Here is a 115,343-nt window from a genome sequence, read left to right on the forward strand (position 1 = left end):
AGAGGGACGATAACGACACCAGCCCCATTTCGGCGGCGTAAATACCACCAATCGGCCAACCGAGTTTAAATATTGCCCGCGCTGAAGCGAGCACATCACCAACCGGAATCGACAACATCTGAGTAGAAAGCAGTTGATGGCGACGGCAATACAGCGCTAACCCCAGCAAAATCATCCACCAGTTAAGGCTCAGCGCATAACCCGCCCCAGCAATCCCAATCCCGTAGTCACTCAGCACCCATAGCCAACTGATTGGAGCGTACACCAATGTGGCGACAAAAAATGTCCACATCACCACTTTGGCGCGCTCTACTGCGGCTAAATAATAGCGCAGCACCGCGCTGCACAAGATAGCTGGAATGCCCCACGCATACGCTTGGCAAAATGCGCCTGCCAGCTTCACCACTTTGCTATCGACTTGAGCAAAACTGAGCAACGCTTCGATGTTACAAAGCGCAACGATCAGCACAATAGAAACCGCAGCCGCCATCACCAGCGCGGCGGCGACAATTTGATTTTGGGTGGCTTCAACCGCGCGATTTTGGCCGCGCGCCTGAGCAATCAAGGGTTGTAAACTGGCCAAAATACCTTGGGCAATCAAAGCGATAAACGCCGTTAAGCTGGTGCTTAGACCGCCCGCCGCCAGCGCCACGCTGTCCAAGCGCCCTAAAATAAGGCTGGCAGTGATGGTCATTAACATTTGCGCCAATTGCGCCACCGCCAGCGGCATAGCGATAGCAAGTAGCCGCTTACTCTCTAACACTCGAGCAGACGCGGCAAGGGAGTGCGCCATCGATTAATCCTTGTTTGAGTGTAATGCCATCGCCGCCAGCATCGCATCACTATGACAAATCGCGCCATGCTGCAGATATTCCATCGCCACTAAAGATGCCTGATGCGCCTCTGGGCTTGAACCTGCAGTGCAATCTTCTACGACGCGGCAATGGTAATCGTGTTGATGGCCATCGACGAAACTGTAGTGCACGCAAACATCGGTAAAGCCGCCAACCATGATCAGAGTGTCGGCTTTAAACGCTTTAAGCATGATTTCCAGCCCAGTGCCAAAGAATGCCGAATAACGCTGCTTTTGAATGATGAAGTCATCGTCACGAATGCCCATCTCCTCATAAGCCAGCGGTGTTCCCGCCGCACCATCAAGGCAGTGGATGTTCTCGTTACCATCGAGTTCGCGGCCATAATCGAGTTTGCTCTTATGGTGAATTTCCTGAATAAATACGATCGGAATGTCGTTATCACGGGCGCAATCGACAATTTTACGCGCTCTGGCGTAACGTTCGGTCGAATCGGGCATAAAAGGCATGGTAGCGCTTGGCTTGTACGGCAGAAAACACCCTTTTTGAATATCTATCACCAGCAATACAGGGTTGCCAGTTAACATCGGATTTGGCTTTTTATTCACAATACTATTTCCATTGATGACACATTACATGTCCGTTTAAATTAAAAGGGTTACGCGCTTTAAATTGAAATGTCGGCGCTTTGAAATCAGTTTTTCGCGCCCATCAGTTTGGGTAGATTGCCTACCCGCGCAATCAGGCTAAAAGCCACCAAGTCGAGGACTAAAAACAGCACCGCGCTGACGCACATGGTGGGTTGAAAGCCCATGCGCATGTTGTTGAAAATCTTGATGGGTAGTGTTTGTACCTGAAAGCCCGCGACTAAATAGGCAATGATGTATTCATTGAGGCTTGAGACGAACACGAACACAAAACCTGAGCAGACATAAGGCAAAATCAGCGGTAAGACGATGGTGCGCATCACATCGCTACTGGTGGCGCCCATGGTGGTCGCCGCTTCGATCAACATGCGGTCAATGCTGTTAAAACCGATGACAATAAAAGCCAGCGGCATAGCGGTAAACACCACCGCATGGCTCGCCACGGTACTGGTCGCAAGGCCAGACATACCAAGCTTGCTCCAGTAAACCAAAAACACAATCGCCATCACCACTTGCGGCAACATGATCGGCATAGAGCCAAACACATTGAGCAACTTGGTCAGCAGCGAAGATTTACGCCAACTTGCCCACGCAATTGGCAGCGCGATGGTGATGGCCAATGATGCCGCGCCAAGCGCGACTTTAAGAGATGTCCACAGCGAGTCGGTCCAGCCGGCATCATTAAAAAACGCCACATACCAGCGCCAACTTGGATCGGTGGGAGGAAAAACCATCAAAGGTTGGCGATTAAAACTCACCCCAGTAACCAGCAGCAGCGGCATCACCAGATAGGTGGCAACAATCAGTAGGAATAGCCCAATCGCAATACGCTTAATGTTCAGCATCAGCACTTCCCTCTTCGCGATAACCAAAACAGCAATGACGCCACCAGCAAAGTCACCGCCAAAAGCAGCAACGACATGCTCGACGCCAACGGAAAGTTTTGCGCCGACAACGCCACTTGACCAATGATCACCGCCAGCGGCCAATCTTCAGGGCGGCCAAGTACCAGCGGCGCGGTGTAGGCTCCCATCGTTGAAATAAACGACAGCGCCAAAGAGACAAACAGATTCTTTTTACTCAGCGGAATCGCCAAGCCAAAAAAGCTGCGCAGCGGCGTTGCGCCCATGGTATGCGCCGCCTCAATTAGGCTGCGATCGAGCCTTGAGAGCGCGGGAAAAAGCAGCAACACGCTAAATGGCACCGTGATGTACAAAAGGCTGCAAAACACAGTGCCAACACTTGGGATCAGCGAAGCGGTTTTGGCCATCAGTCCAAGATGAATCAATAACTGGCTGACCCACTGTTTATGTGACAGCATCACTTGCCAAGAGAACGAAATCAGCACATCAGAAAGCGACAAGGTGCTGAGCAAAAAAATCAGCCACAAGGTCTGTAATTTGCGGCTCATGCCGGTGATAAGCCAAGTGAGCGGAAACGCCACTGCGATACCAAGAATCGACACGCCTAACGAGTAAAACAGTGACCAACCAAGCGCGCGCATTACGCCATAATCGCCAAATTGACCAAATGACTTAAACGTCACGCCATCGCCCCACAGTGTTGCGATATCCATTGGCGCGACACTCACGCGGATAAGCAAAAGTGATGGCACAAATACGCACACCAGCAGCAAAATGCCGGGCCAAGAAATAGACAGCCAGCGCGATATGCGATCCGACGGCTCGATTTGCAGCGATAACTCACCCGCCATACGCCGCCTCCTCGCTTTCAAGCACCACTGAATGCTGTGCATCAAAACCAAAGCCAACCAAATCACCAAGTTGCAGCGCCTTATCTACCGAACTGGTGGTGGCGATGATTTCCATACCACTTTGATGGCGCAGTCTCAGCTCAAGCGAGCTGCCCATATCGCGAATAAATTCCACCGTCGCAGGCCAGCCTTGACCGGGTTCACATAGCTCAATGTGCTCTGGGCGAACCAGTAAAGTGCAGGCCTCGCCAACCACCAATGACTCTGGGATCTCGCGATGAGTGACGCCGCGACCAAACAATTCGAGCTCATTGCGACCAAGCACTGATGCACTAAACAGATTACTTTGACCAATAAAGCTGGCCACAAAACGATTGGCTGGACGGCGATAGACCTCCTGCGGCGACCCGACTTGCTGAATCACACCATCGCCCATCACCACGATGGTATCGGCGATGCTCATCGCTTCACGCTGATCGTGAGTCACAAAGATAGTGGTGATCTTTAGCTTTTGCTGCAGTTGGCGCAGCTCAACTTGCATATGGTCGCGCAACTGGGCATCAAGCGCCGAGAGCGGTTCGTCCATCAAAAAGATCAATGGCTCTTGAGCCAGCGCTCGCGCAATCGCAACGCGCTGACGTTGGCCGCCAGAGAGCTCATCAACACTGCGCTCACCGATGTTTGGCAGCTGAATGAGTTCAAGTAGTTGCTCCGCTTTTTGCTTGCGCTCACTTGGCAACACACCGCGCAGCTTCAAGCTATAGCTGATGTTGTTGGCAACATTCATGTGCGGATACAGCGCCAGAGACTGAAACACCATGGCAAAATTGCGTTGGTGCACCGGCGTTTTAGTGATCTCTTTGCTGTTGTAAGAGATCGACCCGGAGGTCGTCTCTTCTAAACCCGCAATCATGCGCAGCAAGGTGGTTTTTCCGCATCCCGATGGCCCCAAAAAGCACACAAATTCGCCTTGCGGCACTTTGAGCGAAACGTTTTTAACCACCTCAGTTCCTGAGTAGGACTTACGTAAGCTATTCAGCTCTAAACCATAAAACATCGCTAACCTTACCCTCTCAACATGCGTGTAAATTGTTGCTCTAGGTATTCAGCGTGGTTCATGCGCGCTTCGGTAGCGATCATGATGGGTTTGGTTTCTGATGACACCATAGCGAACTCTTTCTCGCTCAGTGACAGTTTGGATTTGGGCAGCAGTGGCGCGCACATCAGTTTGCGAGCGATAATGTCTTGCGCCTCTGGGCTGCTGCTCCATTCAAGGAACAAGCGGGCTTGATCAATTTTCTTCGAACCACTTGGCTGACACCAGTAGTTGACCCCTTGTAAACCGCCCTCTTTGGGGAAGATTGAATGTACTGAAGTGCCGTTATTTTCAAGATACACAGCGGTGTCGTGAACAAAGGTTCCGCCGACCACTTCTTCGTTTTGCAACGCGGTTTGCATGGTGCCTTCACTTTGCCACCACAGCTTAACGTTCGGTTTGATCTCCGCGATTTTGGCAATCACTTTATCAATACCTTCGCGAGTATTAAGAATATCGTTACCACCGAAATACAGATTGGCGGCAATTTCCCACATTGGCGATTGCGCGCCGCTCTGTACGCCCCAGTAATTCGGGTGGTTCTCCCACAACACCGACCAAGAATCGGGCTGGGTGTCGAGCATGTCTGGGTTGACCACCATGGTCATGAAATACGCAAGCGCGCCGACCGCATCGACACCTTGGTCAGTTTCACGTCGATATGGCGTATCCAAGGCCTGAACATTATTCAAGCCTTTGGCATCAAAGCTGCGCCAAAGGTTACGCTTGCGTCCACGAAGCACCTGAGCATCCACCATCATGCACAGATCCATTGGCACCTTACCGGCTTTGTTGGCTTGCGCCAGTTGCAACATAAATTGCGAGCCAGAAGCTTGGTCAACACGCTGCACCGGAACACCGGTCGCTTTACTAAATTCCGGAAAAAATTCGCTGGCAAACATCTGGCCAAACGAACCGCCAAAAGTCGAAATTTTCAGCGGTTCATCAGCCCAAGCTTTACGAATAAACGGTACTGGAAACAGTGAGGTCGCCGCCAATGCACCCGCTACTTTGAGGAAGTGACGCTTACTAGCGCCGTTTGCGTTTAAGGTATCCGCTGGTGTTAGAGTCAGCTCTTGTTTGGCGTCACTGCCAAGCTCAGGTTTGTCCATTTTCTTCATCGCTTTGTCCCATATATTAAACACATGATTCATATATTGTTCAAAGCATCAAGCATGCCAAACATCAGTAAACCAAATAATGAGCATGGAGATATGTCTACAAATGACTGTTTTATCAATTAAATGTTTTTTATAAATCATCATTCGATATAACAATTAAACGTTTAACGTCATACTTTGGTGCACTAAAAATGAGCAACATTGGTGTGAAATGCACAATGTTGAAAACAGACAGCGCACGAAATCGCGCGCTTTATGAGGATTGCATTGCTCACTGGTAATCACCTAGGAGCCAATGACGGTGAGCAATGGAATGGGAATCAGTCTAACGATTTTTTAAACCGCAGCGAGGCAAGCACAATACCGATCAGCGTAAAGCCGAGCAGCCAGAGTGTATCTTTCCACATCTCACTAAGCTCGGCGCTTCGCAGCACCACACCACGGATCAGGCGCATAAAATGCGTTGCGGGCAACACTTCAGCAATCCACTGCGCTACCACGGGCATACCTTCGTAAGGGAACATAAACCCCGACAGTAAAATCGAGGGCAGCAGCACAAACACCGTCATTTGCATTGCCTGCAGCTGTGTTTTCGCCACGGTTGAAATCATCAGCCCTAAGGTTAGGCTGGCGCAGATAAACAGCAGCGCCGCGAGAAATACCTGCACTAAATCGCCATTAATCGGCACCGCAAAAATGAAATGCCCAAGCCCAAGTACCAAAGCAACTTGCACCATACCGACAAAAATATAGGGAATGATTTTCGCCACCATCAACTCAAGTGATGTCACTGGCGTGGTGATCAGCAGCTCTAAGTTGCCTTGCTCGCGCTCACGCACAATCGCAATACTAGTAAACAGCACCATGGTCATGGTAAGAATCACCCCCAGCAATCCAGGGACAATGTTGACCGCTGAGCGCCGGCTAGGATTATAAAACAGCGCAATTTCAAAGGTTTTGGTTTTAGCGTTCGGGTCGACTTGCTGATTGGCAAGCTTGTTATTGGTAGTGAATGGCATATTTTGCAAACCTTGAATGGTCGCGCCAATCACGCTGTCAGAGCCGTCGACCATCCATTGCGCCAGCACTCTATCTTGGGCAATGCGCTGATTAAGATCGGGGGGAATCACTAAAGCTGCGCGAATCTCTCCAGCTTGAATCGCCTTTTTAGCTTGATCCGCTGATACATACACGGTTTTAAACTCCACTACCTGGGACGCGCGCACGGTTTCACTAAGCAGCCGCGAGGCTTGGCTGTGGCTTTGATCCACCAGCCCAACCGGAATATGGCGCACATCGGTATTGATCGCATAACCGAACAAAATCAGCTGCACCAGCGGAATCATAACAATCATGCCAAAGGTCAGCCGATCGCGTGATAACTGACGTAGCTCCTTAAATACTATCGCTTTGATGCGAACCAAGCCGTTCATTACGAATGCTCTCCGGTGACGCTGACAAACACATCTTCAAGGGTTGGTCGTGCGATGCTGAGCTCAGCTTGAGAGAGAGTTGGAAATTCACCGCGCAGCCAGGCAATGGGGTCGAGGACTTGCTGATAAATCAGCACGCGCAGCCTCACCCCAAGCTGCGCGGCAGAGCGCACTTGGGGACGTGTTAGTAGCTCAGCCTTAAGCTGGCGCAGATTCGGCGCTTTGACTTCAACAATATTCACTCCCATGTTGGCCATCAAACGCTCTGGCTCATCATCGGCGCGCAGTTGCCCCGCTTCCATGATGGCCAAACGATGGCAGCGCTCGGCTTCATCCATATAGTGAGTGGTCACCAAAATCGTAGTGCCCGCCTCTGAGAGATCAAACAGCTTTTCCCAAAAATCGCGGCGGTTTTCCGGGTCAACCGCCGAAGTCGGTTCATCAAGAAACAGCAGCTTAGGGCGATGAATGGTCGCGGCGGCCAACGACAAGCGCTGCTTTTGCCCGCCGCTCATTCCGCTGACTAATTGCCTGCGCAGCTCACTTAAGCCATAAGTGGCGATCTGTTGCTCACAGCGCTGCTTGAGTTCGCGGCCGCGCAAACCAAAAATGGTACCGATAAAGCGCAGGTTCTCTTCTGCATTGAGGTCTTGATAGAGAGAGAATTTTTGCGTCATATAACCGATATGGCGGCGCAGTTGGTCGGCTTGTTTTGGCATCGAATAGCCGAGCACTTCGACCTCACCCCCGCTTGGGGTAAGTAACCCGGTCAAGACACGAATGGTGGTCGACTTGCCGCAGCCATTCGGGCCGAGAAAGCCGTAAATTTTGCCCTTCGGCACCGACAGCGAAATATTGTCTATCGCGGTGAAATCAGCAAACGTCTTACTGATGTTACGCGCCTTAATCGCAAGCTCACTCATGGCCTTTCCGTCATTACTCCAAATCCACTTGCACTGGAATGCCGGCAGGTAAGCTTGGGCTCGCTTTAGGCAGATCAATTTCAGTGAGATACACCAAACGCTCACGGTCTTGTTCGCTCATGCTGCTGTATGGCGTGAAAGCCGCTTCCACCGACAACCAGCGCACCGTGCCAGTAAGCGCTTCGCTCAAGCCATCAACATGCACTGTCACCTGCTTGCCCACCGTAAGCTTGGCGCGATAAGGCTCGGGAACATACACCCGCGCATAAGGCGCACTGCTGGCTTGCAATATTGCGACCGCACTGCTGGCGGGGACACGCTCACCCAGATGATGCGGCAGTGAGTCCAAAATGCCGTCGCGAGTGGCAACCACAGTGAGATCACTGAGTTTTTGGCTTTGGTAAGCGACTTCTTGCTCGGCGGCGGTGAGTTCGGCTCGAGCTTGGTCAATTTGTTCTTGGCGATAACCCGCCGAGAGTTTTTTCCAATTTTGTTCCGCAGCTTCAAAGCTGGCTTTGGCGGTGTCACGCTCAGCCAGCGCATTATCAAGGTCTGATTGAGACGCCAAGCGGCGCGCGACGAGTTCCGCCACCCGCTGATACTGTTTATCGCTGTCGGTAAATTTGGCTTTGGCACTGACCCAATTGGCTTTCGCTTGCAGCACATCTTCGGCGCGCTCACCATTAAGTAACTGGCTCAGCGCGGCTTGCGCTTTGGTTTGCAGCGCCTTTGCTTTATCAAGTAGTGCTTGCTGGCTAACGCGGTTAAACTCAACCAGCACATCGCCTTTGACAACCGGCGCGCCCTCTTTGATTGGCAGCGCTTCAATCACTTCACTTACCGGTGCAATCAGCGCAACTCGCTCGCGCTCAAGCATCCCCAGCGCCTGTTTGGGCACCGGCGGCGAGCAGCCAAATAACGAGCTCAGCGCCACCAAAAGGCAAAGCCCAGCGAGAGTTTGTTTCACATCAGCCATGTCATCACGCCTATTCGGTTATCAATCCCAAGCACCGATTTCCGGCTCTTTTGCAATGGCAGATTCGGTCGCTCGTTACGCTTAGTTTAAATTGAATTTAATTTTAAACTAGACTAGAGTTGGTCAAATATCAAGCGTCAAAAGCAAGGATGATAATGACAATTCGAAAAACCTCGACTCGCGCAGACGGAGAGCAAACTCGGCAACGTATTTTGGCCGCCGCAGGCGAGTTGTTTGCCCAAACGGGCTTTGCCGAAACCACCAATAAAGCCATCGCTGCAAAAGCCAAAGTGGACCTTGCCTCGATCAATTATCACTTTGGTAATCGCAGCGGTTTGTATCAAAGAGCGCTGGCCACCGCTCATCGCCAGATTATCAATATCGACGATTTACACGCGCTGCAAAATCAAGCTCTGGCGCCCGAGCAAAAGCTCACTCAATTTATCCAATTGGTTTGCCAGCGAACCCTAAGCGAACCGAGTTGGTATGCGCAGATTCTGGCGCGCGAGGTGCTGTCGCCAAGCTCCAATCTCGCTGTGCTGATCGACGAAGAAATTCAACCCAAAATGGCGATTCTCAAGCGCCTGCTCAGCGATGTGTCTGGCATACCTGAAACTGCGCCGGAGCTGATGCCATGTTTGATTAATTTGGTGGCGCCGTGTTTGATGCTACTAGTGACGCGTAACCTCAGCCCTAACCCACTGAAAATGGTTCATGCGATGCCGCCCAGCGAAGTTATCGACCATCTGAGCTGCTATGCACTGGCTGGACTTAAAGCGGTTGGAGAGCGTTATCAACAGCAGCAAAGCCGATAAAATAGAGCCACACAAACAGTGCGAGCAAATGGCATCAGTTACTGATAATGGAATGACTAACGTCATTGGCAGATGTATGACAACTGCGAGGTTTTGTCCGACAAACTTGGCAAACAAAAATATAAAAACCCTTTAAAACAATAACTTAAAATATGGAACAAAGTTTGCTCGCAGAAAAGTTCCCTTTGCTAAATATGGTGAGTTGTTTTATGTCTGAACCCGACCGTTATATCTCTTTTTGCAATATCGATTGCGACAAAAACGCCATTTTGCTGGTCTCTATGTTGGAAACCCATTTACAAGCCAATCATGGCGCGCAGCAGTGGCACAGTTACTTTGCGAATAAACGCCAAGAGCAAGCCAACATGAAACGCGATGATCTCAACTTTGTCGGTAATCAGCTCAATATGCTGTATGAATACTTTCGTGAATGTGAAGACCAAGAAGCCCTCGCTCTGCTGTATCAAATTGAACAAGAATGCTGCTAACGCAGAGACCAATGCCAATATCTCATCGAATGGTTGATTGTTGTTACGCAGTGGCTTCGCCATAATTCATTGCACCACACCAAGTTGGTGCAATGAGATCATAAATAGTGCATAACCCCTTCTTTACAGCCAACAAACCGTACCAAAACGACATCTCTTTAAAATTAATTCGTACCAAATGCCCACTTCATGCCATATTTCTTATTGGCACAAAGCTTGTTTACGCCTTGGTGATGACCTCTTTCACCCTCACACGCAGGAAACCACATCATGCAGGGAAATAACGATTACCCATTGAGCGCCGTGCCCGCCGAACATCGCAAAGGCATAGTGTCAATGGTGGCACTTTTGGTCGGCTTTACTTTCTTTACCTCGACCATGTGGGCTGGCGGCCAGCTTGGCACCGCTTTTTCGCTCCACCAACTATTAACCATCATCTTTGTCGGCAACCTTATTTTAGGTGTTTACGCCGCCGCGCTGGCCTACATCGCCTATAAAACTGGGCTGAATACTGTGTTGCTGGGGCGCTACTGTTTTGGGGAGTACGGCAGTAAGCTGGCGGATTTTGTGCTCGGTTTTACCCAAATCGGTTGGTACGCTTGGGGCGTGGCAACGATGGCGATTGTATTAACTAAGCTGTGCAACTTAGATGAAAGCTGGCAAATTCCTTTGATGATCCTGTTTGGTTTCGGCTTTTGTGTCACCGCTTCGATTGGCTATCGCGCGATGGAAATTCTTTCTAAAGTGTCGGTACCCGCGATGCTGCTGTTCATTGGTATCTGCTTCTACAAGGGGCTGATTGATGTCGGTGGGATTGGCGAACTGTTTGCAATTGAGCCGCAAGACAGCATGAGCTTTGGCGCCGCCATTACTGTGGTGATTGGCACCTTTATCAGCGGCGGCGCACAAGCCACCAACTGGAGCCGTTTTTCCAAAACCGGCAAAGTCGCGGTGATCGCCACTCTATTTGCGTTTTTCCTTGGCAACGGCCTGATGGTGTTTGTCGGTGCGTTTGGCGCGATGATTTACCATCAATCGGATATCGTCGATGTGCTAGTGGCACAAGGCTTTATGATCACGGCTGTACTGATGCTGTTTGCTAATATCTGGACGACTCAAGATAACACCATCTATAACTTCGCGGCGGCGGGCTGTAACCTATTTCGCACCGACAAACGCGGCCTTATCACTGTGATTGGCGCGGCGGTGGGCACTGTGCTAGCTATCTTTGGCATGTATAACTATCTGATTCCGTTTTTAGTGCTGCTTGGCACCTTTATTCCACCGATTGGCGCCATCATCATGACCAACTTCTGGTTTGTGCACCGCGCCAATCCGCCAAAACTTGGCGATATCGACTTACCTAATTTTGATGCCAAAGGCTTGATTGCCTACGTGCTTGGTTCTGGCGCGGCTTACTTTTCACCATGGATGCCACCTTTGGTCGGCATTGTGGTTTCAAGTATCGTTTATATGTTACTTGCCAGCGTCTTAGCGCCGCAGCGTAACCAAGTAAAGGCAGGCTAACCTTGATTACCGTTGGCGATATTCCAAGCATTAGCGGACTTGAAGCAATTACCCTGCGCACCCACTCGCGATTGGCCGATAAAGTCATTCGTTGGCCTTACATCGCCGAGGAGCACGACTTAGCGCCTTGGCTAGTCGGCGGTGAAGTGATTTTTATCACCGGCATTAACCGCCGTTGGAGCGATGAAGGCTTTGTGCGTTTACTCAAAGTCGCAGCGGATAAGAACGCCGCTGCGGTGGTGGTGCTAACCGGTTCAAATCACATCAAAGAACTGAAAAACAGCTGGGTTCGCTATGCTCAACAAGCTCAGATGGCACTGCTTGAGCAGCCCTACTCGCTGCCGATGGTGACCGTCACTGAACGCTTGTCCAACGCCATCATTCAAAGCACATTTGCGGCGCGGTCCAAGCAGTGGTTTTTAATGCAGATGATTGAAAACCCGGAGTCACCAGAGCCAATTACCTTAGCGCAAGCTGGTGATATTGGTCTGCCAACACAAAATCGACTGGCGCTGGCAATGGTGCTGCCGTGTGATAAATCGCGCCACAATCTAGAATCGTGGCAATTTGCCCTGCGCGAGTTTCTTAATCGCTGTCAAAGCCCGTTTCCTTTGATTGAATACCGCGCAGGTTGGCTGTTATGTGTGCCGGAAAACGATCAATTGCCAGACGTCCGCGACCTCAGCCTGTGGCAGCAACTGCATCAGCAGCTACAACAAGCAGGGATGAATTCAAGTATTGGCCTCAGTGATGCGCCATCACTGGCGAAACTCAACAAGCTGGTGTTTCAAGCCCGCCAGTGCAGCGAATTCATTCATCGCCATTTTCTCGGTCAACTGTTCCATCACACCACTTTTGGACTGCAGCGGTTGTTCGCCGCTATCGACGATCCTCTGGCGCTGAGCGAATTTTGCCAACAAACCCTTGGCCCTTTACATCATAGCCAGCAAAGCGATCATCAACAGATTAAACTGACTTTAGAACACTACTTTAATAACCTTGGTTCACTGCGCGGCACCGCTTTGCAGATGGGTATTCACCGCAATACCGTCAGTGGACGAATTCAGAAATTCGAACAACTCACCCAACTGAGTTTGGACGATGCCAACCATCGGCTGGCGATTCAAAACGCACTTATGATTGAGCGTTTTATTCAGCCAGCGCAGAAGCCATAACGAGGACTTTTATGAAAATCATCAACGCCCGGCTGCGCCACCAATCCGAACTCTTCACCATCGAGTGTCAAAATGGTCTGTTCTCAAATATCCAAAAGCAAACTGGCGTACTGAGCGAGCCTTGCGATATTGACGCTAAACAGCAACTGGTGTGCGCGCCGTTTGTTGAGCCGCACATTCACCTTGATGCGGTGCTAACCGCCGGAGAGCCGCGCTGGAACGCCAGCGGCACCCTATTTGAGGGCATCGAATGTTGGGCTGAGCGCAAAGAAATGCTGAGCATTGACGATGTGCAAAGCCGAGTACTCAAAGCCGCTGAACTCTTAATTCACAACGGTGTGCAGCATATTCGTACCCATGTTGATGTGACCGACCCATCCCTCACTGCGCTAAAAGCGATTGTGCCGCTGAAAGAAAAGCTTGCGCCCTATCTTGATTTGCAAATCGTCGCCTTTCCGCAAGAAGGTATTTTGTCGTTCCCCAACGGCAAAGCACTGATGGAACAAGCGCTGGAGATTGGCGCTGATGTCGTCGGTGGCATTCCGCATTTTGAATACACTCGTGAATACGGCGTCGATTCAATGCGCTGGGTGGTCGATTTGGCGCACAAGCACGACAAATTGGTTGATGTCCACTGTGATGAAATTGACGATGGCAACTCACGCTTTTTAGAAGTGTTGGCCACCGCTGCATTAGAAACGGGCATGGGCGATAAAGTCACCGCCAGTCATACTGTTGCGATGCATTCATACAACAATGCCTACTGCTCAAAGCTGTTCCGCTTGCTAAAAAAATCGGCTATCAACTTTGTCTCTTGTCCAACCGAGAACACGCATCTGCAAGGCCGCTTTGATACCTTTCCAAAGCGTCGTGGCATCACTCGAGTGAAAGAGCTGCGCAACGCTGGTATTACCGTGGCGTTGGCGCAAGATTCGATTCAAGACCCTTGGTACAGTTTGGGCAATGGCAAACTGCTGCGCCAAGTGGATTTCGCCCTGCACGCTTGTCATATGATGGGTTATAACGATTTTAAAACCGCGCTCGACTTTATCACCGACAACGGCGCCAAAGTGATGCACATTCAAGACCGCTACGGCATCGAAGTGGGTAAACCAGCAAACTTTATTGTGCTGCAAGGTGAAGATGATGTGGCGGTGATTCGCGAACAAGCTGACGTGTTGTGGTCCGTGCGCGGCGAACACGTATTGATGCAGCGCGAACCCGCAACGCTCAAACAAACCGTGTCGCTGGCGTAATCACCGAGAGCGTAACAATCGAAGCCGTAATAAACCGCGCAAGCGCTCGATTGCTAAGCATACAAACAACCAGCAAAAAGCCGCGCTATATTGGCGCGGCTTTTATTTTCTAAACTCAAATTATGGCTGCGTTTTTACCTTTAGCGGCTCAGATTTCGGCTCACGGCTACTCGCGTAAATAAAATACAGCGCAATCCCTAAGCACACCACCGCGCCAAGTCGAGTGGTGGAAAAGGCAATCGGCTGATTTCCTAACCACCCGAAATTATCGATCACCATGCTCATAAACAGTTGACCGAAAATGACGGCAACGGTTGCCACGGCTGTGCCGATGCGCTGCACCGCAAACACCATAATCACAATGTACGGCACGCCGCACAGTGCGCCCAACAACTGCCATTTGGGCACATCCAATAAGGTTACCGCGTGTTTAGGCTCAAAGAAGAACACCAGCAGCGCGGTCACTAAAGCGCCCACCGAAAAAGTCAGAAATGCGCTTCGCAGCACCCCGACTTTGCTGCCCAGTTGACCATTAATCGCCGCTTGAATACTCAAAGCCGCGCCGCCAATGACCGCCAATAAAATCATTATCAATGTCATGTTACCCTCCTACCCTTGCGCCACTAAACCAAGCGCCGCGATGATAAAAATCAGCGCTGCCACACGTTGCCGATTCACAGGCCGATGCGGCGTACCAAACAAACCGTAATGGTCGATGATTAGGCTCTTAAACACTTGGCCAGCCAACACACCAATCATGGTCAGCGCGATACCAATGCTCGGTGTGGCTAAGGTTAAAATCACCACATACACTGGGCCTAAAATGCCGCCAACGAGTGTCCAGCCTGGCTGAGCAAAAAATGAAGGGCTATTGCGCGGGCTGAAAAACAGCATCAACAAAAATGTTAGCCCCGCGCCAACACCAAAAATACTTAGCGTTGCCCAAAGCTCTCCCACCTGATGGCCAAGCGGGCCTAATAAGCCGGCTTCAACTGACAACCCCATGCCGCCAATCACCACCAGCAGAATCAAGATTAACTGCATAGATACACTCCTATTATTGGTCGGCAAAGCTTACATTGAAGTGCTTTATTGAAAAATGACATAATCTAGGAATGACCTGTGCAATATTTGCAATAGTAGCTAACCCAATCGCCACGATTCTTGGAGTCCTATGACTGATCTCAATTCGATCAATATTCGCGCGCTGCAATTTTTTATTGCCGTATTTGAAAGCCAAAGCTTTTCTGTGGTTGCAAGGCGCCAAGGCGTTTCGGCTTCAATGGTGTCGCGTGTCATTCACCAACTTGAAGATGCATTAGGACAGCAGCTTTTTTACCGCAATACGCGCGCCGTGATTGCCACCGAAGCCGGGCGGCTGTTTGTCGATTACGCTCGAGCAATGACCGAGCAGCTCGGCGCACTGCAAACCGAATTGCAAGACCGCGCTCAAGAGCCGACCGGCCTAGTTCGAATCAACGCGCCGGTATTTTTTGGCCAGCGCCATATCGCGCCTTGGCTAGCCGGCCTTGCGACACGCCACCCTAAACTGCAGATCGATTTAACGCAGACCGATGACTTTATTGATCCACACCGCGACGCTGCTGATGTCATTTTTCGCATCGGCCCGCTGACTGACTCTTCTTTTCACGCGCGCATTATTGGCAAGCAGCACTATCACCTCGCGGCCGCGCCAAGCTATATCGAAAAACATGGTGCACTGAGCACGCCAGAGCAACTCAATCAGCATCAAGCCTTGGTCTATCGCGGCTCATCAGGCCCTAACCGCTGGCTGTTGCGCAAGGCAAGCAAGACAGCAAGTCCTTGGACACAGGTGCAACTTAACCCGCGCCTGATTTCAAACAATGCGGAAACCTTGCTTATCGCGGCGTTAAACGGCATGGGCTTAGTGCTGTTTCCAGATTGGCTCATTGGCGATTATTTGCAGAAAGGTCAATTGGTGCAGGTACTGCCAAGCTATGAAGCGGTCATCAATACTGAGCCACATCATATCGCGGCTATTTATCCGAATGTGCGCCACCCACCGCTCAATGTGCGTGCGGTGATTGATTACTTTATCGAGGTTTATGGCGCGCCCTTGTATTGGCAAATGCCCGCCAATTCGCAGTAAGAAATTGGCGGGCCGCAATACGGTTCGCTAGCCATCGCCAAACAGAAATCAAAGAGTGACGAACAAAGAAAAAGCCGCGCTATATTGGCGCGGCTTCATGACTTAATCACGATTCGAATTGAGCGTTCTAATTGAGCATTGGTGACATGCCAAAGCCGCCTTGATTAAACAGCACAACAGCCACCAGAATCAAAAACAGCCCAGCAAAAACGCGTAAAAACGGCCAAATATTGATGCTTTGATATGCAGAATCTTTGAGGTAATAACGCACAAATTTTCTTCCCGACACTGTCATCAGAGCAATGCTTGAGGTGGTAATCGCTGTGCCCACTGCCATCACAAAACTGCTTAATATTCCCAGCCAATAGACATCCGCCAGATTGGCAAAAAACAGCACTAAAATAGCACCAGTACATGGGCGCAAACCAATGCTTGTCACCATGGCCGCGTATTCTTTAAAACTGGATGCCTGATTGAGTTCATCGGCTGACGCAATATGTTTATGCCCGCAGCCACAATCGGCGCCGTGATGGTGATGATGGGCGTGATCATGGTTGTGTTCATGCGCATCATGGTGTGAGTGGGCATGAGGCTTACGCCATTGTTTGAAGCCTTGCCATACAATGTACATACCGAGTAAGAACACCCCAACATAGCTGGCATGGAAAAACTGATTCACGACTCCATTGAGTTGGCGCATCGACGCTTCAATCACAAACAATACTGCGCTCACCAACACAATCGCCGTTAACGCCTGCACCAATGCCGAGATAATGGTGATGTAAATACCGATTTTAATTTTGGTATTGTGAGTGGCGAGATACGTACTCACCACTACTTTGCCGTGACCCGGACCAAGGGAGTGAAAAATGCCGTATAAAAAGCTGATTTGCGCCAAGCTCCACATTGAGGCCGCGTTTTGATGGGTTAAATACAACAGGTCGCTCATTTGATTAACGATCTGTTTTTGCCAGCGAATCGAAGTCATCAAAACCGTGGGCCATTGCAACCAAAGCACATAACCAATCGCAGCGATCACACCAAGCGTCAGCACCACAGTGACCGTGCTTTTCAGCCAATTGGGTTTGCGAGGCTCTACTATCTTTACTGTCGACACTCGATTTTCCGATTCGATGGGACGAAAGTTATACATTGAAGGCATAAACGGTTCCTTTAGCGAAGGCGATTATTTTACTGGGCTAGTGACTGGCTGATGCTTGACAGGTAATGGCCGCGGCTTGAGTAAATAACTGCCCGAGCGCGTTGTCTGGGTCGGCATCGACCGGCAGTGACATCGCGTAACTGACCTGCTCTGGCGTTGGATGCGGTTCAATCAAAGTTAACTCGCAGTGCTTTTTCAGCGCCTCATCAAAAATCAAATGGCTACGATCATCCCACGACATATCAACGTAATAGGTTGGATCAAAGACTTTCAAAGTTAATGTTTTGCCGTTAAACACATAGGGCTTTGCGAGTGGCAAATCAAATTGCAGCGTAGCTTTGCCTTTGGCTGTGGTAAGACGCGCTTTGGTGACTTTTTCATAACGAATCGGCGTGGTGCCATCGGCATCAAAAAAGTAAGTAAAGTAATGGCTGGGCAGCATGTTATCGATAACTGACTGGGCAAGCTTGGCAAGCGTCGCTTCACGATGCGCTTTTGACATATCTTCACCATCAAACAGATACGCGGTCGTCATCGCATCAAACGTCCACGTCATATCAAAACCGGTGAGCTGTTGGTCATCACCTTTAATTTGGGTGGTCATATTGATCCAAGAATGGGGATGAGCAGAAACGGAGGAGGAAGCAACAACCGCAATAGAGAGCCCTATTGAGTAGCCAATTTGCTTGAGCAATGTTGTATTTATCATAAAAAACCACAAAACGCCTAAAAACGATTCATCGCTATAAAAGTAAAAACAATTAAACGACGTTATAACATTTCAAATTATGACAACATAAATGGCATTTTGTTAGAACAAAAGTTTGCTTTCAAAAATTGGGCTCAAAATCGAGTTACTTTTCGGCATAAAAATGGGCAGGCTAAACCTGCCCACTCTGGTGTTATTTCATGCTCGCCAGCATGGTTTCAACATTATGGTTAAACGCGTTAACATAAGTGTCCGCTTCGCCGCCTTTTGCGGTAAGCGCTTCTGGGTACAGCTCACCGCCATTCTTGGCACCCGATGCTTTCGCGATTTGTTCTACTAAGCGTGGATCAGTTTGGTTTTCAATAAAGTAAGCTGAGATCTTTTCATCTTTAAGCTGTTGGATAAGAGCACCAACATCATTTGCGCTCGCCTCTGATTCTGTTGAAACGCCAACGGGTGCAAGGAATTTCACGCCATATTCTTGGCCAAAGTAACCGAACGCGTCATGACTGGTCATTACTTTGCGCTTCTCAACAGGCACTTTGGCAAACGCTTGTTTTGCCCACTCGTCGAGTTTTGCTAACTGAGCAATATACGCTTCCCCACTCTTTTTGAAATAATCCGCATCTTCAGGGTCTGCTTTAATCAGCGCTTCCATTACGTTACGCGCATAGATTTCACCATTTTTTGCGCTGTTCCATGCGTGCGGGTCGGTAATGACTTCGCCGTCTTCTTCCATCTTACGCGTGCTCACGCCTGTTGACGCTGTGACGATGTCACCTTGATAACCGGATGCTTTGACCAAACGATCCAGCCAACCTTCAAGACCAAGACCGCTCACAAAAACCACATCGGCTTTTTTAATCGCTACACTGTCTTTTGGTGCTGGCTCAAAGGTGTGCGGGTCGCCATCAGGGCCAACGAGAGTGTTAACGTTGACATGCTCGCCACCCACTTGTTTGACGATATCACCCAGTACAGAAAAGCTTGCGACTGTCTCAACGGTTTTTGCCATCGCCATTGGGCTTAAGCTTGCAGCAATCGCAAGTGACACTAGGGACTTTTGCCAAAATTTCATTATCTATTCCTTACTTGTTTAACAATTAACCGGCATGTTTTCGCAGCGGAAAGATGCCTTTATGAGATCCGAAGAGAACGGAAGCTAAAAATAATAGAGTGGCTACTAGCACAATCGCAGGGCCTGCGGGAATCGATTGGTACCAAGACCAAGTCAAACCAATAATAGAGCTAACAAAGCCAACCACCATCGCCAGCGCCAACATGGCAGGCAGACGATTTGACCAGCAGCGTGCTGAAATCGCCGGTAACATCATCAGACCAACCGTCATTAGCGTGCCGAGGATTTGAAAACCCGCGACCAAGTTCATCACCACTATCGCCATGAACATTGCCTGGATCAGTGATGGCAAACGCTTAGATCTAAGAGAAAGAAACAGGGCGTTGAAGGATTCAAACACCAGTGCGCGATAAAAAATCGCAATCAAAATCACTGTGATGGTGCTAATTACGCCGATAAAGGTTAGCGATTCATTACTCACCGCCAGCAAAGAGCCAAACAGTAAATGCAACAGGTCGACACCACTGCTCCGTAGCGACACCAACGTCACCCCAAGCGCTAGCGAACCAAGATACAGACCAGCAAATGCCGAATCCTCGTGCAGCTTGGTGGCACTGCTTATCCAACTGGAAAGCAGCGCGACAATTAGCCCAGCCGCAAAGCCGCCAATGCCCATCGCCAAAAGTGACATACCAGAAAGCAAATACCCTATCGCGACGCCAGGAAGGACAGCGTGCGATAGCGCATCGCCAATCAGGCTCATACGCCTTAACAGTAGGAAAACACCCAGCGGCGTTAAGCTCACCGACAGAGCCAAACACGCAATAAGCGAGCGGCGCATAAAGCCAAACTGAATAAACGCATCAAGAACATGCAGATTCAAAGCGAGCCTCTCCCTTGGTATGTTCAGCGCTAGGCCCGGTTGTCCAATGTTGGTGAAAGTAATGCGGCAACACGGTTTGAGTGTCACCCCACAGCACTTGATTGTTTTTCATCAGCAGTAGCTTGGGGAAAAACGCTTCAACCACTTCGATATGGTGCAAAACTGTGATGATGGTTTTTCCAGCTTGGTTTAAACCAGTGATCAGCTCCATTAATGCCGCTCGAGTTTGGCTATCAATACCGACAAACGGTTCGTCCATCATCATCACGGGAGTGTCTTGAACCAGTAAACGCGCAAACAGCATGCGCTGAAATTGGCCGCCAGAAAGCGTATCGATCGTTTTATGTGCCAGTGAAGCGATACCAGTTTGATATAACGCCTCATCAACGCGTTTGAACTGTTCGTCGCTTAACGCACCTAACAATCCAGTATTTGGCCAACACCCCATCGCCGCGACATCAAATACACGAATGGGGAAACTGCGGTCAATATCGGCATGTTGAGGCAGCCAAGAAAGTAACTCGTGACAGGGTTTGGCATAGTTAAGCTCACCTGAAATGGGCGCATGGATTTGCGCAAGCGTTTTGAGAAGTGTCGATTTACCTACCCCATTTTCGCCGAGAATAGCGGTTAAACTCCCCGCCTCAAAACGGCCTGAAATCGGTGGTGTGAGAGCCTTACCTTGATAGCCGACCACTAAATTATTCAGTTGTATCATGGTAATAGCACCGCCCAATAAATCGCGAGCCACAACAAAACAACCATCGGGGTCACGATAAGAATTCGCCCGATAGCGGAATAAGAAAGCGGCTTAAAGCCCTGCTGGGAGCGAGCAGCTGCTGAAAATTGATTCATTACTTTTCCTTATACCTCTCCGGAAATGATATATAATGTTATAACATAACAAAACATTTTGAAACAATATTTAATTTGCAAAGATAAACAAGCTAGGGAGAGAGGCAGGAAAGAGGATAGTCGTTAGATGGGTGAACGCCCTCAAGCCAGTGCCAGTAACGAGTAGTAAGTGCTAAGTGGTAAGCACCGAATCGAGAGCGTTAGAAAACAGGTGTTAGTTAAAACGTTTGGCGAGCATCGGGTTGAGGGCGGTGAGCCATGTAGCGTAAGCTTTCGAGTTCAAATGCAGATCATCGGCGCTGCAATCAAGCGGCAGTTCACCTTGCGGACACAGCAAGACATTCAAATCGATAAAAGCCACATCATGACGCTGGCAAAGTTCAAGTAAGCGTTGATTGAGCGTTGCTACCAGCGGGTTAAGTGATTCCAGACGCGCGCCAACATGCAGCGTCGACTGAACCCAAACTTCAATGCCATGTTGGCGCCAGAAGCTCAGCATCTCGGCGTAGTTGTGAATGATTTCATCCACGCGGTAACCTTGAGCTAAGTCATTGATCCCTGCCATCACGCACACCAATTTCGGTTGGCACACGATGGTGGATTCAAGGCGCATAATCATGCCTTGAGTGGTATCACCGCCTAGGCCGCGATTGGCGACGCTCACGCCAATTATGCCATCATGCCACGGCCCCCATTCGGTGATCGAATCGCCAAACATCACCACATCAACCGGTTTAGAAAATGCCATATGATTGTCCTTGGTATGAATAAAACGCGCCGCTTTCTGCGCGCGCTGATTTAAGTCTAGCGTTTTAGTGAGAGACAAAAAGTGCTCAGCCGTCAGCGTTTTTGCATCCAAATCTTGAGTGAGCTTTTCAATCTCAGTGATAAAACGCGAAATGCGCGTATTCAAGCCGTGCTCAGCCTTGATTTGATACAAGGCTTCCACCAGAGAGTAAAAATGCGTACCTGGGTAGCGCTCATAAAGCGCCGCCAAATCTAAATAGTCGTGTTGCTCCAATTCACGAAGCAGCTGTTGGGGTATATCTTGGGTCATGGAAATCTCGCCGCTAACAAAAATGTTGAACAAAGGCATTCGCGAAGATTAATACATCGTAAAACGGACAAATGGTGATTGGAATAGCTAATACTCAAGCATTTTTAGACGTTACCAATCAGGGATTAATAAACGGCTTTTGACGCCTCGAATCTGCAGCCCCATTGCTTCGAATACTTCCTCAAAGTCTTCTCTGAAACTTATGGTAAAAGTGGCTGTACTAGCTTGCCAATTTTCATAGTTTGTCCACTTATTCTCAAACTGACGATATCAATAAGTATATGCACAGGCTACTCAGCAAAGAGCAGCCTGTGTAGAGAAAATTGAAACCTATATAACTCCTACGATGTCAGGAACTTCCTTAATAAAGACACCTCTGAACTCGGACATAAAATTGACGAATCAGAGTAATCGTTGCTACGAAAATGGGGAGGTTGTACTTTTTAATAACAAATGATTTAATATTAGGATAAATAGTTTAAGTAAAAGTAGAACGCTGATATGTTAGACTCCTCAGCACAATATGTAAGTGAAATTAAAATAAGAAACACAACGGAACTTACTAACTATCCATTTGATATACCTACAATAAAATCTCTAGATAACTTGAAATTTAATAAAAATGTGACCTTTTTCATTGGTGAAAATGGAACTGGGAAATCAACACTACTCGAAGCCATAGCAATATCACTTGGCTTTAATCCTGAAGGTGGCACCAAAGGATCATTATTTTCCTCTAAAAACACCCATTCTGAACTACATAATTATCTTAATATAATTAAAACACATAATATTGCGAAAGATGGATACTACCTTAGAGCGGAGAGCTTTTATAACCTTGCTAGTTATATGGATGAAGTTGACTATCTCAAAGGTTATGGGGGGAAATCATTACACAAGCAGTCCCATGGTGAGTCATTCATAGCTACACTTGTGAATAAATTGCAAGGGAGAGGGATCTACTTACTTGATGAGCCAGAGGCTGCATTATCACCATCTAAGCAAATGGCAGCTTTAAGTGCAATACATAACTTGGTTGAAAACGACTCACAATTCATTATAGCTACACACTCTCCAATATTATTAGCCTACCCAGAAGCAACAATAATCAGTTTTGATGGTAACAAGATCCACGAGATAGATTACGAAGAGTCAGATAATTATGTAATCACTAAAAATTTCATTAATAATTATAAAAAAATGCTAAAATTACTAATCGATAATTAAATTAAGAGGGGGGGGACCCTCTTAATTTACACTTACTTCTTTTTGTTAATATTATCTAATTCAGGATATTCAACAATTATCGGCTTAATTATCTCATGGTAAATACCTGACAAAACTACAGCAACTTTTTTGCTTATCTTTTTTAACTCCTCTTCGTCACCATCATTCCTTACAACTTCGATTGCTTCACATAAATTATCACTAGCCATCTTTACTTTTTTTAAAACCAGATTAGATGTATCTTTATTCATATTCATACCTCTTACTTAATTGCATTGAGCATACACTATATCATTAATGCATCTCCAATACGCGTCTGAACCATAACCATAGTGTAACAGCCACCAACATTCCTCGATCGCCTCGTCTGTTGCATAAGATGAAATCCCCGCAGCCCCCTTAAGAAGAAACTGTCTCATATTATTCTCAATGCTTGGTTTTCTACTGCAATTATTAAAATCAGCTCCCTGATTCTCATCTAAATATGCACTGTCTTCAACATCAAGGATACCGTCTTCTTCTATATCCTTTACATCCGAAATCTCATCTAAACTATCTCCCAGATTTGATTCTGCAGTATGAAGATAATCAGCAGAATATCTACTAACTAAATTTCCAGTCTTAGGATCGCCATCCCATTCAGACTTATATACTAACTGAGAATTACTTATCCCGAAGACATAAGTTTTAATTACATATCCATCCCTTCCATATACGTATTTATTTTCTTTACTAAATCCTCCTGGGCGAATTTCCGTCTCGCTAACAAGGTCAAGAGATGGATTGAACTTCCTGATTGTAGATATCACACATGAATCACATTTTAGATGCCTATTTGAAACTATCACACTTCTTACATATGCAAAGCCATACGTTAAAGATTTTCTAATATCTTTATATGTTTTTTTACTAACTTGAAATAACTTTCCTCTTTTACTGACATAATACTCTTGTCCAAGTTTATCTATAACTAATGTAACGTCATTGGACCAGTTTTCTATGATGCCATTGACTATATCATCTTTACTTGTCGCAGATTTTTGAGCATTGGAGGCACTTTCAGACACTAAGAAATTGTTATCCTCATATCCGCTGGGGTATATGATTGACTCAAGATTTCCAATAGAGTCATAATAAAAGCTGGTATCTAAGCCATTACTCATTATACTGGAAATTAAACCTTCATCATTATATCGTATTTTGACTTCATCCTTTCCAGAGATATCATTTACTCTACCTAATGAATCATATGTATAAAATTGGCTTATTTCACCTCTAATCACACTTTTAAGCTTACCATCATTGTCAAATATATACGTCTTTCTGCTTGGTAAAGATAGTTTCCAGCGTTGCCCATCTTCTGTATTAAAGTTGCTTAATTTATAATTATAGTATTCACCTTCACCTTTCCAGCTATTTTCATTTTCCAATAATTTTATTTGATTACCATAGGCATCAGAAATAACCATCTGTCCTGTCGTATACCTATTATCCACAAGCTTTATATTATCTACAAAAATCACTTGTAATGATGAACTCTTGCTATTGCCTGAGTTGGTTCTCCCCAAAACGAAAAAGTTCTTCGCGTAGCCTGTAGATTCCTCATAAAACTGTTTTGAAAATATTTCCGCATTGATGGAATCCTGAGCGAAACTGCTGACAGTGAAAAATAAAGATACTAATGTAATATAAAATATCGATTTAAACATTATTCACCTCACACAATCTCTTTGAGTAATAGGTCTAATTTCATAACATCACCACTGAAGGAAGGCTTTACATCAATCACATTATTGGAATGTCTTGCTAAGATCTTATCTGAAAGTGTTGATAATTTATTATTGGCATACAAATTTGGATAATATTTACTATATTTATTAATGACATTTTTATTAATAACAAGTCTATACATTGAATATAATTCGTTTTTTATTACAAACAAATCAAAGTGATTGCTGCTCTCTTTATTTGCTATATATCCCTTTGGTAGATGCATTAAAAAAGATTGTCCTACACTTTTAGTTAACGTACCAATTTGAACGTTAGAATTGAGATTACTCTTGGTATCTTTGTTACAAACATATGACTCTGATGAGCAAATAATAATTTCAACATCATCGAGCCCACTCCTTCCTAACTCAATATTTAAGCTTATAGGTATTACTAATTCATCAGTGTCATGGACAGTAGATTGTCTATGACTAATAAATCGACGTAATCTTGAAATTAATCCATTCTCATCTCTAATAAATTTGAGATCGACTATCTGTTTTTCATCTTCATAACTTGTATGATTATAAATTGGTATTGCTAGAATTTTTGACGACGAAAGCATACAACCACTAACACCAATAAGTAAAAAGTTTCTTCTTTTCATATTATTCCTCAAATATATAAATGTATTACGAACATTACTTATTAACAATCTCATTCACATAACATACTAATCCGTAGAAATTACAGTAGAAGATAGAAATACCACATAACATCAAACTGATAATAGAAGTAAGCCGAAGGATTTACTGTTGCCTATTTACCATTAATATCGCAGCCAATTGAAGTAAAAATTGTGGCATAGGTAATAAGAAGGCAACTTTATTAATCTAATTTCGTCTTTCATATGTGTTACCTGCCTTACTTCAATTGACCGCATGAATAACGTGGTCGAATTATTCATCCATAATCTCTACATCACCAAGAAAACCTTGATCATTTTGATCAAAGGAGAAACCCAAAATTTTGTTTACGTGGGCTCAGTTAGCACTAGTTCAACAGGACAATTCCTTGTGCCTCCCCGCCCCCATAATGAACGAGAACTAATCTCAGCATAAAAGGCACTCAATATGTGTTTTAACCAATATATCAATCGGAAAAAATACTACCCCCTTACTTTTTAGTTTGATACCAGCATGAAATTGACACGAAATGATAATATGTATGATAACCATTATCAATAAGATCGTGAAGTTTAATTCATATATGACATATAGGGCACTAGGCAAGTCTTGTTGAGTACAAATGCATAACTAAGAACAAATCCATAAATGTCGCTGAGTACATACGACTTACCGAGGTATAAAACACACAACATATCAATATTACAGATACCCCCAACAAAAGCCATTGATTATAATTATCATTTGTATTATTGTTAATAATTACAATTTGAAACATTTGGAGATAGTTCATTATGCCTGTTGTGAAATTGATAACACCTAGTGGTGATAGAACAATATGTGTCGAGAGCGACGTATATATTTTGGATGCTGCTGAAGAATGGGGAGTTGACTTGCCATACTCTTGTCGAGCAGGTTCATGTAGTACTTGCGTCGCTAAGCTTATGTCCGGCGACGTTGATCAAAGTGACCAATCTTATTTGGATGATGACCAACTTGAAGAAGACTACGTTTTGTTGTGTTGTACATACGCAAATTCTGACGCAATATTCCAAACCAACAAAGAGGATGAGCTATTATCTTAAATCGAGGCTTTGTAACGTAAGTGTTATATAGGAAGCCACAATTATCACGTTAACCATTGTGACGAATTGATACAACAGAGCCTAGATAAATAGTACCTCACTCACGTTTTAGATCAATTTGTTGTGTAAGGGAATTTGGCCAGCCGCATGTAGTATGGTTGCGCTACTAGAAGTAACCCGAAAAGTCAAAATGCTCGATGGGTCGAAACTCACTTTTGTTCGAAAGTAAGTTTCAAACTTTATTGTCAGTCATCGTCACGAGTGAAATGGACTGAACGTCACAAAAAATTGACATACTTAGTCGTTGAACCGGACCCTAGCCTTCACTAGGAAAAATTACTTCGGTTAACTAGCAAGCAGTTTCGTCAAACATGAAAATACTCGTCTAAAGCCCACTAAGAGCTTTAGACGAGTATTCATAAGATTGAACAACACGGCAACAGAGTAATGCCGAACTTATTAGTCTTCTTTATTTTCGACTGTACATTTGTCCTTGCAACCATTCTACAATTTCAGCTTCAACCCAACCAATGCTTCGGCCGCCTAAGGGGACAGATTTCGGAAAGGCTTTTCCGTCGGCGTAACGATAAATTGAGCTTTTTGATAGCCCAGTCATGCACATGACCTCTTTTAAGCGGATGATACGAACTGACATCTCCATAATTAAGCTCCTAATAATTTTGCCTTATTTTGTAGCTCTAATATGGCGAATAAAAAAGGCGCTGTTCTCAAATAAAGGCGCTATTTTTTCAAGTTCGCATGTCACGCTTACTTTTTACTCTCTATAAAACTGAGCTGATCCAAGCTAGCTTCAAAGTTCGATATCCCGTGATAGACATTGAGCCATAGCTTGCTTTTTCAATTCTACGACTCCACCACTCCATCATCGGACGACGCTGCTCTATATAAGTAGTTCGCTTATAAGCTTTTCGAACTAAGTTCTTTTCCGCATGCGACAATGCAGCGTCAACCCAATCACCTTTAAAACCTTGCTCATTTAGTGTTGTTGATGCCAATGAGCGTAATCCATGAGCAGATGTCCGTCCTTTAAAACCAATCCGACTAAGCGCTTTATTAATCGACTCTGCATCAGTGTGTTTTTTCGGATCACGGATAGAAGGGAAAATATATTCTCTCGCTCCGCTCACCAATCTCACAGTATCTAGGATTGCTAAACTCTGCTCCGTTAGAGGGATTGCATGTTCTCTTCGGGCTTTCATTCGAGAAGGCGGTATTATCCAGAGTTTGTTTTCAAAATCGATTTCGTCCCATCTCGCACCTGCGGCTTCATAAGGCCTTGTCATGGTATGTAGTTGCCACTCGATGAGACATTTGGTCGTTATCGCCATATTGGCTAGAGCGATAGCTTGCACTAGCTCCGATAGCTCTGCCGGACTTTAGGCGTTCATATTCTCGACTTTTGGCTTTTTGAACACTTCCCGTATTCCGCTAAGGGGATTGTGATGAATGAGACCTGAGTTAACCGCGTAAGTCATCACTTCATTCATCAATTGCGCGGTGCGTTTCACGGTTTCAAGATGCCCGGCTTCCTCGACAGGCTTTAGGGCGGCAATCGCCATAGGTGCTGTGATCTTAGTGACAGCAAGAGAGCCGATTAGAGGAAATGCGTAAAGCTCCAGTTTACGCCAGTTACCCTCGGTGGTTTTTGGCGTCAGGCGATTTCTTTTCATCTCCATCCATAAGTTAGCCACCACTTCAAAGGTGTTACTTTGCTCGCTGGCTAACTTGGCTTTTTGCTCAATCTTTAGCAATTGTGGATCAATACCATCAGCCACAAGCTTACGAAATTCGGTCGCCTTTTGCCTGGCATCGGCAATCGATACATCCGGATAAGAACCGATACCCATGAATGTGGGCTTTCCGGTCGATACTCTGACATAGCGAAATTCCCATGCCTTAGCGCCACTTTGCCTAATATAAAGATAGAGATTTCCTCCATCTCCGAGGCGATAAGCCTTATCTCTAGGCTTCGCGTTTTGCACTTCTTTTGCGTTTAGTTTTGCCATACCCCCTCCTTCGGAATCGATATTTAGCCAAACTGTATGATAAAAAAGGCTTGTCCTGCTCCTGCATTTTTATGGTATGCATATCGGCCGTATTGTTATTTTTCAATGAGATAAAATCGGGATATTCAACTTGGCAATCCTGCTCCCTCTTGAAATGTATGCCGATTTTAAGACCAAAATGTATGCCGATTTTGTAGTAAGTGTAGAAGCATACACTTTGGCATACAAAGAAAACTGGGATTGTAAGGGACGGGAGAAACCTCGTGAGACGAAGGTTTAAATGATTTTCAAAGGGTTATAAAACGGAAAAAGCCTCTAGAAACTTCTAGAGGCTTGAATTTGGCGGTGAGTGAGAGATTCGAACTCTCGATACGTTGCCGTATACACACTTTCCAGGCGTGCTCCTTCAGCCACTCGGACAACTCACCGTATTTTGATTGGGTTGGCTTGTGAACCAACGAGGCGCTAATTTAATGATTCTACGCACTTAGGTCAAGTGGAAAACCGAAAAAAGCCCTGCCTTTCACGCCGTTTGGCTAATATTTAGCAAAAACGCTTCGATAGTAAACGTTTAGACCTGAGAGTAGTAGCCTGGCACTCGAAACCAGCGGCGGCAGGTATCGAGAAAATAACCGTACAATACGCCCATACCGCAAGAGATGATCGCGTTACTGGTGACAGCGGTGACTATCTGATCAGTCGAGGCGCCAACGCTATACAAAATTCCTGCATAAACTGGCGATTGAAACAGCACATATGCGGCCAAATCGGCGACGTTTTTCATCAAGCTACCAGTTGAAAAACGGCGTGCTTGCTTAAGCATAAAGTCGCGAAACAGTCCGTATGGCCAAGCAATGGCAATATTGACCGGGATCGACAGCGTTCGTGAAGCCAGAGATTGCTGGAAGCTCATTCCAGAGATAAAAATTTCAATTAACATGCCTGATAGAAAACAAAACACAACCATGGCAAAGGTGTCGGCAGCAGCATGCCGAATGCAGAAAGGTCCGCGTGGCTTCATTTATCTCGTTCCAAAAAACAAATAACCAGTACATTCTTTATATAAAGTGAATGTCTCTAGAATATCTTTGATAGTGCAGAATATGGCGCCATTTGAACACGAAATAAGTAGAATTACTCACCATTTTAAAAACAAAGATAGAAATAGATAACTAGATTTGAAGAGGAAAGTAGTTTGAATCACCAGAAAAAATGCTTTAGCTCATTTTTTATCCAAGGCGGTAAATATACCCAAGTTCTTGGAGTTGCAGGTAGGCGGCAAGTAACTTAGCCCCCATGAGCATAGATAACTCTGTGATTTGGGTGAACGAACATAGCCAACACCGCTGCAGCTTCAAGTAAGACGGGTGTAAACTGAATTAATCGCAATAAGGTTTAAGGCTTAGAGTCAGAGATTCAAGTTGCTGCGCGGTTGGGTATTGGCCATTTTGAAGGGTTTCAAGCATAGATTCGACTTGCTGATGAAACAGTTCATCTTGCTGATCAACAAGCGGTTTTAGCTCATCGAGCAGATGATTCATGCTCTCTGTATCTTGCTCTTCATACGCGATGTATAAACGTACCAGATATTGCTCTAAATTGTGCTCAAGAGGCTTAGCCATGAGTTCTGGCTTAAACTGATACAGCTTGGCTTGCTGCTGAAATAAAGCCTCACCTAACTGGTTGTCCGAGAGCGGTTTAGGAACCAGTTCATCAATTCCCGCATCAAACATTTTTTGCTTGGCATGTTCAAACATGTCTGCCGTACACCCAAGGATCAGAACGTCTTTGTAAGCGTTATCAAACTGACGTATTGCTTTGGTGGCTTCAATGCCATCCATCACCGGCATATGATTATCCATAACAACTAAGTCGATGCCTTTCGCGCCTTGCTTGGCATGTTTAAGCCGCTCAACGGCAATTTTGCCATTTTTCACCCACTGGCAATGAAATCCGCGACTTTCCAAAAAATTTTGCATGATAATAGCGTTGGTACGGTTATCTTCGACGATCAAGGCATTTAAACCGTGACCATCGATACTTCTCACCTGCTGAGTTTGTTGTTTATTTGGCGATGCGAGGTCGATTTGCAAAGTGACTGTGAATGTGGTGCCGCGTTTTAATTCGCTGCGCACCGTCACGTGGCCGTTCATCAGTTCGCTCAACTGTTTGACGATCGATAACCCAAGTCCAGTACCGCCAAATCGGCGAGTGGTGGATGACTCCGCCTGTTCAAACGGGTTGAAAATGCGCCTGAGCGCACTTTGCGCAATACCAATCCCGGTGTCATACACCGCTATCGTCAATTGGCTGTAGTTGCCACGGTTATGCTCTTCAAACAAGACGCCAATTTTGCCTGAGAAGGTAAACTTAACCGCGTTGTTGAGCAGGTTGAACAGGACTTGGCGAATTCGAGCTTTATCACCGGCATACCATCGTTGCTCAGGAATAGTTGAGTGAACATCGAACTCAAGCCCTTTGTCGTGACAAAGCGGGCGATAAACATTATTGATGCTATCGAGCAGTGCTTTAAACGGAAATGGCGCGTATTCAATCGTCATCTTACCCTGCTCAATCTTGGAGAAATCCAAAATCTCATTCAGCAACGTCATCATGTGATCGCCCGATTCATACAAGGTTTTAAGGTGTTGTTGTTGGTCTGGCCTCAGCCCTGATTTAAACAGGATTTGCGCTGTGCCCAATATACCATTCATTGGCGTGCGTATTTCATGAGATAAACGAGCCAAGAACTCGCTTTTGACGTTGGTTGACGCCTGAGCTTTGATTTTCTCGACTTCCAAGTATTTAGTCTTTTTATTAAAGCTATCAATCAGTTGCTGGATTTCATCATTACCGTGATAACCAATATCGATAATGCCGCCTTCTACCGATTCCTCTGCTTGACGCGCGATTTGAGTGATCGGGGTAATCAAGCGGCGGCTTATCCAGTAATACCCACCGATAATGCACAGCAACATTGCCGGAATCACACTCACTTCAACTTTGGAGACCAAGTTCAACATCTGCATTTCAAGCGGATCAGAGGCACTTACCACATAAATCGTCCAGCCGTTACTGGGGAATTGATAACTGCTGACGTAGGCATCTTTATTCAAATAAAAATTATGTTCGGTAATGACATCGCCATAACCGTCTTTCAATAGCACGCCTAGATGATACTCGATTGCGGTTTGTTGGATGTACTCAACTAAGTCATTTAGAGAAATATCGACGGTCGCAACGCCGGAAAATTGCTTGTTGTGGTAATACGGCATCGACAGCGTAATCATTTGTACGCTGGTAAACGAATCAATATAAACCGAAGACCAAGAAGTCGTATTTGGCGCCGCCCCAGTCACAGAGCGATACCAAGATTCTTTCTCATAACCACCTGAGGCGGGGTTATCCCAAGAATAAATGCGGTCAACCAGGTTATCGTCACGGCGATTGAAAAACAGGCTTTTGTACGCCACGTGTTGATCGACAGAATAAGGTTCTGGCCACAATCCCCCGCTCACGGCGACGCCGCGAGTAGAGGCAAATAGAAGCGATAACGCCCTAATTTGATGAGTTCGGTCTTGGGTCGCTTGACCAATACTGGTAATGCTACCGAGAAGCACATGCGCTTGATTCATCGGTGATTCAATTTGATTCGCAAGGAGATCGGTTCGAAGGTCAAGGTGACTTTCTATTTCTTCACGAATTAAAGGCTCGATGACGCGATAGCTCACCGTCCCTACAATCGTAATAAGGATAATCAAGTAAATGGCCAGTGCGTAAACACTTTTGTGCTTTAACGATGTTGGTCGGCCCATGCCACCTCTCACTCCATTCAACCAAATAAGTATAGACGCTTAGGTCAAAGTAATTAGATATCACAAGTGCGCGTTTTTACCTTGGTTAGCTTTGTGTTCGAGGTCATGACTGATAAGATTGCAGGATTGAAAAATTGAATGGCATTAATTTTGACTTTACAAGAAATCCTAGCCCAACCTGAACTTGAGGATAAATTGCTCAATCAGGCAAAAACGCAAGGCTTCATTGCTGCAATGGCGGCCGCGCCTTTCCCACTCACACCGCACGAATGGTTACCGTTTTTATGGGGCGGTGAAGAAGTTGCGCCTTTTACTGACGGTGAACAGCTAGAAAGCTATATCGAAGCGGTTATTCAGATGTGGAATGCTTACCGCCCTGCGCTGCTCGACAATACTTGGCAATGGCCGGTTGAGTGCCAATTGGACGATGCAGATATCGTCACCGATGCGACTCGCGACTTTTGTGAAGGAGTATTGCAAGGTTGGCAATTAGCGCGCGATGACTGGGAAACCGTGATGCCAGAAGACAGCCAAGATAACGCCCTACTTGGCGGCGTGCTGTTGTCTGTGAGCATGCTTTACGACCCGGAAACCTCGATTGCAACGCTCGCAGAACAAGGCATGCAAGGTTTAGAACAGTTTGAAGAGATCTTCAACGCGATTCCAACCATGCTTTGCGGCCTCACCATGCGTGGTCATCAGCTCGCTGAGCAAGAATAAACATTTGCGATAGACGAAAAAACCAGCGCATTGGCTGGTTTTTTATTTTCTGAACAGAAAGCGCTAAGCGGCGCGAATCACGATTTAACGGTTTGTTACGAGTCTATTCTTGGCACCACACGCTTCGTACACCAACAGAACGAAAACCTACCGATTGGCAATTGCTGCTACTCGTGCTGTTTGGCATAACATCGGTTAAAGCCACTTTGACGCCTAAAGAGATGGCGTCTTCAATTCGAGCTCTCAGCAAAGCCGTTTGACACCCCTTTGAGCGATAGCCTTCTTGTGTATACGCATTAGCCAATATCGCATATTCACCCTGAATAAAACTCGTTGCCCAAGCGCACGGCTTACCCTCTAGTTTTGCAACATAGCAACGAAAAGTATCCGTACAATACAGTGAGCGCTTATTCTCCCAGATTTCGTCGCTACATTCTAATCCCGAGGTTTTAAGTAACGCTAAAAATGCATCGGCATGTTCATGTGTCCATCGTTCAACGGATACTTGGCTGGAGATATCTTCACACGCTACGTAGTTTGATACCTGCAGTTCGAGAAACTCATGCTCATAATCAGGTACGAACTCATGGCTCGATAACCATGTTGTCAGGTCCTTGGTCTTTGCCTGTGGCTCGACAGAAATCTCCGGCGAACACCCATCTTCAAACAACTTCAGCTGCTTATCTAAGCTCGCTGCACTACAAACACCGTGGATGATGATCTGATTGTCATACTTGCGGGTTTTGTCGACAAAAACAGAGCATCCTTCAGCTTCAACCGAACAAAGTTCACTGGCTAAATCGGTTGAAAGCGTTCGCTGATTATTAAAATGAAAGTAAGAGTTATAGACGTCTTTTACTCTTTTATCTTGCATCGTTCCCTCGATATCGAATCAAATCTTATTTATGCTTCTCACTTATGGCGCGAGCGATTAACCAATTAAGCGTTACCCTTCACTTGCAGGTTTAACTGCTCAGCAAAATCAAGCATGCGGTTTAGCGGTACGAGAGATTTAACACGAATCTCTTCATCAACGAAGATTTCATGCTGCTCACCACCATCACGCAGCGCCTGCTCAATCGCTTGTAAGCCGTTCATTGCCATCCACGGACAATGCGCACAGCTGCGGCAAGTTGCGCCGTTACCGGCGGTTGGCGCCTCAATTAGCTCTTTTTCCGGCACCAATTGCTGCATCTTGAAGAAAATGCCTTTATCGGTTGCGACGATCATCTGCTGATGCGGTAAGCTTTTTGCCGCTTTGATAAGCTGGCTTGTCGAACCCACAGCATCGGCGAGTTCAACCACACTTGCGGGTGATTCTGGATGAACAAGAATGGCCGCATTCGGATACACCGCTTTCATCTTACGCAGCGCGTCCGCTGAGAATTCGTCATGTACCACACACTCCCCTTGCCAAAGCAGCATATCTGCGCCGGTTTTATTGGCAATGTAAGAGCCAAGGTGACGATCCGGTCCCCAGATAATTTTCTTATCTTCCGAATCAAGATGTTCGACAATTTCCAGTGCGATACTCGATGTAACGACCCAATCCGCGCGCGCTTTTACTGCCGCCGAAGTATTGGCATAAACAACAACGGTATGATCCGGGTGGGCATCGCAAAACTCAGTAAAAGTATCGGCTGGGCAGCCTAAATCAAGTGAACATTCCGCATCCAAGGTTGGCATCAGAATGCGCTTTTCTGGGGTAAGAATTTTGGCCGATTCGCCCATAAAACGCACACCTGCGATAATCAGCGTATTGGCAGAATGGCGATTGCCAAACTTAGCCATTTCCAGTGAATCACCCACGAAGCCGCCAGTTTCTTCGGCCAGCGCCTGAATTTCTGGGTCTGTGTAGTAGTGAGCGATTAACACAGCGTTGTGCTGCTTTAGCAACGCTTTGATATTGCTAATATGCGTTTGCTTTTGCTCATCAGTCAGTGGTTTTGGTTTAGGAGGGAAAGGATATACGGTATCGATTTTATCTAAAATGTGGTTCATTGCTCTTGCTCTACGCAATTTCCAGTAATCCGCGCATTGTACACCTGATTCTAAAGTAGAAGCAAAGTCTCACCTCATAGAAACAACAAGAGGCGCTTTTGCGCCTCTTGATATCGATTATTTTAACTGCTCTTTCGCCAAGTTCGCTGACGATGAATTCGGGTATTCATCGATAACTTGTTGATAGTACTTCTTGGCTTGCGCGGCGTTGTTATTACGCTGAGCGATGTCTCCAAGCTTAACCAACGCATCCGGGCGTTTATTGGAATTTGCGTAAGTCAGTACCGCGGCAAAACTCTTAACTGCTTCTTTATCTTGTTTTTTCGCGTAATAAAGCTGGCCTAGCCAATAGTGTGAGTTTGGCGTAAAGCTGGAATCTGGGTAATCTTTTTGAAATTGCTGAAACGCGGCAATGGCACCATTGTAGTCACGCTTTTTCAAAATCAGATCAACGGCGTTTTGATACGCTTCTTGCTCGGTGGCATTAGTACTGTATGTACCCGCATCGGATGCATCAGAGTTGCCGGAATCTGCTGCCACTTGAGCTGGCTGGCTATTGACTTGCTCGCGCAGCTTGTCGACTTCAACAAACAGTTCACGTTGACGCGTGACCATTTGCTGCATGTCATAATTATTCTTTTCAATCTGGCCGCGTAAATCGCTGATTTCCTGAGACATAGAGTCTATCTGTTGCTGCATACGCGCTTGGACAAGATTGCTATTTTGGATCAAACGTTCGAGACGCTCGACGGTACTTCCCCCACTCACTGATGAAGAGAGAGAACTATTACTGCTATTTAAATCTGATACTGGAGCTGGTGCAGCGAGCACTGGGCTCGCTGCACTTGCTAGTAACATAAGCGTAGAAATTCGCTTGAGGTTACTGAACATGAGGCTTTACCTCGACTTAGTAAACAAGTACTGCGCGACGGTTTTTCGCGTAAACTTCTTCTGATTGACCAAGTAGAAGAGGTTTTTCTTCACCGTAGCTTACGATTGAAATTTGGCTCTTCTGAACACCTAGCGCTTGTAGGTATTTAGCAACGGCTTCCGCACGACGCTCGCCTAACGCGATGTTGTATTCAGGTGTACCACGCTCGTCCGCGTGACCTTCAACAGTCACGTGTAGATCTGGGTTTTTGCTTAGGTAAGCAGCGTGTGCTGCAAGCATTTCTTCGTAATCGCCAGCAATCGTTGCGTTGTCGAAAGCGAAGTAAATGGTTTGCGACTCACGTAGAGACTGTTCTTTTAGCTCTTGCTCAGACAGTTGACCGTTGTCATCCATTGGAGAAACGACGGTAGTGTCAACGCTGCCTTCAGAACCAGAAGTTGAAGTAGACTGATTGGTTTCTGTGCCAGACGCGTTAGCGGCATCATCGCTTGAACTACATGCTGTCACTGCGAGAACAGGTAGTGCAATTAGTAGTCCTTTAAGAACTTTGTTAAGTTGCATTGTATTTTCCTTACTTTTTGATACTTACTTGCTACAAAAATGGTGACCATGCAGGCGCACGAACTCGTCCATTGGTTGCCGGTAATCGAGCTTTAAATCGCCCATCAATCGACACCATAGACAGGACATTTGTCTTATTGTAGATGGAGCTATAAATGACCATCCCACCATTTGGCGCAATACTTGGAGATTCATCCAACAAGGTTTTTGTCAGGATCTGAACCGCCCCGGTTTCTAAGTCTTGTTTGGCGAGGTTAAAGCCTGAGTTGCTGCGATGAACCATGACAAGAAAACGACCATCTGGTGTAATTTGTCCGCCTTGGTTCTGGCTGCCTTGCCAAGTAATGCGCTTAGTAGAGCCGTCTGCCAAATTTACTTGATAAATCTGTGGTTTACCACCCCGATCCGAGGTAAAAATCAATGATTTGCCATCAGGATGCCAGAATGGCTCAGTATTATTTGATCTTCCCCTCGTAATCTGTGTCAATTTACGAGTTTTTAGGTCGAGCGTGTATACTTGAAGGCTTCCTGTCCTTGATAAAACTAATGCTAACGTTTTACCATCCGGCGAGAAAATTGGCGCGCCGTTATGTCGAGGGTATGACGTCAACTTCTCAGTTTTCCCGGTGTAGATGTTCATCAGGAAAATTTCAGCTTGACCGTTTTGGAAACTCACATACGCCAACTCTTTACCATCTGGCGACCAAGATGGCGACATCAATGGTTGCTTCGAGCGCAACACGAGACGTTCGTTATAACCGTCATAGTCTGCAACGCGAAGCTGATATGGATACGAGTCTTTATCGTTCACCACCACATAAGCGATGCGAGTCAGAAACGCGCCGCGCTCGCCAGTCAACTCTTCATACACCAAATCTGAAATGCGATGTGCATATTCACGTAGACGCTTGCCTGGCACCGTCGCGCGTTTGTTAAACAGTACGTGATCGTTCGATGCAACCAACTGCCCGTCGTCACTCAATGCGCGACTTTTACCACTGGTCAACTGACCGCGTACGATATCGACCAATTTGTAGTTAATCACGTAATTACCATCTGCCGCTTGGCTAATGGTGCCAGTGAGCAATGAATCCACACCCAGAGATGTCCAAGCATCGAAATCAATGTCTTTGTCATCGTAAGGGGTTTGCGGCATTTTGCTCGCGGCCACAGGGCTGAATTTACCACTGCGTTGTAAATCGGATGCAATCACACTCGACACATCATGTGGCAGTGGTTGTGAGCCTTGCCATTTAAAAGGGACAATCGCTATCGGTCTAGCGGAGTCAATGCCGTCGGTAATCACAAGCTCCAACGCGGCATTTGCTATCTGAAAAGTACTCGCCAAAACGAGCACACAACCTAAAACAATTCGCTTTAACACAAGCTATTCCTTTTTACTTAGGTTCAACGGTTAAATTGATATTCTTTAATTTCGCAACGACATCAGGGTCTTTCGGCAATGGGAAGGTATTCACCTGAGCAACCGCGCGTTTCGCCGCAGCACATAACCTGCTGTCCCCATCAAGAATACTTAAATTGCCAACCACAGCCCCTGCGCCTGTCGGAATCAAACGCAAATTCACTTTACACAATTTACCGCGGAAGCTGTCTTCAATTAACAGATTATCGCGAATTAATTGCGTATAAATAGCACCGTAGCGGTCCGCTTCACTGGCAATAAACTTGCCACGTGCGGTGTCATTTTGCTGCGTTTCGGTTTCAAGGCCCGAGAAAATGTCATTTAACGCGGCTTCTTGCTCTTTACGTTCTTTCGCAAGTCGCTCTTTCTCTTGGCGCGCTTTTTCAGCCGCTTCTTTGGCTTGGCGCTCTTTCTCGATACGTTCTTTTTCCGCCTTTTCAGCGGCGATGCGTTCGCGTTCCGCTTTTTCAGCCGCGGCTTTAGCCGCTTTCTCGTTCGCGATACGCTGCTGCTCAGCTTTTTCAGCGGCAGCTTGTTTCGCTTTACGTTGTTCTTCCGCTTTACGCACCGCCTCTTCTTTGGCTTTACGTTCTGCTTCTAACTTGGCTGCACGCTCTTGCTCTTGTTTGGCTCGCGCCTCTTCTGCTTTGCGTTGCTGCTCTTTTTCCTGACGTGCTTTTTCCGCTTCACGGGTCGCTTTCGCTTCTTTAGCTTGCTGCTCTTTAAGCTTGCGAATGCGTTCCTCTTCCGCTTTACGGTTTTTCTCTAACTGCTCGCTTTCGCGGCGCAGTTTATCCAAACGATCTTGCTCTTTTTTGGCCGCGGCTTCACGCTGGTTACGAATCTGCTGCGCTTGTTGGCGCACCGCGTTAGGGTCGATAACCACAGCTTCAACCATCTTGCCCGACGGCTCAGGTTTGGACATCGAGAAATCGGCACCCCACAGCAAGGCGGCAACAAGTGCGCCATGCAGCAATAACGAAACTGCAATCGGCTTACTGTAGTGATTATTTTTTGGCTTGCGTTCTTTCATGAAACCCTAGGACTTATTCCTTAATATCCGTTAGCAGCCCCACTTTGGGGATCCCTGCTCGACTCAATTCATCGAGAACTAACACGACTTCTGCATATGGGGTTTTGGCATCGCCGCCCACAGCCACTGGTGAATTAGGGTTGATCGACAATTCCGCTTTGACGCGCACAATCACATCTTCAAGCGACAAACCACGCTGCATGTCTTCGTTATTCACGCTAACGCCAACATGGCCTTCTTTGTCTACTTCCACGATGATGAAACTCGCATCACTATCACCGGCCAGTTCCGTCGCTGGTTTGGCGGTCGACGTCTTTGGTAGCTCCACATCGACACCTTGAGTGATAAAAGGCGATGTCACCATAAAGATGATCAGCAGTACCAACATCACGTCGATATAAGGCACGACGTTGATCTCTGCCGTCATTTTGCGCTTTTTCGGTTGGTACCCAGCCATGGTTACTCCCTACCCGCCATTGCTTGACGATGCAGGATGCTATGGAATTCCTCAGAAAAAGTGGCGTAGTTATGTTCCAACTTGCCAACTTTATTGCTCAAACGGTTGTAAGCCATAACCGCTGGAATAGCCGCAAATAGGCCCATTGCTGTTGCGATTAGCGCTTCGGCAATACCAGGTGCGACCATCGCAAGAGTGGCTTGCTTCACTTCACCCAACGCGATAAAGGCGTGCATGATCCCCCACACGGTACCAAACAAACCGATATAAGGACTGATTGAACCCACTGTCGCCAAAAACGGCAAGCTGGTTTCTAAATCGTCGACTTCACGTGATACGGCTACTCGCATCGCACGGCCAGTACCTTCCATGATGTAATCTGGAGAAGACGCGTTTGATTTACGCAAGCGAGCAAACTCAGTGAAGCCCGAGTAGAAAATCTCTTCTGTACCAGAGAGTTCGTCTTTTCGTTTATTCACTTCTTGGTAAAGCGCAGACAAGTCTTTACCGGACCAAAATTTGTCTTCAAACGATTCGGTATCTTTTGCGGCTTTAGAAAGCACTTTACTTCTTTGGATAATCATCGCCCATGAGGCCACTGACATACCAAGTAGAATTAACATCACCAGCTTAACTAAAAAACTGGCTTGCAAAAACAGATCTAGAATTGAAATATCAGCGGTCACTACGATTTAACTCCATAAAAATTGATTGAGGGATCGCTATGGGCCTCATTTTCTCAGTATCAATACATGCTACCTTAACCATCGTTTTACACAACGTCTTCCCTTTAGGATTAACGATCTCCTGACAGAAAGTGATAGAAGCCTTTTTTAAATCAGATATTGATGTTGTCACGGTTAGTTGTTCGTCAAGGCGAGCACCTTGCAGGAAATCAATATCCATGTGTCGGACTACAAAACCGATGTTTTGTTCCAATAAGGTTTGTTGGGATACACCCAGCGAGCGAAGGAATTCCGTTCGAGCGCGCTCGAAGAACTTTAAATAGTTTGAGTGGTATACGATGCCGCCAGCATCCGTGTCTTCATAGTACACAGTAACCGGCCAACAAAATGGAGAATGTTCTGGGTGCACAACTACGCCAATGACTCTTATAAATTAGACAATTACTATAACGCAACCTATCCGTATCAACGCAAGTCCTATTTGGGAAATTGAGGCTTGATGCGACAAAAAAATAGCACTAAGCCTTTCGACTAGTGCTATTTATAACCAATGTTGATGTTATAACCAATAACATACGGTGAGATAAAGCAGTATCGCCAAACTAAAGTACGGGCTAAATACTAACTGCCAGTACCAGCGAATCGGCTTAAATCCAACACCAAAAACCATGCTTGAACACACTGCCCAAATCAGCAGCGGTGAAATAATAGAATTAAAACCGCCAATCGCTTGAGCATAATGTTCTGGGTCCCACATGACGAGAAACACATGTCCAAACCCTAAAATTAAAGATAAGGCCCTAAGCAGGGCCTTATCGATAGCAGCATGTAAACTTGCCACTTGCGCTGCGAAATTACTCGCCATCGCGGTCTTTATCCATCATCTCTGAGTGCTCTAGCCAAAGAGCATTGATGATACCAAATGCGCATGCGAGTAAAATGCCGAGAATCCATGCGAAATACCACATATTCGTTGCTCCTTAGTAAAGTGAGTTTTTGTTGTCTTCGATGTATTTAGTATCCAAGCGACCAAACATTTTGTAGTAACAAAATGCGGTGTAGCACAGGATGATAGGTACGAATACAAAGGCAACGCCAGTCATGATGTTAAGAGTTAGTTCACTTGACGTTGAATCCCACATGGTCAGACTATCACTTGGAACCAAGTCTGAAGGCATGATGAATGGGAACATCGCAAAACCTGCGGTTAAAATAACGCCAGCAATTGCAAGACTTGAAGCCAAGAATGCCCAACCACCTTTTTGTGCGCGAGACGCAACGATAGTCAATAGCGGCATCACCACACCAAGAGCAGGTGCTAACCACAAGATTGGGTAATTGTGGAAGTTCTGCATCCACGCACCCGCTTCACGTACCACTTCTTTAGCCACTGGATTCGATGCTGCGTTGGTGTCAATCACGCTAGTGATCACATAGCCATCGATATTTTGCACCCAGATACCCGCAAGCACGAACGTAACTGTCGTTAGCAATGCACACAACTGTGCTGCGCTGCGTGAACGTTGTGAAAGCTCAGCCGTGGTTTTCATTTGTAGCCAAGTTGCACCCTGAGTCAACACCATAAATACACTCACTAGGCCAGCTAGAATCGCAAACGGATTAAGAAGAGCGAAGAAAGAACCATGGTAAGTTGGCATCAAAAATTCATTCAGTTCAAATGGTACGCCTTGCAACAAGTTACCAAATGCGACACCGAAGATTAGTGGTGGCACAAAACCTGAAATCGTAATACCCCAGTCACAAACGTTGCGCCATTTGTCCGTTTCACCTTTAGCACGGTATTCCAAGCTCAGCGGACGCATCCATAATGCACCCAGAGTCAGAATCATGGCAAAGAAGAAGCCAGAGAAAGAGGTCGCGTAAACAAGTGGCCACGCAGCGAACAATGCACCACCGGCAGTGATAAGCCATACTTGGTTACCATCCCAGTGCGGAGCAATAGAGTTAATCATTACGCGACGTTCGGTTTCAGATTTACCCAAAATACGAATTAACGCGCCGACACCCATGTCGAAACCATCGGTGATAATGAAACCGATCATCAGGACACCGATGAGTACCCACCAGATGAATCGCAAGACTTCGTAATCAAACATTATTTCTCTCCTTACGCTTCTACTTGGCGGCTAACTTTATCTTCTAGAGAGTTAGCGTCTTGTTCAAAGTGATAACGGCCGGTTTTTAGGCTACTTGGACCTTTACGAGCGTATTTCAACATCAGGTACACTTCCGCAATCAAGAAGATGGTGTACAGGCCAAGAATAACGAATAGACCCGCCCAGATTTGACTCGCTTCCAAAGCCGAAGCTGCTGTGTGAGTAGGCAGAATTTCACCAACGGCCCATGGCTGACGACCATACTCGGCGACAAACCACCCCGCTTCAACAGCAATCCATGGTAGTGGAATACTAAATAGCGCAGCTTTCATTAGCAGACGGCTGTTTTCGATTTTTTGACGGCAAGTTTGAATAAACGCCGCAGCGAATACCACTAGCATGATAACGCCACACGCAACCATCAGACGGAAAGACCAGAATAGAGGCCAAACTGTTGGAATGGAATCATCCGCAGCCGCTTGGATGTCTGCTTCAGTCGCGTCAACCACGTTTTCTGTGTGACGTTTCAGAAGTAGACCATAACCTAGGTCACCTTTCACTTCATTGAATGCTTGTTTGGTTTCTGGTGATTGATCACCTGAACGTAATTTTTCAAGCAATGAATAAGCGTACATACCGTTACGGATACGTGCCACGTGTTCTTCGCGCAAATCACGAAGACCCGTAACTTGCTCATCGATAGAACGCGTTGCAATGATACCCATTAGGTAAGGAATTTTGATTGCGTATTCGGTTTCCATTTTGTCTTGGCTAGGAAGACCAAATAGCGTGAATGACGCAGGAGCTGGCTCTGTGTGCCATTCTGCTTCAATCGCCGCCAATTTCACTTTCTGTACTTCACCCAGTTCATAACCAGATTCATCACCCAAGATGATAACCGATAGAACCGCAGCCATACCGAATGACGCTGCAATCGCGAATGAACGACGAGCAAACGCCACATCACGACCTTTAAGTAGATAGTAAGAACTGATGCCTAAAATGAACATTGCGCCAGTAGTGTAGCCAGAAGCCACAGTGTGAACAAATTTCACTTGCGCTACTGGGTTTAGTACCACTTCAGCAAAGCTCACCATTTCCATACGCATGGTTTCAAAGTTGAATTCAGCACCAACTGGGTTTTGCATCCAGCCGTTTGCAATCAGAATCCAAAGTGCCGAGAAGTTCGAGCCAATCGCAACCAGCCAAGTAACGACTAAGTGTTGACGTTTTGACAATCGATCCCAACCGAAGAAGAAAAGACCAACGAAAGTTGACTCAAGGAAGAAAGCAACCAGTGCTTCAATCGCGAGTGGTGCACCAAAAATATCACCCACGTAATGTGAGTAGTAAGACCAGTTAGTTCCGAATTGGAACTCCATGGTTAGACCCGTTGCTACACCAAGTGCAAAGTTGATACCGAAAAGTTTACCCCAGAACTTGGTCATGTCCTTGTAGATTTGCTTATCAGTCATTACGTACACTGACTCCATGATGGCAAGCAAGAATGCCATACCTAGAGTCAAAGGTACGAAGAGGAAGTGATACATCGCTGTGAATGCGAATTGCAATCGCGATAGATCAACAACGTCAATCATGAGAACTCCTATGTGTCGGCTGAAGACACTTTCCGAATAAATACAGACGAAAGTTTAGACTGTTATTCAAACATTAAACATGTTGTAAACATTAAAAACTTTGTTGCAATTATGTACCGTTATGGTTAGTTAATTGTTAAGCATCAGCTAATATAGCTGGGGCTAATACTACTGCTAAAAAACCTAGGTTTCAAAAGGTTTGTAGGAGGATTCCGCTTTGATTTAAATCAAGTTTTCAATCTGGTTCTTGTTCAAAAAACCATCATCTTGATCTAGATCAATAAGAACACCATCAGTTTGTTAACGCTTAGTGATTTAGTACGGATTTCAGAAAGGAAAGGAGCACAATGAATTAACAACCTTGACCATATTAGGCATTAATGGTCACATTCATGAATTTCAAAAAACAGGATCAAGATCACAAATTTAACCAGTGTCAGTTTATTCCGACACCAGTTAGTTTTAACGATCGATACCAAAATGTAAATAAGCGCGGTCGGTGGCGATACGACCTCGAGGAGTACGTTGTAAATAACCTTGCTGGATAAGATAAGGTTCTAGCACGTCTTCGATGGTCTCTTTTTCCTCACCTATCGCAGCAGCCATATTGTCCAATCCAACCGGACCACCACCAAACTTCTCCATAATTGCCAGCAACAGTTTACGGTCCATATAGTCAAAGCCTTTGGCATCAACATCGAGCATATCGAGAGCCTTATCAGCAATCGCAGCATCAATGTGACCATTACCTTTAACTTCCGCGTAATCTCGAACGCGACGTAGTAAACGGTTAGCAATACGGGGAGTACCACGTGCACGACGCGCGACTTCCATCGCACCATCCATATCCATCGATAAATTAAGACAATCAGCACTGCGTTTAACAATATTCTGCAAATCAGCGACTTTGTAATATTCGAGGCGCTGAGTAATACCGAAACGGTCGCGCAGCGGTGATGTTAACGAGCCAGCGCGTGTCGTCGCGCCAATCAATGTAAAAGGTGGCAAATCGATTTTAATCGAACGCGCCGCAGGACCTTCACCAATCATGATATCCAGTTGGTAATCTTCCATAGCTGGATACAGGACTTCTTCAACCATCGGACTCAAACGGTGGATTTCGTCGATAAATAACACATCGTTTTCTTCAAGATTCGTCAGAAGCGCTGCCAAATCACCGGCTTTCTCGAGCACCGGGCCTGAAGTGGTACGAATATTGACTTCCATTTCATTGGCGACAATATTCGCAAGCGTGGTTTTGCCAAGACCTGGCGGTCCAAAAATCAGCAGGTGGTCTAATGCTTCACTGCGTAATTTCGCCGCTTTAATGAAAATTTCCATCTGATCACGAACATGATCCTGACCTTTATAATCAGCCAGTGACTTAGGACGAATAGCACGATCAATAACGTCTTCTTCTTTAAAGACTGGATTTTCCGGAGCAATAAGGCGATCTGCTTCGATCATAAAGATAAACCTTAAATAGAAGTAATTGAGATAAAAAAGACGTCAAGTCGGCGCTTAAAACCTTAACTCAGTTCATCAGACAACTAGTTTATTAGACAACTATGTTTATTGGAAAACTAAGTTTATCAGACCATCGACTTCAAAGATTCACGAATCACATCTTCACTGCTCATATCGGCTTTGTAGATCTGTGACACCACTTTTGACGCTTGAGTCGGCTTATAACCAAGGGCTATCAGAGCACTCACCGCTTCTTCTTCGACATTTGAGCTCGATTGAGAACCCGAATCTGCTGGAGCGGCGTCGGTAAACGGTGTAAACAGGTCACCCGCCCCCCAGCCTTTCAAACGGTCTTTCATTTCAACAACTAAACGTTCAGCGGTTTTCTTACCCACGCCCGGCAATTTGACCAAGGTTGAAATATCTTCGCGTTCAACGCAGTTTACGAATTGAGTTGCGGTCATACCAGAAAGAATGCCTAAGCCGAGTTTTGGCCCTACCCCGTTAGCTTTAATCACTTCACGAAATAGCGCTCGTTCTTTCACCGTGTTGAACCCATACAGCAGTTGTGCATCTTCGCGCACCACAAAATGGGTATAGACGATGGCTTCTTCTCCAATATTTGGCAACTCATAAAAACAGCTCATTGGCATTTGTACTTCGTAGCCGATGCCATTCACTTCAATAAGAATTTCAGGTGGTTGCTTTTCAAGAATATTGCCGCGTAAACGTCCAATCACAATGTGGCCCTATGTTTGTTTGATATTGAGGAATCATAATAAATTACTGGATAGATAGCCAGTAAAAGCAACGCCGCAGTTATCGATAGCGGCCTTTTCGTGCAGTTGTTGCTCGCCCAGCTAACGCAACCAAGGTTTTATTGGTATTGGCGTGGCAGATGGCAACGCCAAGCGCATCAGCGGCATCGGCCTGAGGTTTGGCGGGAAGTTTTAACATCTGTTTGACCATATGCTGAACCTGAACTTTGTCGGCACCACCCGTCCCCACTACCGCTTGTTTAATCAATCGCGCGGCATATTCATGAACGGGAAGATCGGCGTTGACTGCAGCAACAATCGCACTTCCTCGCGCCTGACCGAGTTTGAGCGCAGAGTCGGCATTTTTCGCCATAAACACCTGTTCAATGGCAAACACATCCGGTTGAAATTGAGTAATGATTTCAGACACGCCCGCATAAATTTGCTTTAGGCGCCCAGGGAGCTCTTTTTCAGAGGTACGGATACAACCACTCCCTAAGTAATACAAATGCCGTCCTTGCTGACGAATCACACCGTATCCAGTAATTCTCGAGCCGGGATCAATACCTAAGATGATTGTCATGCCTACACTCTGTGTTGAAGTTGTTTCGAGGTCGTATCTTATAGTAGCGACCGATAATGGTCGAGTTTACAGACTGGGGTTTTGACTCGCGAGCTCAAAACGGCCAACGTATCGTATAACGTATTGTTTTTATTTAAGTCGCTTAACACGCTAAAATATCCGTTGCGAAACAGGTGTTATTTTTTAACCACTTTGTAGCTCAAAGCCGACAAAAACCAGCAAAAACAACCTAAATCACCATCTTTAGCTGCGATTACGTCTTACCGATAAGAATCATTAAATAAAAATTCACTGGTAAAACAAGAAACTACATCAATATCTCAAAAAAGAGAAAATTTATAAACAATCTACACATAAACAAATTATTATCCACAGATTCTGTGGATAACAACTGGGATGGATTTATTCACCAGAGAAATTTTATATTCATCTAATTGCAAACTAGACTCCATATTGTGGATGAGTCAAAGTTTTTATTGATGGATTGAGAGTGATGATAGCTACGGACAGTGAGAATAGAGTGACGTTACGTCAGTGGGATGACCATGATTTCAATGATTGGCTGATTGAAAAGCCACAAGAACTTGAAGACAAGAAACCAGTAGCCGATACCAATCATCTGTACCGACTACTCAATTAAACTGGAGTGAATACTAGCGACGCAGATAAATGATCCAGTACCACATCGCGACAAACACACCACCACCGATGATGTTGCCAATAGTGACTGGAATCAGGTTATTAAGCACGAAATCGATCAGGTTGAGATCTGCATAATCGGCGATGTTCGCACCAGTCATCTGCCAAAACGCTTCTGGAGCAAAGTACTTGATGCCGATAGCCATTGGAACTTGGAACATATTGGCAATACAGTGCTCAAAACCAGACGCAACGAACATAGCAACAGGTAGAATCATAACCACGATTTTGTCGGTCAACGAACGGCCGCTAAAGGTCATCCATACGGCAATACAAACCAGTACGTTACACATGATCCCAAGCGCAACGGCTTGGAAGAAAGCGTGGTGCATTTTGTGCTGAGAGATCGACATCGCGTTTAGACCAACCTGGCCGCCATCAAACATATACTGACGAGCCACCAGCATACATCCAACCAGCAACAGCGCACCGCACAGGTTACCCGCATAAACGACAAACCAGTTTTTAATTAAGGTCTTCCACGTAATTTTGCCGCTTGCACGTGCAACAAGCGTCAGCACAGAACTTGTGAATAGTTCACCACCAGTCACCACAACCAAAATAAGACCTAAACTAAATGCCAGACCACCGATTAAATGGGTCAATCCCCATGGTAAGTCACCAGCACCTGTTGTCACTGTGGTATAAAAAATAAAAGCAATACCAATATGTATACCAGCAGAAACGGCTAACAAAAATGATTTGCTTGCTGGCTTAGTCGCTTTACCTACGCCGATTTCAGCAGCGCGTTCGGCCGCTTGTGGCGGCAAGAGAGAATCGAATTGATTAAAGTCCATACGTTGTTACATCTTGATACACTTAATTAGAGCGCGGATAATCTCTCCAAACACGGTTAAATTCAAGACATAAATGCCATAAGCAAACAAATTTATTATAGAAATAATTATATCGAACAACGGCTTTCAAGCGTGCCTAGCTAACACAATCGACACAGATTTCTTGCCCCCCAAGGAGGATGGGATTACTTTCACTGCAAGACATAAACAAAAGGAACGCCCTATGAAATTCACAGCCGAGCATTTAGCGGAACTTAACCTTCTGCTGCAATTTGATCTTCGCAGCGCTTCGACCGGAATTAAAGTACATAGTGACGCAGATTCAGAGCACAAAACTGCCGTAAGCAATCTATTTGAACGAGGTCTGTGTACCGCACCAGATGGTGGCTATTTAACTGACGAAGGCATCGAAATCGCCGAACATGCCGATAAAATCCTCCAAATTCTAACCAACTCATAACTCTTCTCAAACGGAGCCTAATGCTAGGCTTCGTTAAACATATCCCCCACCTCCATACGCTTCTTGCTTTTGTCTTAGCCAAGATTGATACTCAGTTACACATGTTAATAATGTATTGATTCCAATACGTTTGTAGTTATCACATAAGGAACTCAGTATGCAGAATTTGACAGTCATTGGCGCAGGTTGGCTTGGGCTTCCTTTAGCTCAATACCTCATGACTATCGGTCACTCGGTCACGGCTACCCGCACCAATGAATCTGGTGTTCAGCACATCAAGTCGCTAGGTGTTGACGCCTTAAGCGCAGATTTGAATACCACCGTTAGCGAACTCGAACTTCACTTAAAACGTCACCCACAACAAATCGTCATCGGCTGTTTCCCTCCAGGGTTTCGCCGCCAACACTCAGGTAACTATGTTCACCAATGGCGCAATTTGGTTGATGTGGCCAAACGAGCAGGAGTAAAAAAACTGATCATGGTCAGTAGTACTTCGGTGTATCCATCTGGCAGTGAAGAGATGCACGAGCAGCACGCATCTTATCCATTGGCGCTCAACAATCCGCTGTTCTCGGATAAAGCCCGCGTATTACTTGAAGCTGAGCAAGAGGTTATTAACAGCGGTTTAGAATATGCCATCGTACGCTGTAGCGGCCTTATTGGGCCAAACCGCCATCCATCACGCTTCGTCAGCAAAATGGCTAAAATAAGCCGCTCAGCTCCGGCCAACATTTTGCACCAGCAAGATGCTATCGGATGCATCAGTTTCGCCGCTCTCAACATCACCAACCAGGTCGTCAATGCTTCAACCCCCAATACCGTCAGTAAAGCTGAGTTTTATCAACATGCCTTAGACAGCGTTCAAGACGCGACTCCCCTGCCCACTATCGTCGATGAACCAGATAAGCGCATTGTCTCAGATAAAATTATCCAACTCGGATATAAATTCCACTACCAACATACTTTGGAATCGCTTTAGCGGAGCTTACATGGCCACTCATCTTTTTCAGCACATAGAAACACTTTGGGATTATATGCAGTTACACCAAACACCAAAAAAGGCAGACTGTATCTTTGTTCTTGGCAGTAACGATTCAAGAGTCGCAGAATATGCCGCTGAGCTTTATCATCAAAAAATGGCGCCATATATCGTGTTTTCTGGAGGTCGTGGGCGGTTTACTCAAGATTTAACCACCAGTGAAGCTGACATATTTGCCAATGTCGCCTTCGATATGGGCGTACCCCGTCATGCGATGATTTTGGAAACGCAATCCACCAACTCGGGTGAAAACATGACGTTTACCGCCAAACTTCTCGCCGAGCAGGGCCTAACGTTTGATTCTTTTATTCTGCTACAAAAACCCTATATGGAAAGGCGCGCACTCGCTACATTCATCAAACAGTGGCCCCATCAATACCGTCACGTCACAGTGAGTTCGCTTGGGCAAAACCTTTATGATTTTTGTAATGAAGAGTTGTTGCTACCTGATGTTATCGAAGCGCTTGTCGGTGATTTCGAACGCATTAAAAGTTACCCAGAGAAAGGTTTTCAAATCGCTCAGGACATTCCATTAGCAGTAGAACACGCCTATCAAGCAATCATAGCGCGCTACCCGTTCGAAAATCGGCACTGAGTGAAAACCGCTATTGGTCGACACTGATTAAACAACAAAAAAGCCGAAGTTAAACTTCGGCTTTTGCTATTACATTTGGTGAGTTAAACGATTAATGAACCGCCGCTTCTTCTTCATTAAGAAAGTTGAATTTCAGCTCATCATCTTTCAGCGTAACTTTAACCGTACCGCCATTCACCAAAGAGCCGAACAGTAGCTCGTTGGCCAAAGGCTTTTTGAGTTGCTCTTGAATAACGCGTCCCATCGGTCTTGCCCCCATCGCACGGTCGTAACCTTTGGTCGCCAACCAGCGGCGCGCGTCTTCGGAAACTTCCATTGATACACCGCGAGAATCCAACTGAGCTTGCAATTCAACGATGAATTTATCCACCACTTGGTGAATCACTTCTTCATCTAAGCTGTTGAACCATATGATGTTATCAAGACGGTTTCTAAACTCAGGAGTAAAGACTTTCTTGATTTCCGCCATCGCATCAAAGCTGTGATCTTGCTGAATCAAACCAATGGATTTCTTGACTGTCTCAGAAACACCAGCGTTGGTTGTCATTACCAGAATCACATTACGGAAGTCCGCTTTACGGCCATTGTTATCGGTTAATGTACCGTTATCCATAACTTGCAATAGCAAGTTAAAGATATCTGGATGCGCTTTTTCAATCTCGTCGAGCAATACCACAGAGTGAGGATGCTTAATAACAGCGTCCGTGAGCAAACCGCCTTGGTCAAAACCAACATAACCAGGAGGCGCACCAATTAGACGGCTAACGGAGTGGCGTTCACCATATTCAGACATATCAAAACGCAGTAACTCGATACCAAGTAGTTTCGATAGCTGAAGTGTAACCTCGGTTTTACCCACACCGGTTGGACCGGCGAACAAGAATGAACCAACTGGTTTGTTCTCTGCGCCAAGACCAGCACGAGACAACTTGATCGCTTCGCAAAGTACGCTAATGGCAGGGTCTTGTCCAAATACCAACATCTTCATCTTCTCATCAAGAGACTGAAGGACGTCTTTGTCGGTCGATGACACGGATTTCTCAGGAATACGCGCCATTTTAGCGACCATAGACTCGATATCCGCAACGCCAACTGTTTTACGACGTTTGCTTGCTGGTGCTAAACGACTGCGCGCGCCCGCTTCATCAATAACATCAATTGCTTTGTCTGGCAGATGACGCTCATTGATGTACTTAGCAGACAACTCAACCGCTGCTCTCAGTGCTTTATTGGTATAACGCACTTCATGGTGAGCTTCGTATTTCGTTTTAAGGCCCATCAGAATTTTAGTGGTGTCATCTAACGACGGCTCAACAACATCGATTTTTTGGAAGCGGCGAGATAAAGCGCGCTCTTTCTCAAAAATGTTGTTGTATTCCTGATAAGTCGTCGACCCGATACAGCGTAACTTGCCGCTGCTAAGCAGTGGCTTAATCAAATTTGCCGCATCGACTTGCCCGCCCGAGGCCGCACCAGCACCGATAATGGTGTGGATTTCATCAATGAACAAAATCGCGTCTTGTTCTTTCTCAAGCTGTTTCAAGATGGTTTTGAAACGTTTTTCAAAATCGCCGCGATATTTAGTGCCAGCAAGTAGCGAACCGATATCCAGTGAATAAATAACGCTGTCTTTTATCACTTCAGGGACTTGGCCTTCGACGATTCGCCACGCCAAACCTTCGGCAATCGCGGTTTTACCGACACCCGCTTCACCCACCAACAATGGGTTGTTTTTACGACGGCGACACAACACTTGAATAGTACGTTCAAGTTCTTGATCGCGACCGATAAGCGGGTCGATATGACCTTGTTTGGCGACTTGATTTAGGTTGGTTGCGAAGCTTTCTAGACGCTCTTCTGAGCTGCCTTCTTCAACGCTGTCACTACTGAACGAATCCGGTCCGGTGGCATCATCACCAGTGCTTGAGGCTTTGGTGATCCCGTGAGAGATGAAATTGACGATATCCAAACGGCTGATATCGTTTTTCTTCAATAGATAAGCCGCGTGAGACTCTTGCTCACTGAAAATGGCGACCAGCACATTGGCGCCGGTAACTTCACTGCGACCAGAAGACTGTACATGGAAAACGGCGCGTTGGAGAACGCGTTGAAAACTTAATGTTGGCTGAGTTTCCCGACTTTCATCGTTGTCTGGGATCAGCGGAGTGGTTTGGTCAATGAAAACATCTAGCTCGTTGCGCAAAGCATCTATATCTGCTTGGCAAGCTAACAACGCTTCTCTTGCTGCATCGTTTTCCAACAATGCTAACAGGAGGTGCTCGACGGTCATAAATTCATGTCGTTTGTCTCTAGCGCGGGCGAATGCACCGTTCAAACTCGACTCTAATTCTTTGTTAAGCATAAGGACCTCCTTTAAGGAATCACTTTGTCATTGTCATTCCAACAGCATCAAGCCTGTTCCATGGTACAAAGTAATGGGTGCTCATTTTCCCTTGAATACATCGTAACTTGAGCCACTTTGGTTTCTGCGACCTCTGCGGTAAATGTTCCGCAAATCGCCTTTCCTTCATAATGTACTTTGAGCATAACTTGAGTTGCTTTATCTATATCCATTGAGAAAAAACGCTCAAGAATTTCGATGACAAAATCCATAGGAGTGTAATCATCGTTGCTCAAAACCACGTTATACATAGCGGGTGGCTGAACTTTTGTTTTTTCTTTCTCCAGTAGATTTGAGTCTGGAGTTACCCATTCGAATTGCTTACTCATAACAGTTAATAACAAAGAGTGCTTCTATGTTCAATTGTATCGCTTCCGCGTTGAAATTAAGTGGGATGAATCTCTTAAGTCAGCGCAAAAAGACCAAGTTGAAAAACGCCCTTACTTAGAGACTAATGCAGCAATTGTATCGCTGCAAATAAAAGATTTCTATTAACGTTACGCTTTAGACTAATTGCTTAAAAAGCGAACAACAAGCTATTTCGTCTCTGAATGAATGGATTCTAAATTATCACCATTCATGAGTTGGCAAAATGTAAACAACCAAAGCAATTTGTTTGCAAATATGTCGATCTTAATGCGTTTTTGCTATTGACTGTCTCCGACCATTAGCTAAATTGGTCAAATAGTGACTAAAAATTTGGCAGCGGCTAAATGATTAATCACTCGAGATAGTGCCATATAAATAATATGGCGACAGCTTTTAACAACTTCAGTAACAGAATGCATGAGGGATGTATAGCATGGCTACAGGTACAGTTAAATGGTTTAATAACGCCAAAGGATTTGGTTTCATCTGCCCAGAAGGAGAAGACAGTGACGTGTTTGCTCACTATTCAACGATCCAAATGGAAGGATATCGTACTCTGAAGGCTGGCCAGCAAGTCACTTTCGAAGTCGAGGAAGGACCAAAAGGCTACCACGCTAGCGAAGTAGTGCCAATTGAAGGTCAACCAGCAAAATAATCGCTGCCAAATTAAGTTGTAAAAATAAACCCGCCTAATCAGCGGGTTTTTTCTTTTTGCTACGTTTTTCGAGCAATGGTGTTTAGCCGATGATGCTATTCAGTGTCGCACTTGGACGCATCAAAGCGGATGCCTTGTCAAATTCAGGCAGGTAGTAACCGCCTAAATCGCCCGCGACACCTTGGGCGCCATTAAGCTCTGCGACAATTTTCGCTTCGTTGTCACTCATGACTTTAGCAATCGGAGCGAACTCTTCTGCCAATGCGGAATCTTGTGTCTGCTCAGCCAAAGCCTCTGCCCAGTAAAGCGCTAGATAGAAATGGCTACCACGGTTATCAAGCTCGCCGACTTTACGCGATGGTGACTTGTTGTTATCAAGGAACAGACCGGTCGCTTTATCCAGTGTCTCTGCCAGTACTTTTGCTTTCGCATTGCCAGTGACATCTGATAGATGCTCAAGCGACGCCGCAAGTGCCAAGAATTCACCTAGAGAATCCCAACGCAGGTGATTTTCTTTTTGGACTTGTTGAACGTGTTTCGGCGCAGAACCCCCTGCCCCAGTTTCAAACAAGCCGCCGCCATTCATCAGCGGTACGATTGACAGCATTTTCGCTGACGTGCCTAGCTCTAGAATTGGGAACAAGTCAGTCAGGTAATCACGCAGTACGTTACCCGTTACCGAGATGGTATCTTCGCCTTGCTTCATGCGAGTCAGGGAGTATTTACATGCATCTAGTGGCGATAGAATCTTAATCTCTAGGCCGGCAGTATCATACTCTGGCAAGTATTGGTTTACTTTCTTGATAAGCTCAGCGTCATGGGCACGGTTTTCATCTAACCAGAACACAGCCGGTGCACCTGTTGCGCGCGCGCGGTTTACCGCAAGCTTAACCCAATCTTGAATTGGCGCATCTTTAACCTGACACATACGGAAAATATCGCCTTGCTCAACACTCTGCTCAAGCAACACGTCACCTGACTCTGTTACTACACGCACGGTGCCAGCCGCATCAAGGATAAAGGTTTTATCGTGTGAACCATATTCTTCTGCTTTTTGCGCCATCAGGCCAACGTTTGGCACGCTGCCCATCGTAGTTGGATCAAAGGCACCATTTTGCTTACAGAAATCAATGACCGCTTGGTAAATACTTGCATAGCAACGATCTGGGATCATCGCGAGAGTATCTTTTTGTTTGCCATCTGGGCCCCACATTTGGCCAGACGAACGCAACATTGCAGGCATTGATGCATCAACAATCACGTCACTTGGGACGTGTAAGTTGGTGATACCGCGATCAGAGTCAACCATCGCCAGTGGTGGTTGAGTTGCGTATACCGCGTCAATCGCTGCAGTGATTTCAGCTTGTTGCTCTGCTGGCAATGCTTCGATTTTCGCGTAAACATCACCGATGCCGTTGTTAACATCAACACCAAGTTCAGCAAACAGGTCGCCATATTTAGCAAATACGTCTTTGTAGTAAACCTTAACCGCATGACCAAAAATTACTGGGTCAGAAACTTTCATCATGGTTGCTTTAAGATGCAATGACAGCAACACATCTTGCTGTTTCGCCGCTTCAATTTGCTGTTCAAAATACGCCACAAGCGCATTTTTGTTGAGAACCGAAGTATCGATGATCTCTTTCGCAAGTAGAGGGAATGACGGCTTAAGCTCTTTTACACTGCCATCTTGACCAACAAATTCGATTTTGACTGCCGTCGCGTTTTCAACAGTGACCGATTTTTCGCTCCCGAAGAAGTCTTTCTCTGTCATGCTCGCAACAGAAGATTTCGAATCTGCGCTCCAAGCGCCCATTGAGTGTGGGTTTTTCTTAGCGTAATTCTTAACCGACAATGGCGCGCGGCGATCTGAGTTACCTTCGCGAAGCACTGGGTTTACCGCGCTGCCTTTAATTTTGTCGTAAGTTGCTTTGATCGCTTCTTCTTCGTAGCTTGCAGGTTCTGCAGGGTAATCTGGCAACGCGTAGCCTTTGTCTTGCAATTCTTTAATTACGGCTTTGAGCTGAGGAACAGACGCGGAGATGTTTGGCAGTTTGATGATGTTGGCTTGCGGTTGCTGCGCAAGTTCGCCAAGTTCAGCTAGCGCATCACCAATGCGTTGGCCTTCTTTCAAATGTTCAGGAAAATTAGCAATGACACGTCCTGCCAATGAGATGTCTCGGGTTTCAACGTTAATACCAGAAGAAGCAGTAAAAGACTGGATAATCGGCAGCAGTGAGTAAGTCGCCAGTGCTGGAGCTTCGTCTGTAATGGTATAGATGATTGTAGGTTTTTCTGTAGGCATGAAATTTCCCTATTGTTCTAACGGCAACATTGAAAATGCTGGCGTGTGAATGGCCGCGGGCAAGCAAGTTTGTCGTCTCAACGCTTGCTGCGATTGATGTTTCTTTTTCTGTCTCGATTGCTAAAACAGCAATTTCCTTGAGAACTCGTTATAATTAAACAAAAGCAAGAGAATAGTCTATTATCTTGTTCGTCAATCCTGTATTTGGGCGCGCAAATGATAGCGTAAAACCGTCGCTCAGAAAACTTTACCAAACAGTTCATTTACATTTTTGCAAGGTAGTTAACATGTCACCTCGCTCTTCCCGAGAGTCAACATCGAAAAATACGCCACCATCAAAACGCCGCTTAAAACATACCAAAAGTCCTCAGAGCTCAGCAAAACATCGTCATAAACCTCGTGTATCAAAGCCGAGAATTTCTCTTCAAGAGCGCAAAGTTATCGCATTTAACAAGCCTTATGACACGCTAAGCCAATTTACCGACGGTGATGGTCGAAAAACCTTGGCCGATTATATCCCCATCAAAGATATCTATGCCGCTGGTCGACTAGACCGTGATAGCGAAGGATTGATGATTTTAACCAATGATGGCGTATTGCAAGCTCAGCTGACTCAACCAAGCTCTAAAGCGCCCAAAACCTACTGGGTACAAGTTGATGGCGCGCCAAGTGAAGCGGATTTAGACCAACTACGCCATGGCGTAGAACTTAAAGATGGCCCCACTCTGCCAGCGAAAGTCGAACGAATTGAACAACCAGCGGTTTGGCCACGTAACCCGCCAGTACGCTTTCGAGCTAACATTCCAACGACCTGGCTCGCTATCACGATCATTGAAGGTCGTAATCGCCAAGTACGTCGCATGACAGCGCACATTGGCTTTCCAACCTTACGCTTGATTCGCTACTCAATGGGTGACGTTAATTTGGCCGGACTACAGCCAGGCGAATGGCAAGAGATTCATTTATAGCCCGACATTTGGCTGGGTTCATAAAATGTTTCAGGCGCAGCCAATGCCAAGCAAATAAAATGTCACGTGCATAAAAAAAGCCGCTGAAGACTCAGCGGCTTTTTACTAGGTCACGAAGACATAGAGATTATTCTTGCTCTTTTTCCTGAGCAACCGTCACAGCGATAGCAAGCTCTTCAAGCGCTGCAGGGTTTGCAAGACTTGGCGCATCGGTCAACAGACACGCAGCTGCTGTGGTTTTAGGGAATGCAATCACATCACGGATATTTTCCGTACCACATAACAGCATAACCAAACGGTCAAGACCAAACGCAAGACCTGCGTGTGGCGGCGTACCGAACTTAAGCGCGTCTAATAGGAAACCAAACTTAAGTCGTTGTTCGTCTGCTTCAATACCGAGCAAGTCAAATACTGCGGCTTGCATTTCTGCATTATGAATACGAACAGAACCGCCGCCCACTTCGTAGCCGTTAAGCACCATGTCGTATGCGTTTGACAACGCCGATGATGGGTTCGCTTTAAGCTCTTCTGGCGTCATATTCAGTGGCGAAGTGAATGGGTGGTGCATTGCCGCCACATTGCCTTCGTCATCTGCTTCAAACATTGGGAAGTCGATAACCCAAAGTGGTGCCCACGCTGACGTGTCGGTCAGTTCGAGGTCTTTACCGACTTTCAGACGTAGTGCACCGATCGCTTCTGCAACCACGTTGGCTTTATCAGCACCAAACATGATGATATCGCCAGTTTGCGCGCCAGTACGCTCAACAATAGCAGTGATGATCTCTTCGTTTAGGAACTTAGCCACTGGAGACTGAATGCCTTCGACGCCTGCCGCAAGGTCGTTGACTTTCATCCAAGCCAAACCTTTCGCGCCGTAAATCGCCACAAATGAGGTGTATTCATCAATTTGTTTGCGGCTTAGCGAAGCACCGCCAGGTACGCGAAGTGCAGCAACGCGGCCGTTTTCGTCATTCGCTGGGCCAGAGAACACTTTAAAGTCGACGTCTTTTAGCAAATCAGCCACGTCAACGAGTTCTAGCGGGTTACGCAAGTCAGGCTTATCGCTACCAAAACGACGCATCGCTTCAGAGTAAGGCATGATTGGGAACTCGCCCAAGTCGATACCTTTCAGCTCAAGCCACATTTCGCGAATCATTTTCTCTGTCACAGCACGAACTTGCTCTGCGCTCATGAATGACGTTTCGATATCGATTTGAGTGAATTCTGGTTGACGGTCAGCACGCAAGTCTTCATCGCGGAAGCACTTAACGATTTGGTAGTAACGGTCAAAACCCGACATCATCAGCAATTGTTTAAATAGCTGAGGTGATTGAGGAAGCGCGTAGAAGCTGCCTTTGTGAACGCGGCTTGGTACTAAGTAATCGCGTGCGCCTTCTGGCGTGGCTTTGGTCAATACTGGGGTTTCGATATCGAGGAAGTCGTTGCTGTCTAAGAAACGGCGCACAAAGCTTGACGCTTTCGCACGCAGTTTGATGCGATCGCTCATTTCTGGGCGACGCAAATCCAAGTAGCGGTATTTCAAACGCTGCTCTTCAGAGTTCTTTTGGTTGAAATCCAGTGGCAGAACATCGCTGCGGTTAATGATTTCAAGACCTTTGGCCAAGACTTCCACTTCACCTGTCGCCATATCTTTATTGGCTTGGCTGTCTGGACGAGCGCGAACTTCGCCAGTCAGCTTGATGCAGAATTCGTTACGAAGTTGGTTTGCCACTGCGTATGCATCCGCCATATCCGGATCCACAACTACCTGAACGATACCTTCGCGATCTCGCATGTCGATAAAAATCAGACCGCCTAAATCACGGCGACGGTTAACCCAGCCGCACAATTCTACAGTTTGTCCCGCAAGGGACTTGTTCAGGTGACCACAGTAATGGGTACGCATAGTGAAATTCCCAATCTCTCGTTTAATTATCAATTCCAAGCTGCTGCAGGTCAGAACCGCAGCAACATAAGCTGTCATTTATACGCTGAAAGTCGAACAAAATCGATATTCCAACGGATAATTTGTTGTGTTTTCTAGCGATTGAACACCGATTCGGCTACAAACTAACCAAATCACGACTCAAGCTAAAAATGTTGCGCGATTATAGCGCCAAATGACACAATCGTTCAAAACTCTCGTAAAGTAATCCACTCCCACCACGACACGTAGCAAAGATGACAAATTTACCGCTCAGACTTGGATTAACCATGTGGTCTCATCCACAATGGCAAAGTGAATTTTACGGCAGTGGCACCAAACCAGCCCAGCGTCTTGAACGCTACGCGCGAGTTTTCCACACCGTTGAAGGTAACACCACGTTTTACGCGACGCCGTCACCAAGCACCGTCAGTAATTGGCTTGCGGCGACCCATGAGGATTTTAAATTCACCTTTAAATTGCCCAAAGCCATTACCCATCAACAAATGCTCAAACATTCACAGCCGCTGTTAAGAGATTTTCTGACGGTAATGGAACCTCTGTTTGAGCGGGTTGGACAATGGACCATTCAATTACCTGCCGCGTTTGGGCCAGAGCATTTAGCTCAGCTGCAGCAGTTTTGTCACCATTTCCCACAAGGTTTTGCGCTCGGTTTAGAAGTGCGACACCCTGCCTTCTTTGCCAAGGGCGATGCGGAGCAAGCGCTCAACCAATGGCTCATCGAGTCGAACATCGATCGCGTCATTATGGATAGTCGACCGGTATTTGCGGCCAAGCCAACCACCGCTGCGGTTATCGACGCTCATCAGAAAAAGCCCAAAGTCCCGGTTCACGCCATTGCCACCGCCAAGCATCCCATGGTGCGTTTTATCGGCCATCCCGACCAAGACGCCAATCTAGAATTTTTTGCCCCTTGGCTGAGTAAGTTGCCGCAATGGATTGAACAAGGCAAGCAGCCCTATTTAATGATCCATACGCCAGACAATGTTGAAGCGCCGCAACTGGCACTCAAGCTATATCAACAGCTTAATGAAATGCTCACGCTACCAAGATTAAACCCATTTCCAGCGCAAAAGAGTCAACCACAACTCCCCATGTTCTGATGATGAGGTGGCGACATAAAGGGCAAACGACGCGGTTAATGACAGCGCAAAGAATTTCCCCTAAAATACGCGCCTTTTTTAAGTTCCGTCATTCAACATGACCGCCAGCGTGAGATAAGCCATGAGCAATAAAGACAACATCTTTTCCGCTCCGATTGATAAAATTGGTGACTTCACCTTCGACGAACGCGTCGCCGAAGTCTTTCCTGATATGATTCAACGCTCGGTACCGGGCTACAGCAACATCATCTCAGCCATCGGCATGTTGGCGGAACGCTTTGCCAAACCCAATACCAATATTTACGATCTTGGTTGTTCATTGGGCGCCGCCACTCTCTCTATGCGCCGTCATATCGAGCAAGAGGGGTGTAAGATTTTTGCGATTGATAACTCTTCTGCGATGGTCGAGCGCTGCAAGCTGCATATCAACGCCTACCGCTCCGACACGCCAGTGGAAGTGATTGAAGCGGACATTCGTGATATCGAGATTCAAGACGCCTCGGTGGTGGTATTAAATTTCACTCTGCAGTTTTTGTCACCTGACGATCGCTTTGCGCTGCTATCAAAAATTTACGCCGGATTGCGCCCTGGCGGGATTTTGATCTTGTCGGAAAAATATGTGTTCGAAAACAGCACCGCACACGAGCTGCTTATCGATTTACATCACGACTTTAAACGCGCCAATGGCTACAGCGAGCTTGAAATCAGCCAAAAACGCAACGCAATTGAAAACGTGATGCGCCCAGATAGCATTGCGGATCATAAACAGCGCTTTGCCCAAATCGGCTTCTCAAGTTATGAAGTGTGGTTCCAATGCTTTAACTTCGGTTCGATGTTTGCGATCAAATAAACCGCATTGATGCTTCGATTTTTTATATTTAGTTCAGGTAGTTATTGAATGTTCAACTTTGGCAATTTTTATCAGCTTATCGCTCAAGAAACCCGTCTGCAGTCGTGGCTTAATATCCTGCCTCAGCAGCTCACCGACTGGCAAAATACTCCGCACGGAGATTTTGAGCGTTGGCTACGCGCTTTAAAAAAGATACCTGAAGGACAAGCTGAGAATATTGATATCAAAGACTCAGTCACACTGAGCAATCAACAGCCCCTGGCGATAGGCGAACAAAAGAAGCTTGAAAGCTTGCTGCGTACTTTTCACCCTTGGCGCAAAGGCCCTTATCACGTTCACGACATTCATATCGACACCGAATGGCGCAGTGACTGGAAATGGGAGCGCTTGCTGCCGCACATTAGCCCACTAAAAAACCGCACAGTGCTCGATGTCGGCTGCGGCAATGGCTATCACATGTGGCGCATGTTGGGTGAACAGGCGCGCCTGTGTGTCGGCATTGATCCATCTCACCTATTTTTGGTGCAGTTCGAAGCGATTCGTAAATTAATGGGCGATGATCAACGCGTACATTTGTTACCGCTGGGCATTGAACAACTGCCAAAACTGGAAGCGTTTGATACGGTATTTAGCATGGGTGTGCTTTACCATCGTCGCTCGCCGCTCGATCACTTAATTCAATTAAAAGACCAGCTGGTTTCTGGCGGTGAATTGGTGCTGGAAACGCTCGTGATTGAGGGCGATGAAACCGCGGTATTGGTGCCCAAAGATCGCTACGCACAAATGCGCAATGTGTTCTTTTTCCCATCCGCTTTGGCGCTCAAAGTATGGCTGGAGCAGTGCGGTTTTGAAGATGTTCGCATCGTCGATGAAAACGTCACTTCAGTTGGCGAGCAGCGCACCACATCGTGGATGACTCACAACTCATTGCCCGATTACCTTGACCCTAATGACTCAAGTAAAACCGTCGAAGGTTACCCTGCCCCTCGCCGTGCAACCCTGATAGCACGCAAACCATAATTGACAGAATCTTAACGTACTTTTTTACTATTAAGGTACGCTTAGCTAATACCAAATGGGGATGTATTCATGCATCCTCTTTTTTGGACGCTAAACTTTGATTCACGTTCCAAATGAATCGGTTGTGGCGGTTTTGCGATAAAAGTAAACTCCTAATTCTGAAACCATCTACTTTCATCACTAAGGTTTTCGATGTTTAAACAATTGACGCCAGTTCTCGTTGTCGCACTCGTATCGGGTTGCGTATCAACGGAAACTGAGCAGTATCACAAAGAGTCATTAGCAGCTATCAAGTCAGTTGAAACCAACCTTTCTCGTCAGGTTGATAGGCTGGAGCTAAAAATCAGTAATCAGTCTGAATATATCGAGAGTCTTGAATACGAAATTGACCAGCTCAATGAACAAGTTGAGCACTTTGAACGCAAAGCGCTCTATCAGTTGAAAAAAGACGACCAATCTAAGGCCAGCGACAACGCCGCTGCAACGCCTGAACCTATCGCAACGATTCCTTCCAATGAAGTAGTACTCGGTGCCATTGAGCGTGTCACTATCGACGCTATTCAAAAAACGTTTGATGCTCGTGTTGATACTGGCGCCGCCACCTCATCCCTAGACGCCTCCGATGTCGAAGAATTCGAACGTAACGGCAAAACTTGGGTTCGCTTCCATCTAGCCGAAGTTGACAGCAAAGCTGAAGACCAGAACTGGATTGAAGCCCCTGTGGTACGTTTTGTTCGTATTCGCCAAGCGACCAGTTCTGAAGTGCAGCGCCGCGCTGTCGTCGAGCTATGGGTTAAAGTTGGGAATATTCATGAGAAGGCACAGTTTACTTTGGCGGACCGTTCTCAAATGAGTCATCCTGTACTCTTGGGACGTGAATTCATTCGCGATATCGCCGTTGTCGATGTCAGCCGCAAGTACATTCACACCGAACAGCCAAAAAAACAATAAAGGTCTAGTATGACGTCAAAGGTTCCATTCTATATTTCGGTACTCCTATTGGTGGTCGCCGGTATTGCGCTAAGCATGTTTAGACACCAAAATTATGGCGTACCGTGGACACCGGGTGAAACTCGCCAAGTTTGGGATATTGAAGCGCGAGTCGAATTTACCGCGCAAGATAAACCCGTTAAAGCTTCACTGGCGGCGCCGCAAACTCAACGTGGCTTCACTCTTATCAACGAAACCTCTTCCTCTTCTGGCTACGGCATCGCTTATGTTAATAGCGATGTAGGTCGCCGCGCTGAATGGACGATTCGCAAAGCCAAAGGCCCACAAATCATCTATTACAAAGCGCAATTCCTGGTTGACCCACAAGCCAAAGCCCAAATTAAGCCACCCGCCAAAGAAATCATCAAGCCGACTTTTGATGGCCCTGTGGAAGCGGCGGTTCTGGCTTTGATTGACCAAGCCAGCCAACGCTCATCTGATGACCCAACCTTTGCGCGCGAGCTGATTAAAGCGCTGAACGATGAAGACAGCCAAAACTCTGCCCTACTGCTGAACAACATGACCAAAGTTGAAGCGGTCGACAAAGTGCTGGCCTATGCGCAAATCCCGAGCAAAGTGGTTGGAGTTATCGAACTTGAAGACGGCCGCCGCCGCCAAGTTTTGCAGCTGATGAACCAAGTGTGGGATGGCGAACGTTGGCAACTGTTTAACCCAGAATCTTTGCAGCAACAGATTAATCCTAATATTTTGGTGTGGGACCAATCAAACGTCTCGCTGCTTGATCTGATTGGCGGCCAAAATAGCCAAGTTCACTTCTCGATGATTTCTCAAGAAGTGACGCCGCGCCAAGCCACCAGCGACAAAATCGAAGCCGACGGTCTGCTGAACTTCTCAATTCATAGCTTGCCACTTGAAGAGCAAGCGATGTTTAAAACCATCATGCTGATCCCAATCGGCGCACTGATCGTTGTGTTCCTGCGCGTGATTATCGGTCTCAAGACTTCGGGTACCTTTATGCCGGTGCTGATTGCGGTAGCGTTTGTGCAAACTCAACTAGCGACCGGTATTATCGGCTTCCTATTGATTGTCGGCACCGGCCTCATAATTCGAAGTTATCTGTCACGGCTTAACTTATTGCTGGTCGCGCGAATATCGGCGGTCATCATTACCGTTATTCTGATCATCTCGGTGTTTACTGTGGTGGCGTATAAGATTGGTTTGACTGAAGGTCTGTCAATCACCTTCTTCCCAATGATCATCCTGTCATGGACTATCGAACGTATGTCGATTCTATGGGAAGAGGAAGGCGCGAAAGAAGTCGTACTGCAAGGCGGTGGCTCACTGCTCACGGCGGTACTGGTTTATCTCGCGATGACCAACGGCTACATTCAGCACCTGACCTTTAACTTTATTGGTCTACAACTGATTGTTCTTGCTGGCATTTTGATGCTAGGTACCTACACAGGTTACCGTCTAACTGAGCTACGCCGCTTTAAACCGCTGGCAGAGGAGGACTAAACATGTTCTCGCTGTCAGAATACACATCGCCTCGTAAACTGCACCGTAAAGGCATTATGGGGATGAACAAGCGTAATCACAGCTATATTGGCCGTTATAACGATCGTTCAAAATACCCATTGGTGGATGACAAGCTCAAAACCAAAATCATCGCCCAACAAGCCGGTTGTACGGTACCAAAACTGATTGGCGTTATTGCCAATCAGGCTGAAGTAAAAAAAATCCATCAGATGGTCAAAGGCTGGCCGGGGTTTGTGATTAAACCCGCGCGCGGCAGTGGTGGTAAAGGTATTTTGGTTATCACCTCGCACAAAGACGGCACTTATACCAAGCCGTCTGGTGCAACGATCAACGAACAAGATGTCGAACGCCACATCAGTAATGCGCTGGCTGGCTTGTTCTCACTCGGCGGCAAAAACGATGTTGCTGTGGTTGAAAACCTGATTAAGTTCGATGACTGCTTTGATGGATTCAGCTACGAAGGTGTGCCGGATGTGCGCATTATCGTATTCAAAGGTTATCCAGTGATGGCGATGATGCGCTGCTCAACCGCCGCCTCTGATGGCAAAGCCAACTTGCACCAAGGTGCGGTGGGTGTCGGTTTAGACATCGCCACAGGTAAAGCAGTACGCGCCGTACAATTTGACCACCCAGTCACCCATCACCCTGACACCGGTAAAGCGCTGTCGACATTGCAAGTGCCGCACTGGGAGCGTTTGTTAGTGTTGGCATCTAGCGCCTGGGAAATGACCGGGCTTGGCTATATGGGTACCGACATGGTGCTCGACAAAGAAGAAGGCCCGATGGTGCTGGAATTGAATGCTCGCCCTGGGCTCGCGATTCAGATTGCCAACGGCGCTGGCTTACTGCCACGTTTGCATCATATCGAAAGCATGGGCACCCCGGTTGACTACCCTAAACCGGAAGAGCGTGTTGCCTACGCCGCGAAGCAGTTTGGTGCTAAGGCGCAGTTCTAAACGGTTCTGAACCCACACTGCTACCAACGCTAAAAGCCGCAACTGTTTGCGGCTTTTTTATGCCCCCTACCCTGCAACAAACAGCTTCGACGGTTCGGTTTCAAATGATCTTATTCGCGAATGGATACGGATAAATTGCCGTCATAAAAAAACGCCCTCGATTGAGGGCGTTTTCTTAGTTACCACGCAGGTATATGGTTACTAAGCAGGTATATTGTTACTAAGCAGATAATATTGGTACCAAGCTGGTAATTACGCCTGCTCTTCCATTACTGATTCCAGCGTTTGTGGCTTGGGCTTCTTACCAAAGCCTTTTAAGCCAACCACATGCACGTGCTCGTGGTCTTTAAACACTTTACGCACCAGTTTGTACGTGGTGCCTTTCTCTGGGCTGATGTTCTCTGGCGCCGCAATCAACAGCTGCATGTCTAGGCGGTCACACAACTCAAACAGAGTTGAAATTGATTTCGCATCCAAACGCGCCGCTTCATCAAGGAACAACAAACGACACGGCACAATATCTTTGCTGCGCAGACGACGGGATTCTTCTTCCCAGCTCTGTACCACCATCAGCAAAATAGACTGGCCTGTACCGATTGCTTCACCGGTAGATAGTGCGCCGGATTCTGCCTGTAACCAACCGTCCGAGCCACGGTTCACTTCAACACTCAGCTCAAGGTAGTTACGGTAATCAAGCAACTCTTCACCGAGAACCTGCGGCGAACGCTGCCCCATATCGATATGTGGATTGACACGTTGGTACAGTTTCGCCATCGCTTCCGAGAAGGTGTAACGAGTGCTTTCAAACAAGTCTTTGTGCTGATCTTGTTGCTCTGCCAAACCATTGAGCAGCGTTTCATGACTCTCACGGACTTTGACGTTAAGGCGCACACCATTCACTTGACCAAAGGCGATATTCGACAAGCCTTGGTTAAGCATACGAATACGGTTTTGTTCACGTTGAATGGTTTTCTTGATGATGCTCGCAACGGAGTCTGAACTGATCGCCAAGCGGTTTTCACGTTGCGTCAACTCTTCGGTCAAACGCGCCAGTTCCACTTCCATTTGCTCGATCGCTTCGACAGGATCGTCAGTGCGGATGATATCTTGACGAATTCGCTCACGCAGATGCTGATACACCGCAACATAGAACAATACTTTACGCTCAGGATGCGTATTGTCTTCTGAAAGGCGCAGCGCATCACGCAAGTCGTCGTTATCCGCCACTGCCAAACGCAGCGCGCCCAGTGATTTATCTGACATGGAACGCAGCTCAGCGGCAGACATATACGCCAATTCGCGTTTATGCAGGCGACGCTCAACATCGTTTTCACGCGCTAAACGTAGTACTGAACACCAGCCGGCTTTGGCGGCGACAACAAAGGTGCGCAACTCGACATAGTCTTTTTGCACTTTCTTAACCCGCTTAGCCAGCGACTTCATTTCCAGCTCAGTCGAGGTAATGGTGCGCTCATATTCGCTCTTACGTGAACGTGAAGTATGCAAACGCTCGTGCAATTCATCACGGCGGCGCATTGCGCGCTCTTGCGCCCCTTCATCGGCATTGACGCCAAACTCTTGCAGCTCTTGCTTGAACTCTTGCACCGTTTCCAGTTTGGCTTGATGCGAACTTTTCAGAGATGCCAGTACCTGATTGTACTGATTCAGCTGTGCTTGATGCTGTTTCATCTGCTCGCGCGCGGTGCTGCGAGCCCCCTCAGCTTCAACCAATTTGAGTTTAAGCTGCTCGCTCAATTCGCTGCTTTGATTAAGCAAATCAACCGAATCTGAGTAGCTAAAGTAATGGCGCCGCTCAACCAAATCCGACAACGCAAAAATTTGTGTTTTCAGCGTTTGCAGCTGCTGATCAGCGGCAAGGTATTCGGCTTCAAGGGCATCGAACTGCTCTGGGTCTGCATCCAGCGCACTGGCCACCAACTCAAGTTGCTCAAGCGCTTTACTGTGTTGAGTTAAGAACCCTTTAACCTCGGATAGCTGGTTGAGTTTCTCTTCCAGTTCGGCAAAACGCTCACCAAGCGTGTCGTCTTCGATAAGCGTCATGTGCGGCGCAAGTTTGTCAAGCGACGCAAGGGCTTGTTTGCTGACGGCCAGTTGGCTGCGCATTTGCTGTTCTTGATTGTCAACATCAGCGAGGATGCGCGCAGCTTGATTGCGTTTATCACGCACCACTTGCAGAGCTTGCTCTGGGTCGTCGTCAAACGCGACTTGAATGTGCTTGGCGACAAACTGGTTAAACGCTTGATACAAACGCTGCAGTTTTTGCGAATCAAACGCCGCTTTGGCGTGATCTTCGACGACTTGCTCTAACTCGTCACGCAACAAATCCAAGCGCTGCTCACGAGCGGCGCGGCCAAACAGTGGAATTTCTGGAAAACGCGAATAACGCAGTTGGCGTTCATTGAGGCGCACACATACCGCACCTTCAAGTTCCTCTGCTTGCACTGAGCTGTCATCAAAGGCATCGACATCACCTTCAATGATGTACAAATCTTCTGGACAATCGTCAAGGTCGACCAATTTCTCTTCGATATCAGACAGATCAGAGACCACAATTGCATGACGCGCAGGACCGTACATGGCGCTAAAATATGGCGCATCTTCAAGGGTGATATCGTCGTAAATTTCAGACAACAAAACGCCGCCAAGGCTATCGGCCAACCCTTTCAAACGCGGATCGTTTGAGCCGCCAGGCGAGGCAAGACGTTCAATTTCCTGCTCGAGTTGCTGGCGACGACTGGCAAGCTGGTCTTTTTGCTGCGCAAGCTGGCGCTCGTTTTCCAGCACCACTTGCATGTGCGCCATCACCGATTGGCTATTTTCAAACGCTTGCTGACTTTGCTGGTTGAGCGTCTCTAGCGCGTCGTTTGCCGCAATCCATGCCGGAGCAATCGATTCTAAACGCTTAATTTCATTTGTGTAATCTTGCTCCAAACGGCGCTGCTCACTGCGCTGTTCGCGCAGCGTTTCAACCTGCTGCTCAATCGATTCAAGCTGCATAGAATGGCGTTCGCGTTCTTGCTCAACCGCCAATTCATCATCCAGCGCGATTTGGTGCTTAGATTGATATTCGCTAAGCAGAGCTTTGACTTGCGTTTGCTGCTGGACTTGACGTTCAAGTTCACGATGCTGAGCGCGCCACTGTGATTCATTTTGTGCTAACTGCTTGCCATCACGCGCACGTTTTAAAGTTTGCTGCGCCACATTTGCGGCATTGGAACGTTCGACGTCACCAGCAATATCACGCACTAAAGCTAACGCAGTTTCAAACTGCTGCGCCGCTGCAGACGACATATCCAGCTTGTGTTTCAGGGCCAACAGCGCTGACGTACTGGTCGGCTCTTGTTGCTTCAGTTCACTCACCAACGCCATCGCACTCTCTGCAGTAAGAGTGGTATCGCCAAGCAATTGCTGCGCTTTCTCTAGCGCTTGCACCGCTTGTTGATATTGCAAAGCGCGCGTTTGCTGGACATCCAACGCTTGTTGATAATCAGCAAGCTGGCTCTTTAAGCTATCAACTTCATCTTCCGCGACTGTGGTTTGCTCTTCTGCGACCATGGCGCGCTCTTGCGCTTCCTCAACCACCATCGCTTGCTCTTCCAAGCGCTCGCTAAGCTCTTCTAAATCTTCTTGATAGCGTTCAATTTTTTCTTGCTGACGCAGGGCGTTTTGCACTAATTGCAAATGGTCCGAAGCCGCTTGATAGTCTTGCTCTAAGCCCGATTCTTGCTCAATCAGCATTTCAAGCTGCTCTTGAGCGCGATTCAGCAGTTGATTGTTTGCGATCAGTTGCTCGCGCGACTGGAACAATTCCGTGCGCAGAGAAAGCGTTTGTTCAAGCTTATTACGGCGATCGTTGGCGTGACGCATGTAGTCCGCCGCCACATAGTTGGTCGACTCGGCAATCAAATGTTTAAACAGATCGCGGTCCGCTTGCGTGGTTTTGATCGCTTCCAAAGTCATGCGGTTTTCGCGCAGCGCCGATTCCATATCTTGGAAGGCTTTTTTCACTCCGCCATTTTGTGGCAACAAGTAATCGCGCAGTGAACGGGTAATCGCACTGGAAATGCCGCCGTACAGCGACGCTTCAATCAGACGGTAGAATTTCGAGCGATCGCTACTGTTGCGCAATTTACGCGGAATCACACCAAACTCAAACATGTGTGAATGGTAATCCACCACAGAGTTGAAGGACTTAAAGCTCACACCTTGATAGCTAAGCGCGGCGTCTTTGACTTCATTGAGTTGGCGTACGCGCGCCTGAGTGTCCGATACCGTTTCGATCAACACTTGAGTCGGTTTGATACGACTTGGTAGACCTTGAATCACAAACGGCTTGATATCGACTTTTTTATCACGCCCCGCCACTTGCTGGAGCTTAACGCCAAACAGCAAACGTTGATGGCGTGAGTTCACCACATCTAGCGCGGCATAGCAGACACCCGGTTGCAATTTACCGTACAAACCTTTATCGCGTGATGCTTGGCTACTGCCTGCTTCCGTGGTGTTACGAAAGTGCAGTAAGCTTTGATCCGGAATCAAAGTGGTAATGAACGACGCCATGGTGGTCGATTTACCGGCACCGTTACCGCCAGACAAAGTGGTCACAAGATCATCGATATCAAACGTGCGTGCGAAGAAGCCGTTCCAGTTGACCATGGTCAACGAGTGATATTTACCTCTATCGATCATGCGTCATCTTCCTCTTGGTATTGCTCGTCTTGATCATCTTGTTCTTCGTTCTCGTCTTCTTGCTCTCGCTCGGCAAGTAAGTTGCCTTGGCTTGGTTCTACATCGTGTACCACCGCCTCACCATCGCGAATCAAACGCAGCTGCGCTTCACGCAGGTCGTCGCCAAGACGCACATCGGCGCCAAAACGGAACACGGACTCGCTAATGCAGAATTTACCGGTTTCACCAATGTTGATCACCATGCCTAAACGGCGCAGACGACGCAGCGACGTGCGCACTTTCTCAAACAGTTTTTCTTTGTCTAAGTCTGAACCTGCCGCACGGTTAGTCACCAAACGCATCAGTTTTTGCTCATCGGCAAGCGCAAGCAGCTCTTCATACAACTCTTGGTTGGTAAAAATACCTTCATGAGCCAAACGTTCTGGGCTCAAATATAAAAAGCACAGCACTTTGCCAACCAGCATATCGAGCTCAGAGAGCACGCTGCGGTTAATCAAAGAAGTTGAACGCGGTCTTAAATAGAAAAAGCCTTCCGCAGCCTTCACCAATTCGGTGTTATAACGTTGATAAAACGCCGCTAATTCTGGCTCAAAGTCAGAAAGCAGTGCGTGGTTATCCAAATCCTCACTGGAAATATGACGCCCTGCACGCAACTGGCTATCCAGCGCCGGAAACAGTGGGTTAGAAATCGCTTTTGCCAGTTTTTCTGGCATATATTCATTAATATCTGTCGATGACATTTGCTTGTACCTTTGCACCGAAATCGTTAATCGCTTGCCAATCTGGCTGAATCGCTTGGTAATCAGATTCTGAGTAACCTAGACGCACGGCTTGGTCGACAACAATTCGGGCGAGATCAAAGTGATGAGTGTATGGGTGCTCAGCGAGGTAATCGCGTAGTACGATACCAAGGTCAATCGGCGTATTTTGGGTTTTATGCACCGCAAGCATCTCGCCGATTCGCTCAGCCAACTCATCATTGACTTGTTGAAATTCTTCATATTCGACCTCGGAGGGCACGGCTCCCGTGACTTCGTCGTTACGAAGCACTAGAGCTTCATCTCTAAGATCGCGTAATCGCTCGGCGTCGGCATAGGTCAACAACCAAGGCGATTCAAAATAGTCTTTTACCGATTGACGCAGACGCGTGCTAAACGCACGGTTCTTATCCATATCAATCGCGGTACGAATAAACTTATGGACGTGACGGTCGTAGCCAATCCACAAATCAATCGCTTGCTGACCCCAACTGGTGATGCGGTCAAGCTTCATTTGCAGACCAAACAGCGTTTGGTCAATCAAGTCCAATTCCGGGTCTCCATGGACCAATTCCTGGATATCGAGGATTTGAGTCTGCAGCTCATCGCCAGCGGCTTGCAAAGTATCTTGTAACTCACGCAAAGTAGAAGACGTCTCAGACAACAGTTGCTCACAGTTGTTAATCGCTTCTCGCCAGTCTTTATTTAACAGCTCAGCAATCTGATCTTTGACAATCTGTTGCTGCTCATCCATGACGCGCTGGTTCAAGTCAATTTGATCGAAGATCTCACCCACTGAATACTTAAGCACGCCGTAGACATTCTTGCGCCAATGCCCCGGAGTTCCCCCTTCTTGCGCTGCTTCCACCGCACGACCCATTTCACCCGCCACCATCGACAGTTGAATCGACAATTTGAGCTTAGAGAATTCGCGATGACGCACGTAGTAGTCGGTAATTCCGACCGCAAGAGGCGAAAGACGGTAGATACTCGCACCATCGTTAAGCTCGCTGGTAAAGCGGCTCATCAGACGCTGTTTGACCAGATCATTGATGGCATTGTTGGCGCGAAAAGCGGAAGGTTCACCGGTGTCTTCAAAGAATTTTGTGACAATGACAAAGGCGTCATGTAACTCACCCTCGCCTAACTCTTCATCAAAACGCTCGTTGTTCAATACAGCAACGGCGATCAAAAATGCTAGCCGTTCGTTGGTAAGATTTAATGAGAAATCGTGCTGTTTAACCCAACCAACCAATTCATCAATTGGCTGCTTGTCAGCATTCTGAGTCATCTCACTCATTATTGTTCCTGTTTATCTTTTTTCTTTGCCCATACGTGTATGTATCGGCCTAATGAGAGGTACGGCTCTTGTCGGCAATATTTTTTCTCTAATGCCAACACGTCTTCAAATTGGTACTCCCCCATATTTTTGACGTTACCTATGTAGTCATTAAAACAACGAATGCCCGACTTTCCACAGATTTCAAATCCGGCGTCCGTCATCCATTGGTAGACCTCTTCGGGATATAAACCTTGCTGAGGTTGCAATTTAAAGCGTTTGCGATGGGGCATGCCTTCTAGCACGTGCGGAAGGTTGCCACAAACGACGTTTTTATAAATTAAGCCATGCTGATTGTAAAACATGATCGACGCCATTCCGCCTGGTTTGACCTGCTTTAAGACCGTTTCCAAAGCTTGCTTTGGCTCAGCCAACCACTCCATCACCGCGTGAAACATCACAAGATCTACCTTTTCATTAAGGTGAGACTCAATCGATTGTACGGGTGAATGGATAAAGCGGTACTGCTTTAGCAAAGCGTGCTTTTCAATTTCCTGCTTCGCCAGTTCCAGCATTTGCGACGATAGATCACATAAGGAAATATGATGTCCGAGCCGCGCAAGCTTTTGCGACATTTGTGCGAGGCCGCCACCAGCATCGAGGATGTGCAATGGTTTTTCCCCGTCGCTAATCTCTGCTAGAATCTGGGTAAGGTCTTGCCAAACAATTACTTGGCGGATATCCCCTTTGTCAGAGCCATATATATTTTTTGCAAATTTGTGGGCAATGTCGTCGAAATTGCGGTCTTCTATCACAGGGCTTGAGTTATCATGAATTCATGTGTCGCTATTCTGTCACAAGATCGGCAGGAATAAAGGGGCATTGTCTTTTTTTATAATCAACTGATGTTTTTTCGGGCTATTTAAGTATGTTTGAGCTGAAAAAGGTTGTATCAGCGCTGCTGATGCCGCTCCCAGCAATGTTAATCATTGGCTTTCTAGGCCTGATGCTGATTATGTTTACCACACGTCAGAAATCGGGCTGTTTCATTGTTTTATTCTCTTTAGTAGGTATTTTCTTAATCTCGTTTCAACCGGTCACCTCGCGCCTTCTTATGACCATTGAACGTCAACATTCGGCTTTCTTTCCTGTCGATGGCTCGATTGATTACGTCATGGTTTTGGGTAGTAGCCATGTCGTTGATGACGATCTTCCACCTACATCGCAATTAAGCCGTACTGGATTAATGCGTCTTACTGAAGGCATTCGCGTGCTGCGTATGTACCCAGGTGCAAAACTGATTTTGTCAGGTTATTCCGGTGGTTCTGAAGTCAGTAACGCGCGCATGATGGCAAAAGTCGCCCTCTCGCTCGGTGTATCTAAATCCGACATTATTTTACTCGAGACCGCCAAAGACACATGGGAAGAAGCTCGGCAAGCTGCCGCTTTTGTGCGAAACAAAAAGCTAGCGTTGGTTACGTCAGCCAGTCATATGGACAGAGCGTTGCATGAGTTTCATGCGGCAGGGCTTAAGCCCTACCCGGCTCCTACCAATTATCTGGCGCAGAAAAACATTAAACAGTTTTGGGACCGCTACACACCGCAAAGCAAATACCTAGAGCAAAGCGAAATTTATTGGCATGAGCTGCTGGGTACAATTTGGCAAACACTACGTGATTGGGCCTCCGATTACGAAGAAACGGCCATCGAAGCGAAACAAACCAGCGCTTAAGCAAGTTTCTTAATTCATCATCCAAAAAACCGAAGTTAACGCTTCGGTTTTTTATTGCAGGTAATCAGTTAACTTGTAATCGACTGCTTTGATTCGCTAATTTCACGCCACAACGCTTAGCTCAAAGTGTTTGACTCAATTCAGCGCCTTTAGGCTATCGAGCTATCCTATGGACTCATTCGAGCCAGTTAGTCCTTTCCCTGCCAAGAACATGGTATTGATTCAAATTCCACTCCAAAACTGATAAATGAGATTCCAGTCTGGAACTCAAGCGGATTTATACGGTCTCAATGCGTGATAACGACTAAAATTAATTGCAACTATATGTCTGATTATCAAGCTTAGAAATGTCAAAAATAGCATTTAGAAATGTTTTTTGTTTGCTACTGAAAAAAATGCAGTCTAAAATACACGCCGCAAACAATTACAACAACTCAGCTAAAATGACTAACCGCTTGATCTATAGCGGTTTTTGTATTTTTGATAGTTTTAAAAAATTTGTCATTCAAGCTTATTAATCCAATACCTTGTAGTATTCGAGTGGACAACCCTATGGCAACCATTAAAGACGTCGCACGCCTCGCTGGCGTGTCAACAACGACTGTATCTCATGTCATCAACAAAACTCGTTTTGTTGCTGAAGCGACCCAAGAAAAGGTCATGGAAGCAGTAACAGAGTTGAACTATGCGCCAAGTGCAGTGGCTCGTAGCTTGAAATGCAACACCACACGTTCTATTGGTATGCTCGTAACGCAGTCAACCAACCTGTTTTTCTCCGAGGTGATCGACGGGGTTGAAAGCTACTGCTATCGCCAAGGTTACACCTTGATTCTGTGTAACACCGGTGGCATCTATGAAAAACAGCGCGACTACATTCGCATGTTGGCCGAAAAGCGTGTCGACGGCATTTTGGTAATGTGCTCGGATTTAACTCAAGAATTGTCTGAAATGTTAGAGCGTCACTCTGACATTCCTAAAGTAATCATGGATTGGGGCCCGGAAAGCTCACAAGCCGATAAAATCATTGATAACTCAGAAGAAGGCGGCTATCTGGCCACCAAATACCTGATTGAACATGGTCATACTCAAATCGCGTGTCTAAGCGGTCATTTTGAAAAAGCAGCCTGCCAAGAACGCATTCAAGGCTTTAAGCGTGCGATGGGTGAAGCCAACCTACCGGTCAACGAAGATTGGATTCTTGAAGGCAACTTTGAATGTGACACTGCAGTGCTAGCCGCAGATAAAATTGCGTCTTGGGATAACAAGCCAACAGCGGTATTTTGCTTCAACGATACCATGGCGTTAGGCCTAATGAGTCGTTTGCAACAAAATGGGATCCGCATTCCAGAAGATATGTCCGTGATTGGATATGACAATATTGAACTAGCTGAATACTTTTCGCCTCCCCTCACGACCATCCACCAGCCTAAGCGCCGCGTGGGTAAGAACGCTTTTGAGATACTTTTAGAGCGCATTAAAGACAAGGAACATGACAAGCGAATTTTCGAAATGCACCCTGAAATAGTAGAACGCTGTACAGTAAAAAACCTAATAAAATAAACAACATAGCGTACGTCCGTGATTTGAATCTTATTTCTTGGATCAATCGCATATTTTGAAATCATTTCTTGAAGCAGGATCACAGAATTAAAAACATATTGTGATCAGTCCCGCACATGCTGTTTTATGCTGTTTCTTGATGTAACAACGTAACCCAGCCACGCACAGGGCAAACCATTCGAAAGGATGGGACGCAAAGCTTCCGGCCTTACCCATAAGTGACAGTTATGAAAGGTAGCGGGGTTGCCGATGGCAAATATGTAAACTTAACAACATATTGACAATAGTTTACATAGTTTTGCTAATCTCTCGGACCTAAATTGGTGGCATCAAACACCGAGAAAAAAAAGCATGGACAAACCAGTACTTAAAGATTCAATGCGTCTATTCGAGCAGCTAGGTAGAGTAAAATCTCGTTCAATGTTTGGCGGATTTGGCATTTTTGTTGATGACACAATGTTTGCACTTGTCGTCGGAGACAAACTTCATATTCGCGCGAATGAGAAGTCGACAGCACAATTTAAAGATAAAGGTTATGAACCTTATGTCTATAAAAAACGTGGTTTCCCTGTCGTCACTAAGTACTACGCAATGCCAATGGACTGGCCAAATCAGATCGATTACCTACTTGACTTAGCTAAAGATGCTTTAGCAGTAGCCAAGTTGGAAAAAGAAACACAACAACAAGCGAAACCCGATCGCTTGAAAGATCTTCCCAATCTTAGGCTTGCAACAGAACGAATGCTCAAGAAAGCCGGAATTTCTTCAGTGGCACAACTGGAAGAGACTGGTGCACTAGGTGCTTATCGTGCAATCCAAGATTCACACGCTTCAGATGTGAGCTTAGAGTTACTTTGGGCTCTTGAGGGTGCGATTAAGGGAACACACTGGTCAGTCATACCGCAAGATCGACGCAGCGAGTTGATGGCAGGACTGAACGGCTGAATTAAGTTAAGTCACATCACGAACAAACCAGTGCAGAAATGCACTGGTTTTTTTTTGCCTGTATGAAAGATAATATCGCTTAGCACGTTCCTATAATTTAAGTGACTTCATCAGTTGGTTTAGTCGGTGTTTATTGCACCGTTCCCCCATACCTTAAAGGCATTTTTAATGGTCAGAATAAGCCGAAAGTTCATCTTGGCAAGCATAATTATATTATTGATTACAATAACTATTTACCAGACTCGTCAGTATTTCACTCTCGACAACGCAAAAGTCTACCAACAGCTATTGACAGATTTAATTTCACAATATTTCTGGCTTGCTGCAAGTGTGTATTTTGTTAGTTACGTTGTCCTCACCGCCCTCTCCATTCCCGGAGCGACGGTAGTGACCTTACTGGGTGCCGCCGCATTTGGCTTCTGGACAAGTTTGTTGCTGGTCTCCTTCGCCAGCTCAGTCGGTGCTACTCTCGCATTTCTAATGAGCCGATATTTCCTGCGAAGTTGGGTACAAAAACGCTTTGGCGACAAACTCTTGACCATCAATCAAGGTATCGAACGAGATGGTGCAATGTACTTATTTTCCCTTCGTTTAATACCTATTTTTCCGTTCTTTATTATTAATTTATTAATGGGAATTACCCCGATTACCACGTTGCGCTTCTATTGGATAAGCCAAATCGGCATGTTGCCTGGCACCGCGGTGTATCTCAATGCCGGTACTCAACTTGCGCAAATCGATTCATTATCAGGAATCATTTCACCTGCGGTGTTAATGTCGATGGCACTGCTTGGCGTGTTTCCTATACTAGCTAAATGGATGATAACAAAATGGAAAGCGGTCACAGACCGTTAAAGGGGGCGAAGTGAAAATCTATATCGGAGGAGACTCCGATAGAAACCCACATTGTGTGCGGTTTGCTTACATCACAACATATCGATTGCGAAGTGCGCGGCGAGAATCTATTTAGCCTCCAAGGAGAAGTGCCGTTTGACGAAACAACGCTTCCTTACATTTGGCTAAATGAACCTGAACAGTTTCAAGCGGCCAAGCAATTAATCAAAGACTACGACGCCCACCAACACTTTCCAAATGTTGATTGGCGCTGCCATCAATGTGGTGAGATGAATGAAGGTAACTTTGCCGTCTGTTGGCACTGCGGTGAATCCTATCAGCCGATTAGCCGATCTGATTTTGAATAAACTGAATTGAACGTTGGTTGAATTCATCGGGGCGCTCGACATTACACACGTGCCCACAATCCGCAATTTCATGTAATTGACTGAACTTATGCGCTGCAACCATCTCTTTCACAGGTTGGATAAACATGTAGTCCAACTCCCCCATCACATACAGCGTCGGAATCGCCAGATCACTCTCTTTGAAATAGCGCATCAAAGGGTTGACCTCGGACGTAAGCGTGTACCAGCGTTTAAATTCCTTCTGACACAGCTTCTTCGCTTCACGAATAAAAAGCAATCGTGACTGACGCTGATTACGTTGTGGCATGACTATATATGCAAATAACTTGTATAACCACATATAAGGGATGACATGCTTGAAAAGGTCACCTAGGGCCACCAGAACTTGCGAACGGGTGTTAAAACGCGTTACAGCGCCTCCTAGCACCATAGACAGAATTCGCTCCGGTGCAATTTCTGCTGCAGTGCGAACGATAATGGTGCCAAGCGACATCCCCACAAAGTGAGCAGCTTGAATATTGAGGTGATCCATAACATGTAAAATGTCGCGAGATACCGATTGAAAGGTATAGCGTTTCGCAATCAGATCTTTAAGTAATCGATTGGATTTTCCATGACCACGAAGATCGATTAACAGCAAGTTAAAGTGCTGTTTATACGCTTTAACCTGTTTACACCAAATCGAAGAGCTTCCTCCCGCACCATGCACAAACACCACCCACTCCTGACTGGTTGGATGGTAATAGGTTTTGTGAAAAAGCAAAGTGTTTGACATATCGACAAATGGTCCCTGTGTCGCTGGATTCGATTGGCAGCAAGACTAGCATAAGGTGTGAATGAAGGAAGCCGAATTAGATCAAAAAGCCGGTTTTACGTTGACTAACTGACGAACAATTCGGCGTTGCCTGACACACCAAGTAATAAAAAGCTAAGCCGAATAGGCATCAATGTCACCTACATTACCCAGTTTAGCCTCTCCCTCACTCTCAGCGATATATGGTTTCTTTCTCAATGGCGCTTCGATACAGTTCAAGATAATGCTTCGCCGCGCTGCTCCAACAAAAATCTTGTTGCATCGCTCGCTGGCGAAGTTGATTGATCTTCTCAGGTTGCTGCTCAAACAGCAGCAAAGAACTTAGCATAGTGATCAACAATTGCTCTGGACTTGGGTCATAAAAAGCAAACCCCGTCGCTTCAGGTGCGTTTTGGCCGTAATCGATAACGGTGTCTTTCAAGCCGCCAACACTGCGCACAATCGGTAAGGTGCCATAAGCCATGCTATAAATCTGATTGAGACCACACGGCTCAAATTCAGAAGGCATCAGAAAGAAATCCGACCCAGCTTCAACCCAGTGAGCAAGTTCGTTGTCATAAGCTTCGATAAAGCGCAGCTTGTCTGGAAATTGTTCCGCGAGTGCTTTGAGCTTGGTCGCCATGCCAATTTCCCCAGTGCCCACCACCACCATCTGTACATTATGCTCAAGAAATTGGGCCAATATCGGCAATAAATATTGAATGCCTTTCTGGTGAGTCAACCGGCACACCATGCCGTACATAGCGTTAGAGACTTCCGGCAAGCCAAGACGTTGCTGCAGTGCAGCCTTACACGCTTGTTTACCACCGAGCAAGCTATCGAGCTCCTGCGTGTAATTGGCTGGAATCAAAGTATCGGTTGCCGGGTTCCACGTTTGATAATCGCAGCCATTTAGAATGCCGACTAAATCGCCACTACGCTGCTGAAACTCACGCCCCATACCGTGGCTACCAAGTTCGGTTTTGAGCTCTTGAGCATACGTTGGGCTAACCGCAACGATTTTATCCGCAGTCATCACGCCCGCTTTAAGCATCGTGATATGACTGGCGCTGACGGCCGCTTCTGGAACATGTTTGGTATGAAATTCCGGAATACAACGCAGTTCATCGTAACTAAATACCCCTTTGAACACCGCATTGTGCACCGATAAAACACTACGAATGCGATGAAAAAACGAGTTGTCTCGATAGCGCTGACGCAATAAATAGGGAACAAGCCCGGTATGCCAGTCGTTGGAGTGTATGATTTGAGGCTTGAAATTGAGTTTCGGTAACATGTCTAGGCAAGCGGCGCTAAAAAACGCAAACCGTTCGCCGTTATCCATATACGCTTGGTTGTGCTCTGCGTACATTTCTGGCCTATCGAAGTAACGTTCACATTCGATCGCATAGACACAGACCTCACCAAGCGCCAATTGACGCACTCGATACTGCGTATGAGGCCAAAATGTTAGCTCTGTGTCTAACACAACAGGGGCTTCGTGCACGCCTTCAATACGACTGTATGCTGGTATACATAGACGTACATCTTGACCCAACTGCTTCAAACTTTCCGGAAGCGCTCTTGCTACATCGGCAAGACCGCCACTTTTAATTAAACCATCTGCTTCTGACGCAACAAATAGCACCGCTAAGTTGTCAGTAACCAATTTTTGCTCCTTTGGGGATTACCACAATTCCATTGTCAGATACATCATATCGCTGTCTATCTTCAAACTCATTGACTCCGATGCATGTACCTGGTGCGATATCGACATCCTTATCCACGATAACACGTCGAAGCGTACAGCCTGCGCCGATTTTTACACTACCTAAGAAAATACTTTCGCTTATGTCACAATCGGATGCAACGTTGGTGCGAAAACCTAGAACCGATTTCTTGATTTTGGAGCCGCGAATGTAACTACCGTTACACACTAAGCTATCAATAATTTGTACTTTCCCTTGCTCTGAGTCGGTAAAGGTTGCAGGCGGTAGCGGCGGCTGATAGGTATGCAATGGCCATTTGCGATTGTAGAGTGAAAATGGTGCGTCTACTTCAAGTAAGTCCATATGCGCCTGCCAGTAAGAATCAATCGTACCTACATCGCGCCAATAGGTAACCTCTTTCTCTCCTGGAATAAAGTTTTCGCTAAAGTCATACACATACACATCACCACGAGGAAACATTTTAGGAATGATGTTTTTTCCGAAATCATGTGAAGAACCCACATCTTCAGCATCTTCAATTAGCTCCGCAAACAGGGCTGGTGCTTCAAACACATAGTTACCCATCGAGACCAAAGCCACACCAGGCATACCCGGAATCGATTTGGGGTTCGCTGGTTTTTCCTCAAAGCCTATCATTCTCCCTTGCTCATCAACTTCAATGACGCCAAAATCACTCGCCTCAGATGCAGGCATACGAATCGCGGATACGGTGAGTTGAGCCCCTTTGTGCTTATGAAATTCCAGCATTTGGCGAATATCCATTTTATAGATATGGTCTGAACCAAAGATACAAATTTGTTGCGCCTCAGATACTTCCATAAACTGAAGGTTTTGATAAATCGCATCGGCTGTACCTTCATACCAACGTTTACCAGTTCGCATTTGTGCCGGAATTGCATCAATAAATCGGTCGGTGATACCGCTAATATTCCAGCCTTTCTTTAAATGCCGATTGAGAGATTGGGATTTAAATTGGGTAAGCACATAAATGCGCATTAAATCGGCATTCACAAAATTATTGAGCGCGAAATCGATCAAACGATAACTGCCACCAAATGGCACCGAGGGTTTGCTTCTTGAATTTGTCAGTGGACGTAACCTTGAACCTTCACCGCCCGCTAAAATCATACCCAGAACTCCGGCCATATACCCCTCCGCTTTGTTGCAACTGTGAACAAACATACTGAACGTTTTTATTCACTCAGATCACAACCAAAAGCTCTGAGTCACTAGCATGACGCCGACTTGTCGTTTTCGCGCACAAAATAAGCAATCACATGTATATAGATAACGTGATTCCGTATGGGATACAAATTAAATTTATGATTATTTTTTCTATATAGGAATTTGAAAAATAAAGAATATTCTATAGAAACATCACTTAATGCCAGACTAAATAAAAGCAACCATAAGTAAGCAGGTTTTTATAAAAACTAAGCGCGCAACCGTTGACTCGGAGAAGTTGGCTGGATGATATGAACACGTTCTTTGGTTTTGGTTTTCGCAACATACAGTGCGCTGTCAGCCTTGCTTAACGCATCCTGCATCGACATCGATGGCTCGACAATCAATCCGCCCAAGGAAAACGACAGTACAAAGGTGTCATTTGAGTAATGAATTTCGGTTTTAAGCCGCGCAGTCAAAGCTTTTAACGCTTGAACCGAATTAGAGCGAATGAGAATAACGAATTCACCATCGGCCCAGCGACAAGCACAGTCGTATTCACGCAACACTTTCTTAAGCGCCTGAGAAGCAAAACGCAGGCGTTTATCTTGCTCAAGATGCGAGCTAATATCCATGATTTCGACATCTTCCATACCATCAATAGATAACCAAACCAGACCAAAACAACCATTTTCGCGTTTGGCTCTCGCAAGTTCAGCATTGAGCTCTCGCTCCATTCCTGAGCGATTTAACAATCCAGTCAAAGGATCAATCATCGCCAGTTGATCAAGTGTCTCCGTGCGCTCTCGAACCAAAGAATCAAGCGAATGTCTGGAGCGAAACAGTTCACGATCGAGGCAATCAAGCTGATGATGAATATCAGCCACCATGTCGTGGGTATGAGGTGTCTGACTGTCTGGCAGCATGCGTTTGAGGTGGCGATACATATCCGCCATAGGCAGAAAGAAGCGGCGGCTCATGAAGGTGTAGAGCAGCACCGTAAACAATAAAAACATCGCAAAGCTGATTTCACTGAATGATTTTAGGTAGTTGCCATCCAATACCTTATCGATATCGACAAACTTAACCTGATACCAACCCAATTCAGCAATATATTTAATCGAAACAAAGGTGCCCGAGGATTCAAGCGTGACCACCAGAGTTTTGGTCTCTTGCCCCTGCCCCTGCTGCTTCATCGCCCCCATCACAGCATCGTAGCTCTTTTGATCGTGAATAATCTGATGCAACGACTTTTTATTCCTAAGTCTTTTTAAATGATTCACGAAGTCACCCGAGGTAAAGGAAGAGTCAAGTTCGATATCACCACTGTTGTTAACAAAAATGGTCGCCAAACCTGGGTATTGTTTACCAACTAATTTCGGCACCAAAGGTCCCAAGTCAAGAGAAGTACCAATAATACCGAGAAACTCACCGTTATGAATGATCGGCTGTGATATCCAAAGTTTTACCTCATGCAAATCATAGTCATAATCGATGGTTGCACCAAACAAGGTATGATTGACCCGCTGACTAAAATACCAAGACTGATTGGGGTTATTGGGAGATAGGTGGTAGCGCAAATATGACTGTTTTTTGGTGTCATCCTTGCTGCTCATATAAAAAGCCAAGTTCTCATTAAGCGCAATGTAATAGTTGTCTTCTGCGAACTTACCTCTTTGGCTTAACAGCCATTGCTGCGCTTTGCGCTGTTTTTGAGGATCGTTGGCGTCTAATGCCCAGTCAATCACGTTTTCGTTACTGGACAACACCTTAGCAACATCAATTTGTTGGGAAAGTGTCGACAATGCTTTCTCTGAGTCGTACTGAGTCGTTACTTCGCTATACTTCCAAAGTAATTGGTGCACAATATCGTCGACAAGGTGCTTCACTGAAAAGTACATACCGAAACAAAAAACGGCACATAGCATTACAACTACACCGAGTAGCTTAGTTCTAATTGTCATAGTTCCTTCTATACAACCAAATCATCCATTCCCAACAGTGACGATTTTATGCGTCAGAACGATTACTGAAATAAAATAGCATTAATTTATTGTATATTTCATAAAAAAAACCATTGTCCAACAAATAAGAACCTAGTTGCAATGTCTTGAATATAAAAAAAGCGACCCGAGGTCGCTTTTTTGGTTATTTTAGTAAAAAACCTTATGATTTCTTACGCTTATCGGTAACTTCCCATTTGCCATCGATATAAAGCGCAGTCCAACCTGATGGTTTTCCATCAATTTCTGAACGCACGTAGTTCTCTTTCGATTTACGACTAAAGCGAACCACGGTTGGGCGACCATCAGGATCATGAGTCGGCGCTTCCGTAAGGTAGTGGAACTTCGGTGACAAACGCTCTTTAAAGCGAACTAACTCCTCAACTAAAGGAGCACGTGTTTCGCGCGATTTAGGGAAGGTGCTGGCCGCTAAAAACAGCCCTGACGCACCATCACGCAGAACAAAGTACGCATCTGAGTTCTCACACGGTAGTTCAGGCAAATGCACAGGATCTTCTTTTGGAGGCGCAACTTCACCATTTTTCAGAATCTTGCGGGTATTTTTACAATCATCGCTGGTGCAATCCATGTACTTACCGAAACGGCCATTCTTAAGCACCATATCCGAACCACATTTATCACATTCAACAACCGGGCCGTCATAACCTTTCAGCTGGAATTCACCACGTTCAACAATGTAACCATCACAATTCGGGTTATTACCACAAACGTGCAATTTACGCTTATCGTCAATCAGATATGCATCCATCGCCGTTTCACAAATTGGGCAACGCTTTTTAGCACGCAGCGCAGCGGTTTCAACGTCTTCTTCTAGAACGTTAATCACGCCGTCTTCATCACCCAAGTTAATGGTGGTTTTACAACGCTCTTTTGGCGGCAAAGCGTAACCAGAACAGCCAAGGAACACCCCTGTCGATGCAGTGCGAATTCCCATCGGGCGTCCACAGGTTGGACACTCGATATCGGTCATAACAATATGATTTGGTTTCATACCGCCATGTTCTTCGTCCTCTTCAGCCTTGCCTAAATCGGCAGAGAAATCAGTGAAGAAGTTATCGAGTACGGTTTTCCAGTTCGCTTGACCTTCTGCAATTTGGTCAAGTTTCTCTTCCATACGCGCGGTAAAATCGTAGTTCATCAAATCATCAAAGCTATCGCCAAGACGATCGGTAACAATTTCACCCATTTTTTCCGCATAGAAACGGCGCTGATCGACTTTCACATAACCGCGATCTTGAATAGTTGAGATGATCGAAGCGTAAGTCGAAGGACGACCGATGCCACGTTTCTCAAGCTCTTTCACCAATGCCGCTTCCGTAAAGCGCGCTGGCGGTTTGGTAAAGTGCTGTTTAGGTTCGAGATCTTTCAAGCTAACCACATCACCAACCTGAACGGCAGGTAGAATCTGATCTTCATTTTTACCCAGCGGGCGCTGAACGCGAGTCCAACCATCGAATTTCAGAATGCGGCCTTTGGCTTTGAGCGTGAACTCTGCAGCCTTAACACTGACCGTGGTGGAATCGTATTGCGCAGGCGTCATTTGACACGCGACGAACTGATTCCAAATCAAGCTGTAAAGTTTATGCGCATCGGCATCAACGCCTTGTAAATCTTCCGATTTAACGTTGACATCCGATGGACGAATCGCTTCGTGCGCCTCTTGTGCGCCCTCTTTACTGCCATATACATTGGGTTTTGACGGCAGATACGCATCACCGAACTCTGAACCAATATAACCGCGCACGGCATCGACCGCTTCGCTGCTCAAGTTGGTTGAGTCGGTACGCATATAGGTGATGTAACCCGCTTCATACAAGCGCTGCGCCAGCATCATGGTTTTCTTTACGCCATAGCCAAGACGCGTACTCGCCGCCTGCTGCAGTGTCGAGGTGATGAACGGCGCCGAAGGTTTACTTGACGTCGGACGGTCTTCACGCTTGCACACTTCATATTGCGCTTTTTCAAGTACCGCAACCGCAGCTTTAGCTTCCGCTTCGTTGACTGGCTTAAACGCACTGTCATTCTTTTGCGCCACCAGCAAACGAAAATCGCTATTGTCTTGAGTTTTGGTATTAGCGTGAATATCCCAGAATTCTTCTGGAACAAAGGCTTTGATCTCGCGCTCACGCTCAACCAGCAGTTTAACAGCGACCGACTGAACTCGTCCTGCAGATAAGCCACGTGCGACTTTTTTCCACAATAACGGCGATACCATAAAACCAACCACACGGTCCATAAAGCGACGTGCTTGCTGGGCGTTGACGCCATCCATGCTCAGTTCGCCCGGTTTTTTGAACGCCTGTTGGATCGCGTTTTTAGTGATCTCGTTAAACACAACACGTTTATATCGCTCTTCATCGCCACCGATGATCTCACGTAGGTGCCAAGCGATAGCTTCTCCTTCGCGGTCCAAATCGGTTGCGAGATAAACGCTGTCTGCGTCTTGCGCTAATTTTTGTAACTCTGCGACGACTTTTTCTTTTCCTGGCAGAATTTGATAGTTCGCTTCCCAACCATGATAAGGGTCGACACCCATTTTCTTGATCAGAGAGTTGCGGTCTTTCTCTTGTTTAATACGCGCTTTTTCTTCTGCGCTCAGACCTTTTGTTGATACAGCGGCAGCTTTTTTGCCCGAACTTTGGCCGGCAGTTGGCAGATCACGTACGTGGCCTACACTCGACTTTACAATGAAGTCTTTGCCTAAATATTTATTGATGGTTTTTGCCTTGGCTGGCGATTCCACAATAACGAGTGATTTACCCATAATTGACTCAAATGCCCTTAATCACTGTTGCGAATTTAATCGCACAACGTACTTAAAATTAAATTTCTTTTTTTACTATTGAGCGAGAAGACTAGAAGATCAATACCTTTTTTTAAAATGCGCATTGACTGCTCGACAATTGGACGACCCAAATCAAGATTCGAATTATTCTCAAACTCAATATATCGTCTTCATATATCCCGATCCGTTTCGTCGGGTATATCGCGGGCGCTAGAATTCGGCACATACTAAACGTGTCGAGCATAAAACCCACCATAGCGAATCGGTTTTATGCCTTCGATCACAAAAGAAAAACCGCACTCATCATGCCCTAAGTCAATTGAATTTGCCGAAAATCCCCATACAATCGACTCAATTACGAATAATCAGGTATAGACGATGAGCGATAAAAAAACCATTTCAGAATTCGAGTTACTTCTGATTGCGAATCAATTGATTCAAGACCACGATAACTATATAGATGGTATGCACGCGAATAAAGTTGAAGAAAAAGACGATGTCTTAGTCTTTAAAGGTGAATACTTTCTCGATGCTAACGGCTTACCTACCGAAAAAACGACCGCCGTCTTTAATATGTTTAAATATTTGGCTCATCATTTATCAAAAGAGTTCACTTTGCAGCAATAAAACTCGGTGGTGATAAACTCAAAGCAAACTAAAAAGCTTGTCTTTCGACAAGCTTTTTGGCTTTTATTTCACGCTTAACGACGCCAATTTATCAAAATAATCAGGAAACGTTTTTGACGTACATTTCGGGTCATTAATCGTAATTGGCGTATCACTCAGTGCCACCAGCGAAAAACACATCGCCATGCGATGGTCATCGTAGGTATCAATGGTTGCATGCTGCAGTTGGCTTGGAGGCGTAATAATAATGAAATCCTCGCCCTCTTCAACGGTAGCGCCAACTTTGCGTAATTCGGTAGCCATCGCAGCAAGACGATCGGTCTCTTTAACACGCCAGTTGTAGACATTGCGAATCGCAGTGGTGCCTTTGGCGAATAGTGCCGTAGTTGCAATCGTCATCGCGGCATCTGGAATGTGGTTAAAATCGAGGTCGACTGCGTTTAACTCACCAGCGCGAGCGGTGATGTAATTGCTGCCCCATTCGATTTCTGCGCCCATCTTTTCAAGTGCATCAGCAAATTGAATGTCACCTTGAATACTGTCTTTGCCAATCCCTGTCACCTTGATTTCACCGCCTTTGATAGCCGCTGCAGCAAGGAAGTAGGAAGCAGATGACGCGTCGCCTTCGACTAAAAACTCACCCGGAGCGACATATTGCTGACCACCTTTGACGACAAATTGTTTGTAGTCTCGGTTTTCAACAGTGACGCCAAATTGCGCCATGATGTGCAGCGTAATATCAATATAAGGTTTAGACACCAAATCACCGGCAATATTGATGGTGGTTTGCGCTTCACATAGCGGAGCAGACATCAAAAATGCAGTTAAAAACTGGCTCGAGATAGAGCCGTCAATCGACACTTCTCCACCTTTAAGCCCGGTCCCTAAAATACGCAGTGGTGGATAGTTTTCGTTTTCCAAGTACTCAATTTGCGCTCCAGCTTGACGAAGCGCATCGACTAAATGGCCAATCGGGCGCTCTTTCATGCGCGGCTCGCCAGTGAGTACAAACTCGCCTTGGCCCAAACATAGCGCCGCCGCTAATGGACGCATTGCAGTGCCGGCGTTACCCAAGAACAGTTCGAGTGACTCAGACGCGTGAAACGCGCCGCCAATGCCTTGTACTTCACATTCAGTTTTGTCGGCAGACAAACGATAAGCGACACCAAGTTTTGTGAGCGCATTAAGCATGTGACGAATATCATCACTATCAAGCAAATTGGTTAACTTGGTGGTTCCTTTCGCCAGCGCCGCAAGTAATAAGGCGCGATTTGATACACTTTTTGAGCCCGGCAAATTGACTTCGCCATTGACTTTATTAATTGGTTGTAAGGTCAGGCTTTCCATTAATGTTGTGTTTCCTTGGCTGCTGCAAATCCTATCATGCAGCAACGACTTATTTTTCGTATTTGCAGCCTATCTAAATTCGGTGCTGAACACCACCCCAAAATTGAGCCAGTTAATAGGTTTTATCCACTCTAACGCCATCATCAAAATAAAGGATGCGAACATCGTCGCCGCGCTCAAACAACATGTTTGGATCAACATCTTGCATTACATCGACTAATTTGCCGTCTTTGGTTTTAATCAGCAGCTCAACCAACTTGTATTCCACACGGTAAACTTGGTTCTCATGTTGGTGCGCGAGGCTTCCCCCTGCAATGGCCCCTACTGCAGTCGCAAGCTCTTTTCCTGAACCGCCGCCAAACTGATGCCCGACCACACCGCCAACTACCGCGCCAAGTAAGGTTTCCCAACCGTGACTCTTAGATTGCACAATTTCATGCTGTGTGACATAGCGAATGGAATCAACCTCACCAAAAATAACCTCATTAACCGGTCTTGCTTGATTGCGTTGATATGCAGCATTGGCAACGAGCGGAAAAATCACTAATATCCATAGCCACTTTTTCATTCAAAAACTCCTTCATGTGTTGAATTATGTCGATATATATCACCGAGCTCGATTCACGTTTCTTGGATTTTCCATCGCCGCATGAGGCACTTGAAGAACCCAATGGATTACTCGCCTTTGGCGGTGATTTAAAACCACAGCGAATCTTGGCCGCTTATCATCAAGGCATTTTCCCTTGGTATGGTCCGGGCGATCCGATTTTGTGGTGGAGCCCAGCGCCGCGCGCGGTATTTAATCCTAAGACATTTAAACCAGCAAAAAGTCTAAAAAAATTTCAAAAAAAACAACAATATTTGGTTACTATCAACCAAGCAACAGACCGTGTTATTGAGCTCTGCGCGGCCACTCGCAGCGCCGAAGAAACCTGGCTCAATACCGAGATGCGCGCGGCTTATCAAGATTTAGCCCGTCAAGGACATTGCCACTCGGTGGAAGTTTGGGACCACGAAAAACAGCTGATTGGCGGTCTGTATGGTCTTTCGGTTGGGCGACTCTTTTGTGGTGAATCGATGTTCAGCCTTAGCCCCAACACCTCGAAAATTGCGTTATGGTATTTTTGCCACCACTTCAATCAATGTGGTGGTCAACTGATTGATTGCCAAGTGATGAACCCGCACCTTGCCTCACTCGGCGCGACAGAGCTTAAGCGTGAAGATTTTCTTCAATCCCTGCTATCTTTAAGAGAACAGCGTGTTGATTCACACTGCTTCCATCGTCAAACTTTGTCGTTATCAGATCAGGAACCTCAATGAGCATCGAACTCCAGCATATTAGAATCGGTCTGACCACCAATCATCCATGCAGTTATCTTGCGAATCAAGAAGAACGCGTTGCTGTTGCACTCGACCCACAAATGCACAGCTCATCCAGTTATGAAGTGCTGCTTGCTAACGGTTTTCGCCGCAGCGGTGATACCATTTACAAACCGCACTGCAGTGACTGCCAAGCCTGTGAAGCCATTCGTCTATCGATTCCTGACGTGCAATTAAGCCGTAGCCAAAAACGGATTAAAAACAAAGCCAGTATGCTCTCTTGGGTGATGAAAGACAGCATGGACAAAGACTGGTTTGAGCTGTACTCGCGCTATATTGAAGTACGCCATAAAGATGGCTCTATGTATCCACCTAAACGCATGGAGTTTGACCAATTTTCGCAAAGTTCTTGGCTGAATACTCAATTTTTGCACATCTATGATCAGCAAACCTTAGTCGCTATCGCCGTAACAGATGTGATGTCTAACTCGGCCAGTGCTTTCTATACCTTCTATGACCCAGACCATGCAATATCCATGGGCACCGCTGCGGTACTATTCCAAATCGAGTATTGTCAGCAACAAGGTAAGCAGTGGCTTTACCTTGGGTATCAAATTGACGAATGTCCTGCGATGAACTACAAAGTGCGTTTTCAACGCCATCAAAGGCTAGTAAATCAGCGTTGGCAAGGGTAGAATACGCCCAACTTTACATAATTCCATTTTATCGGCATTATTGGCCGGCTAAAATTGCCCATTTTTAAAAGAGGATTAAATGGCTAAAGAAGACGTAATTGAGATGCAAGGCACTGTCCTTGATACTCTTCCAAACACTATGTTCCGTGTTGAGCTAGAAAACGGCCACGTGGTTACTGCTCACATCTCTGGTAAAATGCGTAAGAACTACATCCGCATTCTGACTGGCGACAAAGTCACAGTAGAGATGACACCATACGATCTATCTAAAGGTCGCATCGTCTTCCGTGCTCGTTAATTTTTAATTCTCGAACACAAACAAAAAACGGAGCTTATGCTCCGTTTTTTGTTGCTGCGACAATCAGCAATCTATTTACTAAGCGCTAATTTATAGTGCTCTCGGCACACCGAAACGTAGCGTTCATTACCACCAATAGCAACTTGATCACCTTCTTTGATCGGGTTACCCGCTTCATCAGTGCGGATCACCATGTTGGCCTTGCGACCACAGTGACACACGGTTTTTAGCTCAATGAGTTTATCAGCCCATGCCAATAGATACTGACTACCTTCAAACAACTCGCCCATGAAATCTGTTCTTAGGCCGTAACAAAGTACTGGAATACCTAACTTGTCGACCACTTCAGTAAGCTGGTACACCTGCTGTTTGGATAAAAACTGGCATTCATCAATCAAGATACAGTGCAGTGTCTGCTGTTGGTGCAGAGCTTCAATCGCGGCAAACATGTCGGTTTCTGAGCCAAACAGATGGGCGTCCGATTCAAGACCAATTCGTGAAGCGACTTTACCCACCCCAAAACGGTCATCAACGGCGGCCGTGAAGATCACCGGATTCATGCCCCGCTCTTGGTAGTTAAAAGACGATTGCAGCAGAGTGGTGGATTTACCGGCGTTCATTGCCGAGTAATAGAAATACATCTGAGCCACGAGAACAGTTCCTAAATAATGTAAGTGACAACAAAGAAAAAGGGCTGTGCAAGCAGCCCTTCCTTTTACTTAATAACTAACATGACGCGATTAACCGCGGCGCCAAGTGGTCCCTTGCGGACCATCTTCCAACACAATGCCCATCTCGGTCAGTTTGTCGCGAGCCATGTCGGCATTTGCCCAATCCTTCGCAGCGCGCGAATCATTACGCAGTTTGATCAAGGCTTCAATTTCAGCCACATCATCATCTTCGCCGCTGGCACCACCTTGTAAAAAGGCTTCTGGATCTTGGTGTAAAATACCAATCACATCGGCAAGTTGACGTAAGCGAGCCCCCAAACCATTGGCTTGAGCTAAGTCATCGCCTTTAATGCGGTTCACTTCACGCGCCAAATCAAACAGCACGGAGTAAGCCTCTGGAGTATTGAAGTCATCGTTCATCGCTTGATTGAAACGACTAACAAACTCTTCACCACCTGCAGGTTCAACAGAGGTATCCAAACCTCTTAGCGCCGTATATAAACGTTCTAAAGAAGCTCGAGCTTGGTTGAGGTTCTCTTCGCTGTAGTTTAATTGGCTGCGATAGTGACCTGACATCAAAAAGTAACGTACGGTTTCTGCATCGTAATGTGCGAGTACGTCACGAATGGTAAAGAAGTTGCCCAATGATTTAGACATTTTTTCTTTGTCCACCATCACCATACCGCTGTGCATCCAAGTGTTGACGTACTGGGTATCGTGCGCGCAGCAAGACTGTGCGATTTCGTTTTCATGGTGCGGGAACTGCAAATCTGAGCCACCGCCGTGAATGTCAAAATGGTCGCCTAAAATTGAAGAGTTCATTGCGGAACATTCGATGTGCCAACCAGGACGTCCTGCGCCCCATGGAGAATCCCATGTTGGCTCACCCGGTTTGGACATTTTCCACACCACGAAATCCAGTGGGCTACGTTTGGCGGTTTCGACATCCACTCGAGCACCCGCTTGCAACTGATCCAAATCTTGTTTAGAGAGCTTGCCGTATTCGTCAAATTTGCTGACTTCAAACATCACATCGCCGTTGTCAGCCACGTAAGCAAACCCACGCTCGATCAGCTTTTCAACCAATTCAATAATTTCTGCAATGAATTGAGTTGCACGCGGCTCAACATCCGGACGCTTCATATTTAGAGCATCGAAATCCGCGTGCATTTCTGCGATTAAACGCTCAGTCAGTGATTCACAGCTTTCGCCGTTTTCCGCCGCGCGCTTGATGATTTTGTCGTCAATATCGGTGATGTTACGCACAAAGGTTAAGTCGTAACCAAGGAAGCGCAGGTAACGCGAAACAACGTCAAACGAAACAAAGGTGCGTCCGTGACCGATATGACAGAGATCGTAAATGGTCACACCACACACGTACATGCCAACTTTGCCAGCATGAATGGGTTTAAATTCCTCTTTTTGTCTCGTCAGGGTGTTATATATCTTAAGCATGATCTCTGTCTGATATTTGATAGTAAAAATTGTCGGCTAGTATACCAAGTTGCAGGCGCTTAGTAAGCCCCAAAGCAGGGGAAAAACAAGCATAAACCACCAATGCCAACTCCCAGAGATCACTTTTCGCATATAAAAATCGCTAAAGTTGATATAGAATCTCAACTTCAACTCTAAATCCGTTAAATAAAGGTAATAATCATGATCACCCTTCACACAAATTTTGGTGACATCAAAATTCAGCTTAACGAAGAAAAAGCGCCAGAGACAAGCGCCAACTTCCTGCAATACTGTCGTGATGGTTTCTATGACAATACCCTATTCCACCGTGTTATTGATGGTTTCATGGTTCAAGGTGGTGGCATGGAATCGGGTCTTCGCGAAAAAGCCTCTCGCGCGCCAATCAAGAACGAAGCGAACAATGGCTTAAGCAACAAAGTCGGCACTTTAGCGATGGCTCGTACTATGGAACCGCATTCAGCGAGCTCGCAATTCTTCATCAACGTCAACGACAACACTTTCCTAGATTTTCGCTCAGAAAGCCTTGATGGTTGGGGCTACTGCGTATTCGGTGAAGTGGTTGAAGGCATGGACGTGGTTAACAAGATCAAATCTGTTGATACTGGTTCTATGGGCATGCACCAAGATGTACCACTAGAAGAAGTGGTTATCACTGGCACCAGCATCGAAGAGTAATTCTATGGAGCGCGCATTGCGCGCTCTTGTTTTGGAATATTATGACCACACTGTTTATATCTGATCTGCATCTCACCCCTTCTGCTCCTGAAATCACCGCCTGTTTTATCCGTTTTATGCGTGAAGAAGCCATTCATGCTGACGCCCTATATGTGCTTGGTGATCTGTTTGAATTTTGGATTGGTGACGACGACAATTCGCCTTTTGCGAGCGAAATAAAGCGCGAGTTTAAAACCCTCACTCAAGCTGGCGTACGATGTTATTTCACCCAAGGCAACCGCGACTTTTTGGTCGGTAAACGTTTTGCAAAACAAACTGGCGTAACGCTGCTCGGCGATGAAACCGTCATTGATCTTTACGGACAAAAAGCGGTCATCTTGCATGGCGATACCCTGTGTACCGATGATGTGCAGTATCTGGCGTTTCGCGAAAAAGTTCATCGGCCTTGGTTGCAGTGGTTGTTTAACCGCATTCCCTTTACCTTCAAAAAGAAAATTGTTGCCAAAGTCCAGACTGACATCAGTCAAAATAAGAGTATGAAATCCATGGACATCATGGATGTGACGCAAGCTGAAGTCGAAGCGGTGATGAATAAATACCAGGTAGACTTAATGATCCACGGCCATACTCATCGACCGAATATTCACGTGTTTGATTCAAGAAAACGCATCGTACTCGGAGACTGGTATGAACAAGGCTCGGTGTTGGTTTGCACGGCTAATCAGTTAGATCTACAAACTCGTCCGTTTATTTAATACTTAAACGTGACCAAGGTTGTTGAAAATTCGTTATCAAAACGTATGCTATGAGGTATACCCCTGAGTAAGAAGTACACCTCATTGACATACTCTTATATTGCTCGCCAGCCCATTTTGGACCGCCAAACTAAAACCATAGGTTACGAATTACTGTTTCGCGACGGTCCAGACAACCGCTTCCCTGATATCGAACCGGAATTGGCCACCAGTCGTCTTCTGTCCGATCACTTTCTGACCGCGCATTATAATACGCTGGGTTCTTGTTTGGGCTTTGTTAATTTTCCATATGACAGCTTAATCAACCGAGTGCCAACCTTATTTCCTGCTGGTAACTTGGTGATCGAGATCCTCGAAGGATGTGAGCCAAGCGATGAGTTGTTGCAAGCGATCAAAGAGATGGCAAGCGCTGGCTATATCATCGCACTCGATGATTTTATTCCCAACGCCAAATGGCGCCCTTTCCTGCCGTATGTATCGATCATTAAATTTGATATTCGCCTGTATTCAATTGCCAAAGCGCAAACATTTATGGCCAAGCTAAAAAATAGCAAAATCAAATTTTTGGCAGAAAAAGTGGAAACGTATCAGGAGTTTGAACAAGCAAAACTGGCAGGTTTTGACTACTTCCAAGGCTATTTCTTTAGTAAGCCCGAATTACTGCAAACCAAATCGCTAGCCCCCTCAATTCACACTGTAGTGCGTTTATGCCAAGAGATCGCAAAACCTGAATTCGACTTTGTCGCCATTGAAAACCTGATCAGCCAAGACCTGTCACTTTCTTTTAAATTGCTGTCATCGGCAAATTCATCGGCATCAATAACCAGTCAAATTCGCTCATTTCGCCAAGCCGTCGTCTATCTTGGCGAGGAGAAACTGCGCAAATTTGTTGCGCTGGTTGCCATCGCCTCAACACATGATTCTAAACCTGAGCATCTGTATACGCTTTCTATTCAGCGAGCGCGGTTTTGCGAGTTGATTTACCAGCAGTTTCATCATGATTCAAGTTCGGCATTCTTAACCGGAATGTTTTCGCTGCTCGACAGCGTATTAGACCAACCACTTGAAAGCATACTTGCGAAAATTCCAGTCGATGAAGAAGTGAAACGCGCGTTGTTACAAGGCGAAGGGCTACTTGGGCAAATACTGAATCTCATTCGTGCATATGAAAATGCCGATTGGTCAGAAATCAGTCGCATAAGCTCAGCGTTGGATTTAGAAGAAAACGCGATATGTGATAGCTACACCGCAGCGGTAAAATGGACCAGTGATCTGCTCCCCGCATAGAGATTTACTTCATCTAACCAGGTCGATACACTAGGCTTTTCCCTAGCAAGACTTACCCATGACCACCATCTGTCCATGCCATAGTGGCAAAACCTACCAAGAGTGCTGCGAGCCTGTCCATCAAGACGCTCATGCAGCAACGTTACCAGAACAATTAATGCGCGCGCGATATAGCGCTCATGTGTTGGGTTTGGTGGACTTTGTTGTCGATACCTACCATGCCAGCTGCCATGCTGAAAAGCAGCGCGATGCTATCGCTGACTCAATCAACAGCGAATGGGTCAAGCTTGACGTCCACAGCAGTGAAAATGCAGCCTCAGCTGATGAGGGCTACGTCACTTTTAGTGCTTATTTTACTCAAGACGGCGAGCAGCTATGCTTAACCGAACGCTCTCGCTTTGTTCGAGAGCAAGGCCAATGGTTTTATATTGACGGTACGTTCCCAGAGCAGTCGCGCGATGAGCGTTTCAATCAACCGATTAACGCCCTCAAAGTTGGACGTAATGATCCCTGCATTTGTGGCAGTGGTAAAAAGTTTAAGAAGTGCTGCGGATAAGATTTGAACTGATACTCGCATTTGAACACAAAAAAACCGACCTTAAGGTCGGTTTTTTATTTGCTACGGGAGGATTATTTGCCAATAAACTCAGCGCCGTTCATGTATTTCTGCAGAACTTGTGGAATCGCAATGCTGCCATCTGCTTGTTGGTTATTCTCAAGAATCGCCACCATAGTACGACCGACTGCCAAACCTGAACCATTTAGTGTATGGACAAGCTCTGGTTTTTTCTCACCTTTACGGCGGAAACGCGCTTGCATGCGACGCGCTTGGAAATCCCACATGTTTGAACAAGATGAAATTTCACGATAGGTTTGCTGCGCTGGAACCCAAACTTCCAAGTCGTAGGTTTTACGCGCACCAAAGCCCATATCGCCAGCACACAACACCACTTTACGGTAAGGCAGTTCCAGTAGTTGTAGAACTTTTTCTGCGTGTCCGGTCAACTCTTCAAGCGCAGCCATCGATTCTTCCGGTTTGGTGATTTGAACCAACTCGACTTTGTCAAACTGGTGCATACGAATCAAACCACGCGTATCACGGCCATACGAGCCCGCTTCTGAACGGAAACACGGCGTGTGTGCGGTCATTTTAAGTGGCAGATCTGTCTCTTCAGAAATGGTATCGCGCACTAAGTTGGTTACAGGCACTTCCGCGGTTGGAATCAATGACAGCTTACGAGGCTCTTCATCATTCACTTTCTCGACCAAAGGTTCGGTATGGAACAAGTCTTTACCAAATTTTGGTAACTGACCCGTACCGTACAGGCTGTCTGCGTTCACAAGGTAAGGCACATACATTTCTGTATAACCGTGCTGCTCGGTGTGAAGATCCAGCATGAATTGTGCAATCGCACGGTGTAGGCGTGCAAATTGACCACGCATAACAATAAAACGAGCGCCAGTGATCTTAGTTGCGCTAGCGAAATCTAAGCCGCCGCCCATTTCACCAAGGTCAACGTGGTCTTTGACTTCGAAATCATACGCTTTCGGCTCACCCCAACGAGAAATTTCAACGTTGTCGTTTTCGTCTGCGCCGTCTGGCACATCGTCAGCAGGAACGTTTGGTACCGACAAAGTGATCTCTTCAAGTTGCGCTTGCACTTGATTTAGCTCGACTTTTTTCGCCTCTAGATCGCTACCTAGCGAACCGATTTGCTGTTTGATTTCTTCTGCGCCAGCTTTATCGCCAGCCGCCATTTTTTGGCCAATTTGCTTGGAGATGGAGTTACGCGTGGATTGTAAATTTTCAACTTCTACTTGAATCGACTTACGTTGCTCTTCAAGTTTACGGATAGCCTCTACGTCAAGTTTAAAGCCTCGACGTGCCAATTTTGCCGCTGTTTCATCCAGCTCAGTACGAAGTAATTTAGAATCCAGCATTGTTAATCCTATGCTTTTTTTGTGATAAAAAACGCGTGGTAACCACCACGCATTATTGAATACGTTAACTCGTCAACGATACCCAAAAGCCACTAATTTTCATAGCGCTTTTGTGGGCTATTTGCGTCTAAACTAGCCAAGTAATCTAACTTTTCGCCAATTTTCGTCTCAAGACCACGATTGGTTGGCTGATAGTAGCGTTTTCCTACCATTTCTGGAGGCAAATATTGCTCACCGGCAGCAAAAGCACCTGGCTCATCATGCGCGTAGCGATACTCCGCGCCATAACCTAAATCTTTCATTAGGCTGGTTGGTGCATTGCGCAAGTGATGCGGCACCTCATATTCGGGTAGATTATGCGCATCGTTCAGCGCTTGCTTCCAAGCACTGTACACCGCATTACTTTTTGGCGCGCATGCTAGGTAAACAATAGCCTGAGCGATGGCGCGCTCCCCTTCTGCAGGACCAACGCGCGTAAAGCAGTCCCACGCAGACAGCGCCACCTGCATGGCTCGCGGATCGGCGTTGCCGATATCTTCCGAAGCAATCGCCAGTAAACGCCGCGCAATGTACAAAGGATCGCAGCCAGCACTAATCATTCGCGCTGCCCAATAAAGAGCGCCATCCGGGTTAGAGCCGCGAATCGATTTGTGTACCGCTGAAATTAAGTCGTACCAAACATCGCCTTTGTTATCAAAACGCGCAACTTTCTCTCCGGCAACTTGGGCCAAAAGCTCGAGAGTAATCACTTTCTCACCTTGAGGGTTTTCAGCCGCCATATCATAGAGCAGCTCAAGGTAATTCAGCGACATACGTGCGTCACCATTGACGAGTTCGGCAAGGCGATCCAGCACATTATCGTTAAACTGAGCAGGGGTTGTACCTAATCCTTTTTGCTCATCACCAATGGCTTGATCAAGTGCCTGACGGATTTCTTGATTGGATAACGAGGTGAGTTTGTAGACTCGCGCACGTGAAAGCAGTGCGTTATTCAATTCAAACGATGGATTTTCTGTGGTCGCGCCAATAAAGGTCACGGTGCCGTCTTCGATATGAGGCAAAAAGGCGTCTTGCTGAGATTTGTTAAAGCGATGGACCTCATCGACAAACAAGATAGTACGCCGCCCAGCCATTTTGTTTTCGCGCGCTTTTTCAATTGCCGCGCGTATCTCTTTCACCCCAGAGGTGACAGCAGAAACACGCTCAACTTCGGCACTTGCATAGTTAGCTGCAACTTCTGCCAGCGTGGTTTTGCCAGTCCCTGGCGGCCCCCATAAAATCATTGAGTGAATATGACCACCTTCAAGGGCTTTACGCAAAGGCTTACCCTGACCAAGCAAATGTTGCTGACCAATATATTGCTCAATGGTTTGCGGCCGCATACGTGCAGCAAGGGGACGAAAATCTTCGTCCCCTGAGAAGTCTAAGCTGTAGTTACTCACAATCGTAAATACTCTCGGTTAATCTCTTTGGTCGTCAACCTCAACACCTTTCGGAACCACAAATGTGAAGCGGTCTTTACTTGGCGTTTTTAAGCTCACATGATCAAAGCTGAATTGGCTTTTTTGGCCGTCCTGCTCAATCACGCCAAAGCCTTTAACGACGCCTTTGGCACCAATTTCAATCTTGAACTGGCCTTGGTTTGAATCTGCCGCCGTCGGCGTTAATGTGAACACATCGCCTTGCTGCTCAACATTGTAATTGTCCCAGTCGCTGGCTCGGTTACGGGTCAAAAGTACAAATGGGGTTTGCTCAGTAGCTTGCTCTTGCCAATAAATGCTGACTTGTTCCACAAACGGGCTGTAGTACCAAAGCGTTTTACCATCAGACACCAATACGTTTTCATCAGGTTCTGTGGTGGTCCAGCGAAACAAACTTGGTCTGGCAATTTCAACTTTGCCTTTGCCTTCCATCACGACTTCACCATCAGGCGCCGTCACGGTTTGCGCGAAATCGGCACTGAACCCATCCGTCAGTTGCAGACGTTGATTGAGAACATCTTTGGGTGCCGCCAGCGCAGATAGACTGACAAAAAATAGGCCTAACAGTTTTTTCATTCAATTCGCTCCATTATCTAACCTTGGCAGTATAATCTTTTTTGATTCAAATATTTAACGCCACTGATCGAATTAGGTTAGATTTTTGTCTATGAGTTCCCACAACATTGCTTAAATTTTTTACCACTGCCACAAGGACAGAGATCGTTGCGCCCTACTTGTTTATATGGGTTCACACTTTGCGATTTTCCACCCGTCAAGGCTTCATCGGCTGATAATGCCACTTCGCTTATCATCAAATCCAGTTGAGGCAATAAGTCATCCAAACTAGGAGGATTGTCGATTCCCGCTAGCTTCATTTGCTGCTGGGTTTGCTCTTCATCAATCGCCAGCATCATCGTCGTGAGCAGCGCTTGAAGCATGCGCTGGGTACCATCAGTTAAACTCGCCTGTTGCCAAGCCTGCTCAACATAGGACCACACGCTCATAAAGCCTTCGGCAAAATCCGCCAATGATTCGTTTTCTGATTGAGCGGGCAGCACATTCAATATCGAATAGGCGCTGGTTTTCAATTGCTGATATTGAGCGTGAATATGCTCAACGACCATAGGTTCTAACTTACTTTCAGCATCGGGAAATAAAGGCGCAACCCAAGTTTTTGGGTCAAGCGGTTCACGACTGATGTTGGCCGCTAGTACCGCTCCCTCGATAAAAAATTCCGATTCAAAAACATCGTCGAGGCTTGCCAGTGAAATCAATGAATAACTCATGAAATACCATTACTTAAAATTCGAATTCGTACCATTATAACCAAAGCCATACCGAGCGGTCACTGAATAGGGTGACATTCGTGGTTATTCCCTCTAAAATCTCGCCTCTATTTTTCTAAGGTAATGATGATGCGACTCGTTTTAGGCCCAATGGAGGGCGTGCTAGACCATTTAATGCGTGAACTCCTAACTGATATCAATGACTACGATTTATGTGTCACTGAATTTGTGCGCGTCGTCGATCAAAAATTACCTGAACATGTGTTTCATCGCTTGTGTCCGGAACTTAGCCAAGGTTCGATGACCAAATCGGGCGTCCCGGTGCATCTGCAACTATTGGGACAAGACCCGATTTGGATGGCAGAAAACGCCAATTTTGCGGCAGAGCTTGGCGCCAAAGGCATCGACATTAACTTTGGCTGTCCTGCTAAAACCGTGAATAAAAGCAAAGGCGGCGCGGCGCTGCTACAACACCCAGAAATGATTCACCAAGTGGTCAAAGCGTGCCGAGAAGCGGTACCAAGCCATATTCCAGTGTCAGCGAAAATTCGCCTTGGCTGGGAAGACCCACAAGATTGTTTTGAGATTGTCGATGCCGTAGAAAGCGCTGGAGCAAATGAGCTGACCGTTCATGCCCGCACCAAAATGGGCGGCTATAAGGCCAATGAAATTAAGTGGGAATACATCGAAAAAATTCGTCAAAAGCACCAGATTCCGTTGATCGCCAATGGCGAAATTTGGGGCTTTGAAGATGGTCAGAGATGCATGCAAGTGACTGGCGTAGACTCGCTAATGGTGTGCCGCGGAGCCTTTAATATTCCAAATTTAGGCAATATGGTGAAATACGACCATCAACCGATGGCTTGGTACGACGTCGTTAGCCTGATGATTGCTTACTCGCGCTATGAAATCAAAGGCGATAAAGGCTTATACTATCCGAACCGTATCAAGCAGTGGCTGTCTTATCTGCGTCACCAATACACACAGGCGGACGAACTGTTTCGTGCGATACGCCGCTTCAACACCGCGCAACCTATCGTAGAAACCATTCAAGAGTTTCAACAGCGATTAGTGGTAAACGCTTAAAACACCAACTGATCTTTACCGTTGGTTTTAGCGATATAGAGTTTCTCATCGGCGGCTTTAAATAGCGTTTTAAAGTCGCTGCGCTCATCAATCGACGTCACCTCAACCCCACCAGACACCGTAAAACCGCCCTCGATAATATGATGGGAGTCTTCGCATATCTGATCTTTGATACGGGAAATAATGTCGTGCATATTTTCGCGATTTCCACAGGTCAAATAGATGACAAACTCTTCACCACCAAAGCGTGCAGCCGCATCGCTGGTGCGAATATTGTGCTCGATTTTTTCCGCCATATAGCAAATGACCTTGTCACCGACATCATGGCCATAAGTGTCATTAATCGCTTTGAAATTATCGATATCGAGTACCGCTAAGGTAATGTCACCCTGAGTTAGCGTATTGCGCCAAAAATCCTCGAGACCACGGCGGTTCAATAATCCCGTCATCGGGTCTTTCGCGGCTAATCCTTTGAAATGCGAACGTTCGATATTGCTGTTGATATAAAACAGCACAATCACCGACAGCAAATAAATAAAGCCAATCACAATCAGGCTGTATTTTTCCAATACAAAAAAGTTTTGCAGTTCACTTAACCAATTTACTTGGTAATACAGCGCGTGGTGAGTTTTAAGATCTTCATAATTAAGCACATGAATACGCTTGGCCTGGCTTGGAAAACGTATCATTTCGCTGGTATCAACCAATTCAATTGGACTGGCGAGCGGGCTATTACTGCGCAGCAAGCGCGGCACATCGATATCGAGGGAAATCATGCCCTGATATTGCTGATTATAAAAAAATGGAATGGTGAGGCTAGCGATCTGCTTAGTAATTACCTTAGAAATGGTTGGGCCTGAGAGTGCGATTTCCGGGTCACTTTTCGCCGCTTCAATCCAGTAAGATCGCGCCTCAATGGTCTCAAGTAGCGCCTTACTGATGTGTCTTGCGAGTGTGTCGGGTGAAGAGAACACATACCCTTCCCTGTCGATGTAATGAACGCCAAATAAGTAAGCGTCAAAGTCATGCAGAAACGACAGCATTGGCGCCATTTCAACTTGGCGATTCGCCCGCTGATAAAGGGGATCATCCGGATTACAGATGTTTGGCATACCCACTAAAAGGTAGTTGAGGTCTTTCACCGGCGATGCGTTGAGTTTGCCTTCTTTTCCCGTCAGCAGAGAATCTATCGGCCACATTTGGCATACACCATCGATGACTCGGCGGTTGTGCTCAAGTAGTAAGTCTTGCTGGCCTTTACGATAAGCAGAAAAGCTGTAATCAATCGCAGCGATGGCTTTGGTCGAGCGCAGCAGAGCGCGATCAATACGCGCGTACTCTAAATCAATATAACGATTAACCGTGTCGTAATAATTGGTGAGAGCAAGCGCAAAGATGATAAGTGATAACAACGCCGGAACAAACAAGACAAATTTTAGGCTGAAATGTCTTTGAACATTCATCATCACATTAACCTATTGATAAAAATAAAACTCATCAACAGCTTAAAACCGTTGATGAGTCTTTAATTAGAGAACGCTTAATGGTCTCATAATTGGCATTAAATCAATGTCAAAGTGACGTCAATATCACACTAGTTGAGTAGTAAGCTATCGTCGGTGAGTTCTTCTCCACGGACTTTACTGAACATTTCGAGTAGATCCGGAACGCCCATATTGGCTCTTTGTTCACCCGCAACGTCTAGTACAATCTCACCCTGATGGAGCATCACGGTGCGATCGCCACACGCAAGCGCATCTTTCATTGAGTGAGTCACCATCATGACGGTCAAGTTGAACTCATCGATAATTTTCTTCGTTAAATCAATGATAAAAGCCGCCATTCTTGGGTCAAGCGCGGCAGTATGTTCATCAAGCAAAAGTAACTTGCTGTCTGACAGCGTTGCCATCACAAGGCTTACGGCCTGACGTTGACCGCCTGAAAGTAGGCCAATACTGTCGCCGAGGCGATCTTCGAGCCCTAGACCAAGAATGCTGATACGCTCTTGAAATAGCTTACGGCGTTTTGATGACAACGCCATATTCCAACCGCGCTTTTTACCGCGCATATAAGCCATCGCCATATTTTCTTCGATGGTTAATGCGCCGCAAGTCCCGGCTAAAGGGTCTTGAAACACTCGAGCACACTGCTGTGCTCGCTGGTCGACCCGCTTTTTGGTGACATCCAAGTTATTGATGATAACTTTGCCACCCACCATTGGGGTTTCACCGGTCACGGCTCCGAGCAACGTAGATTTACCCGCACCATTAGAACCAATCACAGTCAAAAATTGATGCTCAGGAACTTCAAGAGAAACACTGCGCAGCGCTTTATTTTCTAAGATAGTACCTGGGTTAAAGGTCACTTCAATGTCTTCTAATCGAATCACAGTTTTTCTCCTGATGTGTTCACGGGTGTGTTCACAGAAGTGTTCACCTGCTTAGAGACCACTTTACTATGAGCAGGTGCACTAGCCTTTTTTATGGTCAAGTTCCCTTTGATCCTTGGCGCAATAAGAGCTATCGCAACCAATACCGCCGTGACTAAGTTGAGATCCGATGCTTGCAAACCAAACATGCCAGAACTGAGCGCAAAAGCGACCGCAAGACGATACAACACCGACCCAACAATCACCGCCACCACAGCGACCCAAATTTTACGACCCGGGATCAAAGTTTGACCAAGAATAACGGCAGCGAGACCAACCACTATGGTTCCCACTCCAGAGGTCACATCAGCAAAACTGTTAGTTTGAGCAAATAAGGCACCAGCAAAGCCCACAAAACCATTAGAGAGAGCCAAACAGAAATAGGTGTAAAACGCGGTGCTCGCACCTTGCGCGGCGACCATACGTGAATTCACACCCGTTGCACGTAAGCCAAGCCCAAAGTCACTGTTAAGCAAACGCACGACAAAAATCGCCGACAGCAGAACCAATACCGCAACCACTAATGGACGAATGTACATCGAGTCACCCATGGCTTCGAAAGGTGTCAAAATCGTATCTTCACCCAGCAAAGCAATGTTCGGGCGGCCCATAATTCGAATATTGATCGAGAAGGCGGCAATCATGGTCAGAATCGAAGCAAGCAAGTTTAGAATGCCCCAACGTACGGTCAAATACGCGGTGACCCAGCCCGTTGCTGCGCCAGCGAGAATGGCAAGAAATGTGGCAACCCAAGGGTTTATACCGGCGACGATGGCAGTGGCAGCCACAGCGGCACCCATTGGAAAACTGCCGTCGACACTCAAATCAGGAAAATCGAGGACACGAAAGGTCAAATAAACGCCTAAGGCGACTAAGCCATAGATGAGACCAATTTCCAGCGCCCCGAAGAAAGCGAAAGCAGACATAAATACTCCCTTTTCTGCTTAAAGGAAAAGTCGGCATGTTGCCATGCCGACGAATACAACAAATTATTTAACGCTGGTCGCGCGATCCAGAACGGATTGAGGGATAGTCATGCCAAGCTTATCTGCGGCAGTTTTGTTGATAACAAGATCAGAACCTTTCGCCACTTTCACATCGAGTGAGCCTGGATCCGTACCTTGCAAAATAGCCGCTACGTAATCGGCAGTTTGGATACCAATTTGGTAGTAGTCGAAACCAAGGCTGGCTACCGCACCACGTTCTACGTATGAGGTTGCTGCGCCAAATACTGGCGTTTTCGCTTGGTTTGCCGCCACAATCATGCCTTCGATGGCACTGGCGACTGTGTTATCAATCAATGCGTAAATGATATCAGATTTATCTGCAATCGCTTGAGTTGCAGATTGAACATCAGCACTCTTAAGTGCAGTCGCTTCAACCAATTTGATACCGTGTTTTTTGGTTGAGGACTTAAGCAATTCCATTAGGCTAACCGCATTGGCTTCACCAGGGTTGTAAACCACACCAATGGATTTCACATTTGGCATTAGCTCTTTGATCAACTCAACATGTTGTTCAACGGGTGACAAATCAGACAGACCTGTAACGTTCTTTCCAGGTTTTTCCATCGTTTTAACCAGTTTTGCGCCAACCGGGTCGGTGACCGCGGTAAAGACCACTGGAATTGACTTAGTTGCTGAAACCAATGCCTGAGCCGTTGGCGTTGCGATACCGACCAAAACGTCCGGTTGTTCACCGACAAACTGGCGAGCAATCTGAACCGCAATGGCTGGGTTACCCTGAGCCGTTTTATATTCAAATTCGAGGTTTTTGCCTTCAACGTAGCCTTTGGCTTTCAACCCATCCAAAAGACCTTGGCGAGTCGCGTCGAGAGCGGGGTGTTCAACAATTTGTGATACTGCGACTTTGGCGGTTTGCGCCATAATACTGGTGGAGGAGAGTAATGCTGCGCCAGCGAGAACGGCCGTCGCAAATGCTTTACCTGCTTTCATCTTAACTCCTTGATTTAAGCAAATTATTATTGATGTTGTGTAATATTTAATTATTAGTCTAGTGCACATATCAGGCACTTGACTTCATTATTACCAATAAGTTTACGCAAAGGGAAGCAGGTTTTGGTGGGATAACGAAAAAAAGAGAGCTACACAGTTATTCAGCGGGTTTTGTTGCTTGAATCAACACATTGCGCGGCGTAATGTTACGCGCACAAAACTCACCGAGCTTAACTTTATAACCGGCCTCAGCAAGAAACTGGCTTTTATCCAATACCAGCCAAATTTCCAAAGGTCGTTTAAAGAGTGACTGGACCAGACTGAGTTTTTCCATATGCCAGAAACGCTCTAGCCCGAGCGCATAATAGTAGGCAAAATCGCATTCAAGCAGTGCGATTTGTTTGCTGTCTGCCGCCCAACGGCAAAATTGTTCAAAACCTTGCCCGAGCGCGGATTTTTTAATGCTCGGAATCGGCGTATATTCCTCATGACCTAATTGTTGGCGCAGCAAGAGATCGAAACCAAGTCGATAACTCATTTCCAATTGCCGATGGCGCTTAACACGCTCGCCTCCGGTTACTGTCTGCTGAAGTGGAATTCGCAGTTCTGCACGATTCAAACGCAAAGAAGATTGCTGAGCTACTTTTGACAGCGGTTGATATTCGCTGTTTGCCGTTAAGTGGTAACAACACGGCGATAACGAAACAGCAGGCAACTGATGTGCGACGGCCTTTTTAATTAGGGTCTGATGCAAATCACCGCATGCATGCAAAGCCACCGCATGTTGACGTGAGTGAAAGACCTCATCAATCCCCTCTTGTAGTACATCAGCTTGAATAAAACGTTGGTTATTGATTCCCAATGCCAAACTTTGCGCAGCACCGCTTTCACAAAGCGCCTGCTGATATTCAACGCTGGTGACAGGATGTTGGGTGTGGTGAGAAAGAACTCGGCCTAAAAAACCCTTTCCAGAGCACCATTCAAGCCATTCATCACTATTGTTAATGGAGATAGCCTGCGTTCCCATCGACTCGATTTGTTGCAACTTTCGTCCTGGGATGCCGACATGAAATGCGGCAGGTAATGGATTCGAGTCAGCTTCCAACCTTGGCAATTGACCAAGACGCAAAGCTTCACTTAATCCAGAAATAAATGGGGCAAGTACAGCTACCAACATTTCAGGCTGCTGCAGATACTCCTCGACTTGTTGATCAGTGAGCGAGTTTAACCAGTTGCAAAGCTCTGGTGCGTGAGTTTGCCAAGTCGTAGGAAGGGTCGTCGCTTCAAGCGATGCAAAAAACGGCTCAAAGCGCCAAAAAGCCTGATGCTGAATTAGAAAGTGATCAAGGGTTAGAAAAGTACTGCGCATCATGCTTCCTCAAAAAATGGCATTTTAAGGCCAAACACAATGCGCATAAAGCGCAATCATTAACGCACGGGCAAATCGATGTCTTTAAACATCTCTTCAATTTCAACATTCGATTTTAAAGAAATCGCCCGTTCAACCACTGGTCGTGTTAAATGCGGAGCAAAACGCTCCATGAAATCAAACATATAAGAACGAAGAAAGGTACCACGACGAAAACCGATACTGGTCGTACTGGCACCAAAAATATGGCTGGCATCAATGGCGACAAGATCGGTATCTTGCTGTTTGTCGATCGCCATACTGGCAATCACACCCACGCCGATGCCCATCTTCACGTAAGTTTTGATCACATCCGCATCAGTTGCAGTGAAGACCACTTTTGGAGTAAGGCCGACGCGATTAAATGCAGTATCAAGCTCAGAGCGCCCAGTAAAGCCGAAAACATAAGTAACCAAAGGATAAGCGGCCAAATCTTCGATGGTCACGGTCTCTTTTTGCGCAAGCGCATGCCCTTTAGGAACAACAATCGAGCGGTTCCAATGATAACAAGGTAGCATCACCGCATCTTGGTATAAGTGCAACGCTTCGGTCGCGATAGCGAAGTTAGCCGTCCCTTTAGCAATCGCTTCAGAGAGTTGACTTGGCGTACCTTGGTGCATGTGCAGTGAAACTTTAGGGTAACGGGTCGTAAAGCCTTTAATGACTTCTGGCAATGCATAGCGAGCTTGAGTGTGGGTGGTTGAAATGTTGAGTGTTCCCATTTCAGGGTGAGTATGTTCGCCTGCGACCGCCTTGATACTCTCAACCCGGGAAAGGATTTCCTGAGAAATACGAATGATGTCTTCGCCAGCGGAAGTAACCTGAGTGAGATGTTTACCACTGCGTTCAAAAATTTGAATGCCGAGTTCATCTTCCAGCAATCGAACTTGCTTACTTATCCCAGGTTGGGAAGTATATAAGCTTTCAGCGGTGGCAGACACATTCAAATTGTGATTGACAACTTCAACAATATACTTCAACTGCTGTAACTTCATTACCGACCTCGCAGACTCACTGAGTCTCTTTGATATGACAGAACATAGTTTATAATATTTAGTTATAACGCCTATTAATCCAAATTAATAGCAAAAATCATTCAGACTGTTGATTTGGTGAGGAAAACCGTGTTCTAGCGGGTAAATTGCAAGCAATCGCTCAGAATAAACTTAATTAGTAATGTTTACATCGCTCAACAAACCCAAAGAGTGATAGGATGAATTTTATATATAACTGCTGTGTTTTAACAGGATCGTGTATCCTTAGTATTAGGTTTGTGAATTAAATTATGGGATTTATGAATATAGTTCTGATTGTCGCTCTTATCGCCATCTTATTAATCCTTGTACTCGGCTATAACATAATGCTGCAATACAAGGTGAAAGCAGAAAGTGCGCGTAAGCAAGAGAGTGCTCGTTATGTCGCTATGATAGATGCAACGGAAGATTTAATAGGACATGCTCACCATCTCCCATACAGTAAAGAGTTGTTGGTGTGTCTGAATAACCGTATTTTGGATTCACTGATCAATATGTTCGAGCTTGATCCAAAAAACCGTCAGCTAGAACAGCGAATCGAAAGCGTTAAACAACAAATTAAGCAGCTACAGGAAAATTACCAAGGTGGCGACACCAGCGCATTTAAAGTGCCGAGTAGTGACAAACAAGCCATTGTGATGCTCAAACTTGTTAAACGACTGCGCGATACCATTCGCACTGAGCACAATAAAGGCCGCTTTGATACTCAAGCGTATGTCACAGAAAATGGTCGTCTTGAAACGATTCAAACTCGAATCAACATCGAAAATGTTATCAAGCGCTCTAAAGATGCCATTGTACGCGGTCAACCAGGCACCGCATTGCAACTACTGCGTAAAGGCTTAGATGTTTTAGCAACCAAGAACGATACCTACTCTGCGCAGGCGCGTGAGAAGCTTCAAATGATGCTGGATGAGCTTGAACAAAAACGTCAGACTCGCAGTGCTGAGCAGCTTCAACAAATCGAAGAGAAAGAGCGCCAAGACGATATGGATGCGCTATTTGGCGAAAAGAAAAAGTGGTAGGCCAATTTTAGATATTCAAAGCCGCTCCAATTGGGCGGCTTTTTTGTGTTTGCTCACTCAAGCAGTAACTCGTTAGGGAGGCGCACTTATTCACCTCAACTTTTTATTCATGATACACTTCAAGCAGCTTTTTAAACCCAGCCAATAATAATGTATCAAGAACTTCTAGCCCCGATTAACGCTTTTCTGCGCTGCGACACACCTGACTCATGGATAGAGCACGCGAAAAAACCTGACAATTTATCCATTATTTTACGTGACCACTTACTGTGTGAATTAAAAGCAGCGCAAAGCGCGGTATTTTTGTTAAAACGCTACGTTTTAACCCAAGATGGCATTGAACAAATCACCAAATTGGTTGCGCCTTATGAACAGTTTGCCTATAAGCTGATTGGGAACCGTGAGAGTTTAAAAGCCAAAAACACCCTTTCAAAACTCATTGAGCCACGCGTAGATTGTGCCTATGGCCAGGATATGATCGATAAAATGGTGCTGCTGATCCGCGAAGAGTTGCATCATTTCTATCAAGTCTTAGAGATTATTGAAGATAACGGTTTTGAGTACGAACCAATACCTGCGTCACGCTATGCAAAAGGCATGATCAAACACGTGCGTACTTACGAGCCGGAAGCACTCATCGACAAGCTGATTATCGGTGCTTTCATCGAAGCGCGTTCATGCGAGCGTTTTGCTAAATTGGCGCCACACTTAGATGATGAGATCGGAAAATTTTACGTCTCCCTACTTCGCTCGGAAGCACGGCACTACCAAGACTACCTAGCTCTCGCACAAGAGATATCCGATAGCGATATATCTGAGCGAATTAGCCATTTCGCCAACGTCGAAGCACAACTGATTTGCGAGCCTGACACAGACTTTAAATTCCACAGTGGCGCGCCTCAGTTTGCATAATTCACATACAAATAACGCCCTCATTGAGGGCGTTATTCATTTTATGCTAACGAGGCATTAATCTGCTGCAACACTAAAGCAGGATCGCTTGCTTGCGTGATAGGGCGACCGATAACCAAGTAATCAGAGCCTGCGGCTATCGCATCGACAGGCGTCATGATGCGGCGCTGATCCGCAGCTTCGGAGCCCGCTGGGCGAATCCCCGGAGTCACCAATTTAAAGTCACTACCGAGCGCAGTTTTCAGCATATTTGACTCTTGTGCAGAACATACTACACCGTCTAAACCTGCATTTTTGGTCAGCGTTGCCAATCGCATGACTTGCTCTTGTGGCGCAACATCAATACCGATACCTTGCAGGTCACTTTGCTCCATACTGGTCAGCACTGTAACACCAATTAATAGTGGGCGATCTTTGCCGTATGGTTCAAGAATTTCTCGTGACGCTTGCATCATACGCTCACCACCACTGGCGTGCACATTCACCATCCAAACCCCCATCTCAGCGGCTGCGCGCACCGCTTTTGAACAGGTGTTTGGAATATCGTGGAATTTAAGGTCCAAAAACACCGAAAAGCCGCGTTGATGTAATTGATCGACAAAGCTTGGCCCAAATAGCGTAAACATTTCTTTGCCTACTTTCAGACGGCAGGAATTAGGGTCGATTTTGTCGACAAAGGTTAACGCATCTTTTTGATTTGCATAATCCAAAGCGACAATCACTTTTTGATCAATCATTGTTTCTCCCATTTTTAATCATGTGCCTTCTATCCAATGTAAAACCAGTTACTCATTGAAGGCCAAAAAAATGCAGCTAACAAAGTAGCTGCATAGATAAAATTATTCACCATCCAATCCGCGAATTGGCTTGATGGTCCCCCACCCTTTACACGATGGACAATGCCAATATAAAGAGTGAGTCGAAAAACCACATTTTCGACAACGATAGTGAGGCTTCACTTTTAATTGCTCACCCACCAATTTTTGCAAGGTTCCCAAACTTTCTTTCGCTCGGCCTTCTTCTGCTTCCATCAAATGGTAATCCATCAAACGATAGAAACCTTTCATCGTCGGGTTTTTAACCAATTGCCTTGTGAGCATCTCCTGAGCAGAACCTGCACCTTCGTGCTGTGCGACCAACTGCGCTAACATCAGCTCTGCAGATACACCGGCCTTGCTCGCAATGCATTGGCGTAAGAAATCCAGTAGTTCCGACTCTTGATTTAGATGATGGTAGCACTCGGCCAATGTTGGTAAAACTTCGCTGATAAAATCAGAGTCCTGATCGAGAACCTGAGTTAAATAATTGATGGTTTGCCGATAGTCTTGTTTCTCTAAATATTGGCGACCCAATGCAATACTGGCACGCACACAGCGTTTGTCTTCTTGCAGCGCTTTTTTAAAGTATTGTGTCGCCTTTTCGTTGTTCCCTTCCGCCTTTTGCTGCATCGCCAATTCACACCAAAAGTGACCAATTGCGGAGCGCATACGGCGTTTGCCTGCCCTCACCAATACATTTGCATAGTGAATCGCTTTTTCCCACTCGCGGGTTTGCTGATAAATAGAAACAAGTTGGTAAAGTGCGGCTTCTTTGTGTTCAGGCTCATCCACAAGTTGTTCAAAAATCTTTTCGGCACGATCTAAAAAGCCTGAAACCATATAGTCTTTAGCCAGTTGTTGAAGTGCGATATTTTTTTGATCTATGGTCAAACCTGAACGAGAAATCAAATTTTGGTGGATGCGGATAGCGCGGTCGACTTCACCTCGAGAACGAAACAGATTCCCGAGTGCTAAATGAGTATCTATGGTCTCATTGTCGACTTGTAGAAGTTCAATAAAATGATCAACGGCCTTATCTGACTGGTCTGAAAGTAGTAAGTTCAGACCGGTCACATATTGACGAGATATTTGATTTGACTGCTTTTGCTTATCTTGTTGCGCACTACGATTACCCATATACCAACCATATGCGGCGGCAATCGGTAGTAACAAGAAGAGTATTTCAAGCATTGAATAAAGTGCCTATCCGTCTGTAATTCTTAGACTTAGCTATTTTCCTCAACTTTATCGATAGTGGCTGATAGTTTTTTCAGTTGCTTGTTTAGCTTACGCACTTGCAACCGAGATTTGAGATGAAGTCCACCAAAGATAAGCCAGGAAAGAGCAAAGCCAACAACAAATACGACGCCCAATAACGTTGAGAGATGGAACTCGCCTTGTGCAAGCAAATAGTTAAATGTAACAAGAACTTGGTTTTGAGAACCAAGTGCCAGTGCAATAAGGAAGAGAGCAATCACGGCTATGATTTTTATAATTTTCATGTTCCATCACCTTAGCAAAGTAGCGGATAAGATTATGCAGTAAAAACACGTAACAAACCATGAGAATATTACGCACTGACGCCATAAAAAAACGGCACACGATAGTATGCCGCTTTTTACTGTATCATTGCAAAGATCAGCTAAGATTCACTCTTTCACGCAATTCTTTACCTGGCTTGAAGTGAGGTACAAACTTACCTTCTAACTCTACTTTATCGCCAGTTTTTGGGTTGCGTCCAACGCGAGGCTCTCGATAGTGAAGAGAGAAACTACCGAAACCGCGAATTTCGATTCTATCACCACGTTCTAGCGTTGATGCCATGTGCTCTAAAATGTCTTTAACCGCATCTTCAATCTCTTTGGCCGAAAGATGTGTTTGCTCAGCACAGAGTCTTTCAATCAATTCAGACTTAGTCATAGTTTCCCTCGTAGCGTAATTTATCACTTATTATAGTAAGTAATATTAATTCCAACAAACACTTGCTTGTTATTCTAGCTTTTTTTTAACCAAGATGCCTAACAATTCCTGTCATAATTTAAACAAATACTGAACTGGGTTTACTGGCAATAAAAAAGGAGCCATACGGCTCCTTTTAGTCAAAGAGTGAAATTATTCACCTTTTGCAGCTTTGAATGCGTCAGCCATAGCGTTACCGAAACCACCTTCGTCTTGGTTCAGAGTTGCCATTGCTTCTTGCTCTTCTGCTTCATCTTTCGCTTTGATAGATAGGTTAACTACGCGGTTTTTACGGTCTACACCAGTAAATTTCGCTTCAACGCTATCACCAACGCTTAGGATTAGAGAAGCATCTTCAACGCGGTCACGTGCGATTTCAGAAACGCGGATGTAACCTTCTACGCCTTCTTCAAGCTCGATAGTTGCGCCTTTCGCATCAACAGCAGTAACAGTACCGTTTACTAGAGTACCTTTCTTGTTGTCTGCAACGTAAGCATTGAATGGGTCATTTTCCATTTGCTTAACGCCTAGAGAAATACGCTCACGCTCTGCGTCTACAGCTAGAACAACTGCAGAGATCTCGTCGCCTTTCTTGTATTCACGAACCGCTTCTTCACCAGCAACGTTCCATGAGATATCAGATAGGTGAACTAGACCATCGATGCCGCCTTCAAGACCGATAAAGATACCGAAGTCAGTGATAGACTTGATCTTACCAGTTACTTTGTCGCCTTTAGCTTGCGCTTCAGCGAAAGACTGCCATGGGTTAGCTTTACACTGTTTCAGACCTAGAGAGATACGACGACGTTCTTCGTCGATTTCAAGAACCATAACCTCAACTTCGTCGCCAACATTAACAACTTTAGATGGGTGGATGTTCTTGTTAGTCCAATCCATTTCAGAAACGTGTACTAGACCTTCAACGCCTTCTTCGATTTCAACGAAGCAGCCGTAGTCAGTTAGGTTAGTAACGCGACCAGTTAGTTTGTGACCTTCTGGGTAACGCTTAGCGATTGCTACCCATGGATCTTCACCTAGCTGTTTCAGACCTAGAGATACGCGAGTACGCTCACGGTCGAACTTAAGAACTTTAACTGTGATTTCATCACCAACGTTAACGATCTCAGATGGGTGTTTAACGCGTTTCCAAGCCATATCAGTGATGTGTAGAAGACCGTCAACACCACCTAGGTCTACGAATGCACCGTAGTCAGTAAGGTTCTTAACGATACCTTTAACTTCGCTGCCTTCTTGTAGAGTTTCAAGAAGCTCTTCACGTTCAACGCTGTTTTCAGATTCGATAACTGCGCGACGAGAAACAACTACGTTGTTACGCTTCTGGTCTAGCTTGATAACTTTGAACTCTAGCTCTTTGTTTTCTAGGTGAGCAGTGTCGCGAATTGGACGTACGTCTACTAGAGAACCAGGAAGGAAAGCACGGATACCGTTTAGTTCAACAGTGAAACCGCCTTTAACTTTACCGTTGATGATACCAACAACAGTTTCAGCTTCTTCGTAAGCTTTCTCAAGAACGATCCAAGCTTCGTGACGTTTCGCTTTCTCACGTGAAAGTTGAGTTTCACCGAAACCATCTTCAACAGCGTCTAGAGCTACGTCTACTTCAGCACCTACTTCAACTTCAAGTTCGCCAGCAGCGTTCTTGAATTGTTCTGCAGGGATAGCAGACTCAGACTTAAGACCAGCGTCAACAAGAACGAAACCGTTCTCGATAGCTACTACAGTACCTTTAACGATGCTGCCTTGTTGGAATTCTGTTTCGTTTAGAAACTCTTCAAAGAGTTGAGCAAAAGATTCAGTCATTTAGTTAATCTTCAATAAATTAAACGTCCACGGGTGTCCTACCACATGGGGTTATTAAATTCGCCAGTCATCATCCTTGCGACCAACGCTCCAGCCAGCAAGCTTAGTTTGAGCTCACCAGTTTAGATTCAATATAGTTTAGCGCTTGTTCTACTACTTCGTCGATAGACAAGGAGGTTGAATCAAGCACTAGCGCATCGTCCGCTGGGCGCAGTGGCGCAACTGGACGATTACGATCGCGATCATCCCTTTCTTGGATTTCGCTTAAAAGGGCGTCAAATTTAACATCAAGACCCTTTTCTTGCAACTGCTTCATACGACGTGAAGCCCGCTCTTCAGCGCTTGCGTCAAGAAAGATTTTGGCTTTTGCTTCAGGGAAAACAATGGTTCCCATATCACGGCCATCAGCCACTAGGCCGTTGCCATCAGCAAAAGCACGTTGACGACGTAAAAGTGCTTCACGCACTCGAGGAAACGCAGCCACTTTTGACGCTGCCATTCCGGTTTGTTCTTTGCGTAATTCGCGAGAAACATCCTCTCCCTCAAGGATGACTCGAACTAAATCACCTTCAGCGATAAATTGCACATCAAGATGGGTAGCCAAAGGGACAAGCGCCTCTTCCGATTCCACATCAACACCGTGATGCAAAGCTGCGAGCGCAAGAACACGATAAATGGCGCCAGAATCCAAAAGATGAAAATTTAATTTCTTCGCTAATAACATACAAAGGGTGCCTTTGCCTGCACCACTAGGTCCATCTACCGTAACAACCGGTGTTTGAGAGGACATGTTTTTCTCCACATTATTTATTATCTAGGTATCAAAATTCCTAGTTCGTCGCGGCAATGAATTATAATGCGAATGGCACTCGGGTGCCAGTAAGAATGGGTTCAGAGAGAGAAGTAAGTGTTCAGCCAGCATGACACTGGCTGAAGAAAAGTTCATAACTTTATACGTTCTAGATTTTTGGCAACAGTTGAACTGCCGATACCTTTGACT

Annotated in this window: 112 protein-coding genes, 1 tRNA gene, 2 pseudogenes and 1 riboswitch (1 of these 116 running past the window's edge); of the genes and pseudogenes, 37 read left to right on the forward strand and 78 right to left on the reverse strand. The window is 46.1% G+C overall.

What is annotated here, in order from left to right:
* From BLS03_RS07345 to BLS03_RS07385, 9 genes are all read right to left on the reverse strand, one after another.
* On the reverse strand, nucleotides 1-793 hold a 793-nt coding region (locus BLS03_RS07345), incomplete at its 3' end, for an MATE family efflux transporter (protein ID WP_143015603.1).
* A gap of 3 nt (nucleotides 794-796) precedes the next feature.
* Complete coding sequence (locus BLS03_RS07350) at nucleotides 797-1,420, reverse strand: cysteine hydrolase family protein (RefSeq protein WP_218122000.1); 624 nt, start codon at nucleotides 1,418-1,420, stop codon at nucleotides 797-799.
* 86 nt (nucleotides 1,421-1,506) lie between these two features.
* Nucleotides 1,507-2,304, reverse strand: a complete 798-nt coding sequence (locus BLS03_RS07355) for an ABC transporter permease (protein WP_093271652.1) — start codon at nucleotides 2,302-2,304, stop codon at nucleotides 1,507-1,509.
* Nucleotides 2,304-3,173 (reverse strand): ABC transporter permease, encoded by an 870-nt coding sequence (locus BLS03_RS07360; RefSeq protein WP_176765543.1) that lies wholly within the window; start codon nucleotides 3,171-3,173, stop codon nucleotides 2,304-2,306. The genes BLS03_RS07355 and BLS03_RS07360 overlap by 1 nt, the downstream gene beginning before the upstream one ends.
* Nucleotides 3,163-4,230, reverse strand: coding sequence for an ABC transporter ATP-binding protein (locus BLS03_RS07365; protein ID WP_093271658.1), 1,068 nt, complete (start codon nucleotides 4,228-4,230; stop codon nucleotides 3,163-3,165). Before BLS03_RS07365 ends, BLS03_RS07360 begins: the two co-directional genes overlap by 11 nt.
* Nucleotides 4,231-4,238: 8 nt before the next feature.
* Nucleotides 4,239-5,423 carry an ABC transporter substrate-binding protein gene (locus tag BLS03_RS07370; protein ID WP_093271661.1) on the reverse strand — a complete coding sequence of 395 codons (1,185 nt, stop codon included), beginning with the start codon at nucleotides 5,421-5,423 and terminating at the stop codon, nucleotides 4,239-4,241.
* Nucleotides 5,424-5,710: 287 nt separating this feature from the next.
* Complete coding sequence (locus BLS03_RS07375; protein WP_093271663.1) at nucleotides 5,711-6,823, reverse strand: ABC transporter permease; 1,113 nt, start codon at nucleotides 6,821-6,823, stop codon at nucleotides 5,711-5,713.
* Complete coding sequence (locus tag BLS03_RS07380) at nucleotides 6,823-7,746, reverse strand: ABC transporter ATP-binding protein (protein WP_093271666.1); 924 nt, start codon at nucleotides 7,744-7,746, stop codon at nucleotides 6,823-6,825. Before BLS03_RS07380 ends, BLS03_RS07375 begins: the two co-directional genes overlap by 1 nt.
* A gap of 13 nt (nucleotides 7,747-7,759) precedes the next feature.
* Nucleotides 7,760-8,722, reverse strand: coding sequence for an HlyD family secretion protein (locus BLS03_RS07385; RefSeq protein ID WP_093271668.1), 963 nt, complete (start codon nucleotides 8,720-8,722; stop codon nucleotides 7,760-7,762).
* Nucleotides 8,723-8,877: 155 nt separating this feature from the next.
* Here BLS03_RS07385 and BLS03_RS07390 point away from each other — a divergent pair, with 155 nt between their 5' ends.
* The 5 genes from BLS03_RS07390 to codA all read left to right on the forward strand — a co-directional run bounded on the left by BLS03_RS07390 (nucleotide 8,878) and on the right by codA (nucleotide 13,983).
* Nucleotides 8,878-9,537 carry a CerR family C-terminal domain-containing protein gene (locus BLS03_RS07390; protein WP_176765544.1) on the forward strand — a complete coding sequence of 220 codons (660 nt, stop codon included), beginning with the start codon at nucleotides 8,878-8,880 and terminating at the stop codon, nucleotides 9,535-9,537.
* A 209-nt stretch (nucleotides 9,538-9,746) separates the two neighbouring features.
* Nucleotides 9,747-10,025, forward strand: a complete 279-nt coding sequence (cowN, locus tag BLS03_RS07395) for a N(2)-fixation sustaining protein CowN (RefSeq protein ID WP_093271676.1) — start codon at nucleotides 9,747-9,749, stop codon at nucleotides 10,023-10,025.
* Between the two features lie 270 nt (nucleotides 10,026-10,295).
* A complete protein-coding gene (gene codB, locus BLS03_RS07400) occupies nucleotides 10,296-11,552 on the forward strand; it encodes a cytosine permease (RefSeq protein ID WP_093271678.1) in 1,257 nt (418 codons plus the stop codon).
* A gap of 2 nt (nucleotides 11,553-11,554) precedes the next feature.
* Nucleotides 11,555-12,727 carry a PucR family transcriptional regulator gene (locus BLS03_RS07405; RefSeq protein WP_093271681.1) on the forward strand — a complete coding sequence of 391 codons (1,173 nt, stop codon included), beginning with the start codon at nucleotides 11,555-11,557 and terminating at the stop codon, nucleotides 12,725-12,727.
* 11 nt (nucleotides 12,728-12,738) lie between these two features.
* On the forward strand, nucleotides 12,739-13,983 hold the full coding sequence (codA, locus tag BLS03_RS07410; RefSeq protein WP_093271683.1) for a cytosine deaminase: 1,245 nt from the start codon (nucleotides 12,739-12,741) through the stop codon (nucleotides 13,981-13,983).
* A gap of 120 nt (nucleotides 13,984-14,103) precedes the next feature.
* On the opposite strand, the gene BLS03_RS07415 is transcribed toward codA, so the two are convergent.
* Both BLS03_RS07415 and BLS03_RS07420 read right to left on the reverse strand, forming a co-directional pair.
* Nucleotides 14,104-14,583: a DMT family transporter gene (locus BLS03_RS07415; RefSeq protein ID WP_093271686.1), complete on the reverse strand. Its 480-nt coding sequence runs from the start codon at nucleotides 14,581-14,583 to the stop codon at nucleotides 14,104-14,106.
* A gap of 9 nt (nucleotides 14,584-14,592) precedes the next feature.
* Nucleotides 14,593-15,027 (reverse strand): DMT family transporter, encoded by a 435-nt coding sequence (locus BLS03_RS07420; protein ID WP_093271688.1) that lies wholly within the window; start codon nucleotides 15,025-15,027, stop codon nucleotides 14,593-14,595.
* 130 nt (nucleotides 15,028-15,157) lie between these two features.
* On the opposite strand from BLS03_RS07420, the gene BLS03_RS07425 reads away from it, so the two are divergent.
* Nucleotides 15,158-16,114, forward strand: coding sequence for a LysR family transcriptional regulator (locus BLS03_RS07425; RefSeq protein WP_093271690.1), 957 nt, complete (start codon nucleotides 15,158-15,160; stop codon nucleotides 16,112-16,114).
* Between the two features lie 127 nt (nucleotides 16,115-16,241).
* Here BLS03_RS07425 and BLS03_RS07430 read toward each other — a convergent pair whose 3' ends face one another.
* From BLS03_RS07430 to BLS03_RS26175, 8 genes and pseudogenes are all read right to left on the reverse strand, one after another.
* Nucleotides 16,242-17,276: a nickel/cobalt transporter gene (locus BLS03_RS07430; protein ID WP_245696614.1), complete on the reverse strand. Its 1,035-nt coding sequence runs from the start codon at nucleotides 17,274-17,276 to the stop codon at nucleotides 16,242-16,244.
* A gap of 37 nt (nucleotides 17,277-17,313) precedes the next feature.
* Nucleotides 17,314-17,985 carry a DUF1007 family protein gene (locus BLS03_RS07435; RefSeq protein ID WP_093271693.1) on the reverse strand — a complete coding sequence of 224 codons (672 nt, stop codon included), beginning with the start codon at nucleotides 17,983-17,985 and terminating at the stop codon, nucleotides 17,314-17,316.
* Nucleotides 17,986-18,178: 193 nt separating this feature from the next.
* Nucleotides 18,179-19,063, reverse strand: a complete 885-nt coding sequence (locus BLS03_RS07440) for a metal ABC transporter substrate-binding protein (RefSeq protein ID WP_093271695.1) — start codon at nucleotides 19,061-19,063, stop codon at nucleotides 18,179-18,181.
* Between the two features lie 25 nt (nucleotides 19,064-19,088).
* The gene (locus BLS03_RS07445; RefSeq protein ID WP_245696616.1) at nucleotides 19,089-19,946 is read right to left on the reverse strand and encodes a metal ABC transporter permease; all 858 of its coding nucleotides are present in this window, start codon (nucleotides 19,944-19,946) and stop codon (nucleotides 19,089-19,091) included.
* Nucleotides 19,927-20,664: a metal ABC transporter ATP-binding protein gene (locus BLS03_RS07450; protein WP_093271698.1), complete on the reverse strand. Its 738-nt coding sequence runs from the start codon at nucleotides 20,662-20,664 to the stop codon at nucleotides 19,927-19,929. The genes BLS03_RS07445 and BLS03_RS07450 overlap by 20 nt, the downstream gene beginning before the upstream one ends.
* Nucleotides 20,661-20,801 carry a hypothetical protein gene (locus tag BLS03_RS25640; RefSeq protein ID WP_176765545.1) on the reverse strand — a complete coding sequence of 47 codons (141 nt, stop codon included), beginning with the start codon at nucleotides 20,799-20,801 and terminating at the stop codon, nucleotides 20,661-20,663. The genes BLS03_RS07450 and BLS03_RS25640 overlap by 4 nt, the downstream gene beginning before the upstream one ends.
* A gap of 214 nt (nucleotides 20,802-21,015) precedes the next feature.
* Nucleotides 21,016-21,858 (reverse strand): SGNH/GDSL hydrolase family protein, encoded by an 843-nt coding sequence (locus tag BLS03_RS07455; protein WP_093272069.1) that lies wholly within the window; start codon nucleotides 21,856-21,858, stop codon nucleotides 21,016-21,018.
* 111 nt (nucleotides 21,859-21,969) lie between these two features.
* Nucleotides 21,970-22,047 (reverse strand): annotated as a pseudogene (locus BLS03_RS26175) (HNH endonuclease domain-containing protein); the annotation flags it as partial.
* A 312-nt stretch (nucleotides 22,048-22,359) separates the two neighbouring features.
* Here BLS03_RS26175 and BLS03_RS07460 point away from each other — a divergent pair.
* On the forward strand, nucleotides 22,360-23,085 hold the full coding sequence (locus tag BLS03_RS07460; RefSeq protein ID WP_093271701.1) for an AAA family ATPase: 726 nt from the start codon (nucleotides 22,360-22,362) through the stop codon (nucleotides 23,083-23,085).
* A gap of 32 nt (nucleotides 23,086-23,117) precedes the next feature.
* On the opposite strand, the gene BLS03_RS07465 is transcribed toward BLS03_RS07460, so the two are convergent.
* Genes BLS03_RS07465 through BLS03_RS07475 form a run of 3 tightly spaced genes read right to left on the reverse strand, consistent with a single transcriptional unit; the run spans nucleotide 23,118 to nucleotide 25,462 of the window.
* Complete coding sequence (locus tag BLS03_RS07465; RefSeq protein WP_093271703.1) at nucleotides 23,118-23,336, reverse strand: hypothetical protein; 219 nt, start codon at nucleotides 23,334-23,336, stop codon at nucleotides 23,118-23,120.
* Nucleotides 23,337-23,351: 15 nt separating this feature from the next.
* Nucleotides 23,352-24,794, reverse strand: coding sequence for a hypothetical protein (locus BLS03_RS07470; protein WP_093271706.1), 1,443 nt, complete (start codon nucleotides 24,792-24,794; stop codon nucleotides 23,352-23,354).
* A gap of 8 nt (nucleotides 24,795-24,802) precedes the next feature.
* Nucleotides 24,803-25,462: a hypothetical protein gene (locus BLS03_RS07475; protein WP_093271709.1), complete on the reverse strand. Its 660-nt coding sequence runs from the start codon at nucleotides 25,460-25,462 to the stop codon at nucleotides 24,803-24,805.
* Between the two features lie 813 nt (nucleotides 25,463-26,275).
* Here BLS03_RS07475 and BLS03_RS07480 point away from each other — a divergent pair.
* A complete protein-coding gene (locus BLS03_RS07480) occupies nucleotides 26,276-26,566 on the forward strand; it encodes a 2Fe-2S iron-sulfur cluster-binding protein (RefSeq protein ID WP_093271712.1) in 291 nt (96 codons plus the stop codon).
* Nucleotides 26,567-27,035: 469 nt separating this feature from the next.
* Here BLS03_RS07480 and BLS03_RS07485 read toward each other — a convergent pair whose 3' ends face one another.
* The 5 genes and pseudogenes from BLS03_RS07485 to BLS03_RS07505 all read right to left on the reverse strand — a co-directional run bounded on the left by BLS03_RS07485 (nucleotide 27,036) and on the right by BLS03_RS07505 (nucleotide 32,408).
* Nucleotides 27,036-27,221, reverse strand: coding sequence for an AlpA family phage regulatory protein (locus tag BLS03_RS07485; protein WP_093272072.1), 186 nt, complete (start codon nucleotides 27,219-27,221; stop codon nucleotides 27,036-27,038).
* A gap of 127 nt (nucleotides 27,222-27,348) precedes the next feature.
* Nucleotides 27,349-28,593: pseudogene (locus BLS03_RS07490) on the reverse strand (tyrosine-type recombinase/integrase).
* A 340-nt stretch (nucleotides 28,594-28,933) separates the two neighbouring features.
* Nucleotides 28,934-29,021, reverse strand: a tRNA-Ser gene (locus BLS03_RS07495).
* A 143-nt stretch (nucleotides 29,022-29,164) separates the two neighbouring features.
* Nucleotides 29,165-29,614 (reverse strand): L-alanine exporter AlaE, encoded by a 450-nt coding sequence (locus BLS03_RS07500; protein WP_093271715.1) that lies wholly within the window; start codon nucleotides 29,612-29,614, stop codon nucleotides 29,165-29,167.
* 358 nt (nucleotides 29,615-29,972) lie between these two features.
* Complete coding sequence (locus tag BLS03_RS07505; RefSeq protein WP_093271718.1) at nucleotides 29,973-32,408, reverse strand: hybrid sensor histidine kinase/response regulator; 2,436 nt, start codon at nucleotides 32,406-32,408, stop codon at nucleotides 29,973-29,975.
* A gap of 150 nt (nucleotides 32,409-32,558) precedes the next feature.
* Between BLS03_RS07505 and BLS03_RS07510 the strand changes: the two genes are divergently transcribed.
* A complete protein-coding gene (locus BLS03_RS07510) occupies nucleotides 32,559-33,128 on the forward strand; it encodes a UPF0149 family protein (RefSeq protein ID WP_093272075.1) in 570 nt (189 codons plus the stop codon).
* A gap of 103 nt (nucleotides 33,129-33,231) precedes the next feature.
* On the opposite strand, the gene BLS03_RS07515 is transcribed toward BLS03_RS07510, so the two are convergent.
* The 16 genes from BLS03_RS07515 to ruvC form a co-directional block, all read right to left on the reverse strand.
* Nucleotides 33,232-34,002 (reverse strand): GNAT family N-acetyltransferase, encoded by a 771-nt coding sequence (locus tag BLS03_RS07515; RefSeq protein ID WP_093271721.1) that lies wholly within the window; start codon nucleotides 34,000-34,002, stop codon nucleotides 33,232-33,234.
* Nucleotides 34,003-34,067: 65 nt separating this feature from the next.
* Nucleotides 34,068-35,129: a quinolinate synthase NadA gene (nadA, locus tag BLS03_RS07520; RefSeq protein WP_093271726.1), complete on the reverse strand. Its 1,062-nt coding sequence runs from the start codon at nucleotides 35,127-35,129 to the stop codon at nucleotides 34,068-34,070.
* A gap of 117 nt (nucleotides 35,130-35,246) precedes the next feature.
* Nucleotides 35,247-36,020, reverse strand: a complete 774-nt coding sequence (gene ybgF / locus BLS03_RS07525; RefSeq protein WP_093271729.1) for a tol-pal system protein YbgF — start codon at nucleotides 36,018-36,020, stop codon at nucleotides 35,247-35,249.
* Nucleotides 36,021-36,036: 16 nt separating this feature from the next.
* Nucleotides 36,037-36,582, reverse strand: coding sequence for a peptidoglycan-associated lipoprotein Pal (pal, locus tag BLS03_RS07530; protein WP_093271732.1), 546 nt, complete (start codon nucleotides 36,580-36,582; stop codon nucleotides 36,037-36,039).
* Nucleotides 36,583-36,613: 31 nt separating this feature from the next.
* The gene (tolB, locus tag BLS03_RS07535; RefSeq protein WP_093271735.1) at nucleotides 36,614-37,966 is read right to left on the reverse strand and encodes a Tol-Pal system beta propeller repeat protein TolB; all 1,353 of its coding nucleotides are present in this window, start codon (nucleotides 37,964-37,966) and stop codon (nucleotides 36,614-36,616) included.
* 13 nt (nucleotides 37,967-37,979) lie between these two features.
* Complete coding sequence (gene tolA, locus BLS03_RS07540) at nucleotides 37,980-39,038, reverse strand: cell envelope integrity protein TolA (RefSeq protein ID WP_093271738.1); 1,059 nt, start codon at nucleotides 39,036-39,038, stop codon at nucleotides 37,980-37,982.
* Between the two features lie 13 nt (nucleotides 39,039-39,051).
* Nucleotides 39,052-39,495: a protein TolR gene (gene tolR, locus BLS03_RS07545; protein ID WP_093271741.1), complete on the reverse strand. Its 444-nt coding sequence runs from the start codon at nucleotides 39,493-39,495 to the stop codon at nucleotides 39,052-39,054.
* A gap of 2 nt (nucleotides 39,496-39,497) precedes the next feature.
* Nucleotides 39,498-40,181, reverse strand: a complete 684-nt coding sequence (tolQ, locus tag BLS03_RS07550; RefSeq protein WP_093271743.1) for a protein TolQ — start codon at nucleotides 40,179-40,181, stop codon at nucleotides 39,498-39,500.
* A complete protein-coding gene (gene ybgC, locus BLS03_RS07555) occupies nucleotides 40,171-40,590 on the reverse strand; it encodes a tol-pal system-associated acyl-CoA thioesterase (protein ID WP_425445103.1) in 420 nt (139 codons plus the stop codon). Before ybgC ends, tolQ begins: the two co-directional genes overlap by 11 nt.
* A 150-nt stretch (nucleotides 40,591-40,740) precedes the next feature.
* Nucleotides 40,741-41,046, reverse strand: a complete 306-nt coding sequence (gene ybgE / locus BLS03_RS07560; protein ID WP_093271747.1) for a cyd operon protein YbgE — start codon at nucleotides 41,044-41,046, stop codon at nucleotides 40,741-40,743.
* A complete protein-coding gene (cydX, locus tag BLS03_RS07565; RefSeq protein ID WP_093271750.1) occupies nucleotides 41,036-41,149 on the reverse strand; it encodes a cytochrome bd-I oxidase subunit CydX in 114 nt (37 codons plus the stop codon). The genes ybgE and cydX overlap by 11 nt, the downstream gene beginning before the upstream one ends.
* Nucleotides 41,150-41,161: 12 nt before the next feature.
* The gene (gene cydB, locus BLS03_RS07570; RefSeq protein WP_093271754.1) at nucleotides 41,162-42,298 is read right to left on the reverse strand and encodes a cytochrome d ubiquinol oxidase subunit II; all 1,137 of its coding nucleotides are present in this window, start codon (nucleotides 42,296-42,298) and stop codon (nucleotides 41,162-41,164) included.
* A gap of 11 nt (nucleotides 42,299-42,309) precedes the next feature.
* A complete protein-coding gene (gene cydA / locus BLS03_RS07575) occupies nucleotides 42,310-43,896 on the reverse strand; it encodes a cytochrome ubiquinol oxidase subunit I (protein WP_093271756.1) in 1,587 nt (528 codons plus the stop codon).
* Nucleotides 43,897-44,358: 462 nt separating this feature from the next.
* Nucleotides 44,359-45,363 (reverse strand): Holliday junction branch migration DNA helicase RuvB, encoded by a 1,005-nt coding sequence (gene ruvB / locus BLS03_RS07580; RefSeq protein WP_093271759.1) that lies wholly within the window; start codon nucleotides 45,361-45,363, stop codon nucleotides 44,359-44,361.
* Nucleotides 45,364-45,488: 125 nt separating this feature from the next.
* Nucleotides 45,489-46,103 carry a Holliday junction branch migration protein RuvA gene (gene ruvA, locus BLS03_RS07585; protein WP_093271762.1) on the reverse strand — a complete coding sequence of 205 codons (615 nt, stop codon included), beginning with the start codon at nucleotides 46,101-46,103 and terminating at the stop codon, nucleotides 45,489-45,491.
* A 79-nt stretch (nucleotides 46,104-46,182) separates the two neighbouring features.
* Complete coding sequence (gene ruvC / locus BLS03_RS07590; RefSeq protein ID WP_093271764.1) at nucleotides 46,183-46,704, reverse strand: crossover junction endodeoxyribonuclease RuvC; 522 nt, start codon at nucleotides 46,702-46,704, stop codon at nucleotides 46,183-46,185.
* A gap of 490 nt (nucleotides 46,705-47,194) precedes the next feature.
* On the opposite strand from ruvC, the gene BLS03_RS25645 reads away from it, so the two are divergent.
* Complete coding sequence (locus tag BLS03_RS25645; RefSeq protein ID WP_176765546.1) at nucleotides 47,195-47,344, forward strand: hypothetical protein; 150 nt, start codon at nucleotides 47,195-47,197, stop codon at nucleotides 47,342-47,344.
* A 13-nt stretch (nucleotides 47,345-47,357) separates the two neighbouring features.
* On the opposite strand, the gene focA is transcribed toward BLS03_RS25645, so the two are convergent.
* On the reverse strand, nucleotides 47,358-48,200 hold the full coding sequence (focA, locus tag BLS03_RS07595) for a formate transporter FocA (RefSeq protein WP_093271767.1): 843 nt from the start codon (nucleotides 48,198-48,200) through the stop codon (nucleotides 47,358-47,360).
* 223 nt (nucleotides 48,201-48,423) lie between these two features.
* Between focA and BLS03_RS07600 the strand changes: the two genes are divergently transcribed.
* The 3 genes from BLS03_RS07600 to BLS03_RS07610 all read left to right on the forward strand — a co-directional run bounded on the left by BLS03_RS07600 (nucleotide 48,424) and on the right by BLS03_RS07610 (nucleotide 50,294).
* Nucleotides 48,424-48,660 (forward strand): TIGR02647 family protein, encoded by a 237-nt coding sequence (locus BLS03_RS07600; RefSeq protein WP_093271770.1) that lies wholly within the window; start codon nucleotides 48,424-48,426, stop codon nucleotides 48,658-48,660.
* Nucleotides 48,661-48,817: 157 nt separating this feature from the next.
* Nucleotides 48,818-49,639, forward strand: a complete 822-nt coding sequence (locus BLS03_RS07605; protein WP_093271773.1) for an NAD(P)H-binding protein — start codon at nucleotides 48,818-48,820, stop codon at nucleotides 49,637-49,639.
* 10 nt (nucleotides 49,640-49,649) lie between these two features.
* Entirely contained in the window at nucleotides 49,650-50,294 is a 645-nt protein-coding gene (locus BLS03_RS07610; RefSeq protein WP_093271775.1) for a YdcF family protein, read from the forward strand.
* A 91-nt stretch (nucleotides 50,295-50,385) separates the two neighbouring features.
* Here the strand turns inward: BLS03_RS07610 and clpA are convergent, their stop codons facing one another.
* The gene (gene clpA / locus BLS03_RS07615; RefSeq protein WP_093271777.1) at nucleotides 50,386-52,656 is read right to left on the reverse strand and encodes an ATP-dependent Clp protease ATP-binding subunit ClpA; all 2,271 of its coding nucleotides are present in this window, start codon (nucleotides 52,654-52,656) and stop codon (nucleotides 50,386-50,388) included.
* Between the two features lie 47 nt (nucleotides 52,657-52,703).
* Entirely contained in the window at nucleotides 52,704-53,024 is a 321-nt protein-coding gene (gene clpS, locus BLS03_RS07620) for an ATP-dependent Clp protease adapter ClpS (RefSeq protein WP_093271779.1), read from the reverse strand.
* Between the two features lie 473 nt (nucleotides 53,025-53,497).
* Here clpS and cspD point away from each other — a divergent pair, with 473 nt between their 5' ends.
* Nucleotides 53,498-53,719, forward strand: a complete 222-nt coding sequence (gene cspD, locus BLS03_RS07625) for a cold shock domain-containing protein CspD (RefSeq protein ID WP_143015605.1) — start codon at nucleotides 53,498-53,500, stop codon at nucleotides 53,717-53,719.
* An 82-nt stretch (nucleotides 53,720-53,801) separates the two neighbouring features.
* Here cspD and BLS03_RS07630 read toward each other — a convergent pair whose 3' ends face one another.
* Nucleotides 53,802-56,024, reverse strand: a complete 2,223-nt coding sequence (locus tag BLS03_RS07630; protein WP_093271784.1) for an NADP-dependent isocitrate dehydrogenase — start codon at nucleotides 56,022-56,024, stop codon at nucleotides 53,802-53,804.
* Between the two features lie 185 nt (nucleotides 56,025-56,209).
* On the opposite strand from BLS03_RS07630, the gene BLS03_RS07635 reads away from it, so the two are divergent.
* Nucleotides 56,210-56,992, forward strand: a complete 783-nt coding sequence (locus BLS03_RS07635) for an rRNA large subunit pseudouridine synthase E (RefSeq protein WP_176765547.1) — start codon at nucleotides 56,210-56,212, stop codon at nucleotides 56,990-56,992.
* A 127-nt stretch (nucleotides 56,993-57,119) separates the two neighbouring features.
* On the opposite strand, the gene aspS is transcribed toward BLS03_RS07635, so the two are convergent.
* Nucleotides 57,120-58,898 carry an aspartate--tRNA ligase gene (aspS, locus tag BLS03_RS07640; RefSeq protein ID WP_093271789.1) on the reverse strand — a complete coding sequence of 593 codons (1,779 nt, stop codon included), beginning with the start codon at nucleotides 58,896-58,898 and terminating at the stop codon, nucleotides 57,120-57,122.
* Nucleotides 58,899-59,173: 275 nt separating this feature from the next.
* On the opposite strand from aspS, the gene BLS03_RS07645 reads away from it, so the two are divergent.
* The 6 genes from BLS03_RS07645 (at nucleotide 59,174) to BLS03_RS07670 (ending at nucleotide 65,356) form a co-directional block, all read left to right on the forward strand.
* Nucleotides 59,174-60,040, forward strand: a complete 867-nt coding sequence (locus BLS03_RS07645) for a DUF72 domain-containing protein (protein ID WP_176765548.1) — start codon at nucleotides 59,174-59,176, stop codon at nucleotides 60,038-60,040.
* Nucleotides 60,041-60,161: 121 nt separating this feature from the next.
* Complete coding sequence (gene cmoA / locus BLS03_RS07650; protein ID WP_093271794.1) at nucleotides 60,162-60,890, forward strand: carboxy-S-adenosyl-L-methionine synthase CmoA; 729 nt, start codon at nucleotides 60,162-60,164, stop codon at nucleotides 60,888-60,890.
* Nucleotides 60,891-60,938: 48 nt separating this feature from the next.
* Entirely contained in the window at nucleotides 60,939-61,910 is a 972-nt protein-coding gene (gene cmoB / locus BLS03_RS07655) for a tRNA 5-methoxyuridine(34)/uridine 5-oxyacetic acid(34) synthase CmoB (RefSeq protein ID WP_093271795.1), read from the forward strand.
* A 192-nt stretch (nucleotides 61,911-62,102) separates the two neighbouring features.
* The gene (locus BLS03_RS07660; RefSeq protein WP_093271798.1) at nucleotides 62,103-62,861 is read left to right on the forward strand and encodes an ATP-dependent zinc protease family protein; all 759 of its coding nucleotides are present in this window, start codon (nucleotides 62,103-62,105) and stop codon (nucleotides 62,859-62,861) included.
* Between the two features lie 9 nt (nucleotides 62,862-62,870).
* The gene (locus tag BLS03_RS07665; RefSeq protein WP_093271800.1) at nucleotides 62,871-64,379 is read left to right on the forward strand and encodes an inactive transglutaminase family protein; all 1,509 of its coding nucleotides are present in this window, start codon (nucleotides 62,871-62,873) and stop codon (nucleotides 64,377-64,379) included.
* A 2-nt stretch (nucleotides 64,380-64,381) separates the two neighbouring features.
* Entirely contained in the window at nucleotides 64,382-65,356 is a 975-nt protein-coding gene (locus tag BLS03_RS07670; RefSeq protein ID WP_093271803.1) for an alpha-L-glutamate ligase-like protein, read from the forward strand.
* A 252-nt stretch (nucleotides 65,357-65,608) separates the two neighbouring features.
* Here BLS03_RS07670 and mukB read toward each other — a convergent pair whose 3' ends face one another.
* From mukB to cmoM, 4 genes are read right to left on the reverse strand one after another with little or no spacing between them, the layout of a single operon-like run.
* A complete protein-coding gene (gene mukB, locus BLS03_RS07675) occupies nucleotides 65,609-70,066 on the reverse strand; it encodes a chromosome partition protein MukB (protein WP_093271807.1) in 4,458 nt (1,485 codons plus the stop codon).
* The gene (mukE, locus tag BLS03_RS07680) at nucleotides 70,063-70,806 is read right to left on the reverse strand and encodes a chromosome partition protein MukE (RefSeq protein ID WP_093271809.1); all 744 of its coding nucleotides are present in this window, start codon (nucleotides 70,804-70,806) and stop codon (nucleotides 70,063-70,065) included. Before mukE ends, mukB begins: the two co-directional genes overlap by 4 nt.
* Entirely contained in the window at nucleotides 70,787-72,124 is a 1,338-nt protein-coding gene (gene mukF, locus BLS03_RS07685) for a chromosome partition protein MukF (RefSeq protein WP_093271811.1), read from the reverse strand. The genes mukE and mukF overlap by 20 nt, the downstream gene beginning before the upstream one ends.
* Entirely contained in the window at nucleotides 72,124-72,918 is a 795-nt protein-coding gene (gene cmoM, locus BLS03_RS07690) for a tRNA uridine 5-oxyacetic acid(34) methyltransferase CmoM (RefSeq protein ID WP_093271813.1), read from the reverse strand. The genes mukF and cmoM overlap by 1 nt, the downstream gene beginning before the upstream one ends.
* Nucleotides 72,919-73,031: 113 nt before the next feature.
* Between cmoM and elyC the strand changes: the two genes are divergently transcribed.
* From elyC to BLS03_RS07715, 5 genes are all read left to right on the forward strand, one after another.
* Complete coding sequence (gene elyC / locus BLS03_RS07695; RefSeq protein WP_093271816.1) at nucleotides 73,032-73,835, forward strand: envelope biogenesis factor ElyC; 804 nt, start codon at nucleotides 73,032-73,034, stop codon at nucleotides 73,833-73,835.
* A 552-nt stretch (nucleotides 73,836-74,387) separates the two neighbouring features.
* Nucleotides 74,388-75,395, forward strand: coding sequence for an HTH-type transcriptional repressor PurR (purR, locus tag BLS03_RS07700; RefSeq protein ID WP_093271820.1), 1,008 nt, complete (start codon nucleotides 74,388-74,390; stop codon nucleotides 75,393-75,395).
* 158 nt (nucleotides 75,396-75,553) lie between these two features.
* A riboswitch (cyclic di-GMP riboswitch) is annotated at nucleotides 75,554-75,646 on the forward strand.
* Nucleotides 75,647-75,746: 100 nt separating this feature from the next.
* Nucleotides 75,747-76,340, forward strand: a complete 594-nt coding sequence (locus BLS03_RS07705) for a TfoX/Sxy family DNA transformation protein (protein WP_093271822.1) — start codon at nucleotides 75,747-75,749, stop codon at nucleotides 76,338-76,340.
* A 168-nt stretch (nucleotides 76,341-76,508) separates the two neighbouring features.
* On the forward strand, nucleotides 76,509-77,195 hold the full coding sequence (locus BLS03_RS07710) for a TVP38/TMEM64 family protein (RefSeq protein WP_176765555.1): 687 nt from the start codon (nucleotides 76,509-76,511) through the stop codon (nucleotides 77,193-77,195).
* Nucleotides 77,196-77,248: 53 nt separating this feature from the next.
* Nucleotides 77,249-77,542, forward strand: coding sequence for a DUF2007 domain-containing protein (locus tag BLS03_RS07715; protein ID WP_425445104.1), 294 nt, complete (start codon nucleotides 77,249-77,251; stop codon nucleotides 77,540-77,542).
* Here the strand turns inward: BLS03_RS07715 and BLS03_RS07720 are convergent.
* The 5 genes from BLS03_RS07720 to topA form a co-directional block, all read right to left on the reverse strand.
* Complete coding sequence (locus tag BLS03_RS07720; protein WP_093271827.1) at nucleotides 77,520-78,317, reverse strand: alpha/beta fold hydrolase; 798 nt, start codon at nucleotides 78,315-78,317, stop codon at nucleotides 77,520-77,522. The two genes, BLS03_RS07715 and BLS03_RS07720, sit on opposite strands and share 23 nt — an antisense overlap.
* 211 nt (nucleotides 78,318-78,528) lie before the next feature.
* Nucleotides 78,529-80,004, reverse strand: coding sequence for a glycogen synthase GlgA (gene glgA / locus BLS03_RS07725; protein ID WP_093271831.1), 1,476 nt, complete (start codon nucleotides 80,002-80,004; stop codon nucleotides 78,529-78,531).
* Nucleotides 79,994-81,211, reverse strand: a complete 1,218-nt coding sequence (gene glgC / locus BLS03_RS07730; RefSeq protein WP_093271834.1) for a glucose-1-phosphate adenylyltransferase — start codon at nucleotides 81,209-81,211, stop codon at nucleotides 79,994-79,996. The genes glgA and glgC overlap by 11 nt, the downstream gene beginning before the upstream one ends.
* 287 nt (nucleotides 81,212-81,498) lie before the next feature.
* Nucleotides 81,499-83,193, reverse strand: a complete 1,695-nt coding sequence (locus BLS03_RS07735; RefSeq protein WP_093271837.1) for a GGDEF domain-containing protein — start codon at nucleotides 83,191-83,193, stop codon at nucleotides 81,499-81,501.
* Between the two features lie 202 nt (nucleotides 83,194-83,395).
* Nucleotides 83,396-86,017, reverse strand: coding sequence for a type I DNA topoisomerase (topA, locus tag BLS03_RS07740; RefSeq protein ID WP_093271841.1), 2,622 nt, complete (start codon nucleotides 86,015-86,017; stop codon nucleotides 83,396-83,398).
* A 399-nt stretch (nucleotides 86,018-86,416) separates the two neighbouring features.
* Here topA and BLS03_RS07745 point away from each other — a divergent pair, with 399 nt between their 5' ends.
* Complete coding sequence (locus tag BLS03_RS07745) at nucleotides 86,417-86,665, forward strand: YciN family protein (RefSeq protein WP_093271844.1); 249 nt, start codon at nucleotides 86,417-86,419, stop codon at nucleotides 86,663-86,665.
* Nucleotides 86,666-86,728: 63 nt separating this feature from the next.
* Here BLS03_RS07745 and aroA read toward each other — a convergent pair whose 3' ends face one another.
* Both aroA and BLS03_RS07755 read right to left on the reverse strand, forming a co-directional pair.
* The gene (gene aroA / locus BLS03_RS07750; protein WP_093271847.1) at nucleotides 86,729-88,012 is read right to left on the reverse strand and encodes a 3-phosphoshikimate 1-carboxyvinyltransferase; all 1,284 of its coding nucleotides are present in this window, start codon (nucleotides 88,010-88,012) and stop codon (nucleotides 86,729-86,731) included.
* A gap of 112 nt (nucleotides 88,013-88,124) precedes the next feature.
* On the reverse strand, nucleotides 88,125-88,580 hold the full coding sequence (locus BLS03_RS07755) for an outer membrane lipoprotein (RefSeq protein WP_093271849.1): 456 nt from the start codon (nucleotides 88,578-88,580) through the stop codon (nucleotides 88,125-88,127).
* Between the two features lie 26 nt (nucleotides 88,581-88,606).
* Here BLS03_RS07755 and aat point away from each other — a divergent pair, with 26 nt between their 5' ends.
* From aat to infA, 3 genes are all read left to right on the forward strand, one after another.
* Nucleotides 88,607-89,332, forward strand: coding sequence for a leucyl/phenylalanyl-tRNA--protein transferase (gene aat, locus BLS03_RS07760; RefSeq protein WP_093271852.1), 726 nt, complete (start codon nucleotides 88,607-88,609; stop codon nucleotides 89,330-89,332).
* Entirely contained in the window at nucleotides 89,329-90,027 is a 699-nt protein-coding gene (locus BLS03_RS07765; RefSeq protein ID WP_093271855.1) for an arginyltransferase, read from the forward strand. The genes aat and BLS03_RS07765 overlap by 4 nt, the downstream gene beginning before the upstream one ends.
* Nucleotides 90,028-90,106: 79 nt before the next feature.
* On the forward strand, nucleotides 90,107-90,325 hold the full coding sequence (gene infA, locus BLS03_RS07770; protein WP_001040192.1) for a translation initiation factor IF-1: 219 nt from the start codon (nucleotides 90,107-90,109) through the stop codon (nucleotides 90,323-90,325).
* Between the two features lie 71 nt (nucleotides 90,326-90,396).
* Here the strand turns inward: infA and BLS03_RS07775 are convergent, their stop codons facing one another.
* Nucleotides 90,397-90,975 (reverse strand): thymidine kinase, encoded by a 579-nt coding sequence (locus BLS03_RS07775; RefSeq protein WP_093271859.1) that lies wholly within the window; start codon nucleotides 90,973-90,975, stop codon nucleotides 90,397-90,399.
* Nucleotides 90,976-91,065: 90 nt separating this feature from the next.
* Nucleotides 91,066-92,451: a cysteine--tRNA ligase gene (cysS, locus tag BLS03_RS07780; protein ID WP_093271861.1), complete on the reverse strand. Its 1,386-nt coding sequence runs from the start codon at nucleotides 92,449-92,451 to the stop codon at nucleotides 91,066-91,068.
* Between the two features lie 201 nt (nucleotides 92,452-92,652).
* Here cysS and BLS03_RS07785 point away from each other — a divergent pair, with 201 nt between their 5' ends.
* The 4 genes from BLS03_RS07785 (at nucleotide 92,653) to BLS03_RS07800 (ending at nucleotide 95,745) form a co-directional block, all read left to right on the forward strand.
* Nucleotides 92,653-93,147: a peptidylprolyl isomerase gene (locus BLS03_RS07785; protein WP_093271864.1), complete on the forward strand. Its 495-nt coding sequence runs from the start codon at nucleotides 92,653-92,655 to the stop codon at nucleotides 93,145-93,147.
* Between the two features lie 41 nt (nucleotides 93,148-93,188).
* Nucleotides 93,189-93,902, forward strand: a complete 714-nt coding sequence (lpxH, locus tag BLS03_RS07790) for a UDP-2,3-diacylglucosamine diphosphatase (RefSeq protein ID WP_093271868.1) — start codon at nucleotides 93,189-93,191, stop codon at nucleotides 93,900-93,902.
* Between the two features lie 84 nt (nucleotides 93,903-93,986).
* Nucleotides 93,987-95,189 carry an EAL and HDOD domain-containing protein gene (locus BLS03_RS07795; protein WP_093271872.1) on the forward strand — a complete coding sequence of 401 codons (1,203 nt, stop codon included), beginning with the start codon at nucleotides 93,987-93,989 and terminating at the stop codon, nucleotides 95,187-95,189.
* 58 nt (nucleotides 95,190-95,247) lie between these two features.
* The gene (locus tag BLS03_RS07800; RefSeq protein ID WP_093271875.1) at nucleotides 95,248-95,745 is read left to right on the forward strand and encodes a YchJ family metal-binding protein; all 498 of its coding nucleotides are present in this window, start codon (nucleotides 95,248-95,250) and stop codon (nucleotides 95,743-95,745) included.
* A gap of 74 nt (nucleotides 95,746-95,819) precedes the next feature.
* On the opposite strand, the gene serS is transcribed toward BLS03_RS07800, so the two are convergent.
* The 4 genes from serS to BLS03_RS07820 all read right to left on the reverse strand — a co-directional run bounded on the left by serS (nucleotide 95,820) and on the right by BLS03_RS07820 (nucleotide 99,897).
* Entirely contained in the window at nucleotides 95,820-97,130 is a 1,311-nt protein-coding gene (gene serS / locus BLS03_RS07805) for a serine--tRNA ligase (protein WP_093271877.1), read from the reverse strand.
* 92 nt (nucleotides 97,131-97,222) lie between these two features.
* Nucleotides 97,223-98,572, reverse strand: coding sequence for a replication-associated recombination protein A (locus BLS03_RS07810; RefSeq protein ID WP_093271880.1), 1,350 nt, complete (start codon nucleotides 98,570-98,572; stop codon nucleotides 97,223-97,225).
* Between the two features lie 18 nt (nucleotides 98,573-98,590).
* Nucleotides 98,591-99,187 (reverse strand): outer membrane lipoprotein periplasmic chaperone LolA, encoded by a 597-nt coding sequence (gene lolA, locus BLS03_RS07815; protein WP_093271883.1) that lies wholly within the window; start codon nucleotides 99,185-99,187, stop codon nucleotides 98,591-98,593.
* Nucleotides 99,188-99,276: 89 nt separating this feature from the next.
* The gene (locus tag BLS03_RS07820; protein ID WP_093271886.1) at nucleotides 99,277-99,897 is read right to left on the reverse strand and encodes an SEC-C metal-binding domain-containing protein; all 621 of its coding nucleotides are present in this window, start codon (nucleotides 99,895-99,897) and stop codon (nucleotides 99,277-99,279) included.
* Between the two features lie 129 nt (nucleotides 99,898-100,026).
* Between BLS03_RS07820 and dusC the strand changes: the two genes are divergently transcribed.
* Entirely contained in the window at nucleotides 100,027-100,983 is a 957-nt protein-coding gene (gene dusC, locus BLS03_RS07825) for a tRNA dihydrouridine(16) synthase DusC (RefSeq protein WP_093271889.1), read from the forward strand.
* Here the strand turns inward: dusC and BLS03_RS07830 are convergent.
* The 6 genes from BLS03_RS07830 to cysB all read right to left on the reverse strand — a co-directional run bounded on the left by BLS03_RS07830 (nucleotide 100,980) and on the right by cysB (nucleotide 107,769).
* Nucleotides 100,980-102,449, reverse strand: a complete 1,470-nt coding sequence (locus BLS03_RS07830) for a sensor domain-containing diguanylate cyclase (RefSeq protein ID WP_245696621.1) — start codon at nucleotides 102,447-102,449, stop codon at nucleotides 100,980-100,982. The two genes, dusC and BLS03_RS07830, sit on opposite strands and share 4 nt — an antisense overlap.
* Nucleotides 102,450-102,577: 128 nt before the next feature.
* Nucleotides 102,578-103,372, reverse strand: coding sequence for an ABC transporter ATP-binding protein (locus tag BLS03_RS07835; RefSeq protein ID WP_093271892.1), 795 nt, complete (start codon nucleotides 103,370-103,372; stop codon nucleotides 102,578-102,580).
* Nucleotides 103,369-104,337 (reverse strand): ABC transporter permease, encoded by a 969-nt coding sequence (locus BLS03_RS07840; protein ID WP_093271894.1) that lies wholly within the window; start codon nucleotides 104,335-104,337, stop codon nucleotides 103,369-103,371. The genes BLS03_RS07835 and BLS03_RS07840 overlap by 4 nt, the downstream gene beginning before the upstream one ends.
* Before the next feature lie 63 nt (nucleotides 104,338-104,400).
* Nucleotides 104,401-105,366, reverse strand: coding sequence for an ABC transporter substrate-binding protein (locus BLS03_RS07845; protein ID WP_093271897.1), 966 nt, complete (start codon nucleotides 105,364-105,366; stop codon nucleotides 104,401-104,403).
* A gap of 157 nt (nucleotides 105,367-105,523) precedes the next feature.
* Complete coding sequence (locus tag BLS03_RS07850; protein WP_093271900.1) at nucleotides 105,524-106,735, reverse strand: methyltransferase; 1,212 nt, start codon at nucleotides 106,733-106,735, stop codon at nucleotides 105,524-105,526.
* 59 nt (nucleotides 106,736-106,794) lie between these two features.
* Nucleotides 106,795-107,769 carry an HTH-type transcriptional regulator CysB gene (cysB, locus tag BLS03_RS07855; RefSeq protein WP_093271904.1) on the reverse strand — a complete coding sequence of 325 codons (975 nt, stop codon included), beginning with the start codon at nucleotides 107,767-107,769 and terminating at the stop codon, nucleotides 106,795-106,797.
* Between the two features lie 299 nt (nucleotides 107,770-108,068).
* Between cysB and BLS03_RS07860 the strand changes: the two genes are divergently transcribed.
* Nucleotides 108,069-108,833: a DNA repair protein gene (locus BLS03_RS07860; protein ID WP_093272082.1), complete on the forward strand. Its 765-nt coding sequence runs from the start codon at nucleotides 108,069-108,071 to the stop codon at nucleotides 108,831-108,833.
* 150 nt (nucleotides 108,834-108,983) lie between these two features.
* Complete coding sequence (gene miaE, locus BLS03_RS07865) at nucleotides 108,984-109,745, forward strand: tRNA isopentenyl-2-thiomethyl-A-37 hydroxylase MiaE (RefSeq protein ID WP_093271907.1); 762 nt, start codon at nucleotides 108,984-108,986, stop codon at nucleotides 109,743-109,745.
* A 41-nt stretch (nucleotides 109,746-109,786) separates the two neighbouring features.
* Here the strand turns inward: miaE and pyrF are convergent, their stop codons facing one another.
* The 7 genes from pyrF to BLS03_RS07900 form a co-directional block, all read right to left on the reverse strand.
* On the reverse strand, nucleotides 109,787-110,482 hold the full coding sequence (pyrF, locus tag BLS03_RS07870; protein ID WP_093271912.1) for an orotidine-5'-phosphate decarboxylase: 696 nt from the start codon (nucleotides 110,480-110,482) through the stop codon (nucleotides 109,787-109,789).
* 102 nt (nucleotides 110,483-110,584) lie between these two features.
* Nucleotides 110,585-111,754, reverse strand: a complete 1,170-nt coding sequence (gene lapB, locus BLS03_RS07875) for a lipopolysaccharide assembly protein LapB (protein ID WP_093271915.1) — start codon at nucleotides 111,752-111,754, stop codon at nucleotides 110,585-110,587.
* Nucleotides 111,755-111,789: 35 nt separating this feature from the next.
* Nucleotides 111,790-112,065 carry a LapA family protein gene (locus BLS03_RS07880; RefSeq protein WP_093271919.1) on the reverse strand — a complete coding sequence of 92 codons (276 nt, stop codon included), beginning with the start codon at nucleotides 112,063-112,065 and terminating at the stop codon, nucleotides 111,790-111,792.
* Nucleotides 112,066-112,201: 136 nt separating this feature from the next.
* A complete protein-coding gene (ihfB, locus tag BLS03_RS07885) occupies nucleotides 112,202-112,483 on the reverse strand; it encodes an integration host factor subunit beta (RefSeq protein ID WP_093271921.1) in 282 nt (93 codons plus the stop codon).
* 192 nt (nucleotides 112,484-112,675) lie between these two features.
* Nucleotides 112,676-114,343 carry a 30S ribosomal protein S1 gene (gene rpsA / locus BLS03_RS07890; protein ID WP_093271924.1) on the reverse strand — a complete coding sequence of 556 codons (1,668 nt, stop codon included), beginning with the start codon at nucleotides 114,341-114,343 and terminating at the stop codon, nucleotides 112,676-112,678.
* A gap of 103 nt (nucleotides 114,344-114,446) precedes the next feature.
* Nucleotides 114,447-115,133 (reverse strand): (d)CMP kinase, encoded by a 687-nt coding sequence (gene cmk, locus BLS03_RS07895; RefSeq protein WP_093271928.1) that lies wholly within the window; start codon nucleotides 115,131-115,133, stop codon nucleotides 114,447-114,449.
* A 152-nt stretch (nucleotides 115,134-115,285) separates the two neighbouring features.
* Nucleotides 115,286-115,343, reverse strand: the 3' end of a protein-coding gene (locus tag BLS03_RS07900) for a ComEA family DNA-binding protein (RefSeq protein WP_245696623.1). It continues 257 nt past the right edge of the window; 58 of the gene's 315 nt are visible here — the last part of the coding sequence; its start codon lies beyond the right edge, outside the window; its stop codon occupies nucleotides 115,286-115,288.

It is taken from the genome of Vibrio xiamenensis, assembly GCF_900100015.1.
GTDB lineage: Bacteria > Pseudomonadota > Gammaproteobacteria > Enterobacterales > Vibrionaceae > Vibrio > Vibrio xiamenensis.

Coding starts and splice junctions, on each gene's coding strand:
- BLS03_RS07355 (WP_093271652.1), bottom strand. CDS start 2,304: ATGCTGAACATTAAGCGTATTGCGATTGGGCTATTCCTACTGATTGTT.
- BLS03_RS07360 (WP_176765543.1), bottom strand. CDS start 3,173: ATGGCGGGTGAGTTATCGCTGCAAATCGAGCCGTCGGATCGCATATCG.
- BLS03_RS07365 (WP_093271658.1), bottom strand. CDS start 4,230: ATGTTTTATGGTTTAGAGCTGAATAGCTTACGTAAGTCCTACTCAGGA.
- BLS03_RS07370 (WP_093271661.1), bottom strand. CDS start 5,423: ATGAATCATGTGTTTAATATATGGGACAAAGCGATGAAGAAAATGGAC.
- BLS03_RS07375 (WP_093271663.1), bottom strand. CDS start 6,823: ATGAACGGCTTGGTTCGCATCAAAGCGATAGTATTTAAGGAGCTACGT.
- BLS03_RS07380 (WP_093271666.1), bottom strand. CDS start 7,746: ATGAGTGAGCTTGCGATTAAGGCGCGTAACATCAGTAAGACGTTTGCT.
- BLS03_RS07385 (WP_093271668.1), bottom strand. CDS start 8,722: ATGGCTGATGTGAAACAAACTCTCGCTGGGCTTTGCCTTTTGGTGGCG.
- BLS03_RS07390 (WP_176765544.1), top strand. CDS start 8,878: ATGACAATTCGAAAAACCTCGACTCGCGCAGACGGAGAGCAAACTCGG.
- cowN (WP_093271676.1), top strand. CDS start 9,747: ATGTCTGAACCCGACCGTTATATCTCTTTTTGCAATATCGATTGCGAC.
- codB (WP_093271678.1), top strand. CDS start 10,296: ATGCAGGGAAATAACGATTACCCATTGAGCGCCGTGCCCGCCGAACAT.
- codA (WP_093271683.1), top strand. CDS start 12,739: ATGAAAATCATCAACGCCCGGCTGCGCCACCAATCCGAACTCTTCACC.
- BLS03_RS07415 (WP_093271686.1), bottom strand. CDS start 14,583: ATGACATTGATAATGATTTTATTGGCGGTCATTGGCGGCGCGGCTTTG.
- BLS03_RS07420 (WP_093271688.1), bottom strand. CDS start 15,027: ATGCAGTTAATCTTGATTCTGCTGGTGGTGATTGGCGGCATGGGGTTG.
- BLS03_RS07425 (WP_093271690.1), top strand. CDS start 15,158: ATGACTGATCTCAATTCGATCAATATTCGCGCGCTGCAATTTTTTATT.
- BLS03_RS07430 (WP_245696614.1), bottom strand. CDS start 17,276: ATGCCTTCAATGTATAACTTTCGTCCCATCGAATCGGAAAATCGAGTG.
- BLS03_RS07435 (WP_093271693.1), bottom strand. CDS start 17,985: ATGATAAATACAACATTGCTCAAGCAAATTGGCTACTCAATAGGGCTC.
- BLS03_RS07440 (WP_093271695.1), bottom strand. CDS start 19,063: ATGAAATTTTGGCAAAAGTCCCTAGTGTCACTTGCGATTGCTGCAAGC.
- BLS03_RS07450 (WP_093271698.1), bottom strand. CDS start 20,664: ATGATACAACTGAATAATTTAGTGGTCGGCTATCAAGGTAAGGCTCTC.
- BLS03_RS25640 (WP_176765545.1), bottom strand. CDS start 20,801: ATGAATCAATTTTCAGCAGCTGCTCGCTCCCAGCAGGGCTTTAAGCCG.
- BLS03_RS07455 (WP_093272069.1), bottom strand. CDS start 21,858: ATGACCCAAGATATACCCCAACAGCTGCTTCGTGAATTGGAGCAACAC.
- BLS03_RS07460 (WP_093271701.1), top strand. CDS start 22,360: ATGTTAGACTCCTCAGCACAATATGTAAGTGAAATTAAAATAAGAAAC.
- BLS03_RS07465 (WP_093271703.1), bottom strand. CDS start 23,336: ATGAATAAAGATACATCTAATCTGGTTTTAAAAAAAGTAAAGATGGCT.
- BLS03_RS07470 (WP_093271706.1), bottom strand. CDS start 24,794: ATGTTTAAATCGATATTTTATATTACATTAGTATCTTTATTTTTCACT.
- BLS03_RS07475 (WP_093271709.1), bottom strand. CDS start 25,462: ATGAAAAGAAGAAACTTTTTACTTATTGGTGTTAGTGGTTGTATGCTT.
- BLS03_RS07480 (WP_093271712.1), top strand. CDS start 26,276: ATGCCTGTTGTGAAATTGATAACACCTAGTGGTGATAGAACAATATGT.
- BLS03_RS07485 (WP_093272072.1), bottom strand. CDS start 27,221: ATGTCAGTTCGTATCATCCGCTTAAAAGAGGTCATGTGCATGACTGGG.
- BLS03_RS07500 (WP_093271715.1), bottom strand. CDS start 29,614: ATGAAGCCACGCGGACCTTTCTGCATTCGGCATGCTGCTGCCGACACC.
- BLS03_RS07505 (WP_093271718.1), bottom strand. CDS start 32,408: ATGGGCCGACCAACATCGTTAAAGCACAAAAGTGTTTACGCACTGGCC.
- BLS03_RS07515 (WP_093271721.1), bottom strand. CDS start 34,002: ATGCAAGATAAAAGAGTAAAAGACGTCTATAACTCTTACTTTCATTTT.
- nadA (WP_093271726.1), bottom strand. CDS start 35,129: ATGAACCACATTTTAGATAAAATCGATACCGTATATCCTTTCCCTCCT.
- ybgF (WP_093271729.1), bottom strand. CDS start 36,020: ATGTTCAGTAACCTCAAGCGAATTTCTACGCTTATGTTACTAGCAAGT.
- pal (WP_093271732.1), bottom strand. CDS start 36,582: ATGCAACTTAACAAAGTTCTTAAAGGACTACTAATTGCACTACCTGTT.
- tolA (WP_093271738.1), bottom strand. CDS start 39,038: ATGAAAGAACGCAAGCCAAAAAATAATCACTACAGTAAGCCGATTGCA.
- tolR (WP_093271741.1), bottom strand. CDS start 39,495: ATGGCTGGGTACCAACCGAAAAAGCGCAAAATGACGGCAGAGATCAAC.
- ybgE (WP_093271747.1), bottom strand. CDS start 41,046: ATGGCGAGTAATTTCGCAGCGCAAGTGGCAAGTTTACATGCTGCTATC.
- cydX (WP_093271750.1), bottom strand. CDS start 41,149: ATGTGGTATTTCGCATGGATTCTCGGCATTTTACTCGCATGCGCATTT.
- cydB (WP_093271754.1), bottom strand. CDS start 42,298: ATGTTTGATTACGAAGTCTTGCGATTCATCTGGTGGGTACTCATCGGT.
- cydA (WP_093271756.1), bottom strand. CDS start 43,896: ATGATTGACGTTGTTGATCTATCGCGATTGCAATTCGCATTCACAGCG.
- ruvB (WP_093271759.1), bottom strand. CDS start 45,363: ATGATCGAAGCAGATCGCCTTATTGCTCCGGAAAATCCAGTCTTTAAA.
- ruvC (WP_093271764.1), bottom strand. CDS start 46,704: ATGACAATCATCTTAGGTATTGATCCCGGCTCGAGAATTACTGGATAC.
- focA (WP_093271767.1), bottom strand. CDS start 48,200: ATGGACTTTAATCAATTCGATTCTCTCTTGCCGCCACAAGCGGCCGAA.
- BLS03_RS07600 (WP_093271770.1), top strand. CDS start 48,424: ATGAAATTCACAGCCGAGCATTTAGCGGAACTTAACCTTCTGCTGCAA.
- BLS03_RS07605 (WP_093271773.1), top strand. CDS start 48,818: ATGCAGAATTTGACAGTCATTGGCGCAGGTTGGCTTGGGCTTCCTTTA.
- BLS03_RS07610 (WP_093271775.1), top strand. CDS start 49,650: ATGGCCACTCATCTTTTTCAGCACATAGAAACACTTTGGGATTATATG.
- clpA (WP_093271777.1), bottom strand. CDS start 52,656: ATGCTTAACAAAGAATTAGAGTCGAGTTTGAACGGTGCATTCGCCCGC.
- clpS (WP_093271779.1), bottom strand. CDS start 53,024: ATGAGTAAGCAATTCGAATGGGTAACTCCAGACTCAAATCTACTGGAG.
- cspD (WP_143015605.1), top strand. CDS start 53,498: ATGGCTACAGGTACAGTTAAATGGTTTAATAACGCCAAAGGATTTGGT.
- BLS03_RS07630 (WP_093271784.1), bottom strand. CDS start 56,024: ATGCCTACAGAAAAACCTACAATCATCTATACCATTACAGACGAAGCT.
- aspS (WP_093271789.1), bottom strand. CDS start 58,898: ATGCGTACCCATTACTGTGGTCACCTGAACAAGTCCCTTGCGGGACAA.
- BLS03_RS07645 (WP_176765548.1), top strand. CDS start 59,174: ATGACAAATTTACCGCTCAGACTTGGATTAACCATGTGGTCTCATCCA.
- cmoA (WP_093271794.1), top strand. CDS start 60,162: ATGAGCAATAAAGACAACATCTTTTCCGCTCCGATTGATAAAATTGGT.
- cmoB (WP_093271795.1), top strand. CDS start 60,939: ATGTTCAACTTTGGCAATTTTTATCAGCTTATCGCTCAAGAAACCCGT.
- BLS03_RS07660 (WP_093271798.1), top strand. CDS start 62,103: ATGTTTAAACAATTGACGCCAGTTCTCGTTGTCGCACTCGTATCGGGT.
- BLS03_RS07665 (WP_093271800.1), top strand. CDS start 62,871: ATGACGTCAAAGGTTCCATTCTATATTTCGGTACTCCTATTGGTGGTC.
- BLS03_RS07670 (WP_093271803.1), top strand. CDS start 64,382: ATGTTCTCGCTGTCAGAATACACATCGCCTCGTAAACTGCACCGTAAA.
- mukB (WP_093271807.1), bottom strand. CDS start 70,066: ATGATCGATAGAGGTAAATATCACTCGTTGACCATGGTCAACTGGAAC.
- mukE (WP_093271809.1), bottom strand. CDS start 70,806: ATGTCATCGACAGATATTAATGAATATATGCCAGAAAAACTGGCAAAA.
- mukF (WP_093271811.1), bottom strand. CDS start 72,124: ATGAGTGAGATGACTCAGAATGCTGACAAGCAGCCAATTGATGAATTG.
- elyC (WP_093271816.1), top strand. CDS start 73,032: ATGTTTGAGCTGAAAAAGGTTGTATCAGCGCTGCTGATGCCGCTCCCA.
- purR (WP_093271820.1), top strand. CDS start 74,388: ATGGCAACCATTAAAGACGTCGCACGCCTCGCTGGCGTGTCAACAACG.
- BLS03_RS07705 (WP_093271822.1), top strand. CDS start 75,747: ATGGACAAACCAGTACTTAAAGATTCAATGCGTCTATTCGAGCAGCTA.
- BLS03_RS07710 (WP_176765555.1), top strand. CDS start 76,509: ATGGTCAGAATAAGCCGAAAGTTCATCTTGGCAAGCATAATTATATTA.
- BLS03_RS07720 (WP_093271827.1), bottom strand. CDS start 78,317: ATGTCAAACACTTTGCTTTTTCACAAAACCTATTACCATCCAACCAGT.
- glgC (WP_093271834.1), bottom strand. CDS start 81,211: ATGGCCGGAGTTCTGGGTATGATTTTAGCGGGCGGTGAAGGTTCAAGG.
- BLS03_RS07735 (WP_093271837.1), bottom strand. CDS start 83,193: ATGACAATTAGAACTAAGCTACTCGGTGTAGTTGTAATGCTATGTGCC.
- topA (WP_093271841.1), bottom strand. CDS start 86,017: ATGGGTAAATCACTCGTTATTGTGGAATCGCCAGCCAAGGCAAAAACC.
- BLS03_RS07745 (WP_093271844.1), top strand. CDS start 86,417: ATGAGCGATAAAAAAACCATTTCAGAATTCGAGTTACTTCTGATTGCG.
- aroA (WP_093271847.1), bottom strand. CDS start 88,012: ATGGAAAGCCTGACCTTACAACCAATTAATAAAGTCAATGGCGAAGTC.
- BLS03_RS07755 (WP_093271849.1), bottom strand. CDS start 88,580: ATGAAAAAGTGGCTATGGATATTAGTGATTTTTCCGCTCGTTGCCAAT.
- aat (WP_093271852.1), top strand. CDS start 88,607: ATGTCGATATATATCACCGAGCTCGATTCACGTTTCTTGGATTTTCCA.
- BLS03_RS07765 (WP_093271855.1), top strand. CDS start 89,329: ATGAGCATCGAACTCCAGCATATTAGAATCGGTCTGACCACCAATCAT.
- infA (WP_001040192.1), top strand. CDS start 90,107: ATGGCTAAAGAAGACGTAATTGAGATGCAAGGCACTGTCCTTGATACT.
- cysS (WP_093271861.1), bottom strand. CDS start 92,451: ATGCTTAAGATATATAACACCCTGACGAGACAAAAAGAGGAATTTAAA.
- BLS03_RS07785 (WP_093271864.1), top strand. CDS start 92,653: ATGATCACCCTTCACACAAATTTTGGTGACATCAAAATTCAGCTTAAC.
- lpxH (WP_093271868.1), top strand. CDS start 93,189: ATGACCACACTGTTTATATCTGATCTGCATCTCACCCCTTCTGCTCCT.
- BLS03_RS07800 (WP_093271875.1), top strand. CDS start 95,248: ATGACCACCATCTGTCCATGCCATAGTGGCAAAACCTACCAAGAGTGC.
- serS (WP_093271877.1), bottom strand. CDS start 97,130: ATGCTGGATTCTAAATTACTTCGTACTGAGCTGGATGAAACAGCGGCA.
- lolA (WP_093271883.1), bottom strand. CDS start 99,187: ATGAAAAAACTGTTAGGCCTATTTTTTGTCAGTCTATCTGCGCTGGCG.
- BLS03_RS07820 (WP_093271886.1), bottom strand. CDS start 99,897: ATGAGTTATTCATTGATTTCACTGGCAAGCCTCGACGATGTTTTTGAA.
- dusC (WP_093271889.1), top strand. CDS start 100,027: ATGCGACTCGTTTTAGGCCCAATGGAGGGCGTGCTAGACCATTTAATG.
- BLS03_RS07830 (WP_245696621.1), bottom strand. CDS start 102,449: ATGATGAATGTTCAAAGACATTTCAGCCTAAAATTTGTCTTGTTTGTT.
- BLS03_RS07840 (WP_093271894.1), bottom strand. CDS start 104,337: ATGTCTGCTTTCGCTTTCTTCGGGGCGCTGGAAATTGGTCTCATCTAT.
- BLS03_RS07845 (WP_093271897.1), bottom strand. CDS start 105,366: ATGAAAGCAGGTAAAGCATTTGCGACGGCCGTTCTCGCTGGCGCAGCA.
- BLS03_RS07850 (WP_093271900.1), bottom strand. CDS start 106,735: ATGCGCAGTACTTTTCTAACCCTTGATCACTTTCTAATTCAGCATCAG.
- cysB (WP_093271904.1), bottom strand. CDS start 107,769: ATGAAGTTACAGCAGTTGAAGTATATTGTTGAAGTTGTCAATCACAAT.
- BLS03_RS07860 (WP_093272082.1), top strand. CDS start 108,069: ATGAATATAGTTCTGATTGTCGCTCTTATCGCCATCTTATTAATCCTT.
- miaE (WP_093271907.1), top strand. CDS start 108,984: ATGTATCAAGAACTTCTAGCCCCGATTAACGCTTTTCTGCGCTGCGAC.
- pyrF (WP_093271912.1), bottom strand. CDS start 110,482: ATGATTGATCAAAAAGTGATTGTCGCTTTGGATTATGCAAATCAAAAA.
- lapB (WP_093271915.1), bottom strand. CDS start 111,754: ATGCTTGAAATACTCTTCTTGTTACTACCGATTGCCGCCGCATATGGT.
- BLS03_RS07880 (WP_093271919.1), bottom strand. CDS start 112,065: ATGAAAATTATAAAAATCATAGCCGTGATTGCTCTCTTCCTTATTGCA.
- ihfB (WP_093271921.1), bottom strand. CDS start 112,483: ATGACTAAGTCTGAATTGATTGAAAGACTCTGTGCTGAGCAAACACAT.
- rpsA (WP_093271924.1), bottom strand. CDS start 114,343: ATGACTGAATCTTTTGCTCAACTCTTTGAAGAGTTTCTAAACGAAACA.
- cmk (WP_093271928.1), bottom strand. CDS start 115,133: ATGTCCTCTCAAACACCGGTTGTTACGGTAGATGGACCTAGTGGTGCA.